Below are 113486 nucleotides of genomic sequence, written 5' to 3'. Positions count from 1 at the left end.
GAGGCCGTCGTGTGCCTTCATGCTGCTTCCTCCCGGCGGGTCTGCGTGGTCCGGCACACAAACTAGCGGCGTTAGTTTTTCGGCGCCAGACGCACTCCGGCGCCGGGCGCGGTCCGACACCGGACGTACCAGGACATCATCGCCGGGGCGGCAGCTCCTCACTCGTGCGGGTGCCGTACCTCACTCGTCCAGGTCGGGCAGCCGGTCGGGGGACGGGCAGATGCGGTCGCCCTGCTGGTCGAAGACGAAGAGATGGGCCAGGTCGACGAGGAGCGGGACCTGCATGCCGTGGTGCAGCCGGAGGTCCGGGGTGGTGCGCACCACCAGGTCGCCGGGGAGCCGGCCCTCCGGGGGCGCGGGTTCGGGCCCGGTGTCCCCGGGGTGTTCGAGCACCACCACCGGTCCGGCGCGCCGCGAACCGGCCCGCTCCCGCAGCCGGTCCAGCACGGTCGGGCCTTCCCTGCGCCGCCGGCGCGCCGGGCGGGCGGCGGGCCGCGGGGCCTCCAGGTCGGGTACGACGGCGGGGCGCGAGCCGGTGTCGAAGTGGACGAGGATCTCGTGCCCCTGGAACTCCACGTGCTCCACCAGCCCGGTGATCGCCGCCTCCCCCGCCCGGGCGGAGCTGTGCCTGGCGATGCGCACGGCCTCCGAGCGCAGCCCCACGATCACCTCGCGGCCCTGCTGCACCCGCAGCAACTGGTGGTCCAGACAGAGCGGTTCGGGCAGCCGCAGGGCTTGCTTGCCCAGGCTGATGGTCATGGCGCCGTCCAGCGGGGCGCGGACCAGGCCGCGCAGCAGGTTGATGCGCGGGGTGCCGATGAAGGCGGCGGTGAAGACGTTGCGGGGCAGTGCGTAGACCTGGCGCGGGGTGCCGACCTGCTGGAGCACTCCCCCGCGCAGCACGGCGACCCGGTCGCCGAGGGACATCGCCTCGGCCTGGTCATGGGTGACGTACACCGTGGTGACGCCCAACTCGCGGGTCAGCCGGGATATTTCGGCACGCAGATGGTTGCGCAGCTTGGCGTCGAGGTTGGACAGCGGCTCGTCCATCAGGAAGGCGGAGGGGTGGCGGGCGATCGCCCGGCCCATCGCGACGCGCTGGCGCTCGCCGCCGGAGAGCTGGCTGGGGAAACGGTCGAGCAGGTCCTCGATGCCCAGCATGCGGGCGGTGGCGCCGACGCGCGGGGCGGGGTCGGCGCCGGGGTCCTCGATGCGCAGCGGGAAGCCGATGTTGTCGCGGCCGGTCATGTTCGGATAGAGGGCGAAGTTCTGGAAGACCATGGCCATGCCCCGCTCGGAGGGCTGCCAGTGGTTGGCGTACTCGCCGTCGAGCAGCAGCTCGCCCTCGTCGATGTCCTCCAGGCCGGCGATCATCCGCAGCACGGTGGACTTGCCGCAGCCGGACGGGCCCAGCAGGACCAGGAACTCGCCGGGCGCGATGTCCAGCGAGAGCCCGTCGACCACGCGCGTGCCGCGTGTGTAGGACTTGCTCACGTCGTGCAGTTCGATGGCGCGTGTCATGCCTGCCGCCCCCGGGGGCTGTCCGGAGCGCCGCTGCTCCGTGGTCCGAAGACCCCGCGGGTCGAACGGGGCCTGTGAGTCACGGAAGTTAACGGACTGTCGCGGGCCGGGGGAAGACGTCGCACGGCCCGTCCCCTCACCTGGTCGCGGTCAGGTGCGCGAAGACCACGACGTTGCTCGTGTAGCCCGTGCGGCGGTTGTAGAAGCCGCCGCAGGTCAGCACGCGCAGCTCCGGCCGTCCGGCCGGGGCGTAGACCTCCTTGTCCGGGAAGCCCGCCTTGTCGAAGACCTTCATCCGGTCCACGGTGTAGACGGCGGTACGGCCGTCGGCGCGTTCCACCTCGATGAGTTTGCAGGGTTTGATCTGGGCGAGCGCGGTGAAGACGGCCGGGCCGGTCGTGGTGTCCCGGTGGCCGACGGCGATCGCGGTGCCGGGCTCGCCCGGAGTGGGGCCGCCCTCGTACCAGCCGACCAGCCTGGGCTTGTCCACCGGCGGGGTCTCCAGCTGCCGGTCCTTGTCGAGCCGGAGCGGCGTGACCGGTGCGTCGACGCCCAGGAAGGGGATGCGCAAGGACGTCGGCCGGGACCGGGGCAGCGGGTGCGGCGGCGGTCCGGGCGGGGGCTCGCAGGACGCCTCCCCGTCCGCGCCGGCTCCGCCGGCGGCCGCCACCGAGTCCGGGTCGCCCGCCCGGCCGGGCCCGGGGTGGCCGCCGCCGCACCGGCTCCCCACCGTCACCAGGACGGTCACCAGCAGTGCCGTCCTGGTGAGGCGGTAGGCGCGGGTCCGGTACCAGGGCCTGCGTCTGCGGCGGCTACGCGGCGCCATGAGGCCGCCGGCGGTTCCGCCGGGCGTACACGCCACCGCCGACCGCGATCAGGCCCACGGCACCCGCGGCGGCCACGGGCGAGTACGCGGCGGCCTTGTCGATGAGCCCGCCGCCGCCCGCGTGCACACCGCCGCGCGGCGGGTCGTTGTCGTCCCTGTCGCCCCAGCCCGGCCCGTCCTGCCGGTGGTCGTGGCGGTCGTGGTCGTGGTCGTGGTCCTCGATCTGCCCGTTCGGACCGTGTTCGTCGTGCCGCTCGTGGCAGTTGACGCGGAAGAGCTTCTCCTTGACGGCACCCGCCGCGACCCAGGTGAGCTTGTACTGCCCGTCGGCCAGGCCGATCACGTCGGTGTGTCCGGCGCCCTCGGCGAGCTGGATGACACCGGTGACGGTGGCGGCGCTGGGCAGCGGGGGCTGCGCCTGGATGATGTAGGGGATGTTGGGCAGGATGTCGAAGTTGACGGCATCGAGGTAGAACTTGCAGACCACCGGATCGTCCTGCCCCGTTCCGGGCCGTCCGCTGCCCACGCTGTGCACTCTGATGTCGCCGTTCGCCCCTTGGGCCGCCGCGGTCGGTGCCACCACCCACGACGCACCCGCCGCGGCGAGGGCGGTGAGAACGACAGTGGCGCCCGCACGGGAGCGAAAGGCACGTAGTGAGGTCTGGGTGGACATGCACATTCCTCCGAGTCAGACGATTTTCATACAAATCGTTCTTTCGACTGGACTGTGCTGGATGCACACCCTTCCTGACGAAGCGACACCCGGCGGGCCGTCAGAGACCGCTCGTCCGGCGCAATCCGGAGCGCGCCCGCCCCCGCCTCGGCGGGCCGACCCGCCCCTCGGGCCGCTCGGGCGACCGCAGCGCCACCGCCGACGACAGCAGCAGCAACGCCCCCAGCATCACGAACGGCGCCGCCACCCCGGCCACACCCGCGACCAGGCCCGCGGCGGCGGGCGCGGCGGCCTGCCCGAGCCGGTTGCCGGTCAGCCGCAGCGCGAGCGCCGTGGAGCGGGCCGCCTCGGGCGCCGCCCGCACCACCGTCGTCATCGACAGCGGCTGGCCCACGCCCAGGCAGAAACCCAGCGCCGTGAGCATCGGACCGAGCGCCCACACCGGCACCGGAAGCGCGACTCCCGCGCACAGCACCGCCGCCAGGAGGCAGGTCAGCGTGAGCAGGGCGGGGCGGCCGAGCAGCCGGAGCAGCGGGGTGAGCACCAGACGGCAGGCGATCGTGGCGCCGGCGCGGAGGCTGAGCAGGACGCCGACCACCGAGGGGGCGATGGCCCGGTGTTCGCCGACCACCGGGAGATACGCGGTGAGGATGTCCGTCGCGGACAGGACGGAGAGGCTGATCAGCATGCCCGCGGGCACGCCACGGGCGCGCAGGATGCGGCCCACCGGCACACGGTCGCCCCGCGGCCTGGAGGGCATGACGGCCGTACGGTCCTCGATGCGCCACAGCGAGGTGAAGGCGACCGCCGCGCCCGCGCCCGCCACCACGAGGGCGAGCGCGCTGCTGTGCGCCATGTCGGGGCCGCCGATCAGCGCGCCCGCGGCGATGGGGCCGATGAGCTGGCCGAGGGAGGCGCCGATGGTGAAGTGCCCGAAGTCGCGGTCCTGTTCGTGCGGCGCGGACTGCCGGGCGACCAGCGACTGGGCGCCGATGACGAAGCAGAGGTGGCCGAGGCCCATCACCCCGCTCCACAGGGCCATCGCCCAGAGGGAGTTCACCAGTCCGCTGAGCGCGCAGCCGCCGGAGATCAGGACCACGCCCGCCGGGAGCAGGGGTGCGCAGCGGCCGTGGTCGGTGCGCCGGCCGAGCGGTACGGCGGCGAAGAGGGGCAACAGGGCGTAGACGCCCGCGATGACGCCGACCGCCCGCTCGTCCGCGCCCAGTGCGAGCGCCCGGTAGGAGACCGCGGGCCGGGCCATCGACACCGCCCCCTGCGCGAAGCCGAAGGCGAGGACGAGGCGGAGCAGCCAGCCGCGGTTGCCACCGGGCGCCATGAGGTCTTCCTCCTCGAGGTGTCAGATGATGCCGAAGAGGATCCCTGCCCCGAGCACCACCAGGGATGTCAGGGCGGCCCACTTGACCACGAACCGGGTGTGGTCGCCGAACTCCACCTTGGCCATGCCGACCAGGACGTAGACGGCGGGCACGAGCGGGCTGGACATGTGCAGCGGCTGGCCGATGATCGAGGCGCGGGCGATCTCCAGCGAGGAGACGCCGTGCGCGTGGCCGGCCTCGGCGAGCACCGGCAGGATGCCGAAGTAGAAGCCGTCGTTGGACATGAAGTACGTCAGCGGGATGCTCAGCACGCCGGTGACGAGGGCCATGTGCGGGCCCATGCCGGCGGGGATGTTGCCGACCAGCCACTTGGCCATGTGGTCGACCATGCCGGTGCCCTGGAGGACGCCGGTGAAGACGGCGGCGGCGAAGACCATGCCGGAGACGTTCAGGACGTTCTCGGCGTGCGCGGCGATCCGGGCCTTCTGGTCGGGCATGTGCGGGAAGTTGACGGTCAGGGCGAGTGCCGCGCCGAGCAGGAACAGCACCGGGATCGGCAGCCACTCCATGATCATCGCGGTGAGCAGGGCGACCGTGAGCAGCGCGTTGAACCAGTACAGCCCGGGACGCAGGGTGGGGCGGTGCGGGTCGAGGCCCTGGAAGCCCTCGCCCTCGGGCAGACCCGCGCCGGTGCCGGAGCCCGAACCGCCCGTCCGCACGGGCGACTTGCCGGAGCCGGCGCCCACGAGAACGGTCTCGGCGGGCTCCTCCACCAGCACCGCGTCCAGCGTGAGCACGCCGAGCCGCCTGCGCTCGCGGCGGCCGAGGACGCAGGCGAGGACGAGGACGAACAGCAGGCCCATGGCGAGGGCCGGGATCATCGGCACGAAGACATCGCTCGCGTCGACCTTCAGCGCGGTCGCGGCACGGGCGGTCGGGCCGCCCCACGGCAGCGTGTTCATCACGCCGTTGGCCATGGCGGCCACGCCGGTCATCACGACCAGGGACATCTTCAGGCGCTTGTACAGCGGGTACATCGCCGAGACGGTGATCATGAAGGTGGTGGAGCCGTCGCCGTCCAGGGAGACGATCGCGGCGAGGACCGCCGTACCGACGACGATGCGCAGCGGGTCGGCCTTGCAGAACCTGAGGATGCCCCGCACGATCGGGTCGAAGAGGCCGACGTCGATCATCACACCGAAGTAGACGATCGCGAACATGAGCATCGCCGCGGTGGGGGCGAGGCCGGTGACGCCGTCGATGACGTAGTCGCCGAGCTCGGCGCCCTTGCCCACGAACACGCAGAACAGCGCGGGTATGAGCACGAGCGCCGCGATCGGCGACATCTTCTTCAGCATGATCAGGACCAGGAAGGTCGCGATCATGGCGAAGCCGAGGATGGTCAGCATGAATGGATACCTAACGTTCGCCCTTGAACATCCCACCTGGGGGTCGGCGGTGCGATGACGTTAGGTCCCGTCGAATGGCGTTAACAAGACGTTGACGTGTGAGCAATAAGCGCGAAAGTCCAGGTCACAGGCTTGGGGTGAGGTGGACGGGGATCCCGTTCAGGACAGCGTTGCCCGAGAGCGGGTCCAGCAGGCTGCCGTCGAGGAGCTGGTTGACGTTGACTCCGGGCGCGGTTGCGGCGTGGCCGAGGCGGGTGCCGGGACGGTCGTGCCCCCAGCCGTGCGGGAGGCTCACCACCCCGGGCCGTACGGCGTCGGTGACCTCGGCCGGCGCCACCACCTCTCCCCCCGCGCCCTTCACCCGTACGTCCGCCCCGTCCCGGAGGCCGAGCCGGTCCGCGTCCTCGGGGTGGATGTGCAGGGTGCAGCGGTTGGAGCCGCCGGTCAGGGCGGGCACGTTGTGCATCCAGCTGTTGTTGGAGCGCAGATGGCGGCGGCCGACGAGGACGAGCCCCGCGGGCCGCTCCCGCAGGGCCTCGCGCAGCCGGGGCAGGTCGGCGGCGATCGGCCCGGGCAGCAGTTCCACCGTGCCGCTGCGGGTCTTCAGCGGCTGCGGCAGGCGCGGGCGCAGCGGGCCGAGGTCGATGCCGTGCGGGTGGGCGAGCAGCCTGGCCAGGCTCAGTCCGTCGGGCCGTACGCCGAAGCCGTCGCCGTACGGGCCGAGACGCAGCATCATGTCCAGGCGGCGCTCGGGGCCGGTCTCGCCGGTGAGCTGCCCGGCGAGTTCCTTCGGGTCGCGGCCGTACACCGGCGAGTGGGCCTCCGTCACGGCCTTGCCGAGGGTCTGGTCGATGACCATCGCGTCGACGGCGGCCGGGTCGGTGCCGTGCATGCCGGTGGCCGCGAGGATCAGCCGGGCGAGGATCTCGCTCTCCGCCATGCGGCCGGGCTCCAGCGGGACCGCGGGGCGGCTGTAGCGGACCTGGTTGCGCACGGCGAGGGTGTTGAAGGCGAAGTCGTGGTGCGGGCTCTGCGAGGGCGGGGGCGGGGGCAGCACGACGTTCGCGTGGCGGGAGGTCTCGTTCAGGTACGGGTCGACGCTGACCATGAAGTCCAGCGAGTCCAGGGCCTTGTCGAGGCGGTCGCCGTCGGGCGCGGACAGCACGGGGTTCGCGGCCACCACGATCAGCGCGCGGACCGGCTCGCCCTCGCCGGTGGGGGTGTCGATCTCCTCGGCGAGCGCGGAGAGCGGCAACTCTCCCTTGGCCTCGGGAAGTTGACGTACCCGCGAGCGCCAGCGGCCGAGGGCGAAACCGCGCCCGGGTCCGGCCGGCCGGGGTGTCCTGTCGGTGGCGGCCTGCGGGAAGAGGGCGCCGCCGGGGCGGTCCAGGTTGCCGGTGAGGATGTTGAGGACGTCCACCAGCCAGCTGGCCAGGGTGCCGTGCGGGACGGTGCAGCTGCCGATGCGGGCGTAGACGGCGGCGGTGGGGGCGGCGGCGAGTTCACGGGCGAGGGTGCGGATGGTCTCCGCGTCGATGTCGCAGGCCCCGGCCACCGCGTCGGGAGTGAAGTCGCCTATCGCGTCCCGGAGTTCATCGAGGCCTTGGACGTGCGGGGCGAGGCCGGCGAGATCGGTCAGGTCCTCCGCGAAGAGGGTGTGCGCCATCGCGGCGAGCAGCAGGGCGTCGGTGCCGGGGCGGATCGCCAGGTGCCGGTCGGCGAGCTTGGCGGTGCGGGTGCGGCGCGGGTCCACCACGGTCAGGTGGCCGCCGCGCGCCTTGAGCGCCTTGAGCCTGCCGGGGAAGTCGGGGGCGGTGCACAGGCTGCCGTTGGACTCCAGCGGATTGGCGCCGATGAGCAGCAGGTGGTCGGTGTGGTCCAGGTCCGGTACGGGGATGGCGTTGGCGTCGCCGAAGAGCAGCCCGCTGGAGACGTGCTTGGGCATCTGGTCGACCGTGGAGGCGGTGAACACGCTGCGGGTGCCGAGGCCGGCGAGCAGGACCGGCGGGTAGAGGGCACCGGCCACGGTGTGCACGTTGGGGTTGCCGAGGACCACGCCGACGGAGTTCGGCCCGTGCCCCTCCAGGACCGGGCGGAGCCCTGCGGCGACCGCGTCGAAGGCCTCCTCCCAGGTGGCCTCGCGCAGCTCTCCGTCCCGGCGCACGAGCGGGGTGCGCAGCCGGTCGGGGTCGGAGTCGACGGCCCCGAAGGACGCGCCCTTGGGGCAGATGAAGCCCTTGCTGAAGACGTCCTCGCGGTCACCGCGGGCGCCGGTGACTCGGGTGCCCTCGATGGTGAGGGTCAGCCCGCAGGTGGCCTCGCAGAGGGGGCAGATGCGCAGGGCGGTGCGGGACACGTGTCCTCCCGGGGGTCGGCGGCGGTGCCGGGTGAGCGCGGAGCGGCTCGAGGTGAGCATACCGACCGGTATGCACGGAGGGGAGGTCTCTCCGGTGATCGTCAGTCGAGCACGCGTCCCAGATACGCGCGCAGCAGCTCCCGGGTCTCGGTGATGATCGCCTCGTCGCCGTGCGGGTCGGTCCGGAAGGCCAGCTGGACGAGGGTGTCCGCGCTCTCCACGGCGACCAGGAACACCCGGCGCAGGTCCTCGTCGGGGGTCCGGCCGAGGTAGCCGGAGAGCAGGTCGGTGAGGCGGTCGGCGACGCGCGTGTTGGGCTCGGCGTGCCGGGTGCCGACGGGTATCTGGTTGCCGAAGTCGACCAGGGAGAAGCCGGGTGCGGTGCGCTTCATGGCCAGGTACTCGTCCAGGACCGCGTCCATCGCGGCCCGCCAGTCGCCCCTGTCCGCCTTCTTCAGCCGCTCGGTGACGCGCTCGGTGTACCGCTCCAGGTTGCGCTGGGCGAGGGCGTCGGCCATCTGCCGCTTGTTGCCGAAGAACCGGTAGACGGAGCCGATGGGCACGCCGGCGCGCAGGGCGACGGCACGGGTGCTCAGGTCGTCGTAGCCGACCTCGTCGAGGAGTTCGGCGCAGGCGTCGAGGATTCTGGTCAGGCGTTCGGCGCTGCGCCGCTGGACGGGCGCGCGGCGGAGCGATGTCGCGTGGGGCACGGGCTTCATGATGCCTCTCCGCCGGGGCCGGGTGAACCTCGCCCTCCTGTACGAAGAAGAGTGGCCGCTGCACTCATTCCCCTGCGACCGGGGAAGCCGTGCGGGCCGGGGGCTTCGCCGGCGCCGTGTGCGCGGGGGCCGAGGGCTTCGCCGACGCCGTACCCGCATGGGCCGAAGGCTGTGTCGACGCCGTACCCGCATGGGCCGAAGGCTGTGTCGACGCCGTACCCACGTGGGCGGAGGGCTGTGTCGACGCGCTTCCCGTGCCCGCCGGGGGCTTCGCCGGCGCCGTGTCCACTCCGGACACCGTTATGTCGGCGGTGCTCTGCACCGGCTTGCCGTGCACGGCCCACACGGTGCCGTCGTCGGCGTACAGGCGGGCGGTGACGTGGTGGGTGCCGTGCGGGACGAGACCGTCGGGCAGGTGGTACTCGCGGGAACGCAGCGGGGTGATCCGGCGGCCGTCGACGAAGAGGTACACGAGCCCGCGCCCGCCGACCGCCATGGGCCCGGCACCGGGCGCGGAGCAGCGGAAGCGGTGGAACGTCAGCCGGACGTCCCAGCCGCCGCCGGAGTCCGGGGTCACCTCGACCGCAACCTGCGGCGCGTCCTTCTTGCCGACCTCGCGCAGGTGCCGGCCGGTCCCGTCGGTGTCGTCCAGGACCTTGCCGACCGGCGAGGACGCGACCGTGCCGCCCTGGGCGTGCCCGGTGGAGCAGGCCGCCGCGCCGAACGGCAGCAGGACGCCCGCCGCGAGCGCGGCGAGGGTCCTGCGGGTCCACGGCGTCCTCGGCATGTTCCGGAGCGTAGGGCAACGCTCCGGCCCACCGGATCCGTCTGAAGTCTGGTTCCGGCCAGTCCCCGGCATCCCTCCGGCGGAGTACGCGCGGTCCTCTTGCGCCCGCCTCCCGCTATTCCTACGGTGTTACATAGGAATCAGGGAGCGCAAGGGAGCGAGCATGAGCGGGGACGCGCGGAAGACCGCCGCGGGACTGTCGTACCTGACCGGGTTCGGCAACGAACACTCCTCGGAAGCGGTGCCGGGCGCGCTGCCCGAGGGCCGCAACTCGCCGCAGCGGGCGCCGCTCGGGCTGTACGCGGAGCAGCTGAGCGGCACGGCGTTCACCGAGCCGCGCTCGCACAACCGCCGCTCCTGGCTCTACCGGATCCGGCCCTCGGCCGCGCACCCGGCGTTCACCCGCGCGGACAACGGCACGATCCGTACGGCCCCGTTCACCGAGACCGTGCCCGACCCCAACCGGCTGCGCTGGAACCCGCTGCCCGAGCCGCCGGCGGGCACCGACTTCCTGGCCGGCCTGTGGACGCTCGGCGGCAACGGCGACGCCACCCAGCGCACCGGCATGGCCGTGCACCTGTACCACGCCAACGCCTCGATGGAGCGCGTCTTCTCCGACGCCGACGGCGAACTGCTGATCGTGCCGGAGCGCGGCGGTCTGCTGCTGCACACCGAGTTCGGCCGACTCGCCGTGGAGCCGGCACAGGTGGCGCTGATTCCCCGTGGGGTGCGCTTCCGTGCGGAGCTGTTGGACGAGTCGGCCCGGGGTTATGTGTGCGAGAACTACGGGGCGCCGTTCCAGCTCCCCGACCTCGGGCCGATCGGCGCCAACGGCCTCGCGAACGCACGGGACTTCCAGGCTCCGGTCGCCGCGTACGAGGACGTGACCGGCCCGGTGGAGGTGGTGAACAAGTTCTGCGGCAACCTCTGGACGGCCACCTACGGCCACTCCCCGCTCGATGTGGTCGCCTGGCACGGCAACCATGTGCCGTACGTCTATGACCTGCGCCGTTTCAATGTGATCGGCACCATCTCCTACGACCACCCGGACCCGTCCATCTTCACGGTCCTGACCTCCCCCTCGGACACCCCCGGCCTGGCGGGCGTCGACTTCGTCGTGTTCGCCCCGCGCTGGCTGGTGGGCGAGGACACCTTCCGGCCGCCGTACTTCCACCGGAACGTGATGAGCGAGTACATGGGCCTGATCGAGGGCGCGTACGACGCCAAGGCGGAGGGCTTCGTGCCCGGCGGCGGCTCGCTGCACAACATGATGTCGGCGCACGGCCCGGACCGGGAGACCTTCGACCGGGCGAGCGCGGCCGAGCTGAAGCCGCAGAAGGTCGACGACGGGCTGGCGTTCATGTTCGAGACCCGCTGGCCGGTGACGCTCACCCCGCACGCGGCCGGCGCGGACCACCTCCAGCGGCGCTACGACGACGTGTGGCGGGGTCTCGAGCGCCACTTCCGTGGCTGAGGCCCATGACGCCTCTGTTGCGCCTGACGTTCATCGACGGGTACGGATAGCCAAGTGACCTCCTTCGCTCCGGATTCGATCGTCCTGAACCGCAAGCTGCCGCTGTGGTACCAGGTGTCGCAGTCGCTGCGCGCCTCGATACTCGGCCGCTCCCCCGAGGACCCGCTGCGGCTGCCCACGGAGGAGCGGCTGGCGGAGCACTACGGCGTGAGCGTGCTCACCATGCGGCAGGCGCTGAAGGAACTGGAGGACGAGGGACTGATCAGCCGCCACCGGCGGCGCGGCACGTTCATCGAGCCCGGCGTCCGGCGGGGCGCGCCCGTCCGGCTGCTGGGCTCGGTGGACGCGATCGTGGCCCAGCAGTCCGGGATGACGACGGAACTGCTGGACCACGGCATGGCACCGGTGCCGGCCGGTGTCACCGAGCACTTCCCGGGCCTCGCGGAGGTGATGACGTACCACCGCCTGCGCAGCGACGAGAAGACCGGCGAGCCCACCAACCACGCGGTGAACCACATCCGCCCCGAACTCGCCGAGCGCATCGATCTGGAGGACCTGGTCCGCTGGCCGATGACGAAGGTGCTGCGGGACGTGGTCGGGGCGGACATCAGCCGCATCACGGACACGGTGGAGGCGAGGCTGGCCGACCCGGAGACCGCCCGGCTGCTCCAGGTGCCGTTGCTGAGCCCGATCCTGCACTACACGGGGGTGACGTACGACAGTGGCGGGCGGGTGCTGGACGTGGCGGTGATCCAGTACCGGGGGGACCGTTTCTCGTTCACGGTGACCCTGGACGCGACCTGATACCGGGTCCGGTCCAGGCCGTACCATGCCCTGCGTGACGTACGACGACGCTCCGCTGCTGGCGGACCTCATGCCGTGGTCCGTCGCACCGCTGCGGCCGGGCCGTGCCTGGCCGACGGCGCCTGATCCCGGCTCGCTGAAGGCCCGCTGGGAGGCGCTGCTCAAGGCCGAGGGCCCGGACCGCGAGGCCCTGTTCGAGCCGACCCGGGCCCGCACCCTCGGCTCGGCGGTGGGCCAGCTCCCCGGCTGTTCCACCGGTACCGAGCGGCTGGCCCGCGCCGAGGGCCCCTGCGCCGAGCCGGTCCGCGTCCTGGCGGCGCCCTTCGACGAGCAGTGGCTGATCCCGGACCACCGGCTGATCGACACCGCGCGCCCGGAGTTGTGGCGGGTGGCGGACGCGCACCAGGTCTTCGCGGTGGAGACGGGGGACGGGGCCGACCCGCTGCTGGCGACCTCGCTGCTGCCGACCCTGCGCACCGGCCGCGTCCGCCCGCTGTACCGCCGCCCCGGAGGCGCCGAACCGAATCTCGCTCCGGGCCTGACGGCCCACCTCGGCGACCGCCTGGGCGAGACCCCCGCCCCGGTCGATGTCCTCGCCTGGATCCTCGCGGCCACCGGCCCCGACCTGACCGTCCCGCTCACCGACGACCCCGGCCTGTGGTCGACCGGGGTCGGACTGGGCCGCCGGATGCTGTGGCTGATGCGCCGCGACGGCGAACGCCCCAAGCTGCCGGGCGGCCGCCGCCCCTACGTCCGCGCGCCCCTGCCGCCCCGGCCCGGCACTCTCCGCTACGACGCGGACGAGGAGACCCTCCACCTCGACGAGGGCCGCATCTCCCCCGTCCCACCGGAGGCCTGGGACCACGAGGTGGCCGGAGTCCGGGTCCTGGAGTCCTGGTTCACCACGCGCACGACCCTCGCCGAGCCGGGCACCCTGGCCGCGATCCGCCCGGCCACCTGGCCGCAGGCCTGGACGTCGGAGCTCCTGGAACTGATCACGGTCCTGGCCCTGCTGGCCGAACTGCGGCCCCGGCGCGCAGAGTTTAAGGTACCGGCCTCGATCACGGCGACCGGCCTCCGGGCGGCGGGCGTCCTCCCGGCCCCCGAGTCGTCCCGCCGCCCCGCCTCCGTCCTGGACCACCACGAGGAGGGCCCGGAAGGCCAGTTCACCCTGCTCTAGCGGCACTTCACACGCTCGGCGGGCCCCCGGTTCACCCGGTGCCGTGGCGTGGGTCGAAGGCGTCGAGCACCCGTCGCAGTGCCCGGTCGAACACCGCCTCCAGATCGATCGGGCCCGCGTCCTCCGCGAACGCCGCCGCCATCCTCGGATACGCGCCGGAGGCGACCTGCCGCCCGAGATACGCGACCCGGACCGCGTTCTCCTCGTCCTCCGACCAGGGCAGCGCCCGCACCCGCTCCGCCGTGTCGAGCTCATTGCGGACGTACGTCGTCACCACGCCGTTCAGCATCGCGACGAGCTCCAGCTTGGTGCCGTACGAACTCTCCAGCGGGTCCAGACAGGCCAGGCAGTGCTCCAGATACCGCAGCGCGTGCGGGCTCACGCCGTACACCGGGGACATCAGCCGCGGAACCCAGGGATGCCGGTGCATCAGCGAGCGCGTCTCCCGGGCCACCCGGAGCATGTCGGCCCGCCAATCCCCGCTCGGCTCCCACGGGACCTGCTCGGCGCTGACCGCGTCCACCATGAGCTCGTAGAGGTCCTCCTTGCGGGGGACGTAGTTGTACAGCGACATCGTGCCGCAGCCCAGCTCGGCCGCGACGTGCCGCATGGACACCGCGTCGAGCCCACGCGCGTCGGCGATCCGGACGGCGGCCGCCGCGATGTCGTCGCGGGTGTACGCCGGCTTCGGCCCCCGGCCGGTGCGCTCGGGGCGCGCCCAGATCACCTCGGGGACGGCCCCTCGGACTGCCATGGATCATCACCTCGGCCACCATCCTAGTTACGTACAGCGTACGTAGTGCGATATGGTCGCGGCATGACTACTACGTACGCTGTACTTAGTGAGGGTCTGGAGAAGCGCTTCGGCACGGTGCACGCCCTGCGCGGGCTGGATCTGGCCGTGGCCGAGGGCTCGGTCTGCGGGCTGCTCGGGCCGAACGGCGCGGGCAAGACGACGGCCGTACGGCTGCTGACCACACTGCTGCGGCCGGACGCCGGCTCGGCGCGGGTCGCCGGGCACGATCTCGTCCGGGACGCGGACGCGGTGCGCCGCCGCATCGGCGTGACCGGGCAGTACGCCTCGGTCGACGGCGACCTCACCGGCCGGGAGAACCTGCGCCTGTTCGCCCGGCTGCACCGGGTGCGCGGGCCGGCCGCGCGCGCGGACGAGCTGCTGGAGCGCTTCGGGCTGACCGAGGCCGCCGGCCGCAGGGCCTCCACCTACTCCGGTGGCATGCGGCGCCGGCTGGACCTCGCGGCGAGTCTCGTGCGCCGCCCCGACGTGCTGTTCCTCGACGAGCCGACCACCGGACTCGACCCCGCCAGCCGCGCCCGCGTCTGGCAGGCGGTGCGCGATCTGCGGGCCGCCGGTACGACCGTGCTGCTGACCACCCAGTATCTGGAGGAGGCGGACCACCTCGCGGACGAGATCGCCCTGGTGGACCGGGGCCGGGTCGCGCACACCGGCTCGCCCGCCGAGCTCAAGGCGCTGATCGGGTCCCGCGCTCAGGCCGTGGTCGCGAGCCCGGAGGCGCTGGCGCGGGCGGCCGGCGTGCTCGACCGGCTCACCGGCAGCGAGCCCGTGTTCGACCGCGAGCGCAACGCCGTCGGCGCCGTCAGCACCGACCCGACCCTCACCCTGCCGCGGCTGGTCCGCGCCCTCGACGCGGCGGGCGTGCCGCTGCTGGACGCGAGCCTGCGCCCGCCCACCCTCGACGACGTCTTCCTGCGGCTCACCGGCGAGTCCGGCCAGGGATCCCCCGACAGCAAGGAGCGTGCCGCATGAGCGCGTTGGCGTACGACAGCCTGGCGATGACCGGCCGGCAGCTGCGCCGGGTCCGCAACAGTCCGGGACTGGCGGTCCTCACGCAGATGATGCCGGTCACCATGCTGCTCTTCTTCGGCTATGTGTTCGGCAGCGCGCTGGCCATGCCCGGCCGCGAGTACCGGTCCTTCCTGGTGCCGGGGCTGCTGGTCGCGACCGCGGCGGGCGGACTGATGACCGGCATGTTCCAGGCCGCCGCGGACACCCACCGGGGCGTGACGGACCGGTTCCGCGCGATGCCGGTGAGCCGGGCCGCCGTACCGCTGGGACAGGCGGTGGCGGACCTCGTCGTGACCGGCCTCGGGACTGTGCCCCTGCTGCTGGTGGGGCTCGCGGTGGGCTGGCGGATCGAGGGGTCCGTGCTCGGCGCGGCCGGTGCGGTGGGGCTGCTCCTGCTCTTCCGGTTCGCCTGCACCTGCGCCGGGATCTTCCTGGGGCTGCTCACCCGCAGCGAGGACGCGGCCGGGCAGCTCGGGGCCTCCTCCTTCGTGCTGCCGCTGCTGTCGAACGCCTACATCCCGACCGGCAACCTGCCGGGCTGGTTGCGCACCCTCGCCGAGTGGAACCCGATCAGCGCGGTGACGACCGCGCTGCGGGACCTGTTCGGCAACGCCACGGTCCCGCCGGACTCCGCCTGGCCGGTGGCCCACCCGGTCGCCGGTGCGCTCGCCTGGAGCCTGGCCCTGACCGCGCTGTTCCTGCCGCTCGCCGTGCGCCGCTCCGCACACGCGCGGCGGTGACGGGCTGCCGCCGCCCTACTGACAGACCCGCCGGTCACAGGCCATGATCCGGTCATGGAACAGCCCACGGACACCCAGCCCCTGCCCCTGGAGGGCATCACCGTCGTCGCCGTCGAACAGGCGGTGTCCGCACCCTTCGCGACCCGGCAGCTCGCCGATCTGGGGGCCCGGGTCATCAAGGTGGAACGGGTAGACGGCGGCGACTTCGCGCGCGGGTACGACTCGGCGGCCCGCGGTCTCGCCTCGCACTTCGTGTGGTGCAACCGCGGGAAGGAGTCCCTCGCCCTCGATCTGAAGGATCCGCGGGGCCTGGACGTCGTACGGCGGCTGATCGCGGACGCGGACGTGTTCGTGCAGAACCTCGCCCACGGGGCGGCGGCCCGGCTGGGCCTCGACGCGGCCACGCTGTGCGCGGCGCATCCGCGGCTGATCGCCGTGGACATCTCCGGGTACGGCTCCTTCGGCCCGTACGCGGACAAGCGGGCGTACGACATGCTCGTGCAGTGCGAGGCGGGGCTCGTGTCGGTGACCGGGACGCCGGAGCAGCCGGTGAAGGCGGGCGTGCCGGCGGCGGACATCGCGGCGGCCATGTACGCGTTCTCGGGTGTCCTGGCGGCGCTCGTCCGGCGCGGGACGACCGGGCGGGGCGGGCCGGTGGAGGTGTCGATGCTGGAGGCGCTCGCGGAGTGGCTCGGGCATCCGCTGCACCATGCGATGCATGGAGGTGAGCCCCCGGCGCGCACCGGTCTCGCGCACGCCGTCATCGCGCCCTACGACGCCTATCCGACGGCGGACGGCGGGCGGGTGCTGCTGTCCGTGCAGAACGACCGGGAGTGGCGGCGGCTGGCCGAACAGGTCATAGGCCGCCCGGAACTGGGGACGGATCCGGCGTATGCCACGAACGCCTCGCGGGTCGCGAACCGGGAGAAGACGGACGAACTGGTGGCGGGGGCGCTCGGCGCGCTGGACGCCGAGGAGGCGCTGGCCCGGCTGGAGAAGGCCGGGATCGCCTGCGCCCGACTGCGTGACCTGCACGAACTCGCCGGGCATCCACAGCTGGCGGCCCGCGGGCGGTGGCGTGAGGTGGGTTCTCCGGTCGGGCCGTTGCAGGCGCTGCTGCCTCCCATCACGCTGCCGGGCGGGGACGAGGCTCGGATGGGTGATGTGCCCGCGCTGGGGCAGCACACCGGGGCGCTGCTGCGTGCCGTGGGGATGACGGACGACGAGATCGCAGCGATGCGCCGGGACGGTGTGGTGGCCTGAGCGCCGACGGCCCGGAGCGGTTCCGGGGGCCGCCCGGCCGGGTCGGCGGCGGCTCGGTGGTGGCTCGACGGTCGCTCAGCGGCTGCTCAGCGGCTCTCCATGGCCGCTCAGCGGCTGTTCAGTGGCCGCCGAACAGCGAACGACGCAGCCGGCGCAGCGGTGCGAAGAGGGAGACGCGGCTGACCCGCCTGCCCCGGTCGCTGCGCTGCTGTGCGGTGTCACGCGCCGTCAGCTCGCGCATCAGCGAGGTCGCCTCGGCCGTCTCCCGCTGCGGAACGGCGGGACCCGCCAGCACCGACAGATGACGGTCGAGACGCGAACTGGTCGCGCTGCTGCCACAGGTGATCGCAGGGACCCTGGCCCTGCTGCGCACTGTTATCTGCTCCATGTCACTCCCCACCCGTACGAGTCCACCCGGCCCGGGCAGAGTAACCCTATCGCCCCAGGGGGGCACGCGTGTATCGCGTCCACAGGATTCACCTTCCCTGCAAGGCGGTTGACCATCCTTCGTTGACTACTCTCCGAATCCGACCGATTTCAGGGTGAGTTGGACAATGGGCTGGCCGGTGGGCTGCGCTGACCCCCCGTCAGGCTCGACGGTTACGGCGAGTGACGTCGAGGAGGTGTCGAGACCCTTCGCGACCAAGGGCGTGTCGCCCGCGAAGAGCCCGAGGGAGCGCGGTTGCGCACGGGGGCGCATGAGCCAGAGCTGACGGACGCGGCCGGCGGGCGGGCTGCCGTATCCGCTGAGGGTGACGACGGCTTCGCCCTGCGAGGCGGAAGCGATCACTCCGATGGCGCGGCCCCGCGCGTCCTTGCCGGTGGTGGCGCGGGCGTCGGGCGCGGCCAGAACGTGGGCGATCTCACGTCCCCGGGCCTGCTCCGCGGTGAGCCGGTCCTGGGTGCGCTGGGCCTGCACGGCGAAGAGCGAGGCGACGACGAGGGCGGCCGCCGCGGTGGCCGTGGCGAGCGGCACGAACAGGGGGCGCGGGCGGGGCGTACGGGTGCGTCCCGGCGGGGGCTGGACGCCCCAGACGTGTGGCGGGAGTTGCGGTGTGCGCTCCTGGGCCGGCGTCCGGGCCTGCTCCTGCGGGATGGTGCGTACGGCGGTCAGCACCCGCTCGCGCAGCGCGGGGGGCGCGTGGGCCGCCGTGGACCAGGCGAGGCGGACCGCGTCCTCCGCCAGCTCCCGTACCTCGCCGGCGCAGCGGTCGCACCCCTGCAGGTGTTTCTCGAACCGGCGCCGCTCGCCCGGTTCGAGGGCGTCGAGCGCGTAGGGCGCGGCCAGGGAGTGCAGGTCCTCGCGGCGCAGCAGCTTGCCGAGGATGCTCATGCGGCGCCTCCCAGGCACTGGCGGAGCCGGGTGAGCCCGTCGCGCATCCGCGTCTTGACCGTGCCGAGCGGCAGCGAGAGCCGCTCGGCCACCTCACGGTAGGTGTAGCCGTCGTAGTAGGCGAGGGTCACGGACTGGCGTTGCAGATCGGTGAGCCGGCGCAGACAGCGGCGTACCCACTCGCGCTCCATGCCGGCTTCGACCTCCTCGGCGACCTGGTCGAACGCGGGCTCCCCGGCCCGCAGGGCCTCGCGCTGCTCGCGTTCACCGGCCGCGCGGGCGCTGCGCACCCGGTCGACAGCGCGGCGGTGGGCGAGGGTGAGGATCCAGGACAGCGCGCTGCCCCGGCCCGGGTCGTACCGGGCGGCCGAGCGCCAGGTCTCCAGCAGCACCTCCTGGGCCACCTCCTCGGACTGGGCGGGGTCGCGCACCACCCGCCGTACGAGCCCGTACACCGGCCCGGACACCAGTGCGTACAGCTCCTCGAACGCCCGCTGGTCGCCGTCCGCGACGAGCACCAGCAGCTCGTCCGCCCGGGCCCGGGCCCCCTCTCTGTGGCCGCAGCCGGCCCTGCCGTGCACTCCACGCATCCGCACGAACGCACACCTCCCGCGGGAGATACGGATCGGCGGGCCGAAAACGCGGGTCATGAGGTGCCCAAAACTTTTTCTCCGCCGACCAATCCGATCGGCGCTCCCGCTCCGTATACCCGTCCGTCAAAGGCAAGTCGGCACTGAGGACGGACGGCATGACACCTCTCTTCTCCAGGAGCGGCACGGGACGCACCGGCGTGGTCACGCTCATCTGCGGCGCACTGGCCGCCGGAGGGCTCACCGCCGCCGGCGCCGCCGCGCTGGCACCGGGGGCGGCCTCCGCCTCCTCCCACCGGGAGGCGCCCCTGATCTCGGGGACCCCGCAGTACGACAACACCGACCTGTACGCGTTCGTGAGCCCGGACAAGCCCGACACCACGACGATCGTGGCGAACTGGATCCCGTTCGAGGAGCCCGCGGGCGGGCCGAACTTCTACACGTTCGCCGACGACGCGCAGTACGACCTGCACATCGACAGCAACGGTGACGCGCGGGACGACCTGGTGTTCCGCTACACCTTCAAGACGCATACGAAGAACGGGAACACGTTCCTCTACAACACCGGTCCCGTCACCAGCCTCGACGACCCCGACCTCAACATCACGCAGACGTACGACATCGATCTGCTCAAGCTCAAGAACGACCACGTGATGTCGAGAACGCGGCTCGCGGACAACGTGCCGGTGGCCCCCTCCGACGTCGGCAAGGCGTCCATGCCGGACTACGGCAAGCTGCGCGCGCAGGCCGTCTACAAGACGCCGGGGGGTGCCGCGACCTTCGCCGGGCAGGCGGACGACCCGTTCTTCGCGGACCTGCGCGTCTTCGACCTGCTGTACGGCGGCAACCTCAGCGAGGTCGGCCGGGACACCCTCAAGGGCTACAACGTCAACACCATCGCCCTGCAGGTGCCCAACGACCTGATCCGCGAGTCGTCCGGGCAGCCGATCGTCGGCATCTGGTCCACCACCCAGCGCCGCAACGCGCAGGGGTACTACACCCAGGTCTCGCGCCTGGGCAACCCGCTGGTCAACGAGGTCGTCAACCCGCAGAAGGACAAGGACAGGTTCAACGCCTCCCAGCCCGCGTACGACGCCCAGTTCCTGAAGAACGTCACCAACCCCGAGCTCCCGAAGCTCATCGAGTCGATCTACAAGATCAAGGCGCCCAGCGAGCCGCGCAACGACCTGGTCGACGTCTTCCTGAAGGGCGTCAAGGGACTCAACCAGCCCCCGAACGTGCGCGCTTCGGAGGAGCTGCGCCTGAACACCTCCATCAAGCCGGCCATGCACCCCAAGCGTCTCGGCGTCCTCGACGGCGACAACGCGGGCTTCCCGAACGGGCGCCGGCTCACCGACGACGTGATCGACGAGGCGTTGCAGGTCGTCGAGGGCGAACTGGTCGGCTCGAAGAACGACTTGGGTGACGCGGTGGACAAGAACGACAAGGGCTTCGAGAAGTACTTCCCGTACGTCGCCGAGCCCACCTCCGGCTCGCGCGGCCCGCTCGCCAAGGGCACGACGGCGGGCACGGACGTGCGCAGCCAGCTGGGTGACGCCCTGCAGCCGGCCGGGTCCTCCGCCGGCGGCTCCGACAACACCGTGCTGATCGCCGCGTCGGCGGCCTCGGGCGCCGCCGGGATCCTGCTCCTCGGCACCGCCGTCGGCTGGTGGCGCCGGCGCATCCGGCGCCCCTACTGATCCCCACCCCCACCCCATACCGGCGCGGCCCGTACCTTCCCCTCCCCCACGGCGGGCCGCGCCTCCCACACGACAGACGGACGCAGGAGACGGCATGGGCCCGCGCAGACAGGACGACGACATGGACGGGCAGCAGGACAGCGGCGGGCCGGCGGTAAGCATGGGGCCGGCGGTGAACACGGGGCGCACGGTGAACACAGGGCGGACGGTGATCGCGGGGCCGGCGGCGGAAGAACCCTCGGAATCGGCCCCTGCCGCCTCCGCTGAGCACACCTCCGCTGAGCACACCTCCGACGAGCACGCCTCCTCCGGCTCCGGCTCCGGCTCCGGCTCCGGCTCCGGCTCCGGCTCCGGCTCCGGCTCCGAAGAGCGTCCGGCCGACAGCTCGCACCCCGCCGAGGACATCGCGCACGGCCCCGAAGCACCCTCGACCGTCCGCCCCGACCAGCGCGTGGCCGCCGTTCGGCGGTTCGCCGCTGCCGGGCGGCGCTGGCGGGCCGCGCAGCTCGCGGGGTGTGCGGCCCTGCTGGCCGTCGCGCTGACCGGCGGGGCCATCGCCCTCGGGGCCGGCCCGGCGCCCGCCACCGTGCCGGCCGCCTCCACCGCCGTGGACCCCGGCGCGCTCGGCGGCGGTGACCTGGACGCGGGCATCGCCACGCTCCAGGCGCACCTGCGGACCCAGCCGAAGGACTCCGGGAGCTGGGCCACGCTGGGCCTGGCCTACGTCGAGCAGGCACGGACCAAGGGCGATCCCTCCCGGTACCCGCAGGCGGACAAGGCGCTGCGGCGGTCCCTCGCGCTGGCCCCGGGCAACGACCAGGCGCTGGCCGGCCAGGCCGCCCTCGCCGCCGCCCGGCACGACTTCAAGGACGCCCTGACCTACGCGGACCGGGCCCTGCGGCAGAACCCGTACAGCGAGCGCGCGCTGTCCTCCCGGGTCGACGCCCTGGTCGAACTCGGCCAGTACGCCGAGGCGTCGAAGGCCGCCGGGACCGCCGACGCGCGCAAGCCGGGAGTGCCGGTCTTCACGCGGTACGCGTACGTCCACGAGCTACGGGGTGACGTGGCGACCGCACGCCGGGTCCTGGAACAGGCACTGGCGGGTGCCACGTCACCCGGCGACACCGCGTACGTGGCCGCCCAGCTCGGCCAACTCGCGTGGAACCAGGGCGACTACAGGACGGCCCTCACCTACTACGCCCGTGCCCTCGCCGCCGACGACACCTACCTGCCGGCGCTGGAGGGCCGGGCCAGGGCGCAGGCCGCGAGCGGCGACCGCGCGGCGGCGATCAAGGGGATGGAGACGGTGGTGTCCAGATATCCGCTGCCGGGCCCGCTCGTCGAACTGGGCGAGCTGTACGAGGCGCGCGGCGCGGCCGGCGACCGGGCCAGGGCGCGCCGGCAGTACGCCCTCGTCGACGCGTGGATCGCGCTGGCCCGGGCCAACGGCGTCAACGCCGACCTGGACACCGCGCTGGCCGCCGCCGACCACGGCGACAAGGCGGCCGCCCTGCGCGCGGCCCGCGCCGAATGGGCCCGCCGGCACACCGTGCACACCGCGGACGCGCTGGCCTGGGCGCTGCACGCGAACGGCCGGGGCGCCGAGGCCCTGCCGTACGCCCGCCGGGCCACCGCCACCGGGTACCGCAACGCCGCCTTCCTCTACCACCGCGGCATGATCGAGCTGGCCACGGGCCACCGCGCGGCCGGCCGGGCCTCCCTCACCTCGGCCCTGCGCCTGAACCCCGGCTTCTCCCCGCTCGGCGCCGCCGAGGCCCGCAAGGCCCTGGAGGCGGCGAAGTGAAGCCGCGTCCCTCGTCCCTGCGCCTGCCCTTCCTGCTCCTCGCCGGGTGCGCGCTCGCGCTGCTGCCGGCCGGCCCGGCGAGCGCCCATCCGCTCGGGAACTTCACCGTCAACCGCTACGACGGCCTGGTCGCCGCCCCCGGGCAGCTCCGCGTCGACCATGTGGAGGACCTCGCCGAGATCCCGGCGACGCAGGCCGGGCCCGACCTCGAGCGGCTGGGCACGGGCGAGTGGGCCCGGCAGCGGTGTGCGCGGGCCGCCGAGGACAGCAGGCTCACGGTGGACGGCCGTACGGCCCCGCTGACCGCCGTCGGCGCCACGGCGCGGCTGCGTCCCGGCCAGGCCGGGCTGCACACCCTCCGCGTGGAGTGCCGGCTGACCGCACCGCTCCCCCGGGGCGCGGGTGTGACCCTCGGCTTCCACAGCGCGGGGACCGGCGGCGGACCCGGCTGGCGGGAGATCACCGCGCGCGGCGACCGTATGACGCTCACCGCGTCGGACGTGCCGAAGACATCGGTCTCGCACGAACTGACCGTGTATCCCAAGGACTTGCTGTCCTCCCCGGCCGACACCACCGCCGCCACTGTACGGCTGCGCCCCGGCGGGCCGGCCCTCGCCGAGGAGCGGCAGGCGGCGCCGGGGGCGGCGATCCTGCCACGGGGCGCCGACCGCTGGACCCGGGCGCTGGACGACCTGGTGGCCCGGCGCGACCTCACCGTCGGCTTCGCCGCGCTCGCGCTGCTCGTCGCCGTCGTCCTGGGCGCGCTGCACGCGCTCGCGCCGGGCCACGGCAAGACCCTGATGGCCGCGGCCGCGGCGGCCCGCGGGGGCCGGGCGAGGCTCCGGGACGTCCTGCCGCTGGCCGCCTCGGTCACCGTGACCCACACCCTCGGCGTGGTCGCCCTGGGTCTGCTCGTCACGGCCGGTTCCGCCGCCACGCCCTCGGTGATCGCCTGGCTGGGCATCGCGGGCGGGGCGCTGGTCCTGGTGGCGGGAGCCAACCTCGTACGGAGGGTGTGGTCGGCCCGCCATCACCAGCCCGCGCACCATGGGGAGCACAGCCATGGGCACCATGGGGAGCACAGCCATGGTGAGGGCAACCATGTGGAGCACAGCCACGGGGTGCACACCAATGAGGGGCACCCCCACAGTCACGGGAGCCACACCCACGACGACGGCGGCCACACGCACACCCACGGCGGCCACACCCATACCCACCCCACCGCCCCCACCCTCCGCGGCACGATCCTGCTGGGGTTCGCCGGGGGCCTGGTGCCCAGTCCCTCCGCCGTGGTGGTGCTCGTCGGTGCCGCCGCGCTCGGGAAGGCCTGGTTCGGGCTGCTGCTCGTCGTGGCCTACGGCGCCGGGCTCGCGCTGACGCTCACCGCGGCCGGGTTCGCGGTGGTGCGGCTGGGCTCAGGGATGAGCCGGGTGCTGGAGCGGCGGCCGCGCTGGACCGCCCACCCGGTGGCCGGGCTGGTGCGCCGCTGCGTGCCGCTCGCGTCCGCGCTGGTCGTCATGGCGCTGGGTGCCGGATTGGTGGTCAAAGGGGCCGCATCCGCGCTCGGCTGAGCTAACTTGAGGTGACATCACGCGACGGAGAGACATCACCGCGACTTGCCTGGGGGGCGCCCGTGTCCGAAGAGCCGGGCCGCGAACGTGTGATCGCGGGCCGCTACCGTCTGCTGTCCCCGCTGGGCGAGGGCGGCATGGGCACCGTGTGGCGCGCCCGGGACGAGGTGCTGCACCGCGAGGTGGCCGTCAAGGAGGTACGGGCCCCGGCCGGGCTGCCCGCCTCCGACGTGGAGCGGCTGTACGCGCGCCTGGAGCGGGAGGCGTGGGCGGCGGCGCGGGTCGCGAACCGCAATGTGGTCACGGTGTACGACGTGGCCCTGGAGGGCGGCCGGCCGTGGATCGTGATGGAGCTGGTGCGCGGGCTGTCGCTGGCCGACCAGCTGGAGGCGGAGGGTCCGCTGTCGCCGCAGCGGGCCGCGCACATCGGCGCCGAGGTGCTGTCCGCGCTGCGCGCCGCGCACGCCGCCGGGGTGCTGCACCGGGACGTGAAGCCGGCCAATGTGCTGCTCGCGAACGACGGCCGGGTGGTGCTGACCGACTTCGGGATCGCCTCGGTCGAGGGCAGCTCCGCGCTGACCATGACCGGCGAGGTGATCGGCTCGCCCGAATTCCTCGCTCCGGAGCGGGCGTTGGGGCGGACCCCGGGGCCCGAGTCGGACCTGTGGTCGCTGGGGGTGCTGCTGTACGCGGCGGTGGAGGGCGTCTCGCCGTTCCGGTACGACACCCCGATCAGCACCCTGCGGGCCGTGGTGGACGAGGAGTTGCCGCCGCCGCACCGGGCCGGTCCGCTGGCAGCGGTGATCGAGGGGCTGCTGCGCAAGGACCCCGCCGAGCGGCTCGACGCCGAGCGGGCGGAACACGAGCTGCGGATCGTCGCGGCCGGGGGAACGCCCCGGGCGGCCACGCTGCCGGTGCCGCCGTACATCGCCCCGACGGTCGCGGCCCCGCACCCACACCCCTCCCCCACCCCGCCGCTGCCCCTGTCCGGCACTCCGGCGCCCTCGACGTCCACGACGTCCACGACGTCCACGGCGCCCACGGCGCCCACGGCGCCCGACGGGCCGCAGCGCACCCGGCGGGCGGGCGCGGTGCTGGTGGCGGGCCTGCTCGTGCTGGCGCTCGCGCTGGCGGGGCTGACGTACACACTGCTGAACCGGCACCACGGCGGCGGCCGGCAGAACGCGGGCGGCGGCACCCGGGTGACCGGCGGCGCGGGGACGCCGACCGCGCACGGCAGCACGGACGCGGGCACGTCGTCGCCGCCGTCGGCGAGCGGCGGCACGTCCTCGGACACACGGCCGGCGCAGTCCGTGGACGTCACGGTGGCCGGCGATCACACGACGTACTCCGGGAGTTGTCCGCCGCCGGACGCGCAGACGCCCTCGTTCACGGCGACGTTCACGGTGGGACGGCTGCCCGCGCGGGTGGAGTACCGCTGGGTGACGACCCGCGGAACCGTGTCCGACCCGGGGTGGCACACGCTGTCGTTCCCGGAGGGTGGCGGGAAGACCCGGCAGGTGCGGGTGACCCTGACGGTGTACCGCGGCAGCGGGACGACCGAGGACCAGATCAAGGTGAAAGTGCGCGCTCCGGTGCAGACCACGTCGGACGCGGTCCCGTTCTCGGTGAGCTGCACGACGGCCACGGCGACGGAGACCCCGTCGGGCGGGGCCTCCGCATCGGCATCGGGCTCGCCGTCGAGTTCACCCTGAGGGGCGAGCCCGTTCGGGTCACGCGTTGCTCGTGAACACCGGCAGATAGCCGCCGGAGTGACCGGCGGCGGTGGGGTGGTACGACTCGCTGATGTCGAGCCAGTTGACGCTGTGCAGCCACGAGTCGCCGGAGCAGATCTCGTGGGTGGAGAAGGCGGTGCGGACGTCACCGAAGACGAAGCCGTGGGCCTGGGCGCGCTTCTGGATGGCGGCGTCGATGTAGTCGGCCGCGCCGTTGATGGCGGACCGCTTGGTGTCGGAGAGCCCGAGGCAGGTCTGGCCGAGCAGGTAGAAGCGGGGATAGCTGAGCACGACCACCCGGGCGCCGGGGGCCTTGGCGCTGATCGCGTTGTAGACGGTGTCCAGCTTGCCGGGGAGCGTGGAGTCGACGTACGCCTTGGCCGTGTTGATCCGGTCGATGCAGGCGCTGTCGGACTGGATCACACAGGTCGTCATGACGTCGGAGAAGCCGGCGTCGTTCCCGCCGATGGTGATGGACACCAGTGAGGTGGCGGAGTTCAGCGAGCCGAGCTGGTTCGCCATGACGTCGTCCGTCGTGGCGCCCGAGCAGGCGTTGAAGGCGAACGAGGACGGGCTGTGGGCGGCGTTCCACAGGTACGGGTACGCCTTGGTGCTGCGATCGCAGGAGCCGCTGGAGCTGATGTAGCTGCCCGCGCCGACTCCGGAGGAGTAGGAGTCGCCGAGGGCCACATAGCCACCGGTGGCGGCGGTCGCATGGCCGGCCCCGGTGAGACCGAGGCCGGCGGTGAGGAGGAGCGAGGTCACGAATCCGGTAAGTCGGGAACGTCTCATGGAACCTCCCTTTAGCAGGATCTCTGCCACAACTGTCGTAGCAACTACGCGTGTTGACGGGAAGTGTCCATGCCAAGACTTTTGGGGTCTCAACAGGATCAACGCGAAACGTTCACCGCTCATCTATTGCATGGACATGGCAACTCTGTTGACGGTTCGACAATCGCCGTCTTGACGACCCCCCATGGACTGCGCCACATTGAAGCCCGGCATCCGGCACGTCGGGGGGCAAAGGCGGCCATGCAGACCATCCACACCAAGACATCTTCATTGCCGCTGCTCGCGGGGGCCGTGACCGCCGTGGCACTGACCGGCGCGCTGCTCGCTCTCGCCGACTCCGCCTCTCCGCTGCGCGGCCCGTGCAGCCTGCTCTTCCTGCTCGCGGCGCCGGCCACGGCGCTCGCCGCGGCGCTGCGCGGGCTGGATCCGTTCGGCCGCGCGCTCTGCGCGCTCGCGGGCTCGGTCGTCGTCAACATGCTGATCGCCCAAGGCATGCTCGCGGTGCACCGCTGGTCGGTCCGCGGCGGGGTGGTCGCGGTGACCGTGCTGAGCCTGCTGCTCCTGCTCCTGGTCGTGGTCCGGGAACGAATTTCCGGAAAACGCACACAACAGCGAGCAACACCGGCCAAAGTTGTGTAACGGCCAAACCAACAAAACTGTGAGGCAGTCCCCCAGGGGTTGCCTTTCGGGTTCAATCGTCAATACCGTCGTACATCTCACCCGCACCGGCACGTCGGCACACGGCTCCAGGGGAGGGCTCAGGGCCGCGGCGTCCACCGGCGCGGGGCGCGGTAGGGGGGTGCCGTGCTCGGTGACCGCAACTGTGACCGAGTCGTGCCGCGCGACCGGCTGCCGTTCTTCTCCGGCGGGCCGGCCAGCTTTGCCAGCTCATCGGCGTGCACGGAGACCGATTGGGAGATCGGTTTTCCGTGCCGAAGATGAGAACCCCCCTTTCGAACCGGACACAGAGCCGGGCCGCCCGGGGGTGGGCGGTCCACCGGACGAGAGGGAAAAGACTCATGAGTTCCGTCCTGCGCCCGCCGAGTGCCGGGCAAGATCCTTTAATCGCCACGCACTACCGGCCGATCTCCTCCCACCTGGCGATCACACCGCCGGTGAGCGTGGTGATTCCCGCCATGAATGAGGCGGAGAACCTGCCCTACGTCTTCAAGACACTCCCGGACTGGATACACGAAGTCGTCCTGGTGGACGGCAATTCCACGGACGACACCGTCGAAGTGGCCCGTTCCCTGTGGCCGGACGTCAAGGTCGTCGAACAGCACGGCAAGGGCAAGGGGGACGCCCTGATCACCGGGTTCGAGGCGTGCAGCGGCGACATCATCGTGATGGTCGACGCGGACGGCTCGGCCGACGGCGGCGAGATCGTCAGCTACGTCTCCGCGCTGGTCTCCGGCGCCGACTTCGCCAAGGGCTCGCGCTTCGCCAACGGCGGCGGCACCGACGACATGACCTTCATCCGCAAGCTCGGCAACTGGGCGCTGTGCACCGTGGTCAACCGCAAGTTCGGCGCCCGCTACACCGACCTCTGCTACGGCTACAACGCGTTCTGGCGGCACTGCCTGGACAAGATCGACCTCGACTGCACCGGCTTCGAGGTCGAGACGCTGATGAACATCAGAGTGGTCAAGGCCGGTCTGAAGGTCCAGGAGATCCCCAGCCACGAGTACCTGCGCATCCACGGCACCAGCAACCTGCGGGCCGTGCGCGACGGGTTCCGGGTGCTCAAGGTCATCCTCAAGGAGCGCTCCAACCGGCGCGAGCTGCGCCGCCAGGAACACCACTCGCCGATGCTCGACGCGGTCCGGGGAGAGGTGTCTTGAGAGATCCCGGCATCTGCGTCGTGATCTGCGTGTACACCGAGGACCGCTGGGAGGACATCCTCGCGGCGGTCTCCTCGGTGCGCGCGCAGTCGTATCCGGCGCTGGAGACGCTCCTGGTCGTGGACCACAACCCGGCCCTGAAGGACCGGCTGGAGCGCGAGTACAAGGAGACCGCGGGCGTCCGGGTGCTGGCCAACGCGGGCCCGCGCGGCCTGTCCGCCGGCCGCAACACCGGCATCGCGGCCTGCCACGGCGAGGTCATCGCCTTCCTGGACGACGACGCCGTGGCCGAACGCGACTGGCTGCGCCGCTTCGCCGAGGGCTACGCCGACCCGCGGGTCATGGCGGTCGGCGGCCGTACGGTGCCGGTCTGGGCGTCGGGCCGGCGCCCGGCCTGGTTCCCGGAGGAGTTCGACTGGGTGGTGGGCTGCACCTACAAGGGGCTGCCGCCGGGCCGGGTCCGGGTCCGCAACGTCCTGGGAGGGAACGCTTCCTTCCGGCGTACGGCGTTCGAGGCGGCGGGCGGCTTCGCTACCGGCATCGGACGTGACGGCGACCGGCGCCCCCTCGGCTGCGAGGAGACGGAGCTGTGCATCCGCCTCACCCGGGCCCGCCCCGACGCCGTGCTGCTCATCGACGACCGCGCGGTGATCCACCACCGGGTCCCCGAACCCCGTGAGCACTTCGCCTACTTCCGCACCCGCACCTACGCCGAGGGCCTGTCCAAGGCGCTGGTCGCGCGGAGCGTCGGCGCGGACAAGGGCCTGGAGTCCGAACGCCGGTACACCACCAGGGTGCTGCCCGCCGGGGTCGCTCGTGGCCTGCGGGACGCCCTGCTCGCCCGGCCGGGCGGCGCGGGACGCGCGGGCGCGATCGTCGCCGGGGTGCTGAGCGCCGCCGGCGGCTACGCGGTGGGGACCCTGAGGGCGCGCCGGAACGGTACGGCCTTCTCGTCGGCGCCGGTCCAGCAGGCCGGCCGACCGCCAGCGGGCAGCGCCGAGGCGGACCCGGCCGGCGGTGAACCGGCCCGCGGCCGGATCGAGCGGACCGGCGGTGCCGACCCCGCGCGGGAAGGCCGCACCCCCGCCGCGGGCGGCGCGGGACCGAGCGGCGGCCGGGGCGCAGCGGCCGACGCCGGCGCCGTCGAGCGCGCCGGACGCGGCGGCGAACGGCACCAAGGGGGCACCGATGGCTGACACTGCCGTACCGATCCTGATGTACCACTCCGTGGCCACCGCGCCCAATGACGCCACCCGCGCCCTGTCGGTCGCGCCGGAGGCGTTCGCGGAGCAGATGGCGCTCATCGGGGACCTGGGGCTGACCCCGGTCACCACCGCCGGCCTCGCGGACCGCTGGCGCTCCGGCCGCCCGCTGCCCGCCCGGCCGGTGCTGATCACCTTCGACGACGGCTATGAGGGCGTGCACCGGCACGCCCTGCCCGTCCTCGCCAAGCACGGTTTCCCGGCCACCCTGTTCGTCTCCACCGGCTGGATCAGGGGCGCGTACGACACCGGGGGCGGCCTGGACGCCATGCTCGACTGGCGGCAGGTGCGCGAACTGGCCGCGGCCGGGGTCGAGATCGGCGGGCACAGCCACACCCACCCGCAGCTCGACCAGCTGGGCGACGAAACCCTGCGCACGGAACTGGCCCGCTGCACCCGGATCGTCACGGACGAACTCGGCGCCCGGCCGGTGTCGTTCGCCTACCCGTACGGCTACTCCGACCGCAGGGTGCGCCGGGCTGTGCGCGAGGACGGCTACGTCCAGGCCCTCGCCGTCGGCAACGCCCTCGCGCGCCGCCGTCAGGGGCCGTACGCGCTGCGACGGGTCACGGTCCGGCGCTCCACCGGCGTGGAGGAGTTCGAACGGCTGCTGCACGGCCGGGCCGTCGCCCGCACCTTCGCCAGGGACCGCGCCCTCACCAAGGGCTACGCCCTCGTCCGCAGAGCACGTCAGGTCCGCCGGAAGGCCATCCGTTCCCGTGTCTGACACGACGACCACGACCGAGTCCACGACGACCGACGCCCAGGCGCCCGAGCGGTCCGGGCGCCGTCTCCGGCTGCCCGGGGCGGGCCGGTCCCCGGGCGGCAGCCCGCTGTTCCGCAACGCCTACGCGCTGATGCTCAACACCGGCATCTCCGCCGTCCTCGGGCTCGGCTTCTGGCTGGCCGCGGCCCGCTACTACTCCGAGGACGCGGTCGGGCAGGGGTCGGCCGCCATCGCCGCGATGAAGTTCCTCGCCGGCCTGACCGCGGTCACCCTGACCGGCGCCCTGGCCCGCTTCATCCCGGTGGCCGGCAAACGCACCGGGCGGCTCATCTTCAGTACGTACGCGGGCAGTTCGCTGCTGGTGGCGGTGGCCGCCGGGGTGTTCCTGCTGACCCTGGACACCTGGGGGCCGTCGTACCGGTTCCTGCACGGCACGGTCAACGGGCTCGGCTTCATCGTGGCCGTCATCGCCTGGAACGTGCTCACCCTGCAGGACGGGGTGCTGACCGGGCTGCGCAGCGCGACCTGGGTGCCGGTGGGCAACACCGTGTTCTCGGCCGTGAAGCTGGCCCTGCTCGTCGCGTTCGCCACCGCCCTCGCGACCACCGGTGTCTTCGTGTCCTGGGTGGCCGCGATCGCCACCTCGGTGGTGCCGCTGGGCTGGCTGGTGTTCCGGCGTCTGGTGCCCCGGCACGTCAAGGCGACCGAGGGCCGCACCGAGCCGCCCACGCTGAAGCAGGTCGGCAGGTTCCTCGCCGGGGACTACACCGGTTCGCTGTTCTCGCTCGCGGTGATCTACCTCGTCCCGGTCCTCGTCGCCTCCCAGGTCAGCTCCGCCGAGAACGCCTACTTCTACATCGCCACCACCATCGGCGGCACCACCGACCTGCTCGCCATCAACATGGGCGCCTCCCTCACGGTCGAGGGCTCGCACGACCCGGGACGGCTGGCCGGCTACACCCGCGCCGCGCTGAAGCGGATGGCCCGCATCATGGTGCCGATCGCGGCCCTGTGGATCCTCGGCGCGCCCTGGATCCTCGGCGTGTTCGGCTCGGGCTACGCGCACGCGGCGACCCCGCTGCTGCGCTGGCTCGCGGTCGGCTCGGTGCTGCGGGTCGTGATCGAGACCTACTTCGCGGTGCTGCGCGCGCGCAGCCGCACCGCCGGACTCGCCTGGCTGCAGGGCCTGTTGTGCGTGCTGGTGCTGGGCCTGACCCTGCTGCTCCTGCCCCGGATGGGCCTGACCGGCGCGGGTGTCGCCGAGGCCGCCAGCCTCGCGGTGATCGCCGCGATCGCCGCGCCGAGGCTGTGGCGGACGGTCCGGACCGCGACCGACGCCGTGCCCGACACCGCGCCGCCCGACGGGGACCTCGCCGACCTGGGCGCGCGCGAGGTCCCGGCCGCCGCCCCGGCGCGCCGGCACAGCCCGGCCTGGGCGCTGGACTCCGACACCCTCGCCCTCGGCATCCATGTCGACTTCGACCATGTGGAGCGCCGCCCGGACGTCCGCCCGGGCCCCGGCACCCCGCCCGCCGGTACGCCGGTGCCGTCACCGGCGCCTCCGGTGGAGCTTGCGGTGGAGCTTCCGGTCGGGCTCCCGGTGGAGGAGCGGGAGCCCGGCAGCGAGGCCTCGCTGGGCCCGGCGGAGGCCGAACTGCTGCGGGAGGCGGAGGCGGCGGAGGTCGACGCGCCGTTCACCAAGGAGGAGTTGGCGGTGTCCCCCGGGACAATGGACTCCGTGGTGGAGATCGACGCGTCCCTCCCGCAGGAGCCCGTACCGGACGAACCCGAGGCCGAGCAGCCCGCGCCCGCGGAGCCGCCGGCTCCCGTGCCGCTCCGGCAGCGGCTGCTGCCCACCCGTACCGGTGTCGTCCTCGGCTGTCTGCTGATCGCCGCGCTGCTGCTGTACTGGGTGCCCGCGCTACGGCTCGGCGAGGCCGACCTGGACCGGATGGGCGGGCTCGGGCTGGTCTCGGTGCTGCCGCTGCCGACGCTCGTCGGCGCCGCCCTGCTGGTGACCGTCTTCGCCGCGCTGCTGTGGCTGCGCCGCGAGCACCGGGCGCTGCTGCTGCTCACGCTGGTGGCGACGGTCGTCTCGCTGCACGCGCTGCCCGCGGTGATCGAGACCGAGCCGCGGTTCCCGACGGCCTGGCAGCACCTCGGGTTCATCGACTACATCGACCGCACCGGGTCCGCGGTACCGGACCTCGACGCCCGCTGGAGCTGGCCCGGCTTCTTCGCGGTGGCCGCGTTCGTCGGCCGGGCCTGCGGGGTCAGCGACTTCACCGAGGTCATCCGCTGGTGGCCGACTGCCGTCCAACTCGCCTATCTGGCCCCGATGTTCCTGCTCACCCGGTCGCTGCGGGCGAGCTGGCGGGCGAAGTGGACCGGCGTCTGGCTGTTCGTGCTGTGCGGCTGGGTCGGCCAGGACTACTTCTCCCCGCAGGGCTTCACCTACCTGCTGTACCTGATGTTCGTGGCGGTCCTGCTGGTCTGGTTCCGCCCGCCCCGCGTCATCTGGACGACGTTCCGTCCCGGCGAGGCGGAGGTGGAGCCTGCGGACCGACGGCAGCGGGCCGTCCTGCTCCTGGTGCTGATCGGCCTGTACGCGGCGAGCGTCCCCGCCCATCAGCTCACCCCGTTCGTCATGCTCGGCGTGCTCGCCGCCCTGGTCCTGCTCGGCCGGTCCGAACTGCGCGGGCTTCCGCTGCTGTTCGCGGTGGTCGTCGCCGTCTGGGTCGGCTTCATGGCCGAGCCGTACTGGTCCGGGCACTTCAACGACCTGTTCGGCGGGGTCGGCGGGGTCGGCAGCAACGTCTCGACCTCCGTCTCCGGCCGGATCCAGGGCGGCAGCTCGACCCACAAGCTGGTGCTGTACACCCGGGTGCTGCTGGCCGGCTCGGTCATGGCGTTCGCCTGCTGGGGCTGGTGGCGCCGGCGCTTCCACCGCTACCGCGAGCGCTCCCTGCTGGTGCTCACCTTCGTGCCGTTCCTCGGCTTCGGCATGCAGTCGTACGGCGGTGAGATGGCGCTGCGCGTCTTCATGTTCGCGGTGCCGGGCGCGGCCCTGCTCGGCGCCCTCGCCCTCTTCCCGCGCACCGGCGTCACCGCGCAGGAGCGGGCGAAGGACCGGGTGAGCCTCGCCCCGCTGGCCGCGCTGCTGGCCGGGCTGCTGCTGCTGGGCGGCTTCCTGGTGGCCCGCTGGGGCAACGAGCCGTTCGAGCGCACCCGGCCCGGCGAGGTCGCGGCCATGAACTGGGTGTACGCCCACGACAAGCCGACCCTGCGGCTGCTGTGGCTGACCCAGGACACGGTGAACGACGTGACCCCGGCCATGCCGTGGGGGGCGAAGGACATGGAGCGGGTGAACTACGTGCCGACCCTGGCCCCGACCGACCCGGTGCTGGTCTCGGGCCTGGTCAAGGCGCTCAAGGACGCCGGCCCGAACTCGTACCTGATGATCAACAAGAGCCAGGTCACCTATCTGCAGCTGGACGCGGGCTACGCCACGACCTGGGAGCCCCGGCTGATCGAGAACCTGGACAACCGGCAGGAGCTGACGAAGGTCCTGGTCAACGACGACGTCACCGTGTTCGCGCTGCGCAAGCGGCCGGCGGGCGCGGTGCCGGAGCCGAAGCCCGGGCCGATCGGGCCACAGGTCACCTGGACCCCGTGGTCGGTGGTCGGCGCCCTGTCCGCCGTGGTCCTGATCCTGCTGCTGGCCGCGCGGGAGGTCGTACGGGTCGCGGTCCGGCCCGGCGTGCGTCAACTGCGGCTGCTCCAGGGCACGTTCTGGTTCGCGCTGCCGCTGCTGGCGGTGGTGCTGGCCTCGCTGGTGCAGCGGTTCCTGACCATGAAGTGAGGGTGGCTCGGCCGGATCAGCGGTCGAGCCACTTCACCTCGTACGGCCGCATGTCGAACCGCTTGCTGTCCACCTGGGCGCTGATCGTCCGGTTCCGCGTGTTGACGACGAGGACGGTCCTGGCACTGGCCAGGACCCTGACGTTGGGTACGTCGTCCGGAGCGACCTGGACCGTCTCGTACCTCGTGCCGGGCGGGAACGCCCTGGCGAACCGGGACACCAGGTCGTACATGGGAAGGGCCTGTCCCCCGCCGCCGCCGTCGGTGGGCGTCCACAGACAGCCGGCGCAGCCGGTGCCGGTCTTCTCCTCCGGGTTCCAGTAGAAGCCGGACTCCGCGCCGCCCTTGACCATGGCGATCATCCCGGTGGCCTGGACGGCGACCCGGTGCGGCTCGGTCCAGCCCTTGCGGTCGTCGTTGCCGTCGCCGGGCTCCACGTAGTACTCGGCCCACCACAGGGGCAGCCCGCGGGTCTGCTGCCGTACCCACGCGCCGACCGCCGTCAGCTTGTCGGTGGCCGCGAACTCGTCGGGCAGCAGGTCGTCGTCGCGGGTGTAGCTGGAGCCGTCGACCACGGTGAAGTCGGCGCCCGCCTTGTGCGCGTTCCAGTACGAGAAGGCGTCGAGCACCCGCTGGTCCATGGCGCCCCAGGGACCCTTGAGCCCGCCGGAGGCGTTCTGGTCACGTGGATCGACGCTGTCCATCACCAGGTACGGCCCGCCGACCATGATGTCCTTGTCGACCTTCTTCAGCGCCCGGTACACGAGGTTGTACAGCTTCGTGTAACCCTCGTAGTCCCAGCGGGACCTGGCGTCGTTCCAGAAGCCCTTGAACTCGTTCCAGACGATGAAGTGCCGCACGTCCGGGTAGCGCCGGGCCACGGTGGCGGCGAGGTCGGCGAAGTCCTGGTAGTGGGCGGGCGTGGGTGCCGTCTCCAGGGCGGTCCGGCTCCAGTTCGTGTTGTCCACCCCGGCCCTGCCGCCCTTCATCCAGTCCGGGGAGCAGCACAGGGTGATCACCGGGGTGCCGTGGGAGGCGCGCACGAAGTCGATGCGGCGGTCCAGCGCGCCGAAGTCGTAGTGCCCCTTGACCGGTTCGGGGTTGTCGGCGCCCCAGCCCATGATGTGCTGGTTCTGCGCCAGCCCGGCGTTCCGCCCGAGCAGTTGCGCCACGCGCGCGGTCGCCGCCCCGGCGCCCTCGTCGGCGCTGTACTGGGTGTGCGTGAAGCCCCAGCCGACGTACGGCTCCGGTGTCGCGCTCGGGCTCGCGGGGGTGCCGTGCACCGTGTCGCCGTCGCGTATGGTGCCGGCCGTGCTGGGCCCGCCGGACAGCGTTCCGAACAGGGTCACCGCCAGGGCCAGCACGGCGGCGCCCACTCCGAGCAGGGCGGTGAGCCGCCACCGCCGAGTATCCGATTCCCACCCATGACGTCCCATCGGGGACAACAGTAACGGCGGAGGCCAGGCCTCCGGCAGGTATTGCGCCCCAAAGGGGCGCGAGGCTGTTGCGATATGCGGCTCCGCCGCGTGGGCTCGACCAGCCCACGACGGCCCGCAGCCGAAGAACAACGCTTCCGCCGCCGCGAAATGCCGTGCGCACAGCACCCCCGTGCCGGATCATGGCCGCATGTCTGCGAACCCACACGACGCTCTGCCGATCCGGCTCCACGTCGACGACTCCGACTCGCCCTCCGACGTCGTCGACGCGCTGTTCCTCGGCCGCTTCGCGACGGGCGAGCAGCCGTACTCGCACGCGGCGAACATCGACCGCGTCCGCTCCGGCGCGACCCTGCTGCCCGACGGCGCCCGGGTGCTCCGGGTCGCCCGGGACGACGACCGCAGCGCCACCCTCGCCGAGGGCGACGGCTGGACCCTGCTGGTCTCCCGCTGGAACCGCGGCGCGGACGTCACGGTGACCGCGACCAGCGCGGAACTGGCCAAGAAGGTCCTCGACCAGGCCACGGACGGCGCCGCCGACGAGCCCGAGCCACAGCCCGAGAACGTCACCATGGGCTTCTGGTACGTCTCCCCCCGGCGCGGCCCGCACCGCACCACCCGGCAGATCTCCGCGGGCACCTGGGAGGAGGTCCGGCCCAACTACACGGCACCGGTGGCGGAGGCGATGGACCGCCTGATGGGGACGACCCCGGAGGACATCGCGGGCCGTCTGCTCCTGCTGCACGGTCCTCCGGGCACCGGCAAGACCTCGGCGCTGCGCACCCTGGCCCGCTCCTGGCGCGACTGGTGCCAGGTGGACTGCGTCCTGGACCCCGAGCGCCTGTTCTCCGACGTCGGCTATCTGATGGACATCGCGATCGGCGAGGAGGACGGCGCCGGCAAGGGCCGCTGGCGGCTGCTGCTGCTGGAGGACTGCGACGAGCTGATCCGCGGCGAGGCCAAGCACACGGCGGGCCAGGCCCTGTCCCGGCTGCTGAACCTCACCGACGGCCTGCTCGGACAGGGCCGCAACGTCCTGGTCGGCGTCACCACCAACGAGGACCTGGAGCGCCTGCATCCGGCCGTGGTCCGCCCCGGCCGCTGTCTGGCCCGCATCGAGGTGGGCAAGCTGACCCACCGGGAGGCGGTGGACTGGCTCGGCGGTGACGCCCTCGGCCGGGAGGACGCCATCGGCCGGGACGGGGCGACGCTGGCCGAGCTGTACGCACTGCGCCGGGGCACGGCACCGACCTCGGTGCCGGGGGCGCGGGACGGTGCGGACGCGGGCCTGTACCTGTAGTGCTTTGATGGTGCTGTGACCTGGTTCGTCGGCACCTCCGGGTGGCAGTACAAGGACTGGCGGGACCTCGTCTATCCGGCCGGGGTCCCGGCGCGGCTGTGGCTGGAGGAGTACACGCGCCTGTTCGCGACGGTGGAGATCAACAACGCGTTCTACCGTCTTCCCTCGCGCGAGAACTTCGAGGCGTGGCGGGACCGGGTGCCGGCGGACTTCGTGGTCGCGGTCAAGGCCAGCCGCTATCTGACCCACATCAAGCGCCTGAAGGACCCCGAGGAACCGGTCGACCGCCTGATGAGCCACGCGGCGGGCCTGGGCGACCGCCTGGGCCCGGTCCTCCTCCAGCTGCCCCCGACCCTGCGCGCCGACCCCGGACTGCTGGACGCCTGCCTGGCCTGCTTCCCGTCCGGTACGCGGGTCGCGGTCGAGCCGCGCCACGACTCCTGGTGGACACCCGAGGTGCGGGACGTCCTGTCGGCCCGGGGCGCGGCCCTGTGCTGGGCGGACGTCCTGGCCCGCCCGGTCACCCCCCTGTGGCGCACCACCGGCTGGGGCTACGTCCGCTTCCACCAGGGCCGGGCCCACCCCTGGCCGCGCTACGGCAAGCGGTCCCTGGAGACGTGGGTCGACCGCATCGCGACGACGTGGGGGCAGGGGGAGGACGTGTACGCGTACTTCAACAACGATCCGGGGGGTGCGGCAGTGCGGGACGCGGTGACGTTCGGGAGAGCGGCGGGACGGGCGGGGTTGCGGGTGACACGGATCCCGGAGCCCGCCGAACTGGGGTGACTCCTTCCTGTCGCGTCCACGCGCTGCCGCGATGTCTTCTCCGCCGCGACGGCGCTCGGCCACGACGGCGCGGACCGGCGGTGCCGAACCCTCCTCAGCCGCGACCGGAAACCCAGACCGCCCTACTCCCCGTAAGCCGCCCGCAGGGCGTCCCGCACGGCGGCCAGCGCCTCGGGCTCCCCCAGCCCCAGCCTCCGCACCCGCTCCGCGTACGCCTGAGCGGCCAGCGAGGCCTCACGCTCCGCGGCCGAGCCGGCGGCGGCCACGAACGTTCCGTTGCGTCCGCGCGTCTCGATCACCCCGTCGCCCTCCAGCGCCCGGTACGCCTTGGCCACCGTGTTCACCGCGAGGCCCAGGGACTCGGCCAGCCCCCGCACGGTCGGCAGCCGGTATCCCACCGGCAGTGCCCCGGACCGCGCCTGCTCGGAAATCTGCGCCCGCACCTGCTCGTACGGGGGCGCGCTGTCATCGATGCGGATCTTCAGGCTCACGGGCCGATTGTCCCGTACCCGGCGGAAAACAAGAGGCATCCCCGGCACGCCTGCGCCTACTGTGCCTGCCCATGACAGTGATCGTGCGCGACCTGCGCCCCGCCGACCGGTCCGATGTCGAGGCCTTCGCCCGCGTACGGCATCTCGCTCTGCCCTACATCCTGTGGACCCCGGACGCCATCCTGCACCACCTCACCCGGACACCGCCCGAGGCCCGGTTCAGATCCCTGGTCGCGGAGGAGGACGGCGAGGTCATCGGCACCGCCCAGGTGGCCCTCGCGCACGACAGCCCGGAGCCGGGGCACGGGCTGCTCAACGTCTATGTGCGCCCGGACCGGACGCGGCGCGGCGCGGGCGGGCTGCTGGTCCGTGCGGCCGAGGAGCACCTGGCCGGGCACGGGGCGACCAAGCTGTTCGCCTGGCTGCTGGACGACCCGGCCAACCGGGCCTTCGCCGAACGGCGTGGCTACGGGCCCGGGCGGTCCGCGCATTTCCTGCGTCTGGATCTGGCCCGGGCCGCGCTGCCGCCGCTGCCTGCTCCCCCGGCCGGCGTCGAGGTGCGTACGGCCGCCGACTTCGCGGCCGACCCGCGCCCGTTGTTCGAGCTGGACGCGGAGACGACGGCGGACGAACCGAGCGACGTGGACGCGGAGTTCACCGACTACCAGGCCTGGATCGCGGAGACCTGGGAGCACCCGCTGCTCAACCGTGAGCTGACCACCGTGGTGCTGGCCGGCGGCCGTCCCGCCGCCTTCAGCGTGGCCTACACCGACGGCGGTTCCCGGTACGCCACGGCCATGACCGGCACCGCGCGGGCGTACCGCGGGCGGGGGCTGGCCAAGCTCGCCAAGGTCCACGCACTGCACCGCGCCCGCGCCGCCGGCTGCACGGAGGCGCTCACGGGCAACGACACCGGCAACGGCCCGATGCTCGCGATCAACGCGTGGCTCGGATACGAGATCTGCGCCACGGAGGTGCGCTATGTCCGCGAACTCGGCTGAACCGACGGCCCGGTTGGAGATCGTCCTGGTCAAGGCAGGCCGGACGAAGATCCGTTATCCGGCCGAGCTGCTCCAGGACGACGGCACCCGCATCGCCGTACGCGCGCCCTGGGCGGGAGCGGGCGTCCGCGACTTCGGCTTCGTCCGGTTCGAGGCGGGCGACGTCTTCACCGAGTACTACTGGCGGGACCGCTGGTACTCGGTGAAGGAGGTGCGCGCGGCCGACGGGACCGTGAAGGGCTGGTACTGCGACATCACCCGGCCGGCGGTCCGCACCGACGGCGAACTGGTCGTGGAGGACCTCGACCTGGACCTGTGGCGCTCGGCCGACGGCGCGGACGTACGGCGTCTGGACGAGGACGAGTTCGCCGGGAGCGGCCTGACGGAGACGGACCCGGAGGCCGCGTCCGCCGCCGTGGCCGCCCTGGCCGAACTGGAGCGGCTGGCCCGCACCGGCGGCTTCGAAGGGTTGCTGGCCTGACACCCTCGGTCGGCGTGACACCCCTTCGCCTACCCACCGCAACCGTGTCGTCACTCGTACTCGTCATACCCACAGAGTGACAGCCGCCACTGACAACCCGGCTCCGATGAGGAACTCTCGCCAAAAGCGTCTACCACCGTGCCAACGCGGAAACCCGGTAGGCACTGAAGGAGGCAGCCATGCGCCGCGTCACCGTGCAGAAGCCCCTGAAGAAGACGGACAGCCGCCGGCTCCGCGACGAGGCGGAGGACCGCCCCGCGGGACGACCCGAGGTGCGCAAGGACATCGCGCGCACCTGGTGGCCCGAGGCTTGACCCGTCGCGGCCCGTCAGTCCAGCCGCTTGCGGTAGTGGATCCGGTCGTAGGGCCCGTCGACACGGCGTTCGACGACCTCGTATCCGTACTTCGGATAGATCTTCTGGTTCTCCCACATCAGCGCGTTCGTGTAGAGCCTGATCTCGCCGAGACCCAGCTGACGCGCGCGTGCGTCGACGAAGCGCAGGAGCCGCCGTCCGACGCCCCGGCCGTGGGCGTCGGGGTGGACGGCGATGCTGTCCAGGAAGAGGTGGCCGGTGAACGCCTCGATCACGACCAGTCCATCGACGGGTTCCCCCGTGACGAACACCTTGCCGGCGGCCACGTTCGAGGCGTGGTCCGCCTCCATGGGCTGCGGCACCACGCCGATGCGCTCGATGTAGTGGTGGTAGGCCGCGTCCGTCACCGCCTTGACGGCCGGCACGTCCTCGGCGACGGCCGGCCGCACACGTTCCGGGTTCTCCTCGATCATGGACGCACGCTATCCGTATCCGTCAGGAGCCGGCGGCGCGGACGTGGTGGGCCAGTTCGGTGGCCAGGCGCCGCATGACCGTGCGGTTGGCGCGCCGCATGGTGGTCCGCACGACGGGTGCCAGCAGCCGGTCGGCCAGCGGAGCGCGGGCCCAGGTGTAGGTGAACGAGACCCGGCTCCCGCCTGCCGGCAAGGGGTCGATGAGGTAGGTGCCACGGGCCTGGCGGCGGCCGGCCGCGCTGACGTTGCGTTCGACGATCCGTCGCGGTGCCTCGGCCTCGACCACCTCGATGGTGACGTCGGTCCGCACGCCGCCCAGTGCGGCGGTGACCGTGGCACCCGAGCCGACGCCCCGGCGGGGGCCGCGGTAGCGCCAGCCGGTCAGGTAGTGGTCGGTGAACCGCTCGTGGTGAGCCATGACATCGAGGAAGTCGTAGACCTGCTCGGGCGTCTGTGCCACGTCGATCGACACGGTGACAGGCTTCATGTACCAGACGGTACATGCGGCCTGCACCCATGGGTACACTCGCGTCGTGCCGAACACGGGCGGCCCGGATCCCGACGACGAGGCCGGGCAGGGCGAGGCGGAGCGGGGCGTGTCCGGACAGGGCGCGGACCGGGACCGGCGCGCGCGCCTGGTGGACGCGGCTGTCGACCACGTCGCTGCGCACGGCATCGCGGACCTGAGCCTGCGCCGCCTCGGCGCCGCGATCGGCGTCAGCCACCGCATGCTGATCCACTACTTCGGCTCCAGGGAACAGCTGCTCGTGGAGATCGTCCGGGCGTCGGAGCGGCGCCAACGCGAGCTGCTGTCCCGGCTCCGGCTGGAGCCCGGGCTCTCTCCCGCCGAGGTCGCGCGGCTGCTGTGGCGGCAGCTGACGGACCCTCGGCTGGCCGGTCAGGAGCGGCTCTTCTTCGAGATCTGCGGACACGCGCTGCGCGGCCGTCCCGAGGCCGTCCCGGTCCTCGAAGGGCTCGTGTCGGACTGGCTGGAGCCGCTCGTGGCCGCCGAGACCGGCGCGGGGACGGACCCCGCCACGGCCCGGAACCGCGCCAGGCTGGGACTCGCCACCGTCCGCGGTCTGCTGCTCGACCTGCTCGCCACCGGTGACCGGGCCGGCGTCGACGCGGCGATGGAGGAGTTCCTGCGGCTGTACTACGGCCCGGAGTGACCAAGTGACCACGAGTGGACAGCCTGAGCCCTCGTTAGTCCGGCCTTGACGGGCAGGTCCACAGACCGCCCGACTCGCCGGAAGCTTACGGGGCCATGATCACTCGCCCCAAAGCAGCTCCCGGCCAAAGGAGTTTGGCGCACCATCGAGACACGTCAGGGCTGTTTCGTTTGCCGTCTCGTGGATCCTCTTGATTCCAGTTGGCGTTGCGTTCGCGGCATTGTCAACTTGGCGTCTGGCGACGGCGCATCACACAGCGCCCCTAGTTGACCGGTCAATTCACGTTGTGTGAGGGCTGGGTGGTGGGCCTTCGGCGACTATGAAGCTCCTGCCGGATTCGTCATCCCGACTTGCGATCAGAGTTGCGGAGTGCTGCTCTGGAAGAGGCAGGGGGTAAAGGGCCAAATGATCCGGGCCCGAATGGGTGGCGTTCAGCCGCAGGAGGGGACGTCGCGTCGTGTGACGACGGGATCCCCGGCGCAGCGACCCGCTTTCGGAGGTTCACAATGACACAGGTCTCTTCTGCCCGCATTCCACTACGCCAGATCATGGCCTTGCTCTTGACGGCCGCCCTGACGCTCTCCCTATCGGTGGTGCTCACAGTCACCTCGACGAAAGAAGCAGCCGCCTTGTGCTCCGCCAGCCGGTTCAACGGAACGTGGCGCTCGTCCGACGCGAGGCTGAAGCGTATCGACGTATGGCAGGGGGGAGAGGAATTTGGCTGCCACCTGTACGCCAAGGCCTGGTCCGTCTGCGAGAACGACTCGTCATATATCTGCAGCTGGGGAAGCAGGAGAATGGGAGACAGTCCCGAGCCGAACTTCCAGTTCGTCGGATACAACTGGAGCAACGCCGATGAGGTGCTGCAACTGCGGATGCAGGACGGGTCTCACATCTCGGTGTGGGACAGCACCGACTACCACGACGGTAAGAACGTCAGCTTCACGGTCGCGATGTACAAGAGCCGTTGAGCCCGCGAAGGCAGCGACTCCGCCCGCGCCGCTACTGGACGAGACCCTCTACCAAGACAGGTGGGGGGTCTCGCCGCTTGTCCCTCGCCCCCGACAGGATGCGAACCGCGCCGCCGGGGTGGGCCCCTGTTCGCGGATACCGTGCCGGCTCGACGAGCGAACGGAAGCACTTGACTGGTTATTCAGGGTCGTCCGGACCAGCCCGGTGATGAAGTTCATCCTGCCCGGGGATGGATGCTGGGCACGGGGGGTGCTGTGAGGGAGCCCCGTAGGGATGATCTCTCCAAGAGCCGCGAACTGCGCCCGGGCGGGCGGTGTCTCCTCAGCTGACCGTGTTGCAGACCGCGCGAGACCCAAGCCATGTGGCATAGGTCCTGGCGCAGGATGCCTAGGCGCAGCCGGGAGCCAATCCGGGAGCCAACCGGGGCGTCCGGGTGCGGACGAACACGGACCGCCGCGGACGCTAGGACTGCTCGGGTGCAGCTGGGCAGGACGGTCCCTCGTCCGCTTCCTGAGCCCCCGGTTAGTCCCGCCTTAACGGCACCATAAGGATCTCCTTCCTCCGCCCGCAGCAGGCGATTTCCCGGTTTTCCGGGGCTAGCTTCGGATCACCCCCCACGGGCCCCCGGGGTTCCCAGGGTTCCGCCCGGGTCCCCCGGGGTCCCCCGAGTCCGCCCCCGCCGAAGGACCGTTTCCGAGGAGTTCCGCATGCCCGCTCGTGCCCGTCGCGCGGCCGCCGTCGTCGCCGTGCTCGGTCTGCCGCCCCTCGCCCTGACCGTGCTCGCCGCCGCTCCGGCGTCCGCGCACGGTTCGATGGGCGACCCGGTCAGCCGGGTCTCGCAGTGCTACGCGGAGGGTCCGGAGAGCCCGAAGTCGGCCGCGTGCAGGGCGGCCGTGGCGGCCGGCGGCACCCAGGCGCTGTACGACTGGAACGGCGTCCGGATCGGCGACGCCGCCGGACAGCACCGGAAGCTGATCCCGGACGGCAAGCTGTGCAGCGCGAACAACGAGGAGTTCAAGGGCCTCGACCTGGCCCGCGCCGACTGGCCGGCGACGCGCGTGCGCAGCGGGTCGTACACCTTCAGGTACCGGGTGACGGCACCGCACAAGGGCACCTTCAAGGTGTATCTCACCAGGCCCGGTTACGACCCCGCCAAGCCGCTGGCCTGGTCCGGGCTGGATCTGGCGCACCCGGTGGCGACGGTCACCGACCCGGTCGCCTCGGGCGGCTTCTACACGTTCTCCGGCACGCTTCCCGAGCGGTCCGGCAAGCAGCTGCTGTACGCGATCTGGCAGCGCTCGGACAGTCCGGAGGCGTTCTACTCCTGCTCGGACGTGGACTTCGGCGGCGCCGGCGCGGGGAGCACGGGGCCCGCCCCCGCTCCGACCGCCTCCGCGCCCTCCGACCGGCAGATCGCGGCCGGTGCCGACAAGTCGACGATGCGGCACCACGGGCACGGCGGCGAGGGCACGCCGACCGCGGCTCAGGAGCCGGCGCGGCAGCCCTCGACCACGCCCGACACGCCCAACACGCCTGAGGCGGCCGGTACTTCGCGTGATCTCGCGGAGACCGGCACCTCCTCCGGCACCTCGTACGCCGCTGTCGGCGGCGCGGCGGCGCTGGCGCTCGGCTCGGCGGCGCTGTTCCTGTCGGTGCGGCGGCGCGCGGCGGGTGGCGCGCACCGCCGGTGAGGTTCCGGGGCCTGTCCGGCGGCTCAGGCCGGACGGGCCCCGGCGGCACGTCAGCTGAAGGCCGACGCGCAGGTGGTGTCGGTGGCGTGGGCCGGGTCGAGCGCGTTGGCCACCTCGTGGAAGGCGATGCGGTCGAACAGGCCGATGGCGACGTGCTCGGAGAGGTCGAGCGGGCACAGGTCCTGGAGCAGGACGTTGTGGACGTCGGAACCGCTCAGGTAGTCGTTCTGCCAGGGCGTGGCCACCTCGTCGTACTTGGTGGCGATGACCGTGTAGTGCACTCCGGGGACGGTGTCGCCGTCCCCGTTGAGCTTGGCGAGGAAGGCGGAGCCGGGGATCTGGTCGGCGAGGCCGGGGGTGGTGGCCTTGATCAGGTCCGAGGCGCCGGGGAAGTACGGCAGCAGGTTGGTGAGGCCGCTCAGGCTGGCGCCGTGGTTGTCGGGGGCCAGGCCGACGAGGGCGTTCACCTTGGCCGCTCCGCCGAGGAACTTCAGGTAGTAGCGGGGCATCACACCGCCCTGGGAGTGGCCGACCAGGTCGGCCTTGGCGGCTCCGGTCGCGGCGAGCACCTTGTCCACAAAGGCCGACAGCTGCTCGGCCGACTTGTCGATGGGGCCGAGGCCGTAGAAGAGGGGAACGCCGGTCAGCTGGCCGTAGTCCAGGGAGTAGACGCAGTAACCGCGGTCCTTCAGGTAGGGGGCGAGGGAGAGCCAGTTGTCGACCGAGTTGCCCAGGGTGCCGTGCACCAGGACGACCGGGCGGGGATGTTCGGCGGAGGGCTTGCAGGACCAGTCGTTCCAACCACTGCTGGGCGCCGTGTCGGCGGCGGCCGTCGCGGCGGGAACGGTGGCGACGGCGGCGGTGAGGAGCAGTGCGGCGAGGGGTCTGAGCGCACGTTTCCAAGGCAGCATCGGGTGATCTCCTTGCGGCTCAAGGGAGGTGGGGTAACCCTGTGATCCGGATCACGAGGATGCTGTTCACGTGTCAAGTTACGGGCGAGTAGCCCAAGTGAGAAGTTACGCGTCAGTAAAAACTTCCAGCGATAACCGAAACATCACCGTCCCCTGGCAGACCGTCACCACGCGGGCCTGATCGGACCATAGGGAGCGATCCGCGCCAAACGCTCCCCCAGCGCGCGCACTTCACCCTCACCCAGCAAGTCGGCCCATCCCCCCACGACCTCGGCCGCCGCCGCCTCCGCCGCCCGGGTGCAGGCCCGGCCGCGCTCGGTCAGCACGATCAGCCGGGCCCGCGCGTCCTGCGGATGCGGCCGCCGCTCGGCGTATCCCTTGCGTACGATCTCGTCCACGAGCTGGCTCGCGGCCTGCTTGGTCACCCCGAGGTGCGCCGCGAGATCGGTGACGGTGGCGCCGTCCGGCGCGAGCCGCGCGAAGGCGAAGCCGTGCGCCGGCCGCAGATCGGTGAACCCGCGCGCCACGACCCCGTCGTGGATGCGTTGCGTGAGGTCGCCGGCGACGGCGAGCAGGGCGGCGGACAGGGCCATGGCTTCGGAGTTCTGCACGGAGGCATTGAAACACCCTTGACAGGTTGGTCAAGCAGCTTGACCATATAGTCAAGTCGCTTGACCACTTCCTCCACTTGAACGGAGCCCACCGCATGCCCGTCGTCCGCTCGTCCGAAGCCACGACCCATGAGATCCACGGCGCCCGCTTCGTCTCGTACGCCACCCCGCTGACCGGAAGCAAGGAGCTGTGCGCCTGGCGCGGGGAGATCCCGGCGGGCACCAAGGCGCCCGCCCACACCGTCAGCCGCGAGGAGATCTTCCATCTGCTCGTGGGCGAACTGCTGATCACCCTCGACGGCCGCACCGAACGCATCGGCGCGGGCGACACGGTGATCGTCACCCCCGGCACGACCCTCGGCGTGGAGAACCCGACCGATCACACCGCGCTCTCCTGGGTCACCACCTCCATCGGCCTGCAGGCGGAGCTGGCCGACGGCACCCGCATCACGCCGCCCTGGGCCAACTGACCGACGTGGAGCCGCCGCCACGCCCCAGCGCCCCCGGCATCACCGCCCTGGGCCCGAACTTCGCCCGCGCGCGGTCCGCGACCTCCTCGATGCGGCGGACCTTCTCGTCCACGGGGTCGAAGGTGAGCTGGTAGGAGGCCTGGTCGGCGGGGGCCAGACCCTCGGCGCGCAGGGCGAGCGCGCGGACCCGGGCGCGCTGCAGGCCGAGCGCCTCGTACATGCCGTAGGCCGCCTTCGTCAGCGCCGCCGAGTGCGCGGTCGGCTCCTTCAGGGTGCGGCTGCGGGTGGTGGAGGAGCGGTCGGCGTAGCGCACGGTGAGGGTCAGGGTGCCGCAGATCTTCTCCACCGCGCGCAGCCGGGCGCCCAGTTCCTCGGCGGCGGACAGCAGCGCCCCGCGGTGCCGGCCGGGGTCCAGCTCGTCGAGGTCGAAGGCGCGTTCCGTGGCCAGCGACCGCGAGACGGCGTTCGGCACGACCCGGCCCCGGTCGATGCCGCTCGCCTTCTCGCGCAGCTCGCGCCCGGCCTTCGCGCCGATCAGCCGCTGGAGCGTGGACAGCGGCGCGGCGGCGACCAGGCCCAGGGTGTCCAGGCCGTACTCGCCCAGGGTGCGGGCGGTCGCCGTGCCGACGCCGGGCAGCGCGGAGACGGGCCGCTCGGCGAGGAACTCCGCGATGCCCTCCGGGTCCTCGGGCACGGCACACGTCACCCCGGGCCGGGCGTCCCGCAGCGCCACGCGGGCCAGCATCGGGCCGGGACCGGCGCCGATCACACAGTCGACGCCGTACCGCGCGAGCGCCCGCACCCGGATCACCGAGGCCAGCTCCACCGCGCCGCGCCCGAAGTACCGCTCGGCACCGCGCAGATCGGCCAGCGCCCCGTCCGGCGGCAGCGCCTGCACGACCGGGGTGAAGTCCTCCAGCAACCCGAGCAGTCCGGGCAGGGCCGCCTCGTCCATGGGCGGCAGCTGGAAACGTACGCAGAGGATGGTCATCCCGCACTCCCCGGACTCTGGTGCCACAACTTCCGTACGGCAGCGGGCCCTTGTGAGGCCTCCTGCCCCGCGGGCCGCAGATCGGCCCACGGATGCATCTGGTATCCGGTCGGCAGCTGGATCCGCCGTCCACCGGTCGGATCGCCACCCGCGCCCGCGGCCACCGGCTCCGCGAGCCGCGCCGCCACCTCCTCGAGTCCGCCCTCGGCACGCAGCTCGACCAGCTCGGCGAGGTTCCAGGCGGCGGAGCCCACCACGCTCAGACTGCGCGGCCCGCGCCGCTGCACCACTCCCCGCACCAGCAGCAGCCAGGAGTGGAAGACGGTGTGGGCGCACGCGTCGTGCGAGTCGTCGAAGAACGCCAGGTCGACCAGCCCCGTGCCGTCGTCCAGCGTGGAGAAGATGACCCGCTTGCCGGAGCGGATCGGCGGGGTCTGGGTGGCCGCCTTGGCGCCCGCGACCAGCACGGTCTCGCCGTGCCGCGCCTCGCGCAGCCGGCGCGCGGAGACCACGCCCAGTTCCTTCAGGAACTCCCGGTGGTCGTCCATCAGATTGCGTGAGGCGTCCATGGACAGCACCCCCAGCTCGGCGCTGAGCCGTTCCGCCGACGTCAGGTCCGGCAGCCCCGCCGGCGCGGTCTTCCGCCCCCCGGCCAACGGGAGTTGACCGCCACCGCCACCCCGGGAACCCCGGTGCAGCTCGGTGAGGTGCAGTTGCAGATCACGCCGGTTGGCGCCGAACGCGTCCAAGGCCCCCACCTGGGCGAGCCTTTGCGCCAGCGGCCGGCTCGGCCGGGCCCGCTCCCAGAAGTCCACCAGGGAGGAGTACGGCTGCCCGTCCGCGATCCTTTTCGCCTCGGCCTCGCTGATGCCGTGCACATCGGAGAGGGCGAGCCGCAGCCCCCACACACCGGACTCGGACACCAGTTCGATCCTGTGGGCGACCCCGGACACGTTCACGTCCAACGGCAGGATCGGCACCCCGCGCCGCCGCGCGTCGGCCAGCAGCAGCCGCTTGGGATACATCCCCGGATCGTGCGTGAGCAGCCCGGCGTAGAAGGCGGCCGGATGATGGGCCTTCAGCCAGGCCGACTGATAGGTCGGCACGGCGAACGCGACCGCGTGCGCCTTGCAGAACCCGTAGGACCCGAAGGCCTCCACGATCTCCCAGGTACGCCGAATCGTTTCCGCGTCGTATCCCCTGGCCGCGGCCTGCTGTGCGAACCACACCTTGATCCGCCCCTGCGACTCCGGGTCGGACAGCCCCCGCCGCACCCGGTCGGCCTCGCCCCGCCCGCACCCGGTCATGATGGCGACGATGTCGATGACCTGCTCGTGGAAGACGACGACGCCGTACGTCCCCGCCAGCGGCCGCTCCAGATCGGGATGCGGACAACGCACCGGCGCCCGCCCGTGCCGCGCCTCGATGAAGGGCCGCACCATGTCGGCGGCGACGGGCCCGGGCCGGAACAGCGAGATGTCGACGACCAGATCATGGAAGGTGCTCGGCTGCAGCCGCCCCACCAGATCCCGCTGCCCCGGCGACTCGATCTGGAAGCACCCCAGCGTCTCGGTCGAACGGATCAGCCGGTACGTCTCCGGATCCCCGGCCGGCACCGCGTCCAGATCGATCCGCTCCCCCGTCACCCGCTCCACCTCGGCGACCGCGTGCGCCATGGCCGACTGCATCCGCACGCCCAGCACGTCGAGCTTGAGCAGCCCGAGGTCCTCCACGTCCTCCTTGTCGAACTGCGACATGGGCAGCCCCTCACCGCTGGTCGGCACCACCGGCGTACGGGCGAGCAGCGTGGCGTCGGACAGCAGCACCCCGCACGGATGCATGGCGACCCCGCGCGGCAGGGCATCGAGCGCCTCGACGAGCTCCCACAGCCTGCCGTACCGCTCCTTGTCCCCCGCGAGCCGCTTCAGCTCGGGCAGCTCCGCCAGCGCGGCGCGCGCGTCCCGGGCCCGGATGTGCGGAAAGGACTTGGCCACCCGGTCGATCTCACCCGGATCCATGGACAGGGCGGCACCCACGTCCCGGATGGCGTGCCGCACCCGATAGGTCTCCGGCATGGACACGGTCGCGACCCGCTCCTCCCCGAACCGCCCGATGATCGCCCGGTACACCTCGATCCGCCGCGCGGACTCCACATCGATGTCGATGTCGGGCAGCACCACCCGCTCCTTGGAGAGGAAGCGCTCCATCAGCAGCCCGTGCTCGACCGGATCGGCGTGCGCGATCCCCAGCAGGTGATTGACGAGCGACCCGGCTCCGGACCCTCGGGCGGCCACCCGGATCCCCATCTTCCGTACGTCGTCGACGACCTGAGCGACCGTCAGGAAGTAGGAGGCGAAGCCGTGATGGGCGATGATGTCCAGCTCGTGGTGCATCCGCTCCCAGTACGCACGCCGCCCGCCGTATCCGAGCCGCACCATCCCCGCCACGGCCCGCGAGGCAAGGGCCCGCTGGGCGGTGCGCCGCCCAGCACCCACCAGATGCGCCTCGGGAAAGTGCACGGTCCCGATACCGAGATCCCCCTCGGGGTCGACCCGGCACTCCCCGGCCAGGGCGAGAGTCTGCTCCAGCAGCCGCCGGGCGGTGTCCCGCCGGTACCCGGCAGCCGCCACGACCCGCTCGGCAACCCCCGCCATCGCCCGCGCGTCCTTCAGCCAGGCCTCCCCGGAGTCCAGCTCACCGCGCGGATCGATCGGCACCAGCCGCCGCGCGGCATCCAGCACATCGGCAACGGGGCCGGCCCCCGGATCGGCGTACCGGACGGCGTTGCTGAGCACCGGCCGGACCCCCTGCTCGGCGGCGAACCCCACGGTGCGGGCGGCCAGCCGCAGCGAGCCGGGCCCCGTACCCGCACGCCCGTGCCACACGGCCTCCAGCCGCAGCGCATCGCCGTAGACCTCACGCCAGGCCCCGAGAAGCCTCGCGGCCCGGTCGGGCCGCCCCGCGGCGAGGGCCCGCCCCACGTCCGATCCCGGACCGAGCAGCACGGTCAGACCGTCGCCGTGATTGTCCGGCCAGGGCAGCAGGGGCGCTCCCTCTCCGGCGTGCGCCGCCGTGACGAGCCGGCACAGGTCGGCCCAGCCCCGGGCGCCGTCCCGGGCGAGGAAGGTGACCCGGGGAGTCGACTCGTCGATGAAGGCACCGCCCCGGACCGGGGCGCGGCGCTTTTCCCGTCGCGGCGCTTCCGCGGGGGCCGCCGCCAGATCCACCCCGAAGACCGGCCGCACCCCCACCCCGGCGCAGGCCTTGGCGAAGCGCACCGCCCCCGCGACGGTGTCCCGGTCGGTGAGCGCGAGCACATCCATTCCCCGCTCGGAGGCGCGCTCGGCCAGCCGCTCCGGATGGGATGCCCCGTACCTCACGGAGAACCCGGAGACGGTGTGCAGATGCGCGAAGCCCGGCACACGCACCTCCCGCACTCGTGAGCCCCGAACGGCTCTCGAACATCAGTTCCCTACTTCCACCCCCACCATACCCCCATTCTCGAACATGCGTACGACATCCGCTCAACGGCTTCCGACCTGCACAAACGGCGTCCGAGGAGGGCCCGAGCCGCGACGGCGGGCAAGGGGCCGCCGCAGGCATACGACGGAGCCCCGTCCCCCACACACCCGGGGGACGGGGCTCCACGGAACGCAACGATCAGCCGATCTGCGCCCCCGTGGCGGACAGCGCGGCGGTCACCGGCTGGAAGAACGTCTCCCCGCCGGAGGTGCAGTCGCCGCTGCCACCGGACGTCAGCCCGATGGCGCTGCTCCCCGAGAACAGCGACCCACCGCTGTCCCCCGGCTCGGCGCACACATCGGTCTGGATGAGACCGCTGACGCTGCCCTCCTGATAGTTCACCGTGGCGTTCAGCCCGGTGACCGTACCGTCGTGCACATGGGTCGTCGACCCACTGCGCGTCACCTTCATCCCCACCGTCGCCTCGGCGGCCCCGGTGATCTTCTGCGTGGACCCGTCGTACAGATCGACCTCACTCGGGTGGTCCACCTGCGCCGTGTACTTCACGAGCCCGAAGTCTGTCCCCGGGAAGTGGGACTCCGCGTTCTGCCCGATCGCCTGGCCGCTGGAGTCCGACCAGGTGGAGATCGCCGCGGTGCAGTGCCCGGCGGTCAGGAAGTACGGCTGCCCGTCCTTGACCACGTTGAACCCGAGCGAGCAGCGCCCGCCGGACCCGCTGATCGCGTCGCCGCCGGCGATGAAGGGCTTGAACTCCCCCTTCGACCTCTTCAGCTCCGCCTTGCCGCCGAGCCCGTCGACCACCTTGCTCAGCTTGGCCCACTGCGCGCCGGAGACCGTCTTGTCGGCGGTGACGACGACCTTGTCGCTCACCGGATCGGTCGCCCAGGACGTCCCCGGAATGGTCGCGTCCTTCTTCAGGACGGTCCGCGCGCCGTCCAGTTCGGCCAGCGAGTTGGCGACGAGTCTCGCCTTGGCCCCGGCCGCCTCGACGGCGCTCACCGCACCCTTGTCGACCACGTTGACCACGAGGTTCCTGGCCGAGGCGTCGTAATAGCCACCCGCGGCCTCGGACCCGAGGCGGCTCAGCAGCGTCGAGGCGAGGTTTCCGGCCGCCGGAGCGGACAGGACCTTCGCCTCCGGAGCCGACTTCACAGGCTCACTGGCGTTCGCATTCTGCAAGGTGACACCCGCGGCGACCAGTGCGGCGATGCCCGCGCCGGCCACGGCGACCCGCCGCCTGGGTATGCGTCGGTGCTTCAACTCACGTCCTCCTGTGGGGGGATGGTCCGCGAGGTGTGGGGACTCGACGGACCGGAAGGCTGGTTGACGAGCGTCCACTCTTCCGAACGACGCGGGGAGCACACAAGGTTGACTTCAGGACGCGCGCGCAGAGGTGCGCACACCCCCGCGCCAGCCTTGACTGACCACGGTCACGCAGGGAATTCGCACCGCAAACACGACCCGCACGTAACCCACGCCGGACGGTCACGACACCGGCTGGCCGAAACCATATGCACCGCAGCCACCAGGAAGCCCCCGCACACCACCTGGCATGCGGGGGCTCCGAGGAAGCCGGAGTCGGACTCGCTACGGCAGCGTGACCCCGTAGTAGCTCAACGCCTCGGTCACCGGCTGGAAGAACGTCGTACCGCCGGAGGTGCAGTCGCCGCTGCCGCCGGAGGTCAGCCCGTAGGCCACGGTCCCCTTGTACAGCGGACCGCCGCTGTCGCCGCCCTCGGCGCACACCGTGGTCTGGATCAGACCGTAGACGACGTCACCGCTGCCGTAGTTGACGGTGGCGTTCAGCGCGGTGACCCGGCCGCTGTGCGTACCGGTGGTGGAACCGCGCCGGTACACGGTCTGCCCCACGGACGGCGTGGCCGCGCTCGTGATGGACTGGCTGCCCACGGCACTCGGGTGCGAGACAGCGGAATTGGTGTACCGCACCAGGGCGAAGTCATTGCCCGGGAAGCTGTAGCCGACGTTGGTGCCGAGCACCGTGGTGTGGCTGGAGTTGCTGTACCAGGTCGAGGCCACCTGGCCGCAGTGGCCGGCGGTGAGGAAGTAGTACGTGCTGCCGCTGTGCACGTTGAAGCCGAGCGAGCAGCGGTACTGGCCGCCGTAGATGGCGTCGCCGCCGCTGATCAGCTTGTTGAACCTACCCGGGGTGTGCTTGATGGTGAGCGCGTCCGCGTTGGCGCCGGCCTGCCGCTTGATCCTGGCGATCTCGGCCTTGGACACGGTGCTGTCGACGGTGACGAGGACGCGGTCGGTCTTGTGGTCCACCGCCCAGGCCGTACCGGGTACGTCGGCCTTGAGAACGGCGTCGTTGGCCTTGCTGAGCTGGGCTGCGCTGAACGCGTGGTCGTCGCTGGCGTTCGCGGTGGGGGCGGCGAACGCGGCCGCGGCGAGGAGACCGGTGGCCACGGCGATCAGCCGGGTCCGTCTCGCAGTGCCGATGTGGGGAGTGTTGCGCTTGATCCTCACGTTTCGTTCCCTCCCGGGGGAAGTCGGGGGCCCGCGTGGGGTCGGGGCCCGTGAGGCGCAGCCAGGGGGCGCGCCGGGTTGCGAACATGCATGCCCCCTGACAAGCGCTGAGGGGGAGTATTCGGCCGAATGACCGGTCGGCACAAGAGTGCCTTTCGGCCGTTGGCCTTTAAACCACCTTTACGTGGCAGTCCCTGACACCGGCTCAGCGCACGCTCCACCCCCGCAGGTCAGCTCACCGCACGCTCCCCCGCCTCGACCGCCACGTCCAGTGTGTTGCCGGGCGGCGGGAACGGGCAGATGAAATGGTCGGCGAAGGCGCACGGCGGGAGCTGGGCGCGGTTGAAGTCGACGGTCGTACGCCCCTCGGCGTCCGGCGCGGCCGGGTACAGGAAGCGGAACCGGAAGCTGGTGCCGCCGCTGGTGGCGTCGGCGAACACCGCCCACAGCAGCCCGTCGCCCTGCTGTGCGACCTGCAGCGTCAGTTCCTGCCCGGCCAGGGCGAAGGCGAGCTCACCGGCCAGGGCGAGCTCCCGCTCGCGCCCGTCCGCGTTGCCGACCCGGACGGTACGGGGGCCGTCGTACGGCGTGAACCGCCCCGGCACCGACCAGCGGGCGTCGTACGGGGTGGCCTCGATGCCCTGGAAGGCGCGCCGGGCCGCTGAGGCGGGGTCGAACACCCGCACCCCCCACACGCCCTCGCGCACCAGGACGAACAGCCGCTTCTCCCCCAGCGCGACTCGCGCCTCCGCCTCCGGCCCGGGGTCGGCGGTGAGTCGTACCTCACCCGCGAAGGGCCGCCCGTCCACGCTCAGGCCGTCGGTCTCGCCGGCGGTGAGCACCACGCCCTCCCCGTCGGTCACCCAGGTCCCGGGAATGTCCGGAAGTCGCCCGTCCGGAGCGTCCTCCACCCAGTGTGTGGCGGTCAGCGCGAGCGGCCCGTAGGGCGCCGAGACCCGCTCGATCCGCGTCTCGTGCCACTGCTTCCACGCATCGGCCGCGTCCGTCGTCATGCCGTCTTCCCCTTCATCTGTGTCATCTCCGTCATCCGCGATCAGCCTTCCGCTGCCGGGTGATCCAGCCCGAGATGGGAGCGAAGAGTGGCGCCCCGGTATTCCGTGCGGAACACGCCACGTTCCTGGAGCAGCGGCACCACCCGGTCCACGAACTCCTCCAGCCCGTCGGCCGCGAGCAGGAAACCGTCGGCCAGTCCCTCGCGGACCTGGGCGTCGAGGTCGGCGGCGACCGCGTCGGGGGTGCCGACGAAGGACTGCCTGCCGCTCGCCTCGATCACGGTCTCCCGGCTGGAGAGCCCCTTCTCCTCCGCCAGCGCCCGCCATCTCCCGACGCGCGCCAGGGTTTCGGGGTCGCTGCTGCGTGGGGCGATCCCGGGCAGCGGGCCGTCGGGGTCGTGGCCGGAGAGGTCCACGCCCCACAGCCGCTCCAGCGCGTACCGCGCGTACCGCGGGGTGACCCGTTGCCGTCTGATCCCGGCGGCCCGCTCCTGCGCCTCGGCGGCGGTGTCCCCGAGGACGACGGTGACGGCGGGCATGACCTTCAGGTCCTGTGGCGCACGGCCGTACGCGGCGAGCCGCCGCCGGACATCGGCGCGGCGGGCGCGGGCCGTCTCGGGCGGGCCGTGCCGGGTGAGGAGTACGTCGGCCGTGGCCGCGGCCAGCTCCCGGGCCTCCTCGGACTCGTCGCCGTGGATCACCACGGGCCGCTCCTGGGGTGAGCGTGGCAGCCCGAACTCGCCGGCGAGGTCGAAGTGCCGGCCCCGGTGCGTGACCGGCCGGGGTGTCCCGTCGGGTGTCCAGGAGTCCCACAGCAGCCTGGCCACGGTGACGAACTCGGCGGTCCTCGTGGAGCCGGGGTCGCGCTCCGGGGGGCCGCCGGGGCGGAAGTTCTCGGCGGCGTCCGGCGTTGCTGTCACCCGCCAGGCCGCCCGGCCCCCGCTCAGGTGGTCCAACGTGCCTATTCTGCGGGCGAGTTCGTACGGCTCGCCGAAGGCGGTGTCCGCCGTCGCGGCGAGCCCCAGCCGTGCGGTGCCTCCGGCGAGCGCGTTCAGTACGGCGACCGGTTCCGGCCATCCCACCGGGTCCAGGTCGTGCAGCCGCCCGCGGTGCTCGGGCAGTCGCAGTCCCTCGTCGAGCAGCAGGAAGTCGAACCGGCCGCGCTCGGCGGTGCGGGCGAGGCGTTCGCAGGCGGGGAACGCGATCCGCGAGCCGGTCGGCGGACCGGTCCCCACCGCGGTGTCACCGGCCGCCGGGAACCGGACCGCCAGGTGCATCCGTGGTCGTACGGTCATGACGTTCCCCCGGCCATGACGTTCCTCCCGGACACAGCGTTCCTCCCGGACACGGCGTACTGGTTGGCGGGCCGGGCCAGGCCCAGGTGCTCGCGCAGGGTGCTGCCCGGGTAGAAGGTGCGGAACAGGCCGCGGTGCTGGAGCAGCGCCACCGTGCCGTTGACCAGCCGCTCCAGGTCACGGCGCGGCTCGACGGGCACGAGGTGGAAGCCGTCGGCGACCCCGTCGGTGTACCAGCCGGCGACCAGTTCGGCCAGGTCGACCGGGCCGCCCCGGTACAGCGGCCCCCGCCCGGTCGCCCGCGGGCCCCCGCCCCCGTGTCCGGGCTCGGCCGCGTGCTCGCCGTCGCCGAGGTCGACCAGCAGGCTCACCAGGACCCGCAGGGTGTCCGGGTTCCGCCCGAACCCGGCGGCGCTCGCGCGCAGTTCGTCGCGTACGGCGGTGGCCTGTGCCGGGGTGGCGGCGCGGACCAGGGCCACGTCGGCGTACCGGGCGGCGACGGTACGGGCCGGGCGTTCGGTGGCGTCGACCAGCCGGACGGGGTGTCCCTGCGGCGGCCGGGGCACGGTCGAGGGACCCCGGACGGAGAAGGCGGTGCCGGTGAAGTCGACGCGGTGCAGCTTGTCCCGGTCCAGGTAACGGCCGCTCGGCACGTCCCGGACCTCGGCGCCGTCCTCCCAGCTGTCCCACAACCTCGCGGCGGCGTCGGCGACTTCGCCCGCCTCGTCCCACAGCCGGCCGACGGGCGCCGTGGGCCGGTGGCCGAAGAGCCGGGCCTCCTCCTCACCTGCGGACACGTCGATCCGCCAGCCGGCCCGTCCCCCGCTGACCCAGTCCAGCGTCGCCACGGCCGCCTGCACCGCGAAGGGCTCGGTGTGGGTGGTGGTGACGGTCGGGACCAGGCCGATGCGCCGGGTCGCGGGCGCCGCCCGGGACAGCACGGCGAGCGCGTCGGGCCCGGGCCGGGCGAAGGAGTCGTCCAGCGTCACGAAGTCCAGCCCACCGCGCTCGGCCAGCCGGACCAGCTCGAGGTACGGTTCCGCACCGAAACAGTCCGGCAGATCGACGGCGGCGGCGAGATGCAGCAGATTGCTCATGCCCGGTGCCTCGGCATCCCTCGGCCCACAGCGGCGCCCATCCTCACAGCACCTTCGCCAGGAACGCCCGGGTCCGCGCGTGCCGCGGCCGGTCCAGGACCTCGCCCGGTGGTCCCTGTTCGACGATCCTGCCGTCGGCCATGAACACCACCGTGTCGGCGACCTCACGGGCGAAGGCGATCTCGTGTGTGACGACGATCATCGTCGTGCCCCGGGCCGCCAGGTCCCGGATGACGTCGAGGACCTCGCCGACCAGCTCGGGATCGAGCGCCGAGGTCGGCTCGTCGAACAGCAGCAGCCGGGGTTCCAGCGCAAGCGCCCGCGCGATGGCGACCCGTTGCTGCTGCCCGCCGGACAGCTGCCGCGGATAGGCGCCGGCCTTGTCCTCCAGTCCCACCCGCCCCAGCAGCCGGCGCGCGCGCTCCGCCGCTTCCTTCCGGGGCCGTTTCAGCGCGGACACCGGGGCCTCGACGACGTTGTCGAGGACCGTGAGGTGCGGAAAGAGGTTGAAGTTCTGGAAGACGAACCCGATCCGGGTGCGCTGCCTGAGCACCTCGCGCTCGGGCAGCTCGTACAGCTTGTCCCCGGCGCGCCGGTATCCCATCAGCGCGCCGTCGACGCTGATCTCGCCCCGGTCGACCTTCTCCAGATGGTTGATGGTGCGCAGCAGCGTGGACTTGCCGGAGCCGGAGGGCCCGAGCACGACGGTCACCTCGCCGGTGCGCACCTGGAGGTCGATGCCCTTGAGGACGTCGAGCGGGCCGAAGCTCTTGTGCACCGACCTGATGTCGACCATGACGCTCATCGTGCGGGTTCCCTTCTCGGTGAGGTGCTCAGGAAGGCCAGCGCCGCGCGGGCGGTGGCGTCGTTCTGCCGGAACGCGGCGCCTCCGGTGCGCGGCCGGGTGAAGGCGCCGGGGGTGCGGGCGTCGGTGTACGGGCCGAGCGCGAAGCGCCGGGGATGCGGCCGCCCCGCGCCGTCGAGGATCCGGCCGTCGCCGGGGTCGACCCGGAGCAGTCCGTCGGGAGTCTCGGCGGCGCCGTCGGCGTGCAGTTCGCGCAGCAGGCGGTCGCGGGCCCGGCCCACGGTGGGCTCGGGCAGCCGGGCCTCGACCAGCGCCCGGGCCTCGGCGGAGAAGCCCGGCACGGTGGGACTCGTGGCCCGGAAGACCCCGTCCTCGGCGGTGACGGTCATGTCCGCGCCGAGGAACTTCAGCAGTCCGGCCCGGGACAGCGCGAGCATCTGCCGCAGCCGGGGTCCGGGCGGCCCGGACGCCAGGTAGCTGAAGAAGCCGTGCCACCAGGGGCCGGTGTTCCCGAGGCGGACGAGCTGACCGTAGACGGAGAGCAGCCCGAGGAACACGCCGAGATCCGCGCTGTGCGAGGGGTCGTGACGGCGGCTCAAGTCGGCCTCCACATAGCCCCGCAGGCCCTCCTGGAAGTCCTCGTGGGAGGCGTACCGCACCCCGTCCAGCGGGTGGTCGAGCGCGGCGAGGTCGAGCCGGTCGGCCGGGTCGGGTACGGCGGCGGCGACCAGCGCCCGCACCTCGGCGACGTCGCCCGCGGCCGCGTACTTCTCCTCGAAGTCGGCCCAGGCCATCGCCGTACGCTCGGCGTGGGCGGTGAAGAGGCGGTGGTAGTGGGCGAAGCCCAGCTCCTTCTCCACCAGCGGCCACACATCGCGCCGGAAGTCGAGGCCCTCCGGCCGGGCCCGCAGGACCTCGACCTCGGCCGGTCCCAGGAAGCGGGGCAGCGGGGGCCGCTCGCCCGTCCAGTCGTAGCCGATCTTCGCGTGGTACGGCACGCCGCGCCGCGAGCCGACGTAGAGCACCGGCTCGCGCCCCGAGGGCACGTAGGTGCCGCCCTCGTACCGCCCGCCGCGGCCCTCGGTGAGCAGCACCATCAGGTCGACGAAGGCCAGCCCGAAGCCGCGTACGAGGACGGGTTCGCCGGGCTGCAGCGCGGACAGGTCGGTGTCGGCGGTGAAGTCGGGTGGCAGGTGCACCAGGCCGTGCTCGCGGGCGTGGGCGGCCAACTCGGCCTGATCGTCGTCGAGTTCGGCGTCCAGGTGGCCGATCGCGAGAATCACCAGGTCGGCGAGGAGGGGACGCGGGCGGCCCTCCAGCCAGACCTGCTGGCGGCCCTCGCGCGGGCCGCTGATCCGCAGGGCGCGCCGCGGATGGTGGTGGACGGTGATGCCCTCGGGCAGCTCGGCCCGGGCGCGCTCGTACACCCAGCGCAGGTAGCGGCCCTGCAGCTGCCGGTCGGCGAAGGTGCTGCCGTCGAGGCCCGCCCACTGGTGCAGGGTGGGGCCCTCGCGCACCGGGCCGTCCATGACCACCGTCTCGTCGGTGAACATGGTGACGTCCTCGGCGTGCGAGTTCATCCACAGCAGCGGGGACTGCGCCTGGCGCCAGATCCGGCCGCCGCCCGGCGGATGCGGGTCGACCAGGTGGATGTCGAGGCCCGCACCGGCGTACAGCTCGGGGGCGTTGGCGGCGATACGTTCCAGCAGTCCGGTCCCCCGCGGCCCGGCTCCCACGATCACCAGCTGCGGCCTCATCGGGCGCGCTCCGTGCCCCGCGCGTAGTACTTCTCGACGTAGTGCTGGCCGAGGCCGAGGACCGAGGTGACGACCGCGTACCAGAGGGTCGCGACCATCAGCAGCGGGATGACCTGGTAGGTGCGGTGGTAGATCAACTGGGCCGAGAACAGCAGGTCGTTGACGGCGATGACGCTGACGATCGAGGTGCCCTTGAGGGTGCCGATGAGCATGTTGCCGGCGGGCGGCACGATGGAGCGCATGGCCTGCGGCAGCACGATCCGCCACCAGCGGCGCGACCGGCTCAGGCCCAGCGCCTGGGCGGCCTCGATCTGGCCGCGGTCGACGGAGAGGATGCCGGCCCGGACGACCTCGGCGGCGAAGGCGGCCTCGTGCAGGGTGAGCCCGACGACCGCGACGGCGACCGGGGTGAGCAGGTTGACGGTCTTCACGCCGAACACCTGCGGGTACAGCGCCCCGATGTTGAACCACAGCAGCAGCTGCACCAGGATCGGGATCGACCGGAACAGCCACACATAGCCCCAACTGACCGCTCGCAGCACGGGGTTGGCGGAGAGCCGGAAGGCGGCGAGCAGGGTGCCGAGGGCGAAGCCGAGGACCATCACGACCGCGGTCAGCCACAGCGTGAGCCAGAGGCCGCGCAGGATGGAGTCGGACGTGAAGTAGTCGGCGACGACGCCCCACTGGAACGCCTGGTTGCGCAGGACGGAGGTGACGGCGAACCCGAGCAGCACGAGGACGACGACGGCTGCCGCCCACTGGCCGTACCGGCGCTGCGGGACGATCCGCGGGGCGTGGGCGGGATCGGGTTCCTCCGCCGCTGCGGGGACTTTGGCGAGGGTGTCGGATGACATGCGAAGGCTCCGTGACGAGAGTCAGGGTGATGCCTTCACACGGGCGCGCCGCGCGGCGCGGGTACGGCCGAGCCCCTCAGCAGGGCCGTTCGTCGAGAGTACGCGGTCGTTTCGGTGCACTGTCAAGGCTGTCCGGACTGTGAGCCGTACGTCTCAAGTCAGTTGACGCACAACCGGATGCCTGTTCCACTTGGCCCATGCATCCACAGCAGTGGCTGGTCACCCGCTCCCACATCGACTTCGGTCGCGTGTGGTCGTCCTCCTGTTGAGCTGACCCCCTGCGCACGCCTGCCCGCCGGCAGGCGTACTCGCGTTCTCCCTTCTTTCCGCGCCTTTCCACGCCTTCACACGCGCACCCCTCCCCTCGCGCTTCCCCGTCCTGCTGCTCACAGGAGATCACCACCCGATGCGTACGCGTCATTTGCTGCCTTTTGTCATGATTACGTCGGCCGCCCTGTTCCTCACCGCCTGCGGCTCCGGCTCGGGCGGGACGGACGCCTCCGGAGTGGCGGCGAAGTCCGGCGAGGTGCCCACCACGGACGTGGTGTCCGCGGAGAAGAAGGACGAGGCGGCGGCGAAGCTGCTGCCCGCCGGCACCACCCGCCTCACCGTCGCGATCAGCGTCGGCGGCACCCCGCCCGGCACCACCTATCTCTCCGACGGCAGGACGCTGACCGGCCAGGACGTCGACTTCACCAAGGCGGTCGCCAACGTGCTCGGCATCCGGCTGAAGGTGGAGCAGGCGAGCTTCGAGGCGATCCTGCCCGCGCTGGACAGCGGCAAGTACGACTTCGGCGCGTCCAACTTCGGCGTCACCGACGAGCGCCGCAAGACCATCGACTTCGTCACCTACGTCAACGACGGCCAGGGCTTCGCCGCCCGCAAGGACAGCAAGCTGACGAAGGTCACCGATCTGAGGCAGCTGTGCGGACTGAACGTGGCGACCGGTGCCGGCACGACCTTCGAGGCCACGCTGGAGGAGAACAAGCACGTGTGCACCGACGCGGGCAAGAAGCCGTACCAGGTGCAGACGTACTCCGAGCCGAGCGCCATCTGGTCCTCGGTGCAGCAGGGCCGCAGCGACGTGGTGATGTCCACCATCAACGGCCTGCGCTACGCCGTGGCCCACCAGCCGGGCCTGAAGTTCCTGAACGAGTTCCACCGCCTGGACGTCGGCTTCGCCTTCAAGAGGGGCACGAAGCTGGCGCCCGCCTTCCAGGCGGCGGTGAACAGGCTGCTGGCGGACGGCACGTACCAGAAGATCCTCAAGAAGTGGGGCACGACGGGCTCGGCCCTCACCACGTCACGGATCAGCCCGCCGGAACTGAGGAACTGAGCGGGACGGCCCGCGCGGGCCACGGCCCGCGGTCACAGGCCGCAGTCACAGCACGAGCAGCATTCACAACACTCACAGCACTCACAGGCGTCGCAGCACGACAGGTCGCAGTCGCAGTCGCAGTCGGCGCAGCAGCCCTCGCGCCTCTTCCGAGACCAGGGGCCCTCGAACTCGTCGGCGCAGCACACCTTGCAGGTGCAGCACAGGCCGAGGGCGGCCGCGCAGCCGGCCCAGAAGCCCCGCTTCTCCGGGTGCGGCGGCTGCCCGCCGAAGGGGTTGCCGTACGGGTGGCCCGGCGCGTTCGGCGCGTGCTGACCGGGCGGCGGTCCGAACGAGGCCTCGGGCGCGTGTCCGCACGCGCGCGTGCCGAAGGCGCGGTCCACGGAGCGCTCCAGCTCGTGCACGAGCAGCAGATGGACCAGCCTGCCGTCGGCGAACTCGGCCTCCCGCAGGGCGAGCCGGATGCCGTGCACGGCGTCGTCGGCGAGCCGGCGGGCCTCGGCCCGGGAGGTGCCCGTGGCGGTGAGCGGGTTCCAGGCGCCCGACGCGGCGTCGGCCTCCTGGTCCTCCACGGCGTCCAGCAGATGCGCGAGCCGGCCGAAGAGCCGGCCCGCCTCCGCGAGCGCGGTCGCGTTGCCCGGCCGCCCGGCCAGCACCGCGGTGTGGGCGAAGGCGGCGGCGGTGGCGCTCTCGGTCGGCTCGGTGACGGTCAGGACCGGGGTGCCGTACCCGGCGAGGGATTCGAGGTCGAGTTGCCGGTCGACGGCCTCGACGAGGACGCCGGTGTCGAAGCCGACCGCGGCGCCGCTGTGGGCGCCGGCCCTGCCCCAGCCGGCGGCGACCCGGCGCGCCGCGGCGGCCACGGGCCGGCGGGCCAGCAGCCCGTCCCGGTCGGCGACATGGTCGCGCACCTTCGCCGCGGCGAGCACCAGGGAGACGGCGGCGGCGAGCCGGGCGCCCTCGCCCTGGGCGACGGACGCGGTGCGCATCCCGCGCAGCGCGCACGGCCCGGCCGTACGGCGGCCGTCGACGGTCCGCCCGGTCTGAGCCTCCGTCAGGACCGAGATGAGAAGGCCGTCATAGTTCGTTACCATGCGCGCGAATTGCCCGTGGTCGCGGCGCAGGGCGAGGCAGAGCCCGCACAAGTGCGCCATCCACTCGGCCTTGAGGCGTTCCCCGAGCCGATGAGAGCACGGTCTGACGATTCCGAACACGACGATCCCCCGTGATGTGGTACGACGTTGACATTCACCCGGACGCACCGATCATCACCCATCCGCCGACGACTATCATATTTCACTCTCAGTCAGCAGCCGTATGTGTCACGACCCTTGGGGCACAAGGACTCTCGACGGATCGGCTGTGCACCAGTACCGTCACAAACCCCCCGCGCGGCGTCTATCCACTTGGCGCGCCGTCCGCATCATGGATGACCATAGGGATGCGGAAAGCAGAAAAAGACCGCTGTGAGAGGAGGCGTCCATGGGATCGGTACGCAAGGCGAGTGCGTGGCTCGGCCTCGTCGACGACAACGATGACGAGCGTTACTACGACGACGAGTACTCCGAGGGCACCGAGTCCGAGGGCGCCTGGGTCACCGACCCGCGGGTGAAGGTGGCCTCGGACACGGCCGAGGAGAAGGGCCGCCGGATCGGCACGGTCACCCCGGACAGCTTCCGGGACGCCCGCGCCATCGGCGAGCTGTTCCGGGACGGCGTCCCGGTCATCATGAACCTCACCAACATGGAGCCCGGCGACGCCAAGCGCGTCGTGGACTTCGCGGCGGGGCTCATCTTCGGTCTGCGCGGCTCGATCGACCGCGTGTCCAACCGGGTGTTCCTGCTCACGCCGGCCGACACCCAGATCATCAGCGGCGAGGCGTCCGCCCACCGCGAGGACGGCTTCTTCAACCAGAGCTGAGGCAGGGCCGCTCACCGGCCCTGCCTGCCGACTCCGGTCAGCGGAAGGCGTCGAGCCCGGTGAGCGCCTTGCCCAGCACGAGCTGGTGCATCTCGACGGTGCCCTCGTAGGTGAGCACCGACTCGAGGTTGGTCGCGTGCCGCATCACGGGGTATTCGAGGGAGATCCCGTTGGCACCGAGGATCGTCCGCGCCGTACGGCAGATCTCGATGGCCTCGCGGACGTTGTTGAGCTTGCCGAAGCTGACCTGCTCGGGACGCAGGCGGCCGGCGTCCATCCGCCGCCCCAGATGATGGGCGAGCAGGATCCCCTTGTGCAGTTCCACCGCCATGTCGGCGAGCTTGGCCTGGGTGAGCTGGAAGCCGCCGATGGGCCGCCCGAACTGCTCCCGCGTCTTCGCGTACTCCACCGCCGCCTCGAAGCTGCTGCGCGCGGCGCCCATCGCGCCCCAGACGATGCCGTACCGGGCGTGCGACAGACAGCTGAGCGGTCCGCGCAGTCCGGTGACCTCCGGGAGCACGGCGGTGGCGGGCAGTCGTACGTCGTCCATCACCAGTTCACTGGTGACGGAGGCGCGCAGGGACCACTTGTGCTTGATCTCGGGCGCCGAGAAGCCGGGGGTGTCGGTGGGGACCACGAAGCCGCGGATGCCGTCCTCGGTCTGCGCCCAGACGACGGCGACCCCGGCGACCGACCCGTTGGTGATCCACATCTTGCGCCCGTTGAGCACCCAGTCGCCGCCGTCGCGCTTGGCGTGCGTGCGCATGGAGGCGGGGTCGGAGCCGTGGTCGGGCTCGGTCAGCCCGAAGCAGCCGATCACCTCGCCGGCCGCCATGCGGGGCAGCCACTCAAGCTTCTGCTCCTCGCTGCCGAACCGGTGGATCGCGTACATGGCGAGCGAGCCCTGCACGGAGACGAGGGACCGGATGCCGGAGTCGGCGGCCTCCAGCTCCAGGCAGGCCAGCCCGTACTGCACGGCCGTCGCGCCGGCACAGCCGTACCCGGTCAGGGACATGCCGAGGGCGCCGATGGAACCGAGTTCGCGCGCCAGCTCCCGGATGCCGGGCAGCTCGCCCTTCTCGTACCAGTCGGCGACGTACGGCAGCACCCGGTCGGCGGCCCAGCCGCGGACGGTGTCCCGGATGGCCAGGTCCTCCGCGTCCAGGAGGTCGTCGATCCCCAGCGGGTCGGTGGGATCGAACGGCGGCAGCTTCGCGGACGCGGACATGGGACACCCCTCCGGGACACGGGAACTCAACAAAACTAGCAGCGCTAGTTACGGCTCTCCCGCCGACGTTACGGTGCGCGGTCCCGCACGTCCAGTACGTCAGGCCGAGACCCGGGACTCCGCCTCCCTCGGCGCGGGCAGCTCCACCGCCTCAACCGCCTCCTGCGCCTCCCCGCACTGCATGACCCGCGGCAGCCGCAGCGCCATCACCGCACCCAGCAGCAACAGGCCCGCGCTCACCAGCAGCGTCACATGCAGCCCGTGCACGAAGGAGTCCCGCGCGGCCCGGCGCAGCGCTTCCCCGGCGCTGCCGCCCAGCCGTCCGGCGATGTCGTAGGCCTCGCCGAGCGAGTGCCCCGCCCGGTCCGAGGCGTGCCGCGGAACGCCCGGCACCGCGCGCAGATGCGGCGCGTAGGCCGCGTTCATCACGCTGCCGAGCAGCGCGATGCCGATGCCGGCGCCCAGCTGGTACGACGTCTCGCCGACCGCGGCCGCGCCGCCGGCCTGGTCCGCCGGGGCCTCGCTGAGCATCGACTCGTAGGCGCCGAAGAGGGTGGTCTCCAGACCGAAGCCGAGCAGCACGAAACCGGCGAGCAGCAGCGGTGCGTCGTCCGTGCCGCCCATCGCGGTGAGCGTCAGGACCGCGACGGCGGTGAGGCAGAAGCCGAAGCAGACCATGCGGCGCGGCCCGAAGCGGCGCAGCATCCGCGCGCCCGCCAGGCCCGCCGCCATCGCCGCGACGGTCAGGGGCAGCAGCCGCAGGCCGGTCTGCAGCGGGGAGAGCCCGAGCACCAGTTGCAGATACTGGGCGGCGATCAGCTCCAGGCCGACGAGCGCGAGCATCGCCAGCACGATGCAGCCCACCGAGGTGCTGAACGCGGGCCGGCGGAACATCCGCAGGTCCACCAGCGGGTGCGGGTGGCGCCGCTGGCGCCGTACGAAGAGGACGAGGAGGGCCGCGCCGGCCAGCAGCGGCAGCACGGTGAACACACTCGCCGGCGCCTCACCACCGCCCAGCCGCTTCACGCCGAGGACGACGCCGAAGAGACCGCCGGCCGCCATCAGGGCGCCGGTGACGTCCCAGGGGCCGCACCCGTCACCGCGCGACTCGGGCAGCAGGATCCGGCCCACCGGGAGGCTGACCAGCATCAGCGGGATGTTGACCAGGAAGACCGCGCCCCACCAGAAGTGCTCCAGCAGGAAACCGCCGAGCAGCGGGCCGACGGCCGCGCCGACGGCGGCCACCGCGCTCCAGATGCCGATCGCGAGCGCGCGCTCGCGCCGGTCGGGGAAGACCTGACGCAGGATCGACAGGGTCGCCGGCATGATCATGGCGCCGCCGACGCCGAGCAGCGCGCGGGCGAGGATCAGCATCTCGGCGGTCTGCGCGAAGGCGGCCACGGCGGAGGCGACGCCGAACAGGCCGTAGCCGAGCAGCAGCACGCGTCTGCGGCCGACCCGGTCGCCGAGGGTGCCGAAGAGGATCAGCAGCGAGGCGCAGACCAGCGGATAGACGTCGACGATCCAGAGCAGCTCTATGGCGCCGGGCTTGAGGTCCTCGGTGACGGCGGGCACCGCCACGTGCAGCACGGTCGCGTCCAGGGCGACGAGCAGCAGGCTGACGCAGAGGACGACGAGAACGACCCAGCGGTTGGCAGCGGCACCGGCCCCGGCCGTCCGACGGCATGGCCGTACGGCAGCCGTGGTCGTCCCGGACATGTACGTACCTCCCAGATGTGCCGCGCGCGGGGCGGACCGACGGGGTGGGGACTCCCCGTCGTACGGCCGGAGAGGAGCGGTGTCTCCGGCCCGCGCAAACCCACGCGGGTGACTCGTCAGCGTACGCGAGTTCGCCACGGGGACACGTGGCGGACCTCTCACACGCTGGACCGAACCCGTGTGGCGTACGCCACGTCGTTCCCTCTTGACCACGCCCCAGTGGCCGTTCCGGTTCCCTCGCCCGTCAATAATCGGGTGCGTGACCGGTCTTGACACGCGCGTGGCCCCACCCCGCGCCCCACTCCTGCGCCGGGCGGCACCGGCCCTCCTGGGCTATGCGGCGGTGCGCGCCCTGGGGCTGGTCGTGCTGGCGCTGTGGAGCGCCGCGCGCGGCAAGAGCGCGTACACCCTGCTGACCGCGCGCTGGGACTCGCTCTGGTACACGCGGGTCGCGGAACTGGGGTACGGCTACGAGGTCCGGCTGCCCAACGGCGACGTGCACTCCAACCTGGCGTTCTTCCCGCTGCTGCCGTGGCTGGAGCGGCTGGGGCACGCGGTCGCGCCGCTGTCGTACGCGGACGCGGGCTTCGCGGTCAGCCTGCTCGCCTCGCTCGCCGCGGCCTGCGGGATCTTCGCCGTCGCCGACCGGGTGTACGGCCCCCGGGTGGGGGTCTGCGCCGTCCTGCTGTGGGCGGTGCTGCCGGTCGGGGTCGTGCAGTCGATGGCGTACAGCGAGTCGCTGTTCACGGCGCTGGCCGCCTGGTCGCTGTACGCGCTGCTGACCGGCCGGTGGATCACCGCGGGCACCCTGGCGGCGCTCGCGGGGCTGACCCGGCCGGTGGGGGCGGCGGTGGTCGCGGCGGTATGGGTGGCGGGCTTGGTCTCGTTCGTGCGGGACCGGAGCGTGAAGCTCACGCCCGGCGCGTACGGCAACGAGCACGCCCCGGCGCCCACGCCGAGCGCGTCCGACGGCACGCAAGCCCCAGCGCGCGCACCGGGCGCGCGCACCGCCCCCGCATGGCGCCGCGTGCTCGGCATGGCGATCGCCCCGCTCGGCGCCGCCGGGTACGTGCTCTGGGTCGGGCAGCGGACCGGGAAGGGGATATTCGGGTACCTGGACGTCCAGGCCGGATGGCGCAACGGGTTCGACGGCGGCTATGCGTTCGCCCGCTTCGTGGCCGACAAGTTCACGTCATTTCCGTCCGCGTTCGCCGGCGCCGGCCTGATCATCGGGGTGGCCCTGCTGCTGTGGCTGTACCTGACCGGCGTCCGCCGGCGCCAGCCCGTCGAACTGCTGGTGTACACGGGTGTCGTCCTGGCCCTCGCCCTGTGCGCGTCGAGCTACTTCGGCTCCAAGCCGCGGCTGCTGATGCCCGCCTTCCCCGTGCTGCTGCCGCTCGCCGGTGCCCTCGCCCGGCTGCGCACGTCCCGATCCGTCCTGGTCACGGCCGGGTTGGCGGTCGCCACGGCGGCCTACGGGGCGTTCTGGCTGAACGGCTCCGGCCCTCCTTGATCGACTTCTCCGGCCGGTGACGGTCCGGAAAATTCCGCGCCAGGACCTGGTTAACGCATTCATAAGCGCCATATAAACAACACCCGGCATGATCAAAGGAATTGCAGAGAACGGCCTCACGGGATTGCGGAATGCCTGGAATTCGAGCCGCCCTTGAGAGGTTTCCCACATCACATCGTCATCACAAACCCGCTGATTCGACCGGGAACACAGCTCACTCGCTGTAACGTCGATTGGGTGCGTACCGAACGAAACCTCACCCGGCGTCTGGACCGGGTGTTCGCCAGACTCGACCGTGAGCCGGAACGACCGGCCCACATCGATGTGCCGAGGATGAGCAGGCACCGGGTCGTTCTGTTCACCGCGACCCTGGCTTTCTACCTGGCGATCGTGTGGGCCGTGGTGATCACGTCCTGGCTGGTCCGGCTCGACTGGCAGGTCATGTTCTTCCGGCCGTACCAGCAGTGGCCGCAGATCCACGCCTTCCTCGACTACTACGTGGTGCTCGGCCAGCGCGGCCCCACCGCGGTGATGGTCGCGGCCTGGCTCGGCTGGCGCTCCTGGCGGCAGCACACCCTGCGCCCGCTGCTCACCCTGGCCGCCTCGCTGCTGCTGCTGAACATCACGGTCGGCGCCGCCAAGTACGGCATGGGGCGCCTCGGTCCGCACTACGCGACCGTGATCGGCTCGAACGAGATGATGCGGGGCGGCGATATATTCCCCAGCGGCCACACCGCCAACGCGGTCGTGACCTGGGGCATCCTGGCCTATCTGGCCTCCACCCCGAGAGCGCGCCGCTGGCTGTCCGCGCTGTCCGCGGTCACCTCGCTGGGCGTCGGCATGACCACCGTCTACCTCGGTACGCACTGGCTGAGCGACGTACTGCTGGGCTGGGCCGCCGGCCTGCTGATCCTGCTGGCCCTGCCGTGGTTCGAGCCGCTGATCGCCAAGGCCGAGGACGCGCTGTTCGACCTGCGCGACCGCTGGCGCGCCCGCCGTGGCCGGCCCGTGCCCGAACCGGTCGTCCCCGTCACGCCGGTGGTGCTCCGGCCGCGCGGCGCACCGGCCGAGCAGCCGGCCCCGGCACCCGAGCCGGTCGCCTCGACCCGCGCCTCCAGAGGGCTGGTCCATCTCGCCCCCGGCCCGCACACGACCCGTTCGGAACGCACCCCGGTCACCCCGGTGGGCAGCCGCCGCCCGCCCCACACCGACCACCGCCTGCCGCGCGGCACACAGCCGGCCAGGCCGCTGACGGGCGGCTGACCCACCGGCAGTCTTTCGTCCGCGGCTCCGTTGTGGCTTGTCACGCCCACGCGGCGGTAGCCGTACATCGATACCGCCCCGCGCCCCTTCGGGGCGCGCTACCCCTTCCAGGCGCGGGCCACCACACCGTCCCGCACCTCGAAGTTCAGCCGCCCCACCCGGTACTCCATGGTGATGATCGCGCCCGGCGGCAGCGACCGTACCGTCGACCACCCCCGCTGCCGGGCGAGCCGCTCGGCGTCCGTGGCGTCGAGGCCGACGTACCCTTCGGGACTGTCCTGGGGCTCCGCTGGCGGAGTGGGAATCGGTGCCATGCCGCCACGCTACCGCGCGGCGCAAGGTAAGAGTCGTATCAGGCTCCCGTCACACTTCTGTCGCAGCCAGACGGTCGCGTATCCCTCGAACTCCCTCACACGTACGAGGGTTTCCGAGGCGCCCGCCGGGGCAATCGAACAGAATTCACGCAGCCCGGAGCAGTGCGTCGAATTACCCGGCGGAAAGTTCCCCCGCCGGGATCCCGGCAGCGTCCGGAGATGTCATTCTCCGGGCAATCCGGCAGCGCCGCCCCGGCACCTGACACCGCATAGGAATTTCACGGATTCAGCACATACCCCTCGCACGCCCCCTGTCGGAGCGGGCGGCACCGCGAGCATCATGGCGCCGGTCCGCGGGTACGCGGACCGCGGGCCCGGGCGCGGCGATGCGGAGGGGCGGGCGAGCGATGGGGACCGAGACGGCAGGGGCGACGGCAGGGCCGGTGCGCGGCAGGAACCGGGCCGGGCGGCTGGTGGTCGACTGGCTCACCACCACCGACCACAAGAAGATCGGGCATCTGTACCTGATCACGGCGTTCGGCTTCTTCCTGGCCGGCGGCGTCATGGCGCTGCTGATGCGCGCCGAACTGGCCCGGCCGGGGCTGCAGATCATGAGCAACGAGGAGTACAACCAGTTGTTCACGCTGCACGGCACGATCATGCTGCTGCTCTTCGCGACCCCGAGCTTCGCGGGCTTCGCCAACGAGCTGATGCCGTTGCAGATAGGCGCGCCGGACGTGGCGTTCCCCCGGCTGAACATGCTGTCGTACTGGCTGTTCGCCTTCGGCGGGCTGATCGTGCTCGGCTCGCTGTTCGCCCCGGACGGCCCGGCCGACTTCGGCTGGTTCGCCTACGCGCCGCTGAACGACTCCCTGCACTCCCCCGGCGTCGGCCCCGACCTGTGGATCATGGGGCTCGCGCTGTCCGGCTTCGGGACGATCCTCGGCGCGGTCAACTTCATCACCACCATCGTCGGGATGCGCGCGCCGGGCATGACGATGTTCCGGATGCCGATCTTCACCTGGAACACCCTGTTCACGTCGGTCCTGATCCTGCTGGCGTTCCCGGTGCTGGCGGCGGCCCTGCTGGTGCTGGAGGCAGACCGGCGGTTCGGCTCGCAGGTGTTCGAGGCGGCGAACGGGGGTGCGCTGCTGTGGCAGCACCTGTTCTGGTTCTTCGGGCACCCGGAGGTGTACATCATCGCGCTGCCGTTCTTCGGGATCATCACGGAGATCATCCCGGTGTTCAGCCGCAAACCGATCTTCGGTTATCTGACGCTGGTCGGCGCGACCATGGCGATCACCGGGCTGTCGATCGTGGTGTGGGCGCACCATATGTTCGCGACCGGCGCGGTGTTGCTGCCGTTCTTCTCCTTCATGTCGTTCCTGATCGCGGTGCCGACGGGCGTGAAGTTCTTCAACTGGACCGGCACGATGTTCAAGGGCTCGCTGTCCTTCGAGACGCCGATGCTGTGGGCGATGGGCTTCCTGGTGACGTTCCTGTTCGGCGGCCTGACCGGGGTGCTCCTGGCGTCCCCGCCGCTGGACTTCCACGTCACGGACTCGTACTTCGTCGTCGCGCACTTCCACTACGTCGTCTTCGGCACGGTCGTCTTCGCGGTGTTCGGCGGCTTCTCCTTCTGGTGGCCGAAGTTCACCGGGAAGATGCTGGACGAGCGGCTCGGGAAGATCCACTTCTGGACCTTGTTCACCGGCTTCCACACCACGTTCCTGGTGCAGCACTGGCTGGGCGCCGAGGGCATGCCCCGCCGGTACGCCGACTATCTGGCGGCCGACGGCTTCACCGCGCTCAACACGGTCTCGTCGATCGGCGCGTTCCTGCTGGGCCTGTCGACGCTGCCGTTCCTCTACAACGTCTGGAAGACCGCCAGGTACGGCGAGAAGGTCGACACGGACGACCCCTGGGGCTACGGCCGCTCCCTGGAGTGGGCGACCTCCTGCCCGCCGCCCCGGCACAACTTCGTCACGCTGCCCCGGATCCGCTCGGAGTCCCCGGCGTTCGACCTGCACCACCCGGAGTACGCCGAGAAGGAGCGGGAGCCGCACCCCGCGCCAGAGCCGCATCGAGCCGGTCCCGGAGCCGGCTGATCTCCTCGGTCAGCTCGGCGGGCTCGATCACCTCGAAGGGGAAGCCGGTCATCAGAATGTGAATGACCATCACCTCCAGGTTCGGCGCGCCGCTGCGCAGGACGCAGGCGTCCTCCCCGTCGGCCTCCAGTGTCCCGGCGGACGGCGAGATCCGCTCGGCGGCCTCGTGCAGCGGCACCAGCAGCCGTACGGCGGAGTGCGCGGCGTACGCGCGCGTGGAGACGCCCTTCGAGACGTAGGCGGCCAGATCCTCGGCGGGCGGCTCGCGCGGGGTGAAGCGGGGCCCGTGCGGCGGCCTGGGGGTGATGCGGTCGACGCGGAAGGTCCGCCAGTCCGCCCGGTCGACGTCCCAGGCGACCAGGTACCAGCGCCGCTCGGTGCACACCAGCCGGTGCGGCTCGACGGTACGGCGGCTGTCGGCGCCGTCGTGCGTGCGGTACGCGAAGCGCAGCCGCTCGGCGTCCCGGCACAGGTGGGCCAGTTCGGTGAGCAGCGCCGGGTCGACGTCCGCGGCCGGCGGGCCGCCGCGGAGCATCGGCACGGTGAAGGCGTTCAGGGCGCTCACCCGGCGGCGCAGCCGGTCCGGCAGCACCTGTTCGAGCTTGGCGAGGGCGCGTACGGAGGTCTCGCCGATGCCCTCGATGCCCTGCCCGGCGGCGGTGCGCAGGCCGACGGCCACGGCGACGGCCTCGTCGTCGTCCAGCAGCAGCGGCGGGAGCCGGGCGCCCGCGCCCAGCTGGTAGCCGCCGCCGGTGCCGGGGCTGGCGTTGACCGGGTAGCCCAGCTCGCGCAGCCGGTCCACGTCCCGGCGGACGGTGCGCGTCGTGACGCCGAGCCGGTCGGCGAGTTCGGCGCCGGGCCACTCGCGGTGGGACTGGAGCAGCGAGAGCAGGCGCAGCAGGCGTGCCGAGGTCTCCAACATGGGCCGAGTCTGACAGGGAACGCGGACAGCCGCTGTCCTCGACGGGCAGCGGCTGTTCTGCGGGTGCTCGGCGCTCAGAGCGCGAGGCGCTGGCCGGGCACGATCAGGTTCGGGTCGTCGCCGATGACCTTCTTGTTGGCGGCGTAGATCCGCTGCCAGGTGGTCCCGTGCCGCTCGGCGATGGCGCTCAGGGTGTCGCCCTCGCGGACGGTGTAGTCACCCGTGCCGCGGGACTCGCCGCGGTTGGTGTGGCCGGCCTGACGTTCCGGCGTCTTCGCCGGGGCGGACCTGGTCGGGGCGGACTTCGTCGTCACGCTGCCCTTGCCGGCGCTCGTACCGGTGGTCGCGGCCGCCGGGGCCGTGCCGGAGGCTCCGGCGCGGGCCGAGCAGACCGGCCAGGCGCCCCAGCCCTGGGCCTGCTGGACCCTGGTGGCGACGGCGATCTGGGCGCTCCTGGAGGCCTGGTCGGCCGTCGGGGCGTAGGCGGTGCCGCCGTACGCGCGCCAGGTGCCGGCGGAGAACTGGAGCCCGCCGTAGTAGCCGTTGCCGGTGTTGATGTGCCAGTTGCCGCCGCTCTCGCACTGGGCGATGCGGTCCCACACTCCGTTGTCCGCCGCGGCGGCGTTGCCGGTGACGGCCAGCAGTCCCAGCGGGGCCAGCAGCGCGGCTCCGGCCAGCGCTGCCGTCGTACGGCCCTTGCGGGCGCCTTCAGGACGGGCGGTGTTGCGGGTGGTATCGGCACACTCGGACATGTAATTCCCTCTCCACGAACCCGGGCTCCCCCTGGGCGGAGCACGTCTCGCCGCGCAGGACCGCGGTTGCTCGTGCCCGCCCCGTCCGGTGACCGGTGCCGGCGCTGGTGCTGTGCCGGTGCCGGGTGTCGGACGTACCCGAGCGGTGCTCGTTGCACACGGCGGAGGAATCTAGGGAGGACGAGCGGCCGGAATCAACCAACTCCCCGTCATTCGAGGCCAGTTGCCTGTTACCGCAGGTATCGTCGATTTTCGGCCACCCACTACATTCGCTGATTTCCTGATTTGTCGACCAGCGACCGAGGCGATCTGTGATTCACTTCACCCCGTCAAGTTCCTTGACGCGGCGACGAGTTGACCGTGAGTAGCGCATTCCGCACCGCTGGTGACCGTGTGCGGTGGTTGGTTCGAACCGGTCGGGCCCGGGGCGTGACTCCCACCACAGGACGTCCGTTGTCTTCTTCATGAGCCCGGAACCCCGGAACTCAGCGGCCGGGAGCCACCCGGCCGCCCCCAGCACGCATCCCGAGGGAGCCACCGTGCCGCGCATGCTCGACGTCAGTGACGCCGTACGCGCCGAGATCGGCGACGAAGAAGCCGACCGGCTGCTCGCCGGAGAGAACGCCCCGGGCAGTTACGACTGCACGTCCTGCCGCACCCCGGGCGACTCCGAGCAGGAGCGCACCAGCACCGTTCTGTTCGTCGGCGACGAGACCGCCGTCCTCGCCTTCGCCCACGCCAGCTGCCTGCCCTCGCAGGTCGTCCAGGTCACCGAGGAGCAGCTGCGGGGCGCGGTCCGGTCCATCGGCGGCATCGCCGCGGCCCCGGGCGAGCCACAGCAGGCTCCGGCCGAGCAGGCGGTCCTCGGGGTGACCAGCGGACTCGTGCTGATCGAGGGCGAACTGCACCCCGCGCTCGTCGTCGAGCCGACCTCGCCGATCGTGCGCCCGGGCTCCACCGGGGCCGGTGACGACTTCCTGCCGCTGCTCATCGAGCAGGGGTTCATGCCGCTGACCGAGCTGGCGTCCGTGCCGCCGGTGCTGCACGGCTGGTCGGTGCTGCTCGCCGTGGGCCAGCTGCACGCGGTGCTGCAGCCCTCGGCGCACGGCGGGCAGCCGGTCGCCTGGTGGCAGGCGCATCAGCCGCTGCAGGTGACGGACAGCTGGCGGGCCGCGGCGAACAAGCACCAGCAGGTGCTGATGTTCGCGGCGCCGGTGGGTTCCATCGGCCGGCAGCCGCGGGAGGATCTGCTGCGGGAGTCTCTCGACAAGGCGGCGGCGGAGGGGAAGCTGGTGGCCGCTGCGCTGCCTCTTGCGGGTACGTGATCTTTTCGCCCAAGGGGCGGGGGCTGCGTGTCGTTCGGCGGCTGCGGGTGCGTCGTGGCTTGTCGCGCCCACGCGGCGGAGCCGCACATCGGCACAGCCCCGCGCCCCTGGCTCAGTGACCGCATCTCTTTGAGGTCCCCGTCGTTTGGACATACGTGCACGCATACGACACTCCTCCTCCCCGCCGGTCCGCCTTCGTCTCTGTTCCGTCTGCGCGGTTGGCGCAGGACGGGGGCGGGGGGGCCTCGGCCACGCCGATCTACGACTCGCTCTACGCGGAGTGGGTGAAGACCTTCCGTACGCTGCCGGGTGACCGGAGCGGGGAGGAAGGGCTGAGGTTCTGCCCGTTCGGGAGCCTTCCGGACCGTACGGGCTCCTACGGGGGCCACCGGCCGGGGTCGTTCAGCAGCTCGTACAGCGCCTACAGCGCGGGCGCGTACAGCGCGCGGCAGCACTCGCAGTGGCAGCGGGTGAGCACGCTGGGGCGGCAGCAGGACACCGGGATGCAGCACGTTCCGGCGGCGCTGCCTCCGGGTCCGCGCCGGGGCATGTGAGCGGCGTACGGTGAAGGGCGGCACCTGGATCTCCAGGCGCCGCCCTTCACGTCGTACCGCCGTTACTTCTTCTTCGCACCGCGCTTCTCGCGCACCCGCACCGAGATGTGGATCGGGGTGCCCTCGAAGCCGAACTCCTCGCGCAGGCGGCGCTCGATGAAGCGCCGGTAGCCGGCCTCGATGAAGCCGGAGGCGAAGAGGACGAACCGCGGGGGCTTGGTGCCGGCCTGGGTGCCGAACAGGATGCGCGGCTGCTTGCCGCCCCGGATCGGGTGCGGGTGGGCCGCGACCAGCTCGCCGAGGAAGGCGTTGAGGCGGCCGGTGGGGACGCGGGTCTCCCAGCCGGCGAGGGCGGTCTCGATGGCCGGGACCAGCTTCTCCATGTGGCGGCCGGTGCGCGCCGAGACGTTCACCCGCGGGGCCCAGGCGACCTGGCCCAGCTCGGTCTCGATCTCCCGCTCCAGGTAGTAGCGGCGCTCCTCGTCGAGGGTGTCCCACTTGTTGTAGGCGATGACCACCGCGCGGCCCGCCTCGACGGCCATGGTGACGATCCGCTGGTCCTGCACGGAGATGCTCTCGGAGGCGTCGATCAGGATGACGGCGACCTCCGCCTTCTCCACCGCGGCCGCCGTACGCAGGGAGGCGTAGTAGTCGGCGCCCTGCTGGAGGTGGACGCGCTTGCGGATGCCCGCCGTGTCGACGAACTTCCAGGTCACGCCGCCCAGTTCGATCAGCTCGTCGACCGGGTCGCGGGTGGTGCCCGCCAGCTCGTTGACGACGACGCGCTCCTCGCCGGCCACCTTGTTCAGCAGGGAGGACTTGCCGACGTTCGGGCGGCCGATCAGGGCGATGCGGCGCGGGCCGCCGATGCCGGCCCCGCCGAAGGTCTCGCGCGGCGCGTCCGGCAGCACCTCCAGGACCGCGTCCAGCATGTCGCCGGTGCCGCGGCCGTGCAGCGCGGAGACGGGGTGCGGTTCGCCGAGGCCCAGGCTCCACAGGTAGGCCGCGTCGGCCTCGCCGCTCGGACCGTCGACCTTGTTGGCGCAGAGCACGACCGGCTTGCCGGCCTTGCGCAGCAGCCGTACGACCGCCTCGTCGGTGTCGGTCGCGCCGACCTTGGCGTCCACGACGAAGACGACCGCGTCGGCCGCCTCGATCGCGTACTCGGCCTGGGCGGCCACGGAGGCGTCGATGCCGAGGACGTCCTGCTCCCAGCCGCCGGTGTCGACGACCTTGAAGCGGCGGCCGGCCCACTCGGCCTCGTAGGTGACGCGGTCACGGGTGACACCGGGCTTGTCCTCGACCACGGCCTCGCGGCGGCCGATGATCCGGTTCACCAGGGTCGACTTGCCGACATTGGGGCGGCCGACGACGGCGAGCACGGGCAGCGGACCGTGGCCCGCCGCCTCGATGGCGCCCTCGACGTCCTCGATGTCGAAGCCCTCTTCCGCGGCGAGCTCCATGAACTCCGCGTACTCGGCGTCGCCGAGAGCCCCGTGGTCGTACTCGTGCTCAGCCGAGTCGCCGGGCTGGATGTCGTCGTTCATGTAGTCCGTACCTCGTCGTTCTTCGTGGTGATCGGTGGAGACGCCCTGAGGGGGCGAACCCCCGCGGGCTGATCCACTACTCAAGTGTCGCCTGGCGCCCGGTCAGGCGCCTGGCGTTTTCCAGGTGGCTGGTGAGCTGCTTCTGGATGCGCTCGGTCGCCTCGTCCAGCGCCCTGCGGGTGCGCCGCCCGCTGCCGTCGCCCGCCTCGAACGGGTCGCCGAAGACGACGTCGACGCGGGAACGCAGGGGCGGGAGCCCCTTTATCAACCGTCCCCGCTTCCCGGAACTTCCCAGGACGGCGACGGGCACGATCGGCGCCCCGCTGCGTACGGCGAAGTAGGCGAGCCCGGCGCGCAGCGAGGCGAAGTCGCCCTCGCCCCGGGTGCCCTCCGGGAAGATGCCCAGCACGCCCCCGGCCTCCAGCACGCCCAGGGCCTGGGTGATGGCGGTGCGGTCGGCGGAGGCGCGGTCCACCTTCAGCTGGCCGATGCCGGTCAGGAAGGGGTCCAGCGGGCCGACGAACGCCTCCTTCTTGATCAGGAAGTGCGTCGGCCGGGGTGCCACGCCCATGACCATCGGGCCGTCGATGTTGTGGGAGTGGTTCACCGCGAAGATCACCGGTCCGGTGGCCGGCACCTTCCAGGCGCCGAGCACGCGCGGCTTGAACAGGCCGTACATCAGACCGACGCCGATGCGCCGGCCGACCTCGGCACCCCGCTGCGAGGGCAGGCTCACTTCCCGGCCCGCTTCTCCTCGACCAGGGTGACGACGCACTCGATGACCTGGGCGAGGGTGAGCTCGGTGGTGTCCACCTCGACCGCGTCGTCGGCCTTGGCGAGGGGCGAGGTCTTGCGGGAGGAGTCGGCGGCGTCCCGCTTGATCAGGGCCTCGCGGGTGGTGTGGAGGTCGGCGCCCTTCAGCTCGCCGCTGCGGCGGGCCGCGCGGGCCTCCGGGGAGGCGGTGAGGAAGATCTTCAGGTCGGCGTCCGGGAGGACGGTCGTACCGATGTCACGGCCCTCGACCACGATGCCCTGCTCCGCGCCGGCGGCCAGCGAGCGCTGCAGCTCGGTGATCCGGGTGCGCACCTCGGGCACCGCGCTGACCGCGCTGACCTTGGAGGTGACCTCCTGGGTGCGGATCGGGCCGGCCACGTCGACGCCGTCGACCGTGATGGTCGGGGCGGCCGGGTCGGTGCCGGAGACGATCTCCGGCTTGCCCGCGACGGCGGCGATGGCGGTCGGGTCCTCCAGGTCGATGCCGTTGGTCACCATCCACCAGGTGATCGCCCGGTACTGGGCGCCGGTGTCCAGGTAGCTCAGGCCGAGCTGCGCGGCGACGGCCTTCGACGTGCTCGACTTGCCCGTGCCGGAGGGGCCGTCGATCGCGACGATCACGGGCTTGGCGGTCGGGGCGGCGCCGTTTTCCACGGAGGGACACCTTCCTGGTGCGGTGCGGGCGGATGCGAGGGGGCAAGAGCGCCCTGCACAAGGTTACTGGGTTCGGGTCACTCGTCCGGACGCACGCGTGACCCGCGGCCCGCCCCCACTGCCGCAGCGCCCCTACTGCCGCAGCGCCCAGCCCCGCTCCCGCAGCGCCTCCTTCAGCACCGGCGCGGCCTTCGGCTCGACCATGAGCTGGACCAGACCCGCCTGCTGTCCGGTCGCGTGCTCGATGCGGACGTCCTCGATGTTGACCCCGGCCCGTCCCGCGTCGGCGAAGATGCGGGCCAGCTGCCCGGGCTGGTCGTCGATGAGCACGGCCACGGTCTCGTAGACCCGCGGCGCGGACCCGTGCTTGCCGGGTACCCGCACCTGGCCCGCGTTCCCGCGGCGCAGCACGTCCTCGATGCCGGCGGTGCCCGCGCGCCGCTTGGCCTCGTCGGAGGACTGCAGGGCGCGCAGCGCCTCGACGGTCTCGCCCAGGTCGGCAGCCACGTCGGAGAGCAGGTCGGCGACCGGGCCGGGGTTCGCGGAGAGGATGTCGATCCACATGCGCGGGTCGGAGGCGGCGATCCGGGTCACGTCCCGGATGCCCTGCCCGCACAGCCGTACGGCGGCCTCCTCGGCGTGCTCCAGGCGCGCGGCGACCATGCTGGACACCAGGTGGGGCATGTGGGAGACGAGGGCGACGGCACGGTCGTGGGCGTCGGCGTCCATGACGACCGGGACGGCCCGGCAGTGGGAGACCAGCTCCAGGGCGAGGTTCAGCACCTCGGTGTCGGTGTCCCGGGTGGGGGTGAGCACCCAGGGGCGGCCCTCGAAGAGGTCGGCGGTCGCGGCCAGCGGGCCGGACTTCTCCCGGCCGGACATGGGGTGCGTGCCGATGTACGCCGACAGGTCCAGTCCGAGCGCCTCCAGCTCGCGCCGCGGACCGCCCTTGACGCTGGCCACGTCGACATAGCCGCGGGCCACACCCCGGCGCATGGCGTCGGCGAGGACGCCGGCCACATGGGCGGGCGGGGCGGCCACGACCGCCAGGTCGACCGGGCCCTCGGGGGCCTCGTCGGTGCCGGCGCCGAGCGCGGCGGCCGTACGGGCCTGCTCGGGGTCGTGGTCGGCCAGGTGGACGGTGACGCCGCGCTGGACGAGGGCCAGGGCGGCGGAGGTGCCGATCAGGCCGGTGCCGATGACGAGTGCGGTTCTCACTGGGCGATGTCCTTGCGCAGGGCGGCCGCGGCGCCGAGGTAGACGTGGTTGATGTCGGCGCGGGGCCGGTCCGACTCGATGTGCGCGAGGAGCTGTACGACCCGGGGCATGGCGCCCTCGATGTCCAGTTCCTGGGCGCAGATCAGGGGCACGTCGACGATGCCGAGCTTGCGGGCCGCGGCGGCCGGGAAGTCGCTGTGCAGGTCGGGGGTGGCCGTGAACCAGATGCTGATCAGGTCGTCCGTGGTCAGTCCGTTCCGCTCCAGGACGGCGGTGATCAGGGCTCCGACCTGCTCGTCCATGTGCCCGGCCTCGTCCCGCTCGAGTTGGACGGCTCCCCGGACCGCTCGTACCGCCACGGCGCTGCTCCCTGCTGAGGTGCGGATCTTTTCTTGGTCCGTCCAGCGTAGTCAGCACGCGCGGACGGAGCGCGCGGCGCCCGACCGCTGAGACGATGCGGTGGATCCGGTATTTACCGATTTCGACGTGTTGTACGGAGGCCGGCATGACTGAGGGCGCGACGCGGCGCACGGTTCTGGCGACGGGCGCGGCGGCGATCGTCGCACCTGTCGCGGCATGCGGCGGCAACGCCGACGGATCCAGTGGCGGGGATCTGGGCAGCACCAAGGACATCCCGGAGGGCGGCGGCAAGATCTTCAAGGACCAGAAGGTGGTCGTCACCCAGCCGGCGAAGGGCGACTTCAAGGCGTTCTCGGCGATCTGCACACACCTGGGCTGCACGGTGAGCAAGGTCGCGAACGGCACCATCGACTGCCCCTGTCACGGCAGCAGGTTCCACATCGCCGACGGTTCGGTTGCCCACGGGCCCGCGACCAGGCCGCTGCCCGCGAAGTCGATCAAGGTGCAGGGAAATTCGATCAAACTGACGTGAGGGGTCGGCGTACGCTCCCGGCATGCAGCCCGAGACCCTGGTACGCGATCACACCGTCTACTCCTGTGTCATGGGTTCCCGGGCCTTCGGGCTGGCGACGGACACGAGCGACACCGACCGGCGGAGCGTGTTCCTCGCCCCCACTCCCCTGTTCTGGCGGTTCGAGAAGCCGCCCACGCATGTGGAGGGGCCGGGCGAGGAGCGGTTCTCCTGGGAGCTGGAGCGGTTCTGCGAGCTGGCGCTGCGCGGCAACCCGAACATCCTGGAGTGCCTGCACTCGCCTCTGGTGGAGCGGGTGGACGACACCGGCCGGGAGCTGCTGTCCCTGCGTGGCGCCTTCCTCTCCCGCCGGGCCTACGACAGCTTCACCCGCTATGCCCTCGGCCAGCGCAGGAAGCTCGACGCCGACGTCCGCACGCACGGCGCCCCGCGCTGGAAGCACGCCATGCACCTGCTGCGCCTGCTGATGAGCGCCCGCGACCTGCTGCGCACCGGCGAGCTGCGGATCGACGTCGGGGACCAGCGGGAGCCGTTGCTCGCGGTGAAGCGGGGCGAGCTGCCGTGGCCGGCCGTCGAGGCGTGGATGGTCCGGCTGGCGGGCGAGGCCGAGGAAGCCCTTCGGGGCACCCCGCTCCCGCCCGAGCCGGACCACGCGCGCGTGGCCGGCTTCCTGTTCCGGGTGCGCCGCGCCTCAGCCCTGCAGGCGCACGCGGACCACGAGGTCGTGCAGGGCGTCGTGGGCGCTGGGGGCGTCGGGCAGCGCTGAGGCGGCCTGCGCCGCGTCGAGCACGGCGTGCAGTCGCTCCACGTCGGCCTCCACGCGCGCGTGGCCGACGCTCGCCGTCCCGTGCTCCTGCTCCGCCTTGGCCGCTATCAGCTCGGGCACGTAGGCGGGAGCGTCCACCAGGTCCAGCAGGGTGGGCAGGTGGGCCTGCACCTCGCCGCTGCGCATGAGGTGGATGCCGGTGAGCAGCACCCGGAACGTGTAGAGCAGCGGCTTGAGTTCGCGGGTCTTCTCGAACAGCCGCCACTGGGTCACCGCGAACCCGCGGTAGTGGTGGGCGTGGTGGCCGGTGAGGACGCCGGGGGCGAGCGCGGCCAGCTCCCGGTGCGTCTCGCCGGTGTGCACGACCAGGGGCGAGAGCAGTTGCTCCAGCACATAGCCGTTGCGGCGCAGCATCAGCCGTACGAACTTGCGCAGGTCGTGGGTGACGAGGTCCAGTTCGACGCCGTAGCGCACCCAGGTCCGCGAGCGGGTCTCGTCCGGCTCGCGCAGCCCGACGAGGTCGGCCGCCGGGAGCAGATGGACGCCCCGCAGGTCCACGTCGGAGTCCCGCGAGGGAAAGCCGTACAGGTGGGCTCCGGAGACGGTCGCGAACAGCAGGGGGTCGGGCTGTTCCGCGACCACGGGCTTCAGGTCGATGTCGAGGTCGTCGATCATGGGCCTAAGCGTCCCAGAGCGCACCCAGGGCCGACAGGTCGCCCCGGTACTCGATCCGGTCCGCCCAGTCGGCGGGCCAGGCGTCCGCGCCCAGCCAGGCGCCCGCGAAGGCGCCGGTGAGGCAGGCGATGGAGTCGGAGTCACCGGAGGAGCAGGCGGCCCGGCGCAGGGCGGTGACGGGCTCGTCGGGGAAGAGCAGGAAGCACAGCAGCCCGGTCGCGAGGGCCTCCTCGGCGATCCAGCCCGCGCCGGTGGCCAGGCACGGGTCGGTCTCCGGGGAGGCGGTGCGCACGGCGTCCTGGAGCCGGTCGAGTACCGCCAGGCACTCGTCCCAGCCGCGCGCGACGAAGTGCTCGGGGCTGGGGTCCTGGGAGCGGGTCCACAGGTCGCCGAGCCAGGTGTGGTCGTAGTGCGTGCGGTGGTCGAGGGCGTAGGAGCGCAGCCGGCCGACCAGGCCCGTCGGGTCGGTGCCCCGGGCGAGCAGGTGGACGGCGTGGGCGGTGAGGTCGGAGGCGGCCAGCGCGGTGGGGTGGCCGTGGGTGAGCGCGGACTGCAACTGGGCGGCGCCGGAACGCTGTTCGTCACTGAGGCCGGGGGCGAGCCCTACCGGGGCGACCCGCATGTTGGCTCCGCAGCCCTTGGAGCCGGTCCGGCTGGCGTCCTGCCACAGCCGGCGCTCGTCGTCGAGCAGATGGCACGCGGTCAGGCAGGTGTTGCCCGGTGCGCGGTTGTTGTCCGGGGAGTGGAACCAGTCCACGAACTCCTCGCGCAGCGGCCGCTCCAGCCGCTTCGGGGCGAGGTACCCGCGTTCCATGGCCGTCCTGAGCGCCCGTCCGACGGCGAGGGTCATCTGGGTGTCGTCGGAGACGAGGGCCCGCTTCGGCAGCTCCATCTCCCGCCAGGGCCCGCACTTGGCGAGGATCGAGGGCACGTCGTTGAACTCGGTCGGGAAGCCGAGGGCGTCCCCGAGGGCGAGGCCCAGGAGTGCCCCGGTGGCGGCGCGCTTGGACATAGGATCACCATCCCCCTTTATCGTCATGCTGACAATAAAGGGGGATGGTGATCACGGCAAGGCGTTTTGGAGCTCTTCCTAGAGGTCGACTTCCTTCATCAGCATTCCGACCTCGGTGTTGGACAGGCGGCGCAGCCAGCCCGACTTCTGGTCGCCGAGGGTGATCGGGCCGAAGGAGGTGCGCACCAGCTTCTCCACCGGGAAGCCGGCCTCCGCCAGCATGCGCCGCACGATGTGCTTGCGGCCCTCGTGCAGGGTCACCTCGACCAGGTAGTTCTTGCCGGTCTGCTCCACGACCCGGAAGTGGTCCGCGCGCGCGTAGCCGTCCTCCAGCTGGATGCCGTCCTTCAGCCGCTTGCCCAGGTCGCGCGGGATCGGGCCGACGATCGCCGCGAGGTAGGTCTTCTTCACGCCGTACTTGGGGTGGGTCAGGCGGTGCGCCAGCTCGCCGTGGTTGGTGAGCAGGATGACGCCCTCGGTCTCGGTGTCCAGCCGGCCGACGTGGAAGAGCCGCGTCTCACGGTTGGTGACGTAGTCCCCGAGGCACTGCCGGCCCTCCGGGTCCTCCATGGTGGACACCACGCCCGCGGGCTTGTTCAGCGAGAAGAACTGGTACGACTGCGTGGCGACCGTCAGGCCGTCGACCTTGACCTCGTCCTTCTCCGGGTCGACCCGCTTGCCCTGCTCGGTGACGATCTCGCCGTTGACCTCGACGCGCGCCTGGTCGATCAGCTCCTCGCAGGCCCGCCGGGAGCCGTAGCCCGCGCGCGCGAGGACCTTCTGCAGCCGCTCGCCCTCCTGCTCGGCGCCCGGGAAGGTCTTGGGCAGCCTGATGTCCTTCTTGCCGGCGTAGCGCTCGCGGTTGCGCTCCTCGACCCGCGCCTCGTACTCACGCGAGCGCGCCGGTGCCGTACGGCCGCGTCCGCCGCCCTGCTGGGACTGCTTGGGGCCGCCCTTGGCGCCGCCCCGCGCCGCGCCGCCGCGCCCGGACTTGGGGCCGTCCTTCGAGGCGGCCGGGCCCACGTCGTAGCGGCGCTCCTCGGGGCGGGGCTTGCGGGGACGGCCCTGCCCCTGCTTGTTGTCCCTGTCGTTGCCGGCACCGCGGTAGTTACCGCGCCCGCCGCTCTTGCCGCTGCCGCTGCTTCGCATCAAGGTTTCCGTCTTAGTCGTCTGCGTCCTGAGCACCGGGCGCGTCGGGCGCGTCCGGGTCGAACGACGGGACCCCTTCCTGGGTCTCGGCCTCGATCGCCTCCGCCTCCGGGAGGAAGGGCGCGAGCTCCGGAAGCTCGTCCAGGCCACGCAGGCCCATCCGCTCCAGGAAGTAGTTCGTCGTCCTGTACAGGATCGCACCTGTTTCGGGTTCCGTGCCCGCCTCCTCGACCAGACCCCGTTGCAGGAGGGTGCGCATCACACCGTCGCAGTTGACCCCGCGTACCGCGGAGACGCGGCTGCGGCTGACCGGCTGGCGGTAGGCGACGACCGCGAGGGTCTCCAGCGCGGCCTGGGTGAGCCGGGCGGTCTGGCCGTCCAGGACCAGCCGCTCGACGGCGGGGGCGTACTCGGCGCGGGTGTAGAAGCGCCAGCCGCCCGCGACGAACCGCAGCTCGAAGCCGCGGCCCTGCACGGTGTACTCGTCGGCCAGCTCGCGCAGCGCGTCCGCGATCCGCCGTCTCGGCCGCTCCAGGATCCTGGCCAGGTGCTCCTCGGTCGCGGGCTCGTCCACGACCATGAGCATCGCCTCCAGGGCGGGCTTGAGGTCGAGGTCGGCGACGCCGTGCAGCCCCGGGGGGAGCTCCGTGGTCTCGCTCATGCCTTCTTCTCCTCCTCGGGCTGCTCGGGCGGCCGGTCGAACTCGTCGGTGACCATGGGCGCCGTGTCGGTGTCCCCGCCGGTCCAGCGCACGAGCAGCTCGCCGAGCGCGGCCTCCTGCTCCAGGGCGACGGCCTTCTCCCGGTACAGCTCCAGCAGGGCGAGGAACCGGGCCACGACGGTGAGCGTGTCGTCGGTGTCCTCGACCAGCGCCCGGAAGCTGGCCTCGCCCAGCTCCTTCAGCCGGGCCACCACGATCCCGGCCTGCTCCTGCACGCTGACCAGCGGGGCGTGGATGTGGTCGACGTAGACCTGCGGCTTGGGCTTCGGCTGCATCGCCTTGACCGCGAGCCTGGCGAACCCCTCGGGGCCGATGCTGATGACGACCTCGGGCAGCAGCTCGGCGTGGTGCGGTTCCAGGCCGACGGTACGGGGCCGGCGGCGGGCCTCGTCGTCGAGCCGCCGGCTGAAGATGTCCGCGATCTGTTTGTACGCGCGGTACTGCAGCAGCCGCGCGAACAGCAGGTCCCGCGCCTCCAGCAGCGCCAGGTCGGCCTCGTCCTCGACCTCGGCGGCGGGCAGCAGCCGGGCCGCCTTCAGGTCGAGCAGCGTGGCGGCGACGACCAGGAACTCCGTCGTCTGGTCCAGGTCCCAGTCGGGTCCCATGGCCCGGATGTGCGCCATGAACTCGTCGGTGACCTTGGAGAGGGCGACCTCGGTGACGTCCAGCTTGTGCTTGGAGATCAGCTGGAGGAGCAGGTCGAAGGGGCCCTCGAAGTTGGCGAGGCGGACCTTGAAGACGCCGTCCGGGACCGCGGAGTCCTCGGCGGGCGACGGCGCCGGGTCCGACCCGGGAGGCTGCGCGTCCGGCTCGGGAACCCGTACGTCCGGCCCGGGAGGCTGTACGTCCGGCCCGGGAGGCTGCGCGTCCCACTCGGGAACCTGCGCGTCGGGCTCGGGAGGCTGTGCGTCCCGCTCGGGAACCTCTACGTCCGGCCCGGGAGGCTGCGTGTCCCGCTCGGGAACCTCTACGTCCGGCCCGAGAACCTGCGCGTCCCGCTCGGCAACCTGTACGTCCGACTCGGGAACCTGCGCGTCGGGGTCCGGAACGTGTACGTCCGGCTCGGGAAGCGGTGCGGGAACGGCGGCCGGTTCCTGCTGTGGCACCCCCGGACCCCGCCCCAGCGCACGCCGACGGCCGGCACCGGCGCCGGGGAGGGGAACGTCAGACGAGGTCATAGCCCCCGCAGGCTACCCCTACCGCCCGCGCAGCCGCCGTACCAGGATGCTCGCGTCACCCCGGGACTCCAGGTCGGCCAGGACCACGGCCACCGCCTCGCGGACGATACGCCCGCGGTCGACCGCGAGCCCGTGCTCACCGCGGAGCACCAGCCGGGCGTGCTCGAGGTCCATCAGCTCCTCGGCCGACACGTACACCGTGATCTTCTCGTCGTGCCGCTCGCGCCCGCTGGGCCGCCGCGCCGCCGCCCGCCCCCGCTTGCGCGGCGGTGCGGCGGGTGCGCCAGAACCTTCCTGCGCCGCCTGCCGGCGCGCCGGGCGGGTGCGGGACTCGCCCGCCCCGTCCTGCTCGGCCTCGGCGGCGACGTGCTCCGCGCCCTCGCCGTCACCGCCCTGGACCGGCACCGACTGCGGTGCGTCCTCGGCGGCGGCCACGTCGTCGCTCTCCCCTGCGGGAGCCGGCACCCGGGCCTCACCGTTGGCCGTGCGCCGGGGAGTCGACGGCTGAAGTGCCATCCCCCCTGTCGTACGGAAGAGTTCGTCGGCCCCGGGCAGACTCACTCGGCGTGACACCGGGCGAGCACCTCCCTGGCGAGCTGGCGGTAGGCGGCGGCACCGACGGAGTTGGAGGCGTAGGTGGTGATCGGCTCACCGGCGACCGTGGTCTCCGGGAAGCGGACCGTGCGGCCGATGACCGTGTGGTAGACGTGGTCGTCGAACGCCTCGACCACCCGGGCCAGGACCTCACGGCTGTGGACCGTGCGCGAGTCGTACATCGTGGCGAGGATGCCGTCCAGTTCCAGCTCGGGGTTGAGCCGCTCCTGGACCTTCTCGATGGTCTCGGTCAGCAGGGCCACACCGCGCAGGGCGAAGAACTCGCACTCCAGCGGCACGATCACCTTGTGAGCGGCCGTCAGGGCGTTGACGGTGAGCAGGCCGAGCGAGGGCTGGCAGTCGATCACGATGTAGTCGTAGTCGGGCATCAGCGGCTTCAGGGCGCGCTGCAGCGTCGACTCGCGGGCGACCTCCGAGACCAGCTGGACCTCGGCGGCCGACAGGTCGATGTTGGAGGGCAGCAGGTCCATGTTGGGGACCGCCGTCTTCAGCAGGACCTCGTCCGCGGACATGCCCCGCTCCATGAGCAGGTTGTAGACCGTCAGGTCGAGTTCCATCGGGTTGACGCCGAGACCGACCGACAGCGCGCCCTGCGGGTCGAAGTCAACGAGCAGCACGCGCCGGCCGTACTCCGCGAGCGCGGCACCCAGGTTGATGGTCGACGTCGTCTTGCCGACGCCGCCCTTCTGGTTGCACATCGCGATGATCTTCGCGGGGCCGTGGTCGGTCAGCGGGCCCGGGATCGGGAAGTACGGCAGCGGGCGTCCGGTCGGGCCGACGCGCTCGCGGCGCTGGCGGGCCGCGTCGGGCGCGAGCGTGGCCGCGTACTCCGGATCGGGCTCGTACTCGGCGTCGGGGTCGTAGAAGTGCCCTTCGGGCAGTTCGTCGTAGACGGCGAGGTGGTTGTGGGGCGCGCCACTTCCGTCGCCGGCCATGGCGTTCACGTGATGGCCATCCATGCTCTGGTGTGCTGTCCCGGCCGCCTGCGAACCGGAACTCTGGTGGGCTGCGAAGGTGCGCACAGCTACGGAGCCGACAGCCTCGAATCCCGCGGGGCCCTGGCCCCGTGCAGGCATTCCTGGTTGACCACCCCCGGGAGAAAATGTCGACTCATTCACAAGTCGTCTTACCTCCTTGGTGACCAGGAAACTTCTAGACAAGGTCAGCGTGGCACCATGCCGACGGTTGGCGACTCTATGGCGTGTCGGCGGTCCGCAGCAACACAATCCGCCGGACCCGGCAGGATGTGTCGGCAATGAAACATCTCGCTGTCAAGGGCGTACGGCCGTCGCACAGCAGGTTTCACCGGTGTACGAATCGGTCGAAGGGTTGCGTTCGAGGCGAGTTGGCCAAGAGTCGCCAAGTGACCATACACACATCCGGCCGGACCTTGTCGGGCAAGGTCCGGCCGGGTGCGCGCTGTTGACGAGTCGTGTTGACGAATCGCCTTTTGGGTCAGCCCAGGAGCGTCTCGAGCTCCACGTGCTCCAGGCCGTGAGCCTCGGCGACCTCCTTGTAAACGACCTTGCCGTCATGGGTGTTGAGACCCTTGGCGAGCGCGGCGTCGCGGCGCAGCGCCTCGACCCAGCCGTTGTTGGCGAGGGAGACGATGTACGGCAGCGTCGCGTTGGTGAGGGCGTTGGTGGAGGTGTTGGGCACCGCGCCGGGCATGTTGGCGACGCAGTAGAAGACCGAGTTGTGCACCTGGAAGGTCGGCTCGGCGTGCGTGGTCGGGTGCGAGTCCTCGAAGCAGCCGCCCTGGTCGATCGCGATGTCGACAAGGACACTTCCGGGCTTCATGCGGGCCACCAGCTCGTTGGTGACCAGCTTCGGGGCCTTGGCGCCCGGGATGAGGACCGCGCCGATGACGAGGTCGGCGTCGAGGACGGCCTTCTCCAGCTCGAAGGAGTTGGACATGATCGCCTTGACCTTCGTACCGAAGATCTTGTCGGCCTCGCGCAGCTTGTTGATGTCGCGGTCGAGCAGGGTCACGTCGAAGCCCATGCCGACGGCGACCTGGGTGGCGTTCCAGCCGGAGACACCGCCGCCGATGACGACGCACTTGGCCGGGGTCACGCCCGGGACACCGCCCGGCAGCACGCCACGGCCGCCGGCCGCGCGCATCAGGTGGTAGGCGCCGACCTGCGGGGCGAGCCGGCCCGCGACCTCGGACATCGGGGCGAGCAGCGGCAGCGCGCGGTTCGGCAGCTCGACGGTCTCGTAGGCGATGGCCGTGGTGCCGGACTCGATGAGCGCGTCCGTGCACTCCTTGGAGGCGGCCAGGTGCAGGTAGGTGAAGAGGATCTGGTCCTTGCGCAGGCGGTGGTACTCCTCCGCGATGGGCTCCTTGACCTTCAGCAGCAGGTCGGCGGTGGCCCACACCTCGTCGGCGGTGCCGAGGATCGCGGCACCGGCGGAGACGTACTCCTCGTCCGTGATCGAGGAGCCGAGGCCGGCGCCCCGCTCGATGACGACCTGGTGGCCGTTGCGCACCAGCTCGTGCACACCGGCGGGGGTGATGGCCACCCGGAACTCGTTGTTCTTGACCTCGCGGGGGATGCCGACCTTCACGTCGATCACGGTCCTTGGCTCAGAGGGTATGGGGGGTGCATTACATGACATACCCAGGCATGCGGGGCATACCGGGAGACACCGCAGGAGAACGTGCGGCAGAGCCAGTCTAATGAAGGCGTTCCGCGTGTCTAGCCTTTCATTGCATCAATCTTCGCTGGATGCACTACGGATTTCGCAGGCTTCGGTGTCCTGTATGGGGCTTGTCTCTCGGTCCGGGGCCTCCTCGTCCAGCATGCGTCCGGCCGCCGCCCGGTGCAGACGGGCGGCGGCGGAGTCGCCCAGGTGCTCCAGCGTGTCGGCGAGCCGGAGCTGCAGCGCGGCCTGGAGCCGGACGTCGTCGGCGCGCCGCGCCCACTCCACCGCCTCGTGGCAGGTGCGCAGGGACTCCTCGAACCGTCCCGCGTACTCCTGCACCCGGGCCACCTCGCTCAACGCCCGTGCGTGGGCGGCGACATCGCCGCTGCGGCGGTAGCCGGCGACGGCGGCCCGCCAGTTCCGCAGGGCCTCGCCGTAGCGGCCCGCGTAGGTGTGGGCGGTGGCGATCCGGCCGTACAGCCGGGCGGCCTGCTCGCGCTCGCCCCGGGCCAGCCGCTCGGCGAGGGCCCGGCCGAACCAGTCCGCGGCCCGGTCGTGATCCCCGAGCTCCTGGTAGGCGCCGCCTACGGATTCCATTGCGCGACCGGTGGCGTACGGGTCATTTGCTCTGCGTCCGGCGTCCAGAGCCGACCGGTATCGTGCCAGCGCCTCCCGGGTGCGGCCGGACTGCGCGTCCACGTCGCCCAGGTTCAGCAGGGCCGCGGCCTGCTCCCGGTCCAGCCCGCGCCGCTCGGCCACATCGAGGACCAGGCTGTGCATCTCGTACAGGTCGGCCGCGGCGGCCTGCGTGCCGACGTGCGCCACCATGGCCCTGACCAGCTGGGACATCAGCCGCCGGGCGAGGGTGTCCAGCTCGCCGTCGGCCACCGCCAGACGCGCGCACGCCAGCAGCGCGGGGCGCCGGATGCGCAGCCAGTCGGCGGCCGCCCTGGGGCTGGGGAAGCGCACCTCGCGGGGCATCGCGTTCAGCTTCTCCCGGGCCTGCGGGCTGTCCGTCTCGGTGATCGCCCGGCACGACTGCAGCAGCCGCACGGTCCGCTCCAGCATCCGGGCCCGGGCCAGCTGCAGCTCCGCGGGCCGCTCCTGGCTCTCGGCCAGGGCGCGCAGCAGCGGGTGCAGGCAGCCGGGGACGTCGTACTGCGGCAGCGGGGAGTCCACCGGGCGCAGCAGGCCGAGGGCGACGAGGTCGTCCAGGGCGGCGCGGGCGGCGCTCACCGAGCAGCCGGCCAGGGCCGAGGCCGTGTGCGGGTCGATCAGGCCGGTCGGGGCGAGGGAGAGCAGCGGCAGCATCCGGGCGGCCGGACCGGGCAGGTCACCGAGCACGTGCCGGAAGACCCGGGCCAGCGGGGTGCCGTCCGGGCCGTCCTCGGCGGCGGTGTGCAGCCGTTTGGCGAGGTCGGATACGGCGGCCTTGGGCCGGGCGGCGAGCCAGCCGCCGGCCAGCACGAGCGCGGCGGGATGGCCCTGGCAGGCCTCGACCAGGCTCTCGGCGGAGCGCGGGTCGACCGTGATGCGGACGGCGCCGGTGTAGCGGGTGAGGAGTTCCACCGCCGACTTGGTGTCCAGGCCGCCCAGGGTGCAGGGGCGGACGTCCGCGATGCCGGTCAGCGGGCCCGCGGAGACGGCCACCACCAGGCAGTCCGGCGCCTGAGGGAGCAGCGCGTCGACCTGCTCGGCGCCGGCCGCGTCGTCCAGGAGCAGCAGGGCACGCCGGCCGGCGAGGGCGGTGCGCAGGGCCTCGGTGAGGTCGTCCTCGGCGGCACCGGCCGGGGCCGGCAGCTCCAGCGCGGCGAGCAGGTCGCGGGCGGCACGGCCGACCGGGACGGGGGTGCCGTCGGGATCGCTGAGGCGGGTTCTCAGCACCCCGTCGGGGTAACGGCCGGCCACCTGGCGGACGAGTTCCTCGGCGAGGGCGGTGCGGCCGGAGCCGGGGCGGCCCGCGATCAGCAGCACGCGCGCGCGGGGTGCCTTGCGGCCGGAGAGCGTGTCCAGTCCCGCGCGCTCGATGTCGGCGCGCAGGTCCTTCAACTCCCTTGTACGGCCCAGGAAATGGCCTTCCGCGCCGTGGTGCCCCGAGAGCCGCACCCCGCCTGTGCCCACCACCTGATCCGTCACGGGCCACACTCCCGTCCCACCGCACACGCAAGCCCGCCGGATCTTCCGCCACGGGCGTGCACGAGCCTAGTTCACGCTCTGCGACGTGCCGTGACGACCGCTGCGGACAGGTCCCCCGATCGGATCAGGCGATCGTCACACCAGTACGCCGATCGGGTGCGGCTCCGCGCGACCGGTGCGGCTCAGCAGCCGAGGCGGATGCGGCTCACGAACCGGGCCAGGTGCGCGGCTCAGGAGTCGAGGCAGGTGAGCTCGGGAGTCGAGGCAGGTGGGGCTCACGAACCGTGCCGGGTGCGCGGCTCAGGAGTCGAGGCAGGTGAGCTCGGGAGTCGAGGCAGGTGGGGCTCACGAGCCGGGCCGGGTGGGGCTCAGGAGTGGAAGGGCCGGGCCGGCCACGGGGCGTCGGCCGGGCGGAGCGCGTCGAGGCCGTCGCCGCCGCGCGCGGCCACCAGCGACAGGACGCCGACGACCAGGCAGTTGTTGTGCACATCGCCGGCCAGGACGCGGCGCACCAGCTCCTCGACCGGCACGCGCGCGTGCTCCATGTCGGTCTCCTCGTGCTCCGCCGCGAACCGCTCGCCCTCGGCCGCGGACAGATCGCGGGCGAGGAAGATCCGCACGGCCTCGTCGCAGCCGCCGGGCGTGGTGTACACGTCGGTCAGCACCCGCCAGTCCTCGGCCTTGACGTGCGCCTCCTCGTACAGCTCGCGCTGGGCGGCGTGCAGCGGGTTCTCGCCGGGCACGTCGAGCAGACCGGCCGGGATCTCCCACAGCTTGTGCCGCACCGGGTGGCGGTACTGGTTGATCAGCAGCACCCGGTCCTGCTCGTCCAGGGCGAGGACGGCGACCGAGCCGGGGTGGACCTGGTAGTCGCGGCGGACCACCGACCCGTCGGGCATGACCACGTCGTCCGTGCGGACGGAGGTCTTGTTGCCCGTGAAGGGGGTCTCCGTCGCCCGGATCTCCCACTCCTCGGCGGTGTCCTTGATCGTCATGCCCTGTCCTTCCCCGAAACGCCAAGCGGCCGGGACGCGATCGTTTTGAATGCGCGCGCCCCGGCCACCGTACAACCCTTGTGTTACTTCGAGATCTTCCGCTCGACGGCGGCCTTCACCAGGCCGGCGAACAGCGGGTGCGGACGCGTCGGCCGCGAGCGCAGCTCCGGGTGCGCCTGCGTGGCGACCAGATAGGGGTGGACGTCACGCGGGTACTCCACGTACTCCACGAGCTTGCCGTCCGGCGAGGTGCCCGAGAAGAGGATGCCGGCCTTCTTCTCCAGCTCCGCGCGGTAGGCGTTGTTGACCTCGTAGCGGTGCCGGTGCCGCTCCTCGATGTACTCCTTGCCGTCGTACACCTCGCGCACGATGGAGCCCTCGGCGAGCTTCGCCGGGTACATGCCGAGGCGCATGGTGCCGCCCATGTCGCCCTCACCGGCGACGATGTCCAGCTGCTCGGCCATGGTGGAGATCACCGGGTGGGCGGTGGCCGGGTCGAACTCGGTGGAGTTGGCGTCCGGGATGTCGGCCAGGTTGCGCGCGGCCTCGATCACGATGCACTGCAGGCCCAGGCACAGGCCGAGCAGCGGGATCCGGTTCTCCCGGGCGTACTTGATCGCGCCGACCTTGCCCTGCACACCGCGGTCGCCGAAGCCGCCGGGGATGCAGATGCCGTCCACGTCGGACAGCTGGGCCTTGGCGCCGGCCGGGGTCTTGCAGTCGTCGGAGGTGACCCACTTGATCTTCACCCGGGCGCGGTTGGCGAAGCCGCCGGCGCGCAGCGCCTCGGTGACCGAGAGATAGGCGTCGGGCAGGTCGATGTACTTGCCGACCAGCGCGAGGGTGATCTCGTGGTCGGGGTTGTGGACACGGTCGAGCAGGTCGTCCCAGGTCGTCCAGTCGACGTCCCGGAACGGCAGGTCCAGCTTGCGCACGACGTAGGCGTCCAGGCCCTCGGAGTGCACGACCTTCGGGATGTCGTAGATCGAGCGGGCGTCGGGGCAGGCGACCACGGCGGCCTCGTCGACGTCGCACATCAGCGAGATCTTGCGCTTGATCGCGGTGGGCACCTCACGGTCGCACCGGAGGACAATGGCATCGGGCTGGATACCGATGTTCCTGAGGGCCGCGACCGAGTGCTGGGTCGGCTTGGTCTTCAGCTCACCGGAGGGGCCGATGTAGGGGAGCAGCGAGATGTGTACGACGAAGACGTTGTCCCGGCCGACCTCGTGCCGGACCTGACGGACGGTCTCCAGGAACGGCAGCGACTCGATGTCACCGACAGTGCCGCCGACCTCGGTGATGACGACGTCCACCTCGTCCGTCGCCATGCGCCGGATGCGGTGCTTGATCTCGTTGGTGATGTGCGGGATGACCTGCACCGTGTCGCCGAGGTACTCGCCGCGCCGCTCCTTGGCGATCACCGTCGAGTAGACCTGGCCTGTAGTGACATTGGCGGTGCCGTCCAGGTCGCGGTCGAGGAAGCGCTCGTAGTGTCCGATGTCCAGGTCGGTCTCGGCGCCGTCGTTGGTGACGAACACCTCGCCGTGCTGGAAGGGGTTCATCGTGCCCGGGTCGACGTTCAGGTACGGGTCGAGCTTCTGCATCACGACGCGCAGGCCGCGGGCCTTGAGCAGCATGCCCAGACTGGAGGCGGTGAGGCCCTTGCCGAGCGAGGAGGCGACACCCCCGGTGACGAAGATGTGCTTGGTCGTCGTAGATTTCGGCGGCATGGCCAAGAGGGGGCTCCCGTGGTCGCGGTCTGTCGTGCGGTAAGGCGTCCGGCCCGGATGCTGCTGTGCTTCCTGGCGGAGGTGCCGTCGCTGCGGTTCGGGGGTTTCGGGCCCACCGGTCCACGGGCTACCAGGGTATCAGCGCCTGGGGCCGATGGCTTCCGGCCACGCTCCGCGCTCACCCGGCCACGGGGCGGCTCCGTCACGCCGCCGCGGGGCGGGTCACCCGGCCGGGAACAGGGCAGGTCGCCCCACCTGTCACCACAGGCACACGCAGGTCACAGGGCCGTCACCCGCTGCTCACCCGTTCGGCCCACACGGGTTGCCCGGAGCGGCACGCAGATCATCTACGTGCGTCGTATCCTGCTCGGACACTCGCTGCCGAGCCCGGCCGGAACGACGGCACACCCCCGCCACCATCACCCGGAACAACGTGAGCGCGGCAGTTCGTTGAGCAAAGACTGTCGTGTTGCCTCAGGGCTCGGAGGCTGCTTTGCTTCACCGCTCAACGACGCACAACAACGACCCTTGACCGCACACTAGCGACAGCCCCCTGCGCGGGGGTGACGTGGCCGTTCGACTGGAGTTGCACGTGGCCGGGCGCATCGAAGACTACGCACTCATCGGAGACATGCAGACCGCAGCCCTGGTCTGCCGGGATGGCACGGTGGACTGGCTGTGCCTGCCCCGCTTCGACTCGCATGCCATCTTCGCCGGCCTGCTGGGCACCGAGGAGCACGGCTTCTGGCGGCTCGGCCCGGCGCACGCGGCCGACGCCCAGCCGCCCACGGCCGCCCGGCGCAGCTACCGGGGCGACTCGCTGATCCTGGAGTCGGAGTGGGACACCCCGCGCGGCACGGTCCGGGTGACCGATTTCATGCCCCCGCGTGAGGGCGCGCCCCAGCTGATCCGGATCGTGGAGGGCGTCACCGGCCGGGTGCCGATGCGCTCGGCGCTCCGGATGCGGTTCTCCTACGGCCGGGTCATCCCCTGGGTGCACAAGCACGAGGGCCGTACGGTGGCGGTCGCCGGACCGGACTCGGTGTGGTTCGACACGGAGGCCGAGACCTACGGAAAGTCGCTGACGACGTACGCCGACTTCACCGTCGCCCCGGGTGACCGGATCGCGTTCACCATCTCGTGGCAGCCCTCGCACAAGGAGCCGCCGTCGCTGCCGGAGCCGGAGGCCTCGCTGGAGGCGACGGAGGAGTTCTGGCGCGAGTGGGTCGAGCACTGCACGTACCACGGGCCGTACCGCGAGGCGGTGGTCCGCTCCCTGATCACCCTGAAGGCGCTGACGTACGCCCCGACGGGCGGCATCGTCGCGGCCCCGACGACCTCGCTGCCCGAGGACATCGGCGGGGTCCGCAACTGGGACTACCGCTACACCTGGCTGCGCGACGCCGCGATCACCCTGTCCTCCCTGCTGCGCACCGGCTACCGCGAGGAGGCCCGCGCCTGGCGCGAGTGGCTGCTGCGCGCGGTCGCCGGCGACCCGGACAACCTGCAGATCATGTACGGCATCGCCGGCGAGCGCGAGCTGGGCGAGGCCGAGCTGGACTGGCTGCCGGGCTACGAGCGCTCCGCGCCGGTCCGGGTGGGCAACGGCGCCGCGCACCAGCTCCAGCTGGACGTCTACGGCGAGGTCACCGAGGCCCTGCACCTGGCGCACATGACGGGCCTGGCCCGCAACGACTACGCCTCGCTGCTCCAGCTGAAGCTGATCCGCTACCTGGAGGACCACTGGCAGGAGCCGGACGAGGGCATCTGGGAGGTGCGCGGCCCGCGCCGGCACTTCGTGCACTCCAAGGTGATGGCCTGGGTCGCGGTGGACCGCACCATCAAGCTGATCGAGTCCGGGGACGCGGACGGCCCGCTGGAGCGCTGGAAGGAGCTGCGCGACGACATCCACCGGGACGTCTGCGAGAAGGGCTACGACAAGGAGCGCAACACCTTCACGCAGTCCTACGGCTCCCAGGAGCTGGACGCCTCGCTGCTGCTGATCCCGCAGATGGGCTTCCTGCCGCCGGACGACAAGCGGGTGATCGGCACGATCGAGGCGATCCAGCGCGAGCTGTCCACCCCGGACGGGTTCATCCTGCGCTACCCGACGGAGGGCGCCCACGCGGGCGTCGACGGCCTCCCGGGCGACGAGGGCGCCTTCCTGGCCTGCTCGTTCTGGATGGCGGACGACCTGGCGATGATCGGCCGGGTCGACGAGGCCCGCAAGCTGTTCGAGAGGCTCCTCGCGCTGCGCAACGACCTCGGCCTGCTCGCCGAGGAGTGGGACCCGCGCCTGCAACGCCAGGTCGGCAACTTCCCGCAGGCGTTCAGCCACGTGCCGCTGATCGACACGGCACTGCGGCTGACGGCGTCCGGGGCGTACGGGGGTTAGGGGCGCCGTCGGGGCCGTGGTCGTCCACGGGTCCGTTGCGCCTGGTCACGCCCCGGCGGAGCCGCCTGCCAGGCATGGCCCGCTCCCCTTGCGGGCCCCGGCCTAGGCTGGAAGGTGCACCCTCCGCGAAGGGGGCCCGGCCATGGCCATCCGTTCCAAGGCGCACGCCGCCCTCGCCGCGCTCCGTGAGGAGCTGTCCGGCGACGCGTTCGCCCCGTTAGACCCCGGCTACGACCAGGCCCGGGGCGTCTTCAACGCGGCGATCGACCGGCGCCCGGCCGTGATCGCGCAGTGCGCGAACGCGGCCGACGTCGTCCGGGCCGTGCGTTTCGCGCGCGAGCTGGACCTGCACATCGCGGTGCGCGGCGGCGGGCACGGCCTGACGGGGGCCGGGGTCGACGGCGCGCTCGTGGTGGATCTGCGCCGGATGCACGAGGTGACCGTCGACCCGGCGGGCGAGGCGGTCCGGGTCGAGGGCGGTGCCACGACGGGCGACCTGGACCGGGCGACCCAGCCGTACGGCCTCGCGACCACCGGCGCCCGCTCCCCGGCCACCGGTGTCAGCGGCTTCGTGCTCGGCGGCGGCACGGGCTGGCTGGACCGTGCCTTCGGCCTGGCCGTGGACAACCTCCTCGGTGTGGAGCTGGTGACCGCCAACGCCGAGCGGGTGCACGCCAACCCGGACGAGAACCCGGAGCTGTTCTGGGCGCTGCACGGCGGGGGCGGCAACTTCGGCGTCGCCACCGCGCTCACCCTGGAGCTGCACGAACTGCCCGAGTTCTCGGCCGTGCTGCTGCCGTGCCCGCCCGAGTCCGGCCCGGAGGTGGTCCGCACCTTCCGCGAGCTCGTCCGTACCGGCCCGGACGAGCTGGGCGGCACCGTGCTGTACCTGACCGCTCCGCCCGCGGAGTCCGGGGTGCTGTGCGGTGCCCTGCTGACGTACGCCGGCGGCGAGAGCGCTCTGCGCGAGCTGGCCGAGCCGCTGCTGGCGCTGCCGCACGAACCGGAGCTGGTGGGCGCCCTGCCGTACGCGGATGTGCAGTGCCTGCTGGAGCCCCCGACCGGCCTGCGGAGCGACTGGTCGGCCGAGTGCCTCGCGGACCTGCCCGACGAGCTGGTGGACCGCTTCTGCGCCCGCGCGGCCGGCGTGCCCGCGGCGCACGGCAGCCGGCACGCGGTCCTCCCGCTGGGCGGCGCGATCGCCGCCGGTCCCCGCGCGTACCCGGTGCCGTACCGGGACGCGTCCTGGATGGTGCACCCCTTCGCCTGCTGGACGGACCCGGCCGACGACGAGGCGAACCGGGCCTGGGTGCGGGACGCGTGCGCGGAGGTACGGCCCTGGAGCACGGGAGACGTCTGTCTCAACCTCATCGGCGACGAGGGCCCCGAGCGGGTGCGGGCGGGTCTGGGCGCGGAGAACCTGCTGCGGCTGGAGAAGGTCAAGCGGCGCTGGGACCCCGACAACGTCTTCCGGTTCGGCCACACCGTCGAGCCCGTGTAGCGCGGAACTGTCCCGAGAGGTCTTCCCGCAGGTAGCGTCCGCTGCATGGACAGCCGTACGGACCACCGATTCGACACCCAGGGCGCCGGGATCACCGTTCAGCGGGCGCTGGAACTGCCGGGGCTGCGCAGCGGACTGCCGGAGATCCTGGCGGGTGCCGACCGGCTCGGCCGCACGGTGCGCTGGGTGCACGCGGGCGAGGTGCCCAACATCGCCTCGCTGCTCAAGGGCGGCGAACTGCTCCTCACCACCGGCTACGGCCTCGGCACCCGCCCGGCCGAGCAGCGGGCGTTCGTGCGCACCCTCGCCGAGCGCGGGATCGCCGCCCTGGTGGTGGAGCTGGGCCCGCGCTTCAGCCGGCTGCCCGCCGCCCTGGTGGACACCGCGCGCGCCGCCGGGCTGCCGCTGGTCCAGCTGCACCGCGAGGTGCCGTTCGTGACGGTGACCGAGGAGATCCACACCGAGATCGTCAACGGCCACTACGCCCTGCTGCAGCGGGCCGAGGAGGTGCACCGGCGCTGCACCGAGGCGCTGCTGGGCGGCGGCGGGGTGCCGCAGGTGCTGGGCATCCTGGCGGACTTCAGCGGCAACCCGGTGTTCCTGGAGACGGCCGACGGCCGCCTGCTGTACGCCGCCGGGGAGGGCCCCGAGGGGGCGGATCCGCTCCAGGTGTGGGAGGGGCTGCGCGGCCCGCACAAGGACGCGCCGCCGCCCGCCGGTTCGGTGCTGGTGGACGTGCCCGGCGGCGGCCCCGGTACGGCCGGTTCCGTGCGCGCCCGCCTGGCCCTGCTGCCGGTCCGCGCGGCCCTGGCCCCGGTGCACCGGATCGCCGCCGAGCGGGCGGCCGGCATCCTCGCCGTGGTGCTGATGCAGGCCCGGCAGGAGGAGGAGCTGGCGGCCCGCGGCCGCGGTGACTTCCTCACCGATCTCGCCGAGGGCCGGATCACCGCCGAGGACGCCCCGGCGCAGGCCCGGGTCCTCGGCTTCAAGCCCGGCGACAGCCCGTTGCTGCCGGTGGTGATGCGGCTCGGGGACACTCTCTCGCCCGGCGGCGGCTGGGCCGTGCTGGCGCGGGCGGTCTCCGAGGAGCTGGCCGCCGTGGGTGTGCCGGTGCTGCTGGGCGTGCGGCCGGTGGAGGGCCGGGTGCTGGTGCTGCTGGGGCTGCGCTCGGAGTCGGAGCGCTCGGCGGTCGCGGACCGGGTGGCGGCGGCGCTCAGGGCGGGCGTGGAGCGGGCCGGGATGCGCCGGCCGGGCTCCCCGCCGCCGGTCGTGGTGGTCGGCGTGGCGGGCGGCTGGGCGGCCGCGTCGGCCGGGCTGCGGCACGCGGCGGAGACGGCGACGGCCGCGCAGGGCCTGACCGACCGGCCCTGGTACGACGCCCGCCGCCTCGACATCGACCTGCTGCTGTGGCGGCTGCGGGACCACCCGGACCTCGCCGCGTTCGTGGACCGTGCGATCGGCCCGCTGCGCGACCACGACAACCGCTCCAAGCCGCCGCTGCTGCCGACCCTGCAGACCTACCTGGCGCACGCCGGCCGCAAGGCGGAGACGGCCCGCGAACTCCACCTCAACCGGCAGACCCTGTACAACCGGCTCGCCCGCATCGGCGAGTTGCTGGGCACCGACCTGGACGACCCGCAGACGGTCCTGGCACTGAGCCTCGCCCTGCGGGCCCGCCGGCACGTGCCCTGAGCCCACGTTCCCCAGGCCCTGCCGTCAAACTCCCTCCCCCCAGAGCCACGCACCTACGGCAGGCATCAGCTGCTCCGCGGCGGGCGCGAGGCCCGCCCTCCGAGCGGACGGCGGGAGTTGGACGACGGGGCCTAGGCGAGTGGCCTCGGCTGTGTCAACTCGTCGTAGACGCTGAGCACTTGGGCGACCGTCTCATCCTCGGTCGGCCAGCCGGCGGCCTGCCGTACCCCGCGCTCGCGCAGCTCCTCCCGGCGCTCCGGGTCCGCGAGGAGCCGTACGACGGTGGACGCGAGGGCCTCGGGGTCGCCGTACGGGACGAGTTCGGCCGCGTCGCCGACCAGGTCGGGGATGCCGCCGACCCGGGTGGCGACGAGCGGCACGCGCGCGTGGAGGGCCTCCTGGGCGAGGACGGACCTCGACTCCCACCTGCTCGTGAGCAGCGCGAGATCGGCGGCGGCGAGCAGCTCGGGCACGTCCTCGCGGTGCCCGATGAGCCGCACCGGCAGCCGCTCGTGCTCGATCCGCCGCTGCAGCTCCGGGCGCAGCGGCCCCTCCCCGGCGATGACGACCAGCGGCACGGGGTCCAGGTCCCGCCAGGCGCGGGCCGCGTCGAGCAGGAGGCCGTAGCCGCGCTGCCGGTCGAGGGAGCCGACCGCGACGAGCAGCGGGCGGCCGGTGGCGCCGAGTTCGGCCCGGGCCTTGGGACGCAGCCGGTCGGGGTCGTCGAGGACGACGGGCCGGCGCTGCCCCGGCAGGCCGACGGCGGCGAGCCGGGCGTCCCGCGCCCCCGTCGCCCGCGCCCGGTCCACCAGGTCGGAGCTGGTGCCGAGGACCACGGCCGCCGTCCGCGCCACCCGCCGCTCCAGCAGCCGCAGCAGATGCGCCCGCGGGCCCTCGGCGTGGGCCCGGTTGTGCCAGGTGACCACCAGCGGGGTGCTGCGGCCGCTGAGCGCGAGGACGGCCCGGAAGGAGGCGTGCAGCCCGTGCGCGTGCACGAGGTCGGCGTGGGCGCAGGCCGTCCGCAGCGCGGCCACGGAGACGGGGTCGCTGCTGCGCGGCACGTGCACGTGCTCGGCACCGGCGCCGGTGAAGTCGTAGGCGCGGTCGGCCTCGACGGGGGCGCACACCGTGACCCGCACGCCCCTCGCCACCAGTCCCTCGGCCAGCGAGCGGACATGCGCGCTGCTGCCGGCGTTGCCCCCGCCCAGCACCTGCACGGTGCGCAGCTGCGACTGGCCGTGCGGTGCGTTGCTGCTCAGGGGGCTCACGGGGCCGGGGCTCCTGGTTCGGCGTGGGCGGTCACGAGGAAACGTACAGAAGGTAGCGGGCTCCGGGGGGCTCAAGGACGTACCCCGCGCGCCTGCCGCGCGGACCGTGTGCCTTCAAGCATGCCAGGGGATAAGGCCGTTACGGGAAATCGGGAGGGCGCACTGTCCGGCGGGCCGGGGCAATGCGCCGGAGCACGCCACCCACACGGGTGAGGCGGACCCCGGCCCGGGCGAACAGCGTTCGAGCCGCGTCCGGCGAGGTCAGACGCTCACAGCGCGCCCGCCCACGCACTCACCCGGTCCCCCTGGACGGCGGCGGCCACGACGGCGACGGCGTGCGCGAGCAGTCCCGCGCGCCCGTTGCCCGCCACGACGGCCGCCCCCAGCGCGGCGCCGAGCGCGTGCGCCCCCGTGTCCCCGATCATCGCGCGCTCCCCGAGGTCGTCGGGCAGCACGGCAGCGGCTGCGCCCATCGCGACGGCCGACAGCCGGCACCCCGGCCCCTTCCGCGACAGCCCCGGCGCGCCGAGCGCGAGCACCGCGCAGGCGGCCCGCCCGGGCCGTACGTCGACGAGGTTCACGAAGTGCGCCGCACCGGCGATCACGATCCCGGCGAGCACCTTGTCCAGCGCCCGCTCCTTCAGCAGCGCCCCCGCGACCAGGCCGGCGGCCGAGATCCCGAACAGCTTCACGGCCCCGCTGGTGACCTCGCCGTGCCGCAGCGCCGAGAGATGCGCCCGGAAGCCCCGCCGGTCGTCCCCCGCGACATCGTCGTACGCCCCGCAGACGCCCGCCGCGAGCACGGCGAGCCCGGCCCCGGGGCACACCCGCGCGGCGGCGACGGCCGCACCCAGCGCCGAGGCGGGCCCGGCGTACAGCTCGACCGTGCGCCCGGCGTAGTTCTTCCGCTCCCACAGCTCCCGCCCGCCGGGTACCGCCTTGCGCAGCACGGCCTGGCCGGCCCGGGTGAGCGCGGCGGACAGGATGAAGGAGCGGGACTTCCGCTTGTCGATCATCCCTTCACCCCAGGACCCGCCTACAGGTCCGCCCGGGCCGTCGCCAGCAGCTCCTCCGCGTGGGCGCGGGCCGTCTCGGAGTCCTCCTGTCCGGCCAGCATGCGGGAGAGCTCGCGGATGCGCTCCTCGCCCTCCAGGACCTTCACGCCGGATCGGGTGACCGTCCCGTCGTTGGTCTTCTCGACGAGCAGCTGCCGGTCGGCGAAGGCGGCCACCTGGGGCAGGTGCGTGACCACGACGACCTGCGCGGTCCGGGCGAGCTTCGCCAGCCGGCGCCCGATCTCGACCGCGGCCTTGCCGCCGACACCGGCGTCGACCTCGTCGAAGAGATACGTCGGCACCGGATCGGTGCCCGCGAACACGACCTCCACGGCGAGCATCACGCGGGACAGCTCACCGCCGGACGCGCCCTTGGCGATGGGCCGCGGCGGCGCACCCGGGTGCGGGGCGAGCAGCAGCTCCACCTCGTCCACACCGGACGGCCCGTAGGCGACCGTACGCCCGCCGACCTCGACGCCGTCGGGGTCCTCGGTCTGCCGGATGTCGAAGGACACGCGCGCGTGGGGCATGGCCAGCGAGGCCAGCTCGGCGGTCACGGCGGCGGCGAACCGCTCGGCGGCCTCCGCCCGCGCGTCCGTCAACGCCTGTGCCAGCCCGCCCAGTTCGGCGCGGAGCGCGTCCCGTTCGGCGGTCAGCTCCTCGATCCGCTCGTCGTCGCCGTCCAGCTCGGTCAGCCGCGCGGCGCTCTGCTCGGCCCAGGCCAGGACGGCGTTCACGTCGTCGCCGTACTTGCGGGTCAGGGCGGTCAGCGCGGCCCGCCGCTCCTCCACCGCGGCCAGCCGCAGCGGATCGGCGTCCAGGTCGTCGGCGTACCCCGCCAGCTCCCCGGCGACATCGCCGAGCAAAATGCCGATCTCCCCGATCCGGTCGGCGAGGGCGGCCAGCGCCGGGTCGTGCGACCGTACGGCCTCCAGGGCCCGGTGGGCGCCCGCGACGAGGGTCGAGGCGTCGATGCCCTCGGGGTCCTCGGGATTGCCCGCGAGAGCGGCGTGCGCGGCCGTCGCGGCGGACGACAGCGCCTCCGCGTGCCCCAGCCGCTCGGCCTCCTCGGCCAGCTCGGCGTCCTCCCCGGCCCGCGGCTCGACGGCGGCGATCTCCTCCAGGCCGTACCGCAGCATGTCGGCTTCCTGCGCCCGCTCACGCGCGCGCGTGGTGATCTCCTCCAGCTCGGCGGAGACGGCCCGCAGCCGCCGGTAGGCCTCGGTGTACTTGGCGAGCGGTACGGCGACGGCGTCGCCCGCGTACCGGTCCAGCGCCTGCCGCTGCCGGGACAGCTTCAGCAGCCCCTGCTGGTCGGTCTGCCCGTGCACGGCCACCAGGTCGTCGGCCAGCTCGGCGAGCAGCCCCACCGGCACCGAGCGCCCGCCCAGATGGGCCCGGGAACGGCCCTCGGCGGAAACGGTACGGCTGATCAGCAGGGCCCCGTCGTCCAGCTCGGCCCCGGCCTCCTCGGCGCGCACGACGGCGGCGGCGTCCGCCGGGACGGTGACCCGTCCCTCCACGACCGCCTTCCCGGCGCCGATCCGCACGAGCGCCGGGTCCGCCCGGCCGCCGAGCAGCAGCCCCAGGCTGGTGACCACCATGGTCTTGCCCGCACCCGTCTCACCGGTGACGGCGGTGAACCCGGGCGACAGCTCGACGACGGCATCGTCGATGACCCCGAGCGACCGTATCCGCATCTCCTCCAACACGGAACAGACCATACGAGGTCCGGGGCGGGGAGTGCACACGGCCCGCCTTTGTCACTCCGGCGAGTGGTCCGGCGAGGAGGGGCGCGGGGAACTGCACGGGCGACCACGGACCAGCCGCGCCCGCCGACGAACCAGAACCAGCCCCCGCAAACCGCTCAATGCGGCGCGCCCCGCCACCCAGTCGTGGGCAACGCGAACTTCGCAACCAACCGATCCGTGAACGAAGAGTGATGAAGTCGAGCAAGCCGCACCGGCACCGCCCCGCGCCGCACCTCCACCCGCGCCCCCGGCGGCAGTTCGACCGTCCGCCGCCCGTCGCACCACAGCACCCCCGACGGGACGTGCGGCAGCACCTCCACCGCGAGCACCGAATCCGGCGAGGTCACCAGCGGCTTGGCGAACAGCGCGTGCGCACTGATCGGCACCATCAGCAGCGCCTCCACCTCCGGCCACACCACCGGGCCGCCCGCGGAGAACGCGTAGGCGGTGGACCCGGTCGGCGTCGACAGGACGACCCCGTCACAGCCGAACCCGGTCACCGGCCGTCCGTCGATCTCCAGCACGACTTCGAGCAGCTTCTCCGCGCCGGCCTTCTGCACGGCCGCCTCGTTCAGCGCCCAGTCGGTGTGCACGATGTCCCCGTTGCGGTGCACCACGACATCGACGGTCATCCGCTCCTCGACCTCGTACGACCGCGCCACCACCCGGTCGACCACCCGATCGAGGTCGTCGCGTTCGGCCTCCGCGAGGAACCCCACCCGTCCGAGGTTGACACCGAGCATCGGCACCCCGGACGCGCGGGCGAACTCCGCCCCGCGCAGCAGCGTGCCGTCGCCGCCGAGCACGATCAGCAGCTCGCACCCGTCGAGGCACTGCGGAGTCGCCTCCTTGACGAGCCGCACCTCGTCCGGGAGCGGCAGGTCGCGCGCCTCCTCCTCCAGCACCCGCACCCCGATGCCATGCCGCAGCAGGCCCTTGACGACGAGTTCCGCGCTGCGGATCGCCGCGGGCCGCCCGGTGTGGGCGAGCAGGAAAACAGTACGCGCCAGGTTCTGTGTCAACGCGGCCCCTCCGCCACTGCACGGTCGACGTCGGCCGGGTCCACCTGAGGTGCGCCCGCCCGCAGCCAGAGAAAGTACTCGACGTTCCCCGAGGGCCCGGGCAGCGGACTCGCGGTGACGCCCCGCACCCCGAGCCCCAGCTCCCAGGCCTTCTCGGCCACTCCCCGCACGGCCTCCGCCCGCAGCAGCGGACTCCGTACGACACCCCCGCTGCCGAGCCGCTCCTTCCCCACCTCGAACTGCGGCTTGACCATCATCACCAGGTCGGCGTCCGGCTTCACGCACCGCTTCAGGGCCGGCAGCACCAGCCCGAGCGGAATGAAGGACAGATCGCCCACGACAAGATCCACAGGTTCCCCATCGATCGCCTCGAGCGTCAACTCGCGTACGTTCGTACGGTCCTTGACGGTGACGCGTTCATCGTTCTGGAGAGACCAGGCGAGCTGTCCGTACCCGACGTCCACGGCCACCACGTGCGCGGCCCCTGCGCGCAGCAGGACGTCGGTGAAGCCGCCGGTGGAGGCACCGGCGTCCAGTGCCCGCCGGCCCTCGACCACCAGCCCCTGCGGGACGAAGACCTCGAGCGCGCCGGCGAGCTTGTGCCCGCCGCGCGAGACGTAGTCCGGGTCGCCGGCGTCGGCCTGCACGACGATCGCGGCGGCGGTCTCCACCTGGGTGGCCGGCTTGGTCGCCACGGTCTTGCCGACGGTGACCCGCCCGGCGGCGATCAGCTGGCTGGCGTGTTCGCGCGAGCGCGCGAGCTTCCGGCGGACCAGCTCCGCGTCCAGACGGCGGCGTGCGACTCCTGCCACGTTCGGTTCAGCTCCTGCTTCGGTACGACGTCGGTGACGCCGGGTACGACGGTGAGGGCGCCGGGGGTCCCGGGCGGGCGTCGAGCGCGGTCAGCGCGTCACGCAGCCCTCTGTGTACATCCTCGTACACCTCGATGTGGCCGTCGGTGGCGAGGTGGTCGGCGTCACCCAGCCGCTCCAGCTGGGCGTCGACCTCGGCGTTGCCGGTGGGGGTGCGCGGGACGTCCAGGGGGGCGGGCGCCGCGGGGTCGTACGCCTGAAGTGCCTCCGCCGCCTCCTGCCCCGCATCCTGCGGGATCTCCGTCTCCGGAACCGAGTCGCTCATGCCCAGACGCTACCGCGAACCGCTGGGGTACCGTCGTGGGCGATGGCCACGATCGAGGAGTGCCGCGCCGCACTGGGAAAGCTTTCGGACAACATGCAGGGCGCCGAGGGCGACGTCCGGGCGGCCGCCGCGCTGGACCGCTCGGTGAGCTGTCACATCACCGACCTGGACGTCACCTTCGCCGGCCGGATGACCGGCGGGCGGATCGAGGTGGACGAGACCCACCCGGGCCCGCCGCGCGAGAGGGCGCAGATCAGGCTCGCCATGGCCGGGGACGACCTGGTGGCCCTGGTGAACGGCGAGCTGAACTTCGCGACCGCCTGGGGCAAGGGCCGGGTGCGGCTGGAGGCGAGCCTGCTGGATCTGTTCCGGCTCAGGAAGCTGCTGTGAGCCGCGCCTTCCTGGCTGCGGGCACCACCAGCGGGGTCCCGGTCTCCGGGTCGTCGATCACCTGACACCGCAGCCCGAACACCTGCTCCACCAGCTCGGCCGTGACGATGTCGCCGGGGGCGCCCTCGGCGATCACCTCGCCGCCGCGCAGCGCGATGAGGTGCGTGGCGTACCGGGCCGCGTGGTTGAGGTCGTGCAGGACGGCGACCAGGGTGCGGCCCTGGCTCTCGTGCAGCTCGGCACACAGGTCGAGGACGTCGATCTGGTGCTGGATGTCCAGGTAGGTGGTCGGCTCGTCCAGGAGCAGCAGCGGGGTCTGCTGGGCGAGCGCCATGGCGATCCACACCCGCTGCCGCTGCCCGCCGGACAGCTCGTCCACGTACCGGTCGGCCAGTTCGGCGACCCCGGTCTGCCGCATCGACTCACTCACGACCCGCTCGTCCTCGGCCGACCACTGGCGCAGCAGGCCCTGGTGCGGGTAACGGCCCCGGCCGACGAGGTCGGCGACCGTGATGCCGTCGGGCGCGATGGACGACTGCGGCAGCAGACCGAGCGTCCGGGCGACCTTCTTCGCGGGCATCGACTGGATGACCTGCCCGTCGAGCAGCACCCGGCCTTCGCTGGGCCTGAGCATCCGCGACAGCGCCCGCAGCAGCGTCGACTTGCCGCACGCGTTCGGGCCGACGATCACCGTGAAGGAGTGGTCCGGGATCTCCACCGACAGCTGCTCGGCGATGACGCGCTGGTCGTAGGCGAGGGTGACGTTCTCGGCGGACAGGCGGTTCACAGTGCTCCTCGTCGTGTTCGTGTCGGTGCCGCTCATATCCGGCCCGCCCTGCGCTCGGTGACCAGCAGCCACAGCAGATAGGCGCCGCCGAGGACGCCGGTGACCACGCCGACGGGCAGCTGGTCGGCGCCGAAGGCGCGCTGGGAGGCCCAGTCGGCGGCGACCAGCAGGGCGGCGCCCATGCAGAGGGAGGGCACGAGGTTCGGGCCCGGCGAGCGGGTCAGGCGCCGGGCCAGCTGGGGCGCGGTCAGGGCGACGAAGCTGACGGGCCCGGCGGCCGCGGTGGCGGCGGCGGTGAGCAGCACGGCGGAGACCATCAGCACCAGCCGGACACGCTGCACGCGCACGCCGAGGGCGTTCGCCACGTCGTCGCCCATCTCCAGCATCCGCAGACCCCGCGCGTTGACGAGGACCAGCGGGACGAGGACGGCGCACAGCACGAGCAGCGGCCAGACCTGGTCCCAGTCCCGGCCGTTCAGCGAGCCGGTCATCCACACGACCGCGCGGGCCGCGTCGACCAGGTCCGCCTTGGTGAGCAGATAGCCGTTGACCGCGGTGGCGACGGCGGAGACACCGATGCCGACCAGGACGAGCCGGTATCCGTGCACGCCCTGCTTCCAGGCGAGCAGATGGATCGCGAGTCCGGTCACCAGGCCGCCGATCAGGGCGCCGACGGTGACCTGGGTGGTGCCGCCGGACAGCAGCACGATGACGACCAGCGCGCCGGCCGTCGAACCCTGGGAGAGGCCGAGCACGTCCGGGCTGCCGAGGGGGTTGCGGGAGACCGACTGGAACAGCGCGCCGCCGAGGCCCAGCGCCGCACCGACCAGCAGGCCGACGAGGACGCGCGGCAGCCGCAACTCGTTGACGATGAAGTCCTGGTAGGCGTTGCCGTTCCTGGCGAGGGTCCTGAGCACGTCGGCCGCGGGGATCTTCGCGTCGCCGGTGCCGATCAGCGCGACGCCCGCGGCGCAGGCGGCGGCCAGCAGCAGGACGGTGACGAGCAGGGCGCGCGGGTCCAGGCGCAGGGACAGCCCGCCGGGAGTGCGTACGGCCCGGTTCATGGATCGGGTCTTCACAGCTGGGCCGTCCTCCGCCGTCGTACGAGCAGGATGAAGACCGGGCCCCCGATGAGCGCGGTGACGATGCCGACCTGGAGCTCCGAGGGGCGGGCCACGACCCGGCCGACGACATCGGCGCCGAGCAGCAGCACGGGCGACAGGACCGCGGCGTACGGCAGGATCCAGCGCAGGTCCGGGCCGGTGAAGGAGCGCACGACGTGCGGCACCATCAGGCCGACGAACACGATCGGGCCGCAGGCGGCGGTCGCGGCGCCGCACAGCACGGTGGCGGCCAGCATGGCGAGCGCGCGGGTGCGGCCCAGGCCGGCGCCCAGGGCGCGGGCGGTGTCGTCGCCCAGCGCGACGGCGTTCAGCGGCCGGGCCAGCGCGAGCGCCAGGACCATGCCGGCCGCGAGGAAGGGCAGCACCTGCAGGATGGTCGAGTCGGTGGCCGAGGCCAGCGAGCCCACGGTCCAGAAACGCATCCTGCCGAGCGCCGCGTCGTCCAGGATCATCACGGCCTGGAGATAGCCGTACAGGGCGGCGCTGATGGCCGTACCGGCGAGGGCGAGCCGCACCGGGGTGGCGCCCCGGCTGCCGCCGAGGAACCACACCAGCGCGCCGACCGCCGCCGCCCCGAGGAAGGCGAACCACACATAGCCGGTGAGGCTGGTGACGCCGAAGCAGGTGATGGCCGTGACGACGGCGGCCGAGGCACCGGCGTTGATCCCGAGCAGTCCGGGGTCGGCCAGCGGATTGCGGGTGAGCGCCTGCAGCACCGCGCCCGCGAGGCCGAGCGCGGCACCGGCGAGCAGGCCCAGGACCGTGCGCGCGAGCCGCTCGTCCACGACGACGTCGCCGTAGGTGCCCGTGTCGTGGAACAGGCCGTGCCAGACCTGGTCCACCGGCAGCGATTTCGCCCCGATCGCGATGCTCGCCAGGGCGACGAGCACCAGGATCGCGGCGGAGAGCAGGAGCCCAAGGGCCCTTGCCGCCCGGCGGGTTGGGGGCGCGGGGGCGGTCGCCGCGCGCGGTTCCGGAGGACTGTCGACCAACACGAGGTTAGGTTAGCCTACCCTCGCTACCGATCTCGATCCCCGGGTGCGGAAGCGTCCCCCTCCCCCTGCTCACAGTCCCAGTCGCGCCAGCGCCTTCCCCCCGTCCAGCTCGCAGGAACCGTCGCCGCCCGCCGTCCAGGCCGCCGCGCACAGCGCCCGCAGCCCGTCCAGCGGCTCCCCGTCGCCCTCCAGCTCCAAACGGTCCGCGCCGGCCGTCGCCGTGAACCCGCCGCAACGGAAGCCCCCACCGGCCGGGACGACCTCCGGCTGCCCGGTGAGCAGCCCGCGCAGATCGGCGTCCACATACGTCGGCCGGTGCCGCGGCGGCGCCGCGAGCAGCCGGACGCCGTCGGTGACACCGGTCAGCACCAGCAGCGAGTCCACCTCGCCGTTGAACGCGCCCTCGATGTCCGTGTCCAGCCGGTCCCCGACCACCAGCGGCCGCTTCGCACCGGTCCGGATGATCGTCTCCCGGTGCATCGGCGGCAGCGGCTTGCCCGCCACCTGCGGCTCCCTGCCCGTGGCGATCCGCACGACCTCCACGGCCGCCCCGTTGCCCGGCGCGATGCCCCGCCCGCTGGGAATCGTCAGGTCGGTGTTGGAAGCGAACCACGGCACCCCGCGCGCGACGGCGTACGACGCCTCCGCGAACCGCCCCCACGTCAGATCCGGCCCGCCGTACCCCTGCACGACCGCCGCCGGATCGTCGTCCGCCGACTCCACCGGCACGAGCCCCCGCTCGCGCAGCGCCACCCGCAGCCCCTCGCCGCCGATCACCAGCACCCGCGCCCCGGCCGGCACCTGCTCGCTGATCAGCCGCGCGACCGCCTGCGCGGAGGTGATGACATCATCGGCGCCCGTCGGTATCCCCAGCTCCGTCAGATGCTCGGCCACCGCGTCCGGGGTCCGCAGCGCGTTGTTGGTGACGTACGCCAGATGCAGCCCGCCGGAGCGCGCCACCGCCAGCGCGTCGACCGCGTGCGCGATCGCGTGCCCGCCCGCGTACACCACCCCGTCCAGATCGAGCAGCGCCGTGTCGTACGCCTCGCTCAGGGGCTGCCCACTGCCCTCGGGCCTCGTCCTGACCGCCTGGCTCATTCCACATCGCTCCTCGTTCGCCGACGTTCAAAGGCTGTCCATCGCCTTTCCCCCGATCATCCCGCACGCCACTGACACACGTACGATGCCGGGATGAACACTGCAGGTCACTCGGAAGCAACGGCGCGCCGGGGCCTGGAACTCACCCCGTTCCGCGGCCTTCGCTACGACCCCGACCGGGTCGGCAGCCTCGCCTCCGTCACCTCACCGCCGTACGACGTCGTCGTACGTCCCGACGGGGTGCACCACCTCCAGTCCGCCGACCCCTACAACATCGTCCGGCTGATCCTGCCCCAGGCCGGCACCCCGAGCGCCCGCACCGAGCAGGCGGCCGACACCCTGCGCCGCTGGCTGGACGAGGGCATCCTCACCGCGGACCCGGAGCCCGGCCTGTACGTCTACGAGCAGCGGGACGGCGGCGGCATGCTCCAGCGCGGCGTCATCGGCGCGCTGCGGGTCTCGGAACCGGCGGAGGGCCTGGTGCTGCCGCACGAGGACGTCATGCCGCCCGTGGTCGCCGACCGCGCGGCCCTGATGCGGGCCACGCGCGCGAACCTGGAGCCGCTGCTGCTGACCTACCGGGGCGACGGCACCGCCGCCGAGGTCGTCGAGCGCACGGCGGAGAAACCCCCTCTGCTGGCCACGACCACCGAGGACGGCTTCCACCACCGCCTCTGGTCCGTCACCGACCCCGCCGACCTCGCCCGCATCCGGTCCGACCTCGCCCACCAGCAGGCCCTGATCGCCGACGGCCACCACCGCTGGGCCACCTACCTCCGGCTGCGCGCCGAGCACCCCTCCCCCAGCCCCTGGGACCACGGCCTGGTCCTGCTCGTCGACACCGCCCGCTACCCCCTGCGCGTCCGCGCCATCCACCGCCTGCTGCACGGCCTGCCGGTCGCGGACGCGCTCGCGGCGGTGGCGGGCCTGTTCCGGGTACGGCGCCTGGACGTGCCGCTCACCGAGGCCCTGGAGGCGCTGGCGGACGCGTCCTGCGCGGGCAACGCCTTCCTGCTGGCCGGCGACGGCGCCTTCCACCTCCTCGACCTCCCGGACCCCGGTCTGCTGGCCCGGACGATCCCGGCCGACCGCCCGGCGGCCTGGCGCTCCCTGGACGCCACGGTCCTGCACGCCACGCTCCTCGACCACGTCTGGCACATCCCCGAGGACTCCCCGGCCCACATCGCCTACATCCACGACACGGCCGCGACCGTCGCCAAGGCGGAACGCGACGGCGGTACGGCCGTCCTGATGCACCCGGTCCGCGAGGAGGTCGTACGCGACCTGGCCCGCCAGGGCGTGACGATGCCCCGCAAGTCGACGTCGTTCGGCCCGAAGCCGGCATCGGGGCTGGTGCTGCGGGCGCTGGAGATCTGAGCGCCCGGAACGCGAAAGGGGGCAGGTTCCACCGGGAACCTGCCCCCTTTTTCAGCGACTGCCGTCAGTCCTCGGCGCCGTCTTCCTGCAACGGCTTCTCCGGCTCGTCCTCGCTCTCGTCGAGGGCGTCGACGAACTCCACCCCGTCCAGCTCGGCGAGCCGGTCGGAGGCGTCCGTGCTGCCGTCCCGGTCGGCCTCCACGGCCTTCGCGAACCACTCCCGCGCCTCCGCCTCACGGCCGGCGGCCAGCAGGGCGTCGGCGTAGGCGTACCGCAGGCGCGCGGTCCACGGCTGCACCGCGTTTGAGGCGAGCTCCGGGCTCTGCAGGGTCACGATGGCCGCGTCCAGCTGATCCATGTCCCGCCGGGCACCGGCCGCGACGAGCCGCATCTCGACCTGACCGGCCTTGTCCAGCTTGTGCACCTCCGGGGCACCGGCCATGTCCAGCGCCTTCTCCGGCCGCCCGAGCCCGCGCTCGCAGTCGGCCATCACCGGCCACAGGTCCACGTTGCCGGTCATCCGCCGCGCGGCCCGGAACTCGGCGAGGGCCTCACCGTACTTCTGGTTGGCGTACGCCGCGAACCCGGCCGCCTCGCGCACGGCGGCCACGCGGGACGCCAGACGCAGCGCCACCCTGGAGTAGCCGTAGGCGCCCTCGGGGTCCTCGTCGATGAGCCGGGCCACCATCACCAGGTTCTTGGCGACGTCGTCCGCGAGCGTCTTGGGCAGGCTCTGGAGCTCCTGCCGCACGTCCTTGTCGATCTCGTCACCGGTGACGTCCTCCGGGATCGGCAGCCGCTTGATCGGCTCCCGGTCCCGGTCCCGGTCCCGGTCACGGTCGCGCTCGTCGCGGAACCGGCCACCGCCCCGGCGGTCGTCACGCCGGTCATCGCGCCGGTCATCGCGCCGGTCGTCACGGCCGCGGAAGCCACCGGGACGCCCGCCACGGTCGTCCCGACGGGGCCCACGGGCACCTCGGTCGTCCCGGCCGCGGAACCCACCGCGCTCGCCCCGGCTGTCGTCGCGGCGGTCGTCCCGCCTGTCGTCGCGGCGGTCGTCGCGGCGGAAGCCGCCACGGTCGCCACCGCGGTCGCCACGGTGGTCCTCGCGCCGGCCGGCGTACCCACCACGGTCGTCGTCACGACGGTAGGAGGGGCGGTCCCCGCCTCGGTCGTCGCGCCGGTAGCCGCGGTCGTCACGGCGGTCGTCCCTGCGCGGGCCACGGTCACGGTCGTCCCGCTGGAACGCCGGACGCGAACCCCGGTCACCCTCACGACGATCGTCCCTACGGCCATAACCCCCACGGTCGTCACGACGGAACCCACCCCGATCGTCACGACGCTCATCCCGCCGGTCATCACGACGATCGTCGCGGCGGAAGCCGCCACGGTCGCCACCGCGGTCGCCACGGTGGTCCTCGCGCCGGCCGGCGTACCCACCACGGTCGTCGTCACGGCGGTAGGAGGGGCGATCGCCGCCTCGGTCGTCGCGCCGGTAGCCGCGGTCGTCACGGCGGTCGTCCCTGCGCGGGCCACGGTCACGGTCGTCCCGCTGGAACGCCGGACGCGAACCCCGGTCACCCTCACGACGATCGTCCCTACGGCCATAACCCCCACGGTCGTCACGACGGAACCCGCCCCGGTCGTCACGACGCTCATCACGCCGGTCATCACGACGATCGTCGCGCCTGTCGTCACGACGGTCATCCCGCCTGTCGTCACGACGGAAGCCGCCACGGTCACCACCGCGGTCGCCACGGTGGTCCTCGCGCCGACCGCCGTAACCACCACGGTCGTTGTCGCGGCGGTAGCCGCCACGGTCGCCCCGGTAGCCGCCGCGGTCACCACGGTCACCACTGTCCCGTCGCCGCTGGTCGCGCTCCGGTCGCTCGTCGGGAGAGTTGGTGGACATGGTGACTCCTGTCTTCGGTACCACAAGCATTGTAAAAACGAAAGGACCCCTGGTCCCAGCTGAACGCTGGTGACCAGGGGTCCTCCAAAGATTGTTCGGCGGCGTCCTACTCTCCCACAGGGTCCCCCCTGCAGTACCATCGGCGCTGTGAGGCTTAGCTTCCGGGTTCGGAATGTAACCGGGCGTTTCCCTCACGCTATGACCACCGAAACCCTAATGGTTTCGAGCGAACAAGCACACTCTGTAGTTATGCGTTCTGCTCAAAGCCGGCAACGGTCGTTGCCTCAGAACT

The 113486-nt window shown here is 72.4% G+C and carries 100 protein-coding genes, 1 rRNA gene and 2 pseudogenes (1 of these 103 only partly in view); 39 read left to right on the top strand and 64 right to left on the bottom strand.

The window, feature by feature from the left end; translation table 11 throughout:
* From ABB07_RS30545 to ABB07_RS30505, 9 genes are all read right to left on the bottom strand, one after another.
* On the bottom strand, positions 1-21 hold the start of the coding sequence (locus ABB07_RS30545; protein ID WP_208901740.1) for an aldehyde dehydrogenase family protein. 1368 nt of this gene lie to the left of the window's left edge; the window shows 21 of its 1389 coding nt (coding positions 1-21); it begins with the start codon at positions 19-21; its stop codon lies beyond the left edge, outside the window.
* A 159-nt stretch (positions 22-180) separates the two neighbouring features.
* A complete protein-coding gene (locus tag ABB07_RS30540) occupies positions 181-1521 on the bottom strand; it encodes an ABC transporter ATP-binding protein (protein WP_208901739.1) in 1341 nt (446 codons plus the stop codon).
* Between the two features lie 136 nt (positions 1522-1657).
* Entirely contained in the window at positions 1658-2347 is a 690-nt protein-coding gene (locus ABB07_RS30535; RefSeq protein ID WP_208901738.1) for a class F sortase, read from the bottom strand.
* Positions 2334-3020 (bottom strand): hypothetical protein, encoded by a 687-nt coding sequence (locus ABB07_RS30530; protein WP_208901737.1) that lies wholly within the window; start codon positions 3018-3020, stop codon positions 2334-2336. Before ABB07_RS30530 ends, ABB07_RS30535 begins: the two co-directional genes overlap by 14 nt.
* 100 nt (positions 3021-3120) lie before the next feature.
* Positions 3121-4356 (bottom strand): MFS transporter, encoded by a 1236-nt coding sequence (locus tag ABB07_RS30525; protein WP_208901736.1) that lies wholly within the window; start codon positions 4354-4356, stop codon positions 3121-3123.
* Between the two features lie 21 nt (positions 4357-4377).
* Positions 4378-5766, bottom strand: coding sequence for a CitMHS family transporter (locus tag ABB07_RS30520; RefSeq protein ID WP_208901735.1), 1389 nt, complete (start codon positions 5764-5766; stop codon positions 4378-4380).
* Positions 5767-5890: 124 nt separating this feature from the next.
* Positions 5891-8122: a molybdopterin oxidoreductase family protein gene (locus ABB07_RS30515; RefSeq protein ID WP_208901734.1), complete on the bottom strand. Its 2232-nt coding sequence runs from the start codon at positions 8120-8122 to the stop codon at positions 5891-5893.
* Positions 8123-8223: 101 nt separating this feature from the next.
* A complete protein-coding gene (locus ABB07_RS30510) occupies positions 8224-8841 on the bottom strand; it encodes a TetR/AcrR family transcriptional regulator (RefSeq protein ID WP_208901733.1) in 618 nt (205 codons plus the stop codon).
* A 64-nt stretch (positions 8842-8905) separates the two neighbouring features.
* Positions 8906-9628, bottom strand: coding sequence for a hypothetical protein (locus ABB07_RS30505; RefSeq protein WP_244189564.1), 723 nt, complete (start codon positions 9626-9628; stop codon positions 8906-8908).
* Positions 9629-9791: 163 nt separating this feature from the next.
* Here ABB07_RS30505 and hmgA point away from each other — a divergent pair, with 163 nt between their 5' ends.
* Genes hmgA through ABB07_RS30490 form a run of 3 tightly spaced genes read left to right on the top strand, consistent with a single transcriptional unit; the run spans position 9792 to position 13086 of the window.
* On the top strand, positions 9792-11102 hold the full coding sequence (gene hmgA, locus ABB07_RS30500; protein ID WP_208901732.1) for a homogentisate 1,2-dioxygenase: 1311 nt from the start codon (positions 9792-9794) through the stop codon (positions 11100-11102).
* 54 nt (positions 11103-11156) lie between these two features.
* Positions 11157-11906 carry a GntR family transcriptional regulator gene (locus tag ABB07_RS30495; RefSeq protein ID WP_208901731.1) on the top strand — a complete coding sequence of 250 codons (750 nt, stop codon included), beginning with the start codon at positions 11157-11159 and terminating at the stop codon, positions 11904-11906.
* A gap of 25 nt (positions 11907-11931) precedes the next feature.
* Positions 11932-13086: a type ISP restriction/modification enzyme gene (locus ABB07_RS30490; protein WP_208901730.1), complete on the top strand. Its 1155-nt coding sequence runs from the start codon at positions 11932-11934 to the stop codon at positions 13084-13086.
* A gap of 31 nt (positions 13087-13117) precedes the next feature.
* On the opposite strand, the gene ABB07_RS30485 is transcribed toward ABB07_RS30490, so the two are convergent.
* On the bottom strand, positions 13118-13840 hold the full coding sequence (locus ABB07_RS30485) for a TetR/AcrR family transcriptional regulator (protein WP_208901729.1): 723 nt from the start codon (positions 13838-13840) through the stop codon (positions 13118-13120).
* Between the two features lie 63 nt (positions 13841-13903).
* Between ABB07_RS30485 and ABB07_RS30480 the strand changes: the two genes are divergently transcribed.
* Genes ABB07_RS30480 through ABB07_RS30470 form a run of 3 tightly spaced genes read left to right on the top strand, consistent with a single transcriptional unit; the run spans position 13904 to position 16914 of the window.
* Entirely contained in the window at positions 13904-14872 is a 969-nt protein-coding gene (locus ABB07_RS30480; protein ID WP_208901728.1) for an ATP-binding cassette domain-containing protein, read from the top strand.
* Complete coding sequence (locus tag ABB07_RS30475; protein ID WP_208901727.1) at positions 14869-15651, top strand: ABC transporter permease; 783 nt, start codon at positions 14869-14871, stop codon at positions 15649-15651. The genes ABB07_RS30480 and ABB07_RS30475 overlap by 4 nt, the downstream gene beginning before the upstream one ends.
* A gap of 54 nt (positions 15652-15705) precedes the next feature.
* Positions 15706-16914, top strand: coding sequence for a CaiB/BaiF CoA transferase family protein (locus tag ABB07_RS30470; RefSeq protein ID WP_208901726.1), 1209 nt, complete (start codon positions 15706-15708; stop codon positions 16912-16914).
* Positions 16915-17032: 118 nt separating this feature from the next.
* On the opposite strand, the gene ABB07_RS30465 is transcribed toward ABB07_RS30470, so the two are convergent.
* The 3 genes from ABB07_RS30465 to ABB07_RS30455 all read right to left on the bottom strand — a co-directional run bounded on the left by ABB07_RS30465 (position 17033) and on the right by ABB07_RS30455 (position 18837).
* Positions 17033-17302 carry a hypothetical protein gene (locus tag ABB07_RS30465; RefSeq protein ID WP_055705789.1) on the bottom strand — a complete coding sequence of 90 codons (270 nt, stop codon included), beginning with the start codon at positions 17300-17302 and terminating at the stop codon, positions 17033-17035.
* A 126-nt stretch (positions 17303-17428) separates the two neighbouring features.
* Positions 17429-18247 carry an anti-sigma factor gene (locus ABB07_RS30460; protein WP_208901725.1) on the bottom strand — a complete coding sequence of 273 codons (819 nt, stop codon included), beginning with the start codon at positions 18245-18247 and terminating at the stop codon, positions 17429-17431.
* On the bottom strand, positions 18244-18837 hold the full coding sequence (locus ABB07_RS30455; RefSeq protein WP_208903683.1) for a sigma-70 family RNA polymerase sigma factor: 594 nt from the start codon (positions 18835-18837) through the stop codon (positions 18244-18246). The genes ABB07_RS30460 and ABB07_RS30455 overlap by 4 nt, the downstream gene beginning before the upstream one ends.
* 158 nt (positions 18838-18995) lie before the next feature.
* Between ABB07_RS30455 and ABB07_RS30450 the strand changes: the two genes are divergently transcribed.
* From ABB07_RS30450 to ABB07_RS30435, 4 genes are all read left to right on the top strand, one after another.
* The gene (locus ABB07_RS30450) at positions 18996-20537 is read left to right on the top strand and encodes a DUF4331 domain-containing protein (protein WP_208901724.1); all 1542 of its coding nucleotides are present in this window, start codon (positions 18996-18998) and stop codon (positions 20535-20537) included.
* A gap of 94 nt (positions 20538-20631) precedes the next feature.
* Positions 20632-22341, top strand: a complete 1710-nt coding sequence (locus tag ABB07_RS30445) for a tetratricopeptide repeat protein (protein ID WP_244189563.1) — start codon at positions 20632-20634, stop codon at positions 22339-22341.
* On the top strand, positions 22338-23912 hold the full coding sequence (locus tag ABB07_RS30440; protein WP_208901723.1) for a HoxN/HupN/NixA family nickel/cobalt transporter: 1575 nt from the start codon (positions 22338-22340) through the stop codon (positions 23910-23912). Before ABB07_RS30445 ends, ABB07_RS30440 begins: the two co-directional genes overlap by 4 nt.
* Positions 23913-23974: 62 nt before the next feature.
* The gene (locus ABB07_RS30435; protein ID WP_208901722.1) at positions 23975-25627 is read left to right on the top strand and encodes a serine/threonine-protein kinase; all 1653 of its coding nucleotides are present in this window, start codon (positions 23975-23977) and stop codon (positions 25625-25627) included.
* An 18-nt stretch (positions 25628-25645) separates the two neighbouring features.
* Here the strand turns inward: ABB07_RS30435 and ABB07_RS30430 are convergent, their stop codons facing one another.
* Positions 25646-26440: an SGNH/GDSL hydrolase family protein gene (locus tag ABB07_RS30430; RefSeq protein ID WP_208901721.1), complete on the bottom strand. Its 795-nt coding sequence runs from the start codon at positions 26438-26440 to the stop codon at positions 25646-25648.
* 240 nt (positions 26441-26680) lie between these two features.
* Here ABB07_RS30430 and ABB07_RS30425 point away from each other — a divergent pair, with 240 nt between their 5' ends.
* From ABB07_RS30425 to ABB07_RS30405, 5 genes and pseudogenes are all read left to right on the top strand, one after another.
* Positions 26681-27079: a hypothetical protein gene (locus ABB07_RS30425; protein ID WP_208901720.1), complete on the top strand. Its 399-nt coding sequence runs from the start codon at positions 26681-26683 to the stop codon at positions 27077-27079.
* A gap of 380 nt (positions 27080-27459) precedes the next feature.
* Positions 27460-28281 carry a glycosyltransferase family 2 protein gene (locus ABB07_RS30420; RefSeq protein ID WP_208901719.1) on the top strand — a complete coding sequence of 274 codons (822 nt, stop codon included), beginning with the start codon at positions 27460-27462 and terminating at the stop codon, positions 28279-28281.
* Positions 28278-29258, top strand: a pseudogene (locus tag ABB07_RS30415) (glycosyltransferase family 2 protein); the annotation flags it as partial. The gene ABB07_RS30420 and the pseudogene ABB07_RS30415, both read left to right, overlap by 4 nt.
* A 211-nt stretch (positions 29259-29469) precedes the next feature.
* Complete coding sequence (locus tag ABB07_RS30410) at positions 29470-30270, top strand: polysaccharide deacetylase family protein (protein ID WP_208901718.1); 801 nt, start codon at positions 29470-29472, stop codon at positions 30268-30270.
* Positions 30263-34132, top strand: a complete 3870-nt coding sequence (locus ABB07_RS30405; RefSeq protein ID WP_208901717.1) for a lipopolysaccharide biosynthesis protein — start codon at positions 30263-30265, stop codon at positions 34130-34132. Before ABB07_RS30410 ends, ABB07_RS30405 begins: the two co-directional genes overlap by 8 nt.
* Positions 34133-34148: 16 nt before the next feature.
* Here ABB07_RS30405 and ABB07_RS30400 read toward each other — a convergent pair whose 3' ends face one another.
* Positions 34149-35567, bottom strand: a complete 1419-nt coding sequence (locus ABB07_RS30400) for a GH39 family glycosyl hydrolase (protein WP_208901716.1) — start codon at positions 35565-35567, stop codon at positions 34149-34151.
* A 190-nt stretch (positions 35568-35757) separates the two neighbouring features.
* On the opposite strand from ABB07_RS30400, the gene ABB07_RS30395 reads away from it, so the two are divergent.
* Together ABB07_RS30395 and ABB07_RS30390 are read left to right on the top strand one after the other, a co-directional pair.
* Positions 35758-36867: a DUF5925 domain-containing protein gene (locus ABB07_RS30395; protein WP_208901715.1), complete on the top strand. Its 1110-nt coding sequence runs from the start codon at positions 35758-35760 to the stop codon at positions 36865-36867.
* A 15-nt stretch (positions 36868-36882) separates the two neighbouring features.
* The gene (locus tag ABB07_RS30390) at positions 36883-37653 is read left to right on the top strand and encodes a DUF72 domain-containing protein (protein WP_208901714.1); all 771 of its coding nucleotides are present in this window, start codon (positions 36883-36885) and stop codon (positions 37651-37653) included.
* A 122-nt stretch (positions 37654-37775) separates the two neighbouring features.
* Here ABB07_RS30390 and ABB07_RS30385 read toward each other — a convergent pair whose 3' ends face one another.
* Positions 37776-38144 (bottom strand): GntR family transcriptional regulator, encoded by a 369-nt coding sequence (locus ABB07_RS30385; RefSeq protein ID WP_208901713.1) that lies wholly within the window; start codon positions 38142-38144, stop codon positions 37776-37778.
* Positions 38145-38215: 71 nt separating this feature from the next.
* Between ABB07_RS30385 and ABB07_RS30380 the strand changes: the two genes are divergently transcribed.
* The 3 genes from ABB07_RS30380 (at position 38216) to ABB07_RS41590 (ending at position 39940) form a co-directional block, all read left to right on the top strand.
* Positions 38216-39145: a GNAT family N-acetyltransferase gene (locus ABB07_RS30380; RefSeq protein ID WP_208901712.1), complete on the top strand. Its 930-nt coding sequence runs from the start codon at positions 38216-38218 to the stop codon at positions 39143-39145.
* Positions 39126-39626 carry a ribonuclease FAU-1 family protein gene (locus ABB07_RS30375; protein WP_208901711.1) on the top strand — a complete coding sequence of 167 codons (501 nt, stop codon included), beginning with the start codon at positions 39126-39128 and terminating at the stop codon, positions 39624-39626. The genes ABB07_RS30380 and ABB07_RS30375 overlap by 20 nt, the downstream gene beginning before the upstream one ends.
* 179 nt (positions 39627-39805) lie before the next feature.
* The gene (locus ABB07_RS41590) at positions 39806-39940 is read left to right on the top strand and encodes a hypothetical protein (protein ID WP_279617408.1); all 135 of its coding nucleotides are present in this window, start codon (positions 39806-39808) and stop codon (positions 39938-39940) included.
* Positions 39941-39954: 14 nt separating this feature from the next.
* Here ABB07_RS41590 and ABB07_RS30370 read toward each other — a convergent pair whose 3' ends face one another.
* Positions 39955-40413, bottom strand: a complete 459-nt coding sequence (locus ABB07_RS30370) for a GNAT family N-acetyltransferase (protein ID WP_208901710.1) — start codon at positions 40411-40413, stop codon at positions 39955-39957.
* A gap of 22 nt (positions 40414-40435) precedes the next feature.
* Complete coding sequence (locus ABB07_RS30365) at positions 40436-40900, bottom strand: SRPBCC family protein (RefSeq protein WP_208901709.1); 465 nt, start codon at positions 40898-40900, stop codon at positions 40436-40438.
* Between the two features lie 46 nt (positions 40901-40946).
* Here ABB07_RS30365 and ABB07_RS30360 point away from each other — a divergent pair, with 46 nt between their 5' ends.
* The 3 genes from ABB07_RS30360 to ABB07_RS30350 all read left to right on the top strand — a co-directional run bounded on the left by ABB07_RS30360 (position 40947) and on the right by ABB07_RS30350 (position 44248).
* On the top strand, positions 40947-41585 hold the full coding sequence (locus tag ABB07_RS30360; protein ID WP_244189561.1) for a TetR/AcrR family transcriptional regulator: 639 nt from the start codon (positions 40947-40949) through the stop codon (positions 41583-41585).
* 506 nt (positions 41586-42091) lie between these two features.
* Complete coding sequence (locus ABB07_RS30355) at positions 42092-42556, top strand: hypothetical protein (RefSeq protein WP_208903851.1); 465 nt, start codon at positions 42092-42094, stop codon at positions 42554-42556.
* A 708-nt stretch (positions 42557-43264) separates the two neighbouring features.
* On the top strand, positions 43265-44248 hold the full coding sequence (locus ABB07_RS30350; protein ID WP_208901707.1) for a lytic polysaccharide monooxygenase auxiliary activity family 9 protein: 984 nt from the start codon (positions 43265-43267) through the stop codon (positions 44246-44248).
* Between the two features lie 50 nt (positions 44249-44298).
* Here the strand turns inward: ABB07_RS30350 and ABB07_RS30345 are convergent, their stop codons facing one another.
* Positions 44299-45159 (bottom strand): esterase/lipase family protein, encoded by an 861-nt coding sequence (locus ABB07_RS30345; protein ID WP_208901706.1) that lies wholly within the window; start codon positions 45157-45159, stop codon positions 44299-44301.
* Positions 45160-45323: 164 nt separating this feature from the next.
* Positions 45324-45770, bottom strand: a complete 447-nt coding sequence (locus ABB07_RS30340) for a MarR family winged helix-turn-helix transcriptional regulator (RefSeq protein WP_208901705.1) — start codon at positions 45768-45770, stop codon at positions 45324-45326.
* Positions 45771-45865: 95 nt separating this feature from the next.
* Between ABB07_RS30340 and ABB07_RS30335 the strand changes: the two genes are divergently transcribed.
* Complete coding sequence (locus ABB07_RS30335; protein ID WP_208901704.1) at positions 45866-46240, top strand: cupin domain-containing protein; 375 nt, start codon at positions 45866-45868, stop codon at positions 46238-46240.
* Here ABB07_RS30335 and ABB07_RS30330 read toward each other — a convergent pair.
* From ABB07_RS30330 to ABB07_RS30285, 10 genes are all read right to left on the bottom strand, one after another.
* Positions 46218-47231 (bottom strand): DNA polymerase Y family protein, encoded by a 1014-nt coding sequence (locus ABB07_RS30330; protein WP_208901703.1) that lies wholly within the window; start codon positions 47229-47231, stop codon positions 46218-46220. The genes ABB07_RS30335 and ABB07_RS30330 overlap by 23 nt on opposite strands.
* Positions 47228-50653 carry a DNA polymerase III subunit alpha gene (locus ABB07_RS30325; protein ID WP_208901702.1) on the bottom strand — a complete coding sequence of 1142 codons (3426 nt, stop codon included), beginning with the start codon at positions 50651-50653 and terminating at the stop codon, positions 47228-47230. Before ABB07_RS30325 ends, ABB07_RS30330 begins: the two co-directional genes overlap by 4 nt.
* Before the next feature lie 238 nt (positions 50654-50891).
* A complete protein-coding gene (locus ABB07_RS30320) occupies positions 50892-51974 on the bottom strand; it encodes a S1 family peptidase (RefSeq protein ID WP_244189560.1) in 1083 nt (360 codons plus the stop codon).
* A 327-nt stretch (positions 51975-52301) separates the two neighbouring features.
* Positions 52302-53201: a S1 family peptidase gene (locus ABB07_RS30315; protein ID WP_208901700.1), complete on the bottom strand. Its 900-nt coding sequence runs from the start codon at positions 53199-53201 to the stop codon at positions 52302-52304.
* 230 nt (positions 53202-53431) lie between these two features.
* Positions 53432-54214 (bottom strand): DUF1684 domain-containing protein, encoded by a 783-nt coding sequence (locus ABB07_RS30310; RefSeq protein ID WP_208901699.1) that lies wholly within the window; start codon positions 54212-54214, stop codon positions 53432-53434.
* Between the two features lie 41 nt (positions 54215-54255).
* The gene (locus ABB07_RS30305) at positions 54256-55509 is read right to left on the bottom strand and encodes an NtaA/DmoA family FMN-dependent monooxygenase (RefSeq protein WP_208901698.1); all 1254 of its coding nucleotides are present in this window, start codon (positions 55507-55509) and stop codon (positions 54256-54258) included.
* Positions 55506-56606 (bottom strand): LLM class flavin-dependent oxidoreductase, encoded by a 1101-nt coding sequence (locus tag ABB07_RS30300; RefSeq protein WP_208901697.1) that lies wholly within the window; start codon positions 56604-56606, stop codon positions 55506-55508. The genes ABB07_RS30305 and ABB07_RS30300 overlap by 4 nt, the downstream gene beginning before the upstream one ends.
* Before the next feature lie 43 nt (positions 56607-56649).
* A complete protein-coding gene (locus tag ABB07_RS30295) occupies positions 56650-57411 on the bottom strand; it encodes an amino acid ABC transporter ATP-binding protein (protein WP_279617407.1) in 762 nt (253 codons plus the stop codon).
* Positions 57408-59168 (bottom strand): FAD/NAD(P)-binding protein, encoded by a 1761-nt coding sequence (locus ABB07_RS30290; protein WP_208901695.1) that lies wholly within the window; start codon positions 59166-59168, stop codon positions 57408-57410. The genes ABB07_RS30295 and ABB07_RS30290 overlap by 4 nt, the downstream gene beginning before the upstream one ends.
* The gene (locus tag ABB07_RS30285; RefSeq protein WP_208901694.1) at positions 59165-60022 is read right to left on the bottom strand and encodes an amino acid ABC transporter permease; all 858 of its coding nucleotides are present in this window, start codon (positions 60020-60022) and stop codon (positions 59165-59167) included. Before ABB07_RS30285 ends, ABB07_RS30290 begins: the two co-directional genes overlap by 4 nt.
* Before the next feature lie 436 nt (positions 60023-60458).
* Here ABB07_RS30285 and ABB07_RS30280 point away from each other — a divergent pair, with 436 nt between their 5' ends.
* On the top strand, positions 60459-61358 hold the full coding sequence (locus ABB07_RS30280; protein ID WP_244189559.1) for an ABC transporter substrate-binding protein: 900 nt from the start codon (positions 60459-60461) through the stop codon (positions 61356-61358).
* A 32-nt stretch (positions 61359-61390) separates the two neighbouring features.
* On the opposite strand, the gene ABB07_RS30275 is transcribed toward ABB07_RS30280, so the two are convergent.
* Complete coding sequence (locus tag ABB07_RS30275; RefSeq protein ID WP_208901692.1) at positions 61391-62572, bottom strand: DUF5685 family protein; 1182 nt, start codon at positions 62570-62572, stop codon at positions 61391-61393.
* A gap of 268 nt (positions 62573-62840) precedes the next feature.
* On the opposite strand from ABB07_RS30275, the gene ABB07_RS30270 reads away from it, so the two are divergent.
* On the top strand, positions 62841-63278 hold the full coding sequence (locus ABB07_RS30270) for a cell division protein SepF (RefSeq protein ID WP_055710258.1): 438 nt from the start codon (positions 62841-62843) through the stop codon (positions 63276-63278).
* A gap of 37 nt (positions 63279-63315) precedes the next feature.
* On the opposite strand, the gene ABB07_RS30265 is transcribed toward ABB07_RS30270, so the two are convergent.
* Together ABB07_RS30265 and ABB07_RS30260 are read right to left on the bottom strand one after the other, a co-directional pair.
* On the bottom strand, positions 63316-64506 hold the full coding sequence (locus ABB07_RS30265; RefSeq protein ID WP_208901691.1) for an acyl-CoA dehydrogenase family protein: 1191 nt from the start codon (positions 64504-64506) through the stop codon (positions 63316-63318).
* A 99-nt stretch (positions 64507-64605) separates the two neighbouring features.
* The gene (locus tag ABB07_RS30260; protein WP_208901690.1) at positions 64606-66225 is read right to left on the bottom strand and encodes an MFS transporter; all 1620 of its coding nucleotides are present in this window, start codon (positions 66223-66225) and stop codon (positions 64606-64608) included.
* A gap of 259 nt (positions 66226-66484) precedes the next feature.
* Between ABB07_RS30260 and ABB07_RS30255 the strand changes: the two genes are divergently transcribed.
* Both ABB07_RS30255 and ABB07_RS30250 read left to right on the top strand, forming a co-directional pair.
* Positions 66485-67738 (top strand): glycosyltransferase family 39 protein, encoded by a 1254-nt coding sequence (locus ABB07_RS30255; protein WP_208901689.1) that lies wholly within the window; start codon positions 66485-66487, stop codon positions 67736-67738.
* A 237-nt stretch (positions 67739-67975) separates the two neighbouring features.
* Positions 67976-69001, top strand: a complete 1026-nt coding sequence (locus tag ABB07_RS30250; protein ID WP_208901688.1) for a phosphatase PAP2 family protein — start codon at positions 67976-67978, stop codon at positions 68999-69001.
* A 98-nt stretch (positions 69002-69099) separates the two neighbouring features.
* Here ABB07_RS30250 and ABB07_RS30245 read toward each other — a convergent pair whose 3' ends face one another.
* Positions 69100-69315: an I78 family peptidase inhibitor gene (locus ABB07_RS30245; RefSeq protein WP_208901687.1), complete on the bottom strand. Its 216-nt coding sequence runs from the start codon at positions 69313-69315 to the stop codon at positions 69100-69102.
* 407 nt (positions 69316-69722) lie between these two features.
* Here ABB07_RS30245 and ctaD point away from each other — a divergent pair.
* Positions 69723-71408: pseudogene (ctaD, locus tag ABB07_RS30240) on the top strand (aa3-type cytochrome oxidase subunit I); the annotation flags it as partial.
* Here ctaD and ABB07_RS30235 read toward each other — a convergent pair.
* Together ABB07_RS30235 and ABB07_RS30230 are read right to left on the bottom strand one after the other, a co-directional pair.
* Positions 71299-72345, bottom strand: a complete 1047-nt coding sequence (locus tag ABB07_RS30235; protein WP_244189558.1) for a helix-turn-helix transcriptional regulator — start codon at positions 72343-72345, stop codon at positions 71299-71301. The pseudogene ctaD and the gene ABB07_RS30235 overlap by 110 nt on opposite strands.
* Positions 72346-72419: 74 nt before the next feature.
* On the bottom strand, positions 72420-73097 hold the full coding sequence (locus tag ABB07_RS30230; RefSeq protein ID WP_208901685.1) for a LysM peptidoglycan-binding domain-containing protein: 678 nt from the start codon (positions 73095-73097) through the stop codon (positions 72420-72422).
* A gap of 539 nt (positions 73098-73636) precedes the next feature.
* Here ABB07_RS30230 and ABB07_RS30225 point away from each other — a divergent pair.
* Positions 73637-74422, top strand: a complete 786-nt coding sequence (locus ABB07_RS30225; protein WP_208901684.1) for a hypothetical protein — start codon at positions 73637-73639, stop codon at positions 74420-74422.
* A 155-nt stretch (positions 74423-74577) separates the two neighbouring features.
* Positions 74578-74976, top strand: a complete 399-nt coding sequence (locus ABB07_RS30220) for a hypothetical protein (RefSeq protein WP_055707553.1) — start codon at positions 74578-74580, stop codon at positions 74974-74976.
* A gap of 62 nt (positions 74977-75038) precedes the next feature.
* Here ABB07_RS30220 and der read toward each other — a convergent pair whose 3' ends face one another.
* From der to aroH, 5 genes are all read right to left on the bottom strand, one after another.
* A complete protein-coding gene (gene der, locus ABB07_RS30215; RefSeq protein WP_208901683.1) occupies positions 75039-76523 on the bottom strand; it encodes a ribosome biogenesis GTPase Der in 1485 nt (494 codons plus the stop codon).
* A gap of 76 nt (positions 76524-76599) precedes the next feature.
* Positions 76600-77202, bottom strand: coding sequence for a lysophospholipid acyltransferase family protein (locus ABB07_RS30210; protein ID WP_351549622.1), 603 nt, complete (start codon positions 77200-77202; stop codon positions 76600-76602).
* Positions 77203-77255: 53 nt separating this feature from the next.
* Entirely contained in the window at positions 77256-77951 is a 696-nt protein-coding gene (gene cmk, locus ABB07_RS30205; protein ID WP_208901681.1) for a (d)CMP kinase, read from the bottom strand.
* 132 nt (positions 77952-78083) lie between these two features.
* Complete coding sequence (locus tag ABB07_RS30200; protein ID WP_208901680.1) at positions 78084-79169, bottom strand: prephenate dehydrogenase; 1086 nt, start codon at positions 79167-79169, stop codon at positions 78084-78086.
* Complete coding sequence (gene aroH, locus ABB07_RS30195) at positions 79166-79528, bottom strand: chorismate mutase (RefSeq protein WP_208901679.1); 363 nt, start codon at positions 79526-79528, stop codon at positions 79166-79168. The genes ABB07_RS30200 and aroH overlap by 4 nt, the downstream gene beginning before the upstream one ends.
* 146 nt (positions 79529-79674) lie before the next feature.
* Here aroH and ABB07_RS30190 point away from each other — a divergent pair, with 146 nt between their 5' ends.
* Together ABB07_RS30190 and ABB07_RS30185 are read left to right on the top strand one after the other, a co-directional pair.
* Positions 79675-80061, top strand: coding sequence for a Rieske (2Fe-2S) protein (locus ABB07_RS30190; RefSeq protein ID WP_208901678.1), 387 nt, complete (start codon positions 79675-79677; stop codon positions 80059-80061).
* 22 nt (positions 80062-80083) lie between these two features.
* Positions 80084-80827: a nucleotidyltransferase domain-containing protein gene (locus ABB07_RS30185; RefSeq protein WP_208901677.1), complete on the top strand. Its 744-nt coding sequence runs from the start codon at positions 80084-80086 to the stop codon at positions 80825-80827.
* Here the strand turns inward: ABB07_RS30185 and ABB07_RS30180 are convergent.
* The 11 genes from ABB07_RS30180 to ABB07_RS30130 all read right to left on the bottom strand — a co-directional run bounded on the left by ABB07_RS30180 (position 80753) and on the right by ABB07_RS30130 (position 93690).
* The gene (locus tag ABB07_RS30180) at positions 80753-81502 is read right to left on the bottom strand and encodes a nucleotidyltransferase domain-containing protein (RefSeq protein ID WP_208901676.1); all 750 of its coding nucleotides are present in this window, start codon (positions 81500-81502) and stop codon (positions 80753-80755) included. The genes ABB07_RS30185 and ABB07_RS30180 overlap by 75 nt on opposite strands.
* Positions 81503-81506: 4 nt before the next feature.
* Complete coding sequence (locus ABB07_RS30175; protein ID WP_208901675.1) at positions 81507-82514, bottom strand: ADP-ribosylglycohydrolase family protein; 1008 nt, start codon at positions 82512-82514, stop codon at positions 81507-81509.
* Between the two features lie 78 nt (positions 82515-82592).
* Entirely contained in the window at positions 82593-83663 is a 1071-nt protein-coding gene (locus ABB07_RS30170; protein ID WP_208901674.1) for a pseudouridine synthase, read from the bottom strand.
* 13 nt (positions 83664-83676) lie between these two features.
* Positions 83677-84324 carry an SMC-Scp complex subunit ScpB gene (scpB, locus tag ABB07_RS30165; RefSeq protein ID WP_208901673.1) on the bottom strand — a complete coding sequence of 216 codons (648 nt, stop codon included), beginning with the start codon at positions 84322-84324 and terminating at the stop codon, positions 83677-83679.
* Entirely contained in the window at positions 84321-85562 is a 1242-nt protein-coding gene (locus tag ABB07_RS30160) for a segregation/condensation protein A (RefSeq protein ID WP_208901672.1), read from the bottom strand. Before ABB07_RS30160 ends, scpB begins: the two co-directional genes overlap by 4 nt.
* A gap of 18 nt (positions 85563-85580) precedes the next feature.
* Positions 85581-86135, bottom strand: a complete 555-nt coding sequence (locus ABB07_RS30155; protein ID WP_079048900.1) for a hypothetical protein — start codon at positions 86133-86135, stop codon at positions 85581-85583.
* Entirely contained in the window at positions 86120-87253 is a 1134-nt protein-coding gene (locus ABB07_RS30150) for a ParA family protein (protein ID WP_208901671.1), read from the bottom strand. Before ABB07_RS30150 ends, ABB07_RS30155 begins: the two co-directional genes overlap by 16 nt.
* Positions 87254-87632: 379 nt before the next feature.
* Positions 87633-88748: an alanine dehydrogenase gene (ald, locus tag ABB07_RS30145; protein WP_208903681.1), complete on the bottom strand. Its 1116-nt coding sequence runs from the start codon at positions 88746-88748 to the stop codon at positions 87633-87635.
* A 147-nt stretch (positions 88749-88895) separates the two neighbouring features.
* On the bottom strand, positions 88896-90962 hold the full coding sequence (locus tag ABB07_RS30140) for a tetratricopeptide repeat protein (RefSeq protein WP_208901670.1): 2067 nt from the start codon (positions 90960-90962) through the stop codon (positions 88896-88898).
* 368 nt (positions 90963-91330) lie between these two features.
* Positions 91331-91957, bottom strand: a complete 627-nt coding sequence (locus tag ABB07_RS30135) for an NUDIX domain-containing protein (protein WP_208901669.1) — start codon at positions 91955-91957, stop codon at positions 91331-91333.
* An 83-nt stretch (positions 91958-92040) separates the two neighbouring features.
* Positions 92041-93690 carry a CTP synthase gene (locus tag ABB07_RS30130; RefSeq protein ID WP_208901668.1) on the bottom strand — a complete coding sequence of 550 codons (1650 nt, stop codon included), beginning with the start codon at positions 93688-93690 and terminating at the stop codon, positions 92041-92043.
* 592 nt (positions 93691-94282) lie between these two features.
* Here ABB07_RS30130 and ABB07_RS30125 point away from each other — a divergent pair.
* From ABB07_RS30125 to ABB07_RS30115, 3 genes are all read left to right on the top strand, one after another.
* Positions 94283-96085, top strand: coding sequence for a glycoside hydrolase family 15 protein (locus ABB07_RS30125; RefSeq protein ID WP_208903680.1), 1803 nt, complete (start codon positions 94283-94285; stop codon positions 96083-96085).
* Positions 96086-96227: 142 nt separating this feature from the next.
* The gene (locus ABB07_RS30120; protein ID WP_208901667.1) at positions 96228-97586 is read left to right on the top strand and encodes an FAD-binding oxidoreductase; all 1359 of its coding nucleotides are present in this window, start codon (positions 96228-96230) and stop codon (positions 97584-97586) included.
* Positions 97587-97631: 45 nt separating this feature from the next.
* Complete coding sequence (locus tag ABB07_RS30115) at positions 97632-99278, top strand: PucR family transcriptional regulator (protein ID WP_208901666.1); 1647 nt, start codon at positions 97632-97634, stop codon at positions 99276-99278.
* A 131-nt stretch (positions 99279-99409) separates the two neighbouring features.
* Here ABB07_RS30115 and ABB07_RS30110 read toward each other — a convergent pair whose 3' ends face one another.
* The 6 genes from ABB07_RS30110 to ABB07_RS30085 form a co-directional block, all read right to left on the bottom strand.
* A complete protein-coding gene (locus ABB07_RS30110; RefSeq protein ID WP_208901665.1) occupies positions 99410-100546 on the bottom strand; it encodes a glycosyltransferase family 4 protein in 1137 nt (378 codons plus the stop codon).
* A gap of 269 nt (positions 100547-100815) precedes the next feature.
* Positions 100816-101562: a hypothetical protein gene (locus tag ABB07_RS30105; protein WP_208901664.1), complete on the bottom strand. Its 747-nt coding sequence runs from the start codon at positions 101560-101562 to the stop codon at positions 100816-100818.
* Positions 101563-101582: 20 nt separating this feature from the next.
* The gene (gene recN / locus ABB07_RS30100) at positions 101583-103325 is read right to left on the bottom strand and encodes a DNA repair protein RecN (RefSeq protein ID WP_208901663.1); all 1743 of its coding nucleotides are present in this window, start codon (positions 103323-103325) and stop codon (positions 101583-101585) included.
* Positions 103326-103468: 143 nt separating this feature from the next.
* Entirely contained in the window at positions 103469-104374 is a 906-nt protein-coding gene (locus ABB07_RS30095; protein ID WP_208901662.1) for an NAD kinase, read from the bottom strand.
* The gene (locus ABB07_RS30090; RefSeq protein WP_208901661.1) at positions 104371-105186 is read right to left on the bottom strand and encodes a TlyA family RNA methyltransferase; all 816 of its coding nucleotides are present in this window, start codon (positions 105184-105186) and stop codon (positions 104371-104373) included. The genes ABB07_RS30095 and ABB07_RS30090 overlap by 4 nt, the downstream gene beginning before the upstream one ends.
* Positions 105187-105193: 7 nt before the next feature.
* A complete protein-coding gene (locus ABB07_RS30085) occupies positions 105194-105511 on the bottom strand; it encodes a hypothetical protein (protein WP_208901660.1) in 318 nt (105 codons plus the stop codon).
* A gap of 42 nt (positions 105512-105553) precedes the next feature.
* On the opposite strand from ABB07_RS30085, the gene ABB07_RS30080 reads away from it, so the two are divergent.
* A complete protein-coding gene (locus ABB07_RS30080; RefSeq protein WP_208901659.1) occupies positions 105554-105901 on the top strand; it encodes a sterol-binding protein in 348 nt (115 codons plus the stop codon).
* Here ABB07_RS30080 and ABB07_RS30075 read toward each other — a convergent pair.
* The 4 genes from ABB07_RS30075 to ABB07_RS30060 form a co-directional block, all read right to left on the bottom strand.
* Positions 105885-106724 (bottom strand): ABC transporter ATP-binding protein, encoded by an 840-nt coding sequence (locus ABB07_RS30075; protein ID WP_208901658.1) that lies wholly within the window; start codon positions 106722-106724, stop codon positions 105885-105887. The two genes, ABB07_RS30080 and ABB07_RS30075, sit on opposite strands and share 17 nt — an antisense overlap.
* A complete protein-coding gene (locus ABB07_RS30070; RefSeq protein WP_208903679.1) occupies positions 106721-107752 on the bottom strand; it encodes a FecCD family ABC transporter permease in 1032 nt (343 codons plus the stop codon). The genes ABB07_RS30075 and ABB07_RS30070 overlap by 4 nt, the downstream gene beginning before the upstream one ends.
* Before the next feature lie 11 nt (positions 107753-107763).
* Positions 107764-108807, bottom strand: a complete 1044-nt coding sequence (locus ABB07_RS30065) for a FecCD family ABC transporter permease (protein ID WP_208901657.1) — start codon at positions 108805-108807, stop codon at positions 107764-107766.
* Between the two features lie 69 nt (positions 108808-108876).
* Positions 108877-109905: an HAD-IIA family hydrolase gene (locus ABB07_RS30060; RefSeq protein WP_208901656.1), complete on the bottom strand. Its 1029-nt coding sequence runs from the start codon at positions 109903-109905 to the stop codon at positions 108877-108879.
* Between the two features lie 93 nt (positions 109906-109998).
* Here ABB07_RS30060 and ABB07_RS30055 point away from each other — a divergent pair, with 93 nt between their 5' ends.
* Positions 109999-111282, top strand: a complete 1284-nt coding sequence (locus ABB07_RS30055; RefSeq protein ID WP_208901655.1) for a DUF1015 domain-containing protein — start codon at positions 109999-110001, stop codon at positions 111280-111282.
* Between the two features lie 64 nt (positions 111283-111346).
* Here ABB07_RS30055 and ABB07_RS30050 read toward each other — a convergent pair whose 3' ends face one another.
* Positions 111347-112033, bottom strand: coding sequence for a tetratricopeptide repeat protein (locus ABB07_RS30050; protein WP_244189557.1), 687 nt, complete (start codon positions 112031-112033; stop codon positions 111347-111349).
* A gap of 348 nt (positions 112034-112381) precedes the next feature.
* On the opposite strand from ABB07_RS30050, the gene ABB07_RS30045 reads away from it, so the two are divergent.
* Positions 112382-113257: a hypothetical protein gene (locus ABB07_RS30045; RefSeq protein ID WP_208903850.1), complete on the top strand. Its 876-nt coding sequence runs from the start codon at positions 112382-112384 to the stop codon at positions 113255-113257.
* A gap of 30 nt (positions 113258-113287) precedes the next feature.
* On the opposite strand, the gene rrf is transcribed toward ABB07_RS30045, so the two are convergent.
* A 5S ribosomal RNA gene (rrf, locus tag ABB07_RS30040) occupies positions 113288-113404 on the bottom strand.
* Between the last annotated feature and the right edge of the window lie 82 nt (positions 113405-113486).

The organism is Streptomyces incarnatus, from assembly GCF_001027185.1.
Taxonomy (GTDB): domain Bacteria; phylum Actinomycetota; class Actinomycetes; order Streptomycetales; family Streptomycetaceae; genus Streptomyces; species Streptomyces puniciscabiei.
The sequence above is the reverse complement of the archived record's forward strand: the minus strand, read 5'-3'. Positions and strand labels throughout refer to the sequence as shown.

What these genes read in the sequence shown, in the direction of transcription:
- ABB07_RS30540 (WP_208901739.1), bottom strand. Translation starts at nt 1,521, where the DNA reads ATGACACGCGCCATCGAACTGCACGACGTGAGCAAGTCCTACACACGC.
- ABB07_RS30535 (WP_208901738.1), bottom strand. Translation starts at nt 2,347, where the DNA reads ATGGCGCCGCGTAGCCGCCGCAGACGCAGGCCCTGGTACCGGACCCGC.
- ABB07_RS30530 (WP_208901737.1), bottom strand. Translation starts at nt 3,020, where the DNA reads ATGTCCACCCAGACCTCACTACGTGCCTTTCGCTCCCGTGCGGGCGCC.
- ABB07_RS30525 (WP_208901736.1), bottom strand. Translation starts at nt 4,356, where the DNA reads ATGGCGCCCGGTGGCAACCGCGGCTGGCTGCTCCGCCTCGTCCTCGCC.
- ABB07_RS30520 (WP_208901735.1), bottom strand. Translation starts at nt 5,766, where the DNA reads ATGCTGACCATCCTCGGCTTCGCCATGATCGCGACCTTCCTGGTCCTG.
- ABB07_RS30510 (WP_208901733.1), bottom strand. Translation starts at nt 8,841, where the DNA reads ATGAAGCCCGTGCCCCACGCGACATCGCTCCGCCGCGCGCCCGTCCAG.
- ABB07_RS30505 (WP_244189564.1), bottom strand. Translation starts at nt 9,628, where the DNA reads ATGCCGAGGACGCCGTGGACCCGCAGGACCCTCGCCGCGCTCGCGGCG.
- hmgA (WP_208901732.1), top strand. Translation starts at nt 9,792, where the DNA reads ATGAGCGGGGACGCGCGGAAGACCGCCGCGGGACTGTCGTACCTGACC.
- ABB07_RS30490 (WP_208901730.1), top strand. Translation starts at nt 11,932, where the DNA reads ATGCCCTGCGTGACGTACGACGACGCTCCGCTGCTGGCGGACCTCATG.
- ABB07_RS30485 (WP_208901729.1), bottom strand. Translation starts at nt 13,840, where the DNA reads ATGGCAGTCCGAGGGGCCGTCCCCGAGGTGATCTGGGCGCGCCCCGAG.
- ABB07_RS30480 (WP_208901728.1), top strand. Translation starts at nt 13,904, where the DNA reads ATGACTACTACGTACGCTGTACTTAGTGAGGGTCTGGAGAAGCGCTTC.
- ABB07_RS30475 (WP_208901727.1), top strand. Translation starts at nt 14,869, where the DNA reads ATGAGCGCGTTGGCGTACGACAGCCTGGCGATGACCGGCCGGCAGCTG.
- ABB07_RS30470 (WP_208901726.1), top strand. Translation starts at nt 15,706, where the DNA reads ATGGAACAGCCCACGGACACCCAGCCCCTGCCCCTGGAGGGCATCACC.
- ABB07_RS30465 (WP_055705789.1), bottom strand. Translation starts at nt 17,302, where the DNA reads ATGGAGCAGATAACAGTGCGCAGCAGGGCCAGGGTCCCTGCGATCACC.
- ABB07_RS30460 (WP_208901725.1), bottom strand. Translation starts at nt 18,247, where the DNA reads ATGAGCATCCTCGGCAAGCTGCTGCGCCGCGAGGACCTGCACTCCCTG.
- ABB07_RS30455 (WP_208903683.1), bottom strand. Translation starts at nt 18,837, where the DNA reads ATGCGTGGAGTGCACGGCAGGGCCGGCTGCGGCCACAGAGAGGGGGCC.
- ABB07_RS30450 (WP_208901724.1), top strand. Translation starts at nt 18,996, where the DNA reads ATGACACCTCTCTTCTCCAGGAGCGGCACGGGACGCACCGGCGTGGTC.
- ABB07_RS30445 (WP_244189563.1), top strand. Translation starts at nt 20,632, where the DNA reads ATGGGCCCGCGCAGACAGGACGACGACATGGACGGGCAGCAGGACAGC.
- ABB07_RS30430 (WP_208901721.1), bottom strand. Translation starts at nt 26,440, where the DNA reads ATGAGACGTTCCCGACTTACCGGATTCGTGACCTCGCTCCTCCTCACC.
- ABB07_RS30425 (WP_208901720.1), top strand. Translation starts at nt 26,681, where the DNA reads ATGCAGACCATCCACACCAAGACATCTTCATTGCCGCTGCTCGCGGGG.
- ABB07_RS30420 (WP_208901719.1), top strand. Translation starts at nt 27,460, where the DNA reads ATGAGTTCCGTCCTGCGCCCGCCGAGTGCCGGGCAAGATCCTTTAATC.
- ABB07_RS30410 (WP_208901718.1), top strand. Translation starts at nt 29,470, where the DNA reads ATGGCTGACACTGCCGTACCGATCCTGATGTACCACTCCGTGGCCACC.
- ABB07_RS30400 (WP_208901716.1), bottom strand. Translation starts at nt 35,567, where the DNA reads ATGGGACGTCATGGGTGGGAATCGGATACTCGGCGGTGGCGGCTCACC.
- ABB07_RS30395 (WP_208901715.1), top strand. Translation starts at nt 35,758, where the DNA reads ATGTCTGCGAACCCACACGACGCTCTGCCGATCCGGCTCCACGTCGAC.
- ABB07_RS30380 (WP_208901712.1), top strand. Translation starts at nt 38,216, where the DNA reads ATGACAGTGATCGTGCGCGACCTGCGCCCCGCCGACCGGTCCGATGTC.
- ABB07_RS30375 (WP_208901711.1), top strand. Translation starts at nt 39,126, where the DNA reads ATGTCCGCGAACTCGGCTGAACCGACGGCCCGGTTGGAGATCGTCCTG.
- ABB07_RS41590 (WP_279617408.1), top strand. Translation starts at nt 39,806, where the DNA reads ATGCGCCGCGTCACCGTGCAGAAGCCCCTGAAGAAGACGGACAGCCGC.
- ABB07_RS30370 (WP_208901710.1), bottom strand. Translation starts at nt 40,413, where the DNA reads ATGATCGAGGAGAACCCGGAACGTGTGCGGCCGGCCGTCGCCGAGGAC.
- ABB07_RS30365 (WP_208901709.1), bottom strand. Translation starts at nt 40,900, where the DNA reads ATGAAGCCTGTCACCGTGTCGATCGACGTGGCACAGACGCCCGAGCAG.
- ABB07_RS30355 (WP_208903851.1), top strand. Translation starts at nt 42,092, where the DNA reads ATGACACAGGTCTCTTCTGCCCGCATTCCACTACGCCAGATCATGGCC.
- ABB07_RS30350 (WP_208901707.1), top strand. Translation starts at nt 43,265, where the DNA reads ATGCCCGCTCGTGCCCGTCGCGCGGCCGCCGTCGTCGCCGTGCTCGGT.
- ABB07_RS30345 (WP_208901706.1), bottom strand. Translation starts at nt 45,159, where the DNA reads ATGCTGCCTTGGAAACGTGCGCTCAGACCCCTCGCCGCACTGCTCCTC.
- ABB07_RS30335 (WP_208901704.1), top strand. Translation starts at nt 45,866, where the DNA reads ATGCCCGTCGTCCGCTCGTCCGAAGCCACGACCCATGAGATCCACGGC.
- ABB07_RS30330 (WP_208901703.1), bottom strand. Translation starts at nt 47,231, where the DNA reads ATGACCATCCTCTGCGTACGTTTCCAGCTGCCGCCCATGGACGAGGCG.
- ABB07_RS30310 (WP_208901699.1), bottom strand. Translation starts at nt 54,214, where the DNA reads ATGACGACGGACGCGGCCGATGCGTGGAAGCAGTGGCACGAGACGCGG.
- ABB07_RS30305 (WP_208901698.1), bottom strand. Translation starts at nt 55,509, where the DNA reads ATGACCGTACGACCACGGATGCACCTGGCGGTCCGGTTCCCGGCGGCC.
- ABB07_RS30300 (WP_208901697.1), bottom strand. Translation starts at nt 56,606, where the DNA reads ATGAGCAATCTGCTGCATCTCGCCGCCGCCGTCGATCTGCCGGACTGT.
- ABB07_RS30295 (WP_279617407.1), bottom strand. Translation starts at nt 57,411, where the DNA reads ATGAGCGTCATGGTCGACATCAGGTCGGTGCACAAGAGCTTCGGCCCG.
- ABB07_RS30290 (WP_208901695.1), bottom strand. Translation starts at nt 59,168, where the DNA reads ATGAGGCCGCAGCTGGTGATCGTGGGAGCCGGGCCGCGGGGGACCGGA.
- ABB07_RS30285 (WP_208901694.1), bottom strand. Translation starts at nt 60,022, where the DNA reads ATGTCATCCGACACCCTCGCCAAAGTCCCCGCAGCGGCGGAGGAACCC.
- ABB07_RS30280 (WP_244189559.1), top strand. Translation starts at nt 60,459, where the DNA reads ATGATTACGTCGGCCGCCCTGTTCCTCACCGCCTGCGGCTCCGGCTCG.
- ABB07_RS30270 (WP_055710258.1), top strand. Translation starts at nt 62,841, where the DNA reads ATGGGATCGGTACGCAAGGCGAGTGCGTGGCTCGGCCTCGTCGACGAC.
- ABB07_RS30265 (WP_208901691.1), bottom strand. Translation starts at nt 64,506, where the DNA reads ATGTCCGCGTCCGCGAAGCTGCCGCCGTTCGATCCCACCGACCCGCTG.
- ABB07_RS30260 (WP_208901690.1), bottom strand. Translation starts at nt 66,225, where the DNA reads ATGTCCGGGACGACCACGGCTGCCGTACGGCCATGCCGTCGGACGGCC.
- ABB07_RS30245 (WP_208901687.1), bottom strand. Translation starts at nt 69,315, where the DNA reads ATGGCACCGATTCCCACTCCGCCAGCGGAGCCCCAGGACAGTCCCGAA.
- ABB07_RS30235 (WP_244189558.1), bottom strand. Translation starts at nt 72,345, where the DNA reads ATGTTGGAGACCTCGGCACGCCTGCTGCGCCTGCTCTCGCTGCTCCAG.
- ABB07_RS30230 (WP_208901685.1), bottom strand. Translation starts at nt 73,097, where the DNA reads ATGTCCGAGTGTGCCGATACCACCCGCAACACCGCCCGTCCTGAAGGC.
- der (WP_208901683.1), bottom strand. Translation starts at nt 76,523, where the DNA reads ATGAACGACGACATCCAGCCCGGCGACTCGGCTGAGCACGAGTACGAC.
- ABB07_RS30210 (WP_351549622.1), bottom strand. Translation starts at nt 77,202, where the DNA reads ATGTACGGCCTGTTCAAGCCGCGCGTGCTCGGCGCCTGGAAGGTGCCG.
- ABB07_RS30190 (WP_208901678.1), top strand. Translation starts at nt 79,675, where the DNA reads ATGACTGAGGGCGCGACGCGGCGCACGGTTCTGGCGACGGGCGCGGCG.
- ABB07_RS30185 (WP_208901677.1), top strand. Translation starts at nt 80,084, where the DNA reads ATGCAGCCCGAGACCCTGGTACGCGATCACACCGTCTACTCCTGTGTC.
- ABB07_RS30180 (WP_208901676.1), bottom strand. Translation starts at nt 81,502, where the DNA reads ATGATCGACGACCTCGACATCGACCTGAAGCCCGTGGTCGCGGAACAG.
- ABB07_RS30175 (WP_208901675.1), bottom strand. Translation starts at nt 82,514, where the DNA reads ATGTCCAAGCGCGCCGCCACCGGGGCACTCCTGGGCCTCGCCCTCGGG.
- ABB07_RS30170 (WP_208901674.1), bottom strand. Translation starts at nt 83,663, where the DNA reads ATGCGAAGCAGCGGCAGCGGCAAGAGCGGCGGGCGCGGTAACTACCGC.
- scpB (WP_208901673.1), bottom strand. Translation starts at nt 84,324, where the DNA reads ATGAGCGAGACCACGGAGCTCCCCCCGGGGCTGCACGGCGTCGCCGAC.
- ABB07_RS30160 (WP_208901672.1), bottom strand. Translation starts at nt 85,562, where the DNA reads ATGACCTCGTCTGACGTTCCCCTCCCCGGCGCCGGTGCCGGCCGTCGG.
- ABB07_RS30150 (WP_208901671.1), bottom strand. Translation starts at nt 87,253, where the DNA reads ATGCCTGCACGGGGCCAGGGCCCCGCGGGATTCGAGGCTGTCGGCTCC.
- ABB07_RS30135 (WP_208901669.1), bottom strand. Translation starts at nt 91,957, where the DNA reads ATGACGATCAAGGACACCGCCGAGGAGTGGGAGATCCGGGCGACGGAG.
- ABB07_RS30130 (WP_208901668.1), bottom strand. Translation starts at nt 93,690, where the DNA reads ATGCCGCCGAAATCTACGACGACCAAGCACATCTTCGTCACCGGGGGT.
- ABB07_RS30120 (WP_208901667.1), top strand. Translation starts at nt 96,228, where the DNA reads ATGGCCATCCGTTCCAAGGCGCACGCCGCCCTCGCCGCGCTCCGTGAG.
- ABB07_RS30115 (WP_208901666.1), top strand. Translation starts at nt 97,632, where the DNA reads ATGGACAGCCGTACGGACCACCGATTCGACACCCAGGGCGCCGGGATC.
- ABB07_RS30105 (WP_208901664.1), bottom strand. Translation starts at nt 101,562, where the DNA reads ATGATCGACAAGCGGAAGTCCCGCTCCTTCATCCTGTCCGCCGCGCTC.
- recN (WP_208901663.1), bottom strand. Translation starts at nt 103,325, where the DNA reads ATGGTCTGTTCCGTGTTGGAGGAGATGCGGATACGGTCGCTCGGGGTC.
- ABB07_RS30085 (WP_208901660.1), bottom strand. Translation starts at nt 105,511, where the DNA reads ATGAGCGACTCGGTTCCGGAGACGGAGATCCCGCAGGATGCGGGGCAG.
- ABB07_RS30080 (WP_208901659.1), top strand. Translation starts at nt 105,554, where the DNA reads ATGGCCACGATCGAGGAGTGCCGCGCCGCACTGGGAAAGCTTTCGGAC.
- ABB07_RS30075 (WP_208901658.1), bottom strand. Translation starts at nt 106,724, where the DNA reads ATGAGCGGCACCGACACGAACACGACGAGGAGCACTGTGAACCGCCTG.
- ABB07_RS30070 (WP_208903679.1), bottom strand. Translation starts at nt 107,752, where the DNA reads ATGAACCGGGCCGTACGCACTCCCGGCGGGCTGTCCCTGCGCCTGGAC.
- ABB07_RS30060 (WP_208901656.1), bottom strand. Translation starts at nt 109,905, where the DNA reads ATGAGCCAGGCGGTCAGGACGAGGCCCGAGGGCAGTGGGCAGCCCCTG.
- ABB07_RS30055 (WP_208901655.1), top strand. Translation starts at nt 109,999, where the DNA reads ATGAACACTGCAGGTCACTCGGAAGCAACGGCGCGCCGGGGCCTGGAA.